Source organism: Anoxybacillus andreesenii (genome assembly GCF_030813005.1).
In the GTDB taxonomy this organism is placed as follows: Bacteria; Bacillota; Bacilli; order Bacillales; family Cytobacillaceae; genus Robertmurraya; species Robertmurraya andreesenii.
The window spans coordinates 1-115,343 of record NZ_JAUSTU010000005.1 but is presented as its reverse complement, the minus strand read 5'-3'; the positions used below and the strand labels follow the sequence as shown (position 1 = coordinate 115,343).

The following is a 115,343-nucleotide window of genomic DNA, read 5'->3' as shown; positions in this document are numbered from 1 at the left end:
CTCAAAACCCTCTAATAACTCAATTTCTGAACCCTTCGTTGCATGCTCCCTAAACTGGGTTTCAATCGTATGATTTTTCCCTTCTGCCTTCGCTTCTAACTCTATTAATTTAGCAAAAATAGTAGAGGAAGAGAAGATAATGATGGTTAGACTTATTAACAATATGAAAATAGTGATGCGTTTTCGTGATAGCATGTAGTCCCCTTCTCTCATATAACAATATCTATCTATTATCATATGACAAATCCTGACAGAAATATAGAGGGTTTTGTCAAATTGTGAAATTAATAATGTATCCTCATAACAGAAGTGGGCTTGCTGGATTGCATCCATATCGCTAAATATAGTATGCTTATGAAGGAAACAAGATAGGGAGGTTATTTAACATGTCAATGGCATATGAAGAATATATGAAGCAAATGGTCAAGCCGATGCGTGAGGAGCTTGTACTGGCAGGATTCAAAGAACTGCTTACACCTGAAGAGGTGGAGAACTTCATGGAGGGAGTGGAAGGAACAACTTTAGTGGTTGTGAATTCTGTTTGCGGCTGTGCTGCAGGCTTGGCTCGTCCAGCTGCTACACAGGCGTTACTAAGGTCAGAAAAGAAACCTGATCATTTAATGACCGTTTTTGCTGGACAGGAGAAGGAAGCAACCGCAAAAATGCGAGAGTATTTCGAGGGATATGAGCCTTCATCACCATCTATGGCTCTTTTAAAAGGGAAAGAGGTTGTTCATTTTATTCCAAGACATGAAATTGAAGGTCAACCATTAGAAGTGATTATGGAGAATTTACAAACGGCATTTGAAAATCATTGCTAAAATATATCCTGCATAAGAATAGTCGGCGGCATACCTTCTCTTCGCTGTTGCTCGAAACCCGTGAGCAAAGGCTCGTTCAGGCATGCCACCGACAATTTGTTAATTATACAAGGAGTATTTTCCACCAAAAGGATGTCAGCTAGACATCTTTTTCTTATGGAATTGACTAAATTAGAGCGATTAGGTGATCGGATGTTTGTCACTACAGCGGGTCGTACGAATGACCTTATGATTGAAAGAGCACAAGAAGTTGCTGAGGATTTAGGAATTGAATATATAACGAGAAATAAACGTTCGATTCTAAGTCTACAGAAAATGCTTCACGATGCTTGTATTGTGGTCGGAAAAGATCGTTTGGAGTTATACCCTTTTGGGGAAGAGGAGCCCTTTTTCTTCCATCCTAATTCTAGCATGTTTAGGATTAAGAGATTGCTAATAGGAGATTCCGATCCCTTTGTAGAGGCTTGTCAGCTTCGAGAGGGAAGTTATTTCTTAGACTGTACACTTGGTCTCGCCTCTGACAGTATTGTTGCAAGCCATATTGTTGGCAAAGAAGGGAGAGTAGTGGGGATTGAAGGTAATCCATACCTCGCATACTTAACAATGGAGGGCCTTAAGTCCTGGAAAACCGATGTTGATGAATTAGCCCTCGCCTTTAACCGCATAGAAATTTTCCAACAGCTTGCAATTGACTATTTGAGAACACTGCCCTCTAAGAGCTTTGATGTGGTCTATTTCGATCCGATGTTTGACGAGCATATAATGGAATCAGATGGGATAAGAGGCCTAAGCAGTATTGCGCTTTACGAAGATGTCTCAGATGAAATGATCGCTGAGTCAAAAAGGGTAGCGCGAGAAAGGGTCGTGTTAAAGGATCATTTTCGCAGCAGGCGCTTTGAAAAGTTTGGATTTCACGTACAAAAAAGAAAATCTGCTAAATTTCATTTCGGGGTGATAGAGATACAGTGAAGTCTTTTTTTCGAAGAATTCACTGTATCTCTTTTTATAAGGCTGTTTCTCCACGTATTTTAGTTCTAGCATATCCCTAATACCAGCCTATTCCGTTTACTAATCTGTAATGGTCAGATAGACAAAATAGGCTAATACTAACCAGCTCATGATAAGATATAACAGATTGCTATCCATGCTCCCACTCCTCTCTACTTATCTCCTAATAAGAAAAATTCTCGCAAAATATGAAACCCATTTCCTTTTTAACCGTACTAGATAGTATAATGATTCTAAGGATAATTTGAGATTCAAAGATAGGATTAATAAATATATATAAACGGGAGAGAGAATCATGCCTAAATGGTTAAGAAAATCATTAGTTGTCATGGTAACCGTCTTAACATTTGGACTTATTACACCATCACAGCTCTATGAACATGTTGATAAACCGCCTAAAGGCAATGCCGTTCAATCGAAAAGCCAAGCAAGTCAGGAAGCTGAGACTCAAATTGAGTATGCTGATGGTTCGAGTACGGAAGAGGATGTTATTGGCAATCTAATGAAGGACGTTGAAAGGCATTCCTATATGAAATTTGGTGAAAGAATTAGACCGGTCATTGAAGATGAATTTAAAGAAATCATTCTTCCAAATATTGAAAAGGCGATAGAAAGAGTTGCTTTTCAACATCAGGGGGATTCATTAAAAAATCTCGTTATCTCCGAAATACCAACCGGGGGAGATTCTGAAAAAATTTTCCACATTGCAAATAAGGAAATGGATCAGGAAATCATAAGATTTCACGTCAGAAAGGATCATCCGCCACAGGCGGGGTATTGGTTTAATTTTCATTATCACACCTATATGGATGAGTTTGAAGAGCATCATGATCTCGGCTCTATCTATTGGGATAAGAATACTCCACCAAAATGGATGAGCTAGGTACTGTAAAAATTGAAATTACATTAATTTTGTGAAAAAATGAAGATGGGTATTGAAACCTTGAAAGAGATTAATCGTAAAGTAAAAAGAAAAATAAATGGAGGTATGGAAAATGGCAATAAGTTTATCAAAAGGACAAAAGGTAGATTTAACAAAAACCAACCCAGGTTTAACAAATGTGGTAGTTGGCTTAGGATGGGATACAAACAAGTATGATGGAGGTCATGATTTCGACCTCGATTCCTCCGTTTTCTTGCTAGGTGAAAATGGAAAGGTTGGTTCCGAAAGTGATTTTATTTTCTACAATAATACAACTGGTGGAAATGGTTCTGTTGTACATACTGGCGATAATCGTACAGGAGAAGGTGAAGGGGACGACGAACAGCTCAAGATTAATCTTGCAGGAGTACCTGCTAATGTTCAGCGTATAACCTTCACAATTACGATTCACGATGCCGAAGCGAGAAGCCAAAATTTCGGTCAGGTTTCTAATGCTTATGTAAGAGTCATGAACGGTGATACAAATGAGGAACTAATTCGATATGATTTAGGTGAGGATTTCTCCATTGAGACTGCCCTAGTTGTCGGTGAGCTATACCGCCATAATGCAGAATGGAAGTTCAGCGCAATTGGCAGTGGCTATCAAGGTGGACTTGCAGCACTTGCAACTGATTTTGGTCTACAGGTTGGTTAATTAAGCTTAATTGGTAATGGGCTCGGTTTCGCCCGAGCCTTCTAAAAATAGATTTCGCATGGAACGTGGGAGGAACTGCATTAATGTCAATCATTCAAGGAATATTAGATACTTATGCTCTATTTTTCGACTGGCAGATGTGGGTAGAGCATGTTTTCACAAATCCCGTTGCTTGGGGATTAATTGGAACCCTCATCATTATGGAAGGTCTATTATCTGCTGACAATGCACTCGTACTAGCAGTAATGGTCAAGCACTTGCCTGACAAGCAACGAAAAAAGGCCCTGTTTTATGGATTATTGGGTGCATATGTTTTCCGCTTTTTGGCAATCGGAGTCGGTGTTTATTTAATTGAATTTTGGTGGATAAAAATTTTAGGTGCCGGCTACTTAGCATGGTTAGCGATTAAATATTTTATTGATAAAAGGAAAGAAAACGAAGAGAGCGATGACGAAGCAGAAGGAATTAATAAAGGCGGTCTGTTAATTCGTTTGTTTGGGACTTTCTGGGGAACTGTCGCTGCTGTTGAGTTAATGGATATTGCGTTCTCTGTTGATAGTGTTCTTGCTGCTTTTGGAATTAGTAATGAGGTATGGGTGCTATTGTTAGGTGGTATGCTAGGGGTCCTTATGATGCGAGGAGTTGCGGGAATATTCCTTAAACTTATTGATCGCGTTCCAGAAATCGAAACAACTGCTTACATCTTGATCCTGATTATTTCTGTGAAGATGCTCTTAGGTGTGGCTCATATTGAGATTGACCATATTTACTTCTTCATTATTTTACTTGTTGCATTTGCAGCGACCTTTATTGTGCACTTTAGAAATAAGAAAAAGGCTTCTCAAATACAAGGTTAATATTTTTATAGGAAAAGAATCGAGGAAAGGGAACAGACGACAGTCCGCTCCCTTTCTTTTTATCATGAAAGGATACGGGGAGAAGTAAGCATGCGATTATTTTCAAATCTTTATGACGATGAAATCAAGAAATATTTTTTTAAGCCACCGTCTCGGTTTAGCAAGCATTCTCCAAGAGAAGTTCTTGCCTATGGCTTGGGTGGAACATTATATATGCCAGCTACAAAGAAGAATATTCATCAAGATATCCTCACGAAGAAGCATGCGGGCTTAACCTCGCTGGTTATTTGTCTAGAGGATGCTATTGGCGATAACGAGGTCGAAAAGGCTGAGAATATGCTAATCAAGGAATTAAGCTCCCTCTATGAAGGACTAGAAAAAGGGTTTATTGACTTGGACGAGCTACCCCTTATCTTTATTAGGATTAGAAGCTTGCAGCAGCTCGTCAGTTTAAGTGAAAGATTGGGCGAACGCTTGTCGATTCTTACAGGAATTGTGATTCCGAAATTTCGAAAGGAAAATGGTGAACCCATTCTAGAGGCAATCGCCAACAAGAAATCCCTAAAAAACCCACTATATGCGCTACCGATCCTTGAATCAAAGGAAATCATCTACCAGGAAACAAGAATTCAGGAGCTTTTCGAAATTAAACAGTTGCTGGATCGCTATCAGGAAATAATCCTAAACGTTCGAATTGGAGCAACGGATTTTTCGGGCCTCTTTGGGATCCGCCGGAGTCCGGATACGACGGTCTATGAGATTGCCGTCATTCGCGATTGTATTGCTGATATTATTAATATGTTCGTTCGTTTAGATAGTCCATATGTTGTTTCTGGCCCTGTCTGGGAGTATTTTTCTTCAGCGGAGAGAGTCTTAAAGCCACAAATTCGACAAACCCCCTTTATTGAAAAATATGGAGAGGAAGGGGTCAAAGTCCGCCAGCAACTAATCGGAAATCATATGGATGGGTTTATTCGAGAAATTTTAATGGATATTGCCAACGGTATCGTCGGAAAAACGATTATTCACCCGACCCATATTCAAGCGGTTCAAGCCCTCAATGCAGTTTCTTATGAGGAATATCACGATGCTTTACATATTATTACAGAAAGCAATGGGGAAATTGGGGTGCTGAAGAGCACGTTTTCCAATAAAATGAATGAACTAAAGCCCCATCTCTATTGGGCGCAGAAAATGATGCTGAAATCAGTAACTTACGGGGTGCTTCGCAATGAATACACATACATCGACCTGCTTAAACAGAATGTTTACGTATAACATTTTGGATGGACTCAAGGTTGAAATTACAATTCAACAAAATCCGTATGAGATTCCATTAGAGGATTTATTTTTGATGGCGGCTAGAGTGAATAAGAAAAGGTCTTTTCTCTTCGTTAGTAAGGTTCTTGGCAAGCATTTGCCAATTAAGCCCATTGTAGGGATGCAAGTCGGTTTTCTTTTAGCAGCCAGATATATGGAAGTGGTCAAAGCTACACCACCTCGAGACTCTGATCGCCTTATATCAAGCTTTAAGAACCATACCAAAGGGTATATGGAGGCTTTTATAGAAGAACAGCATTGTCCAATTGTGATCGGATTCGCTGAAACGGCGACGGCTCTTGGTCATGCTTTCTTTGAGGCCTTTCGAAAGGCTGATTTTTTTCATACAACGAGGGAATGGTTTGAAGGGGTAGAGCCAACCATCACCTTTGAAGAGGAGCATTCCCATGCAACCTCCCACCGTGTCTATGTAGAAAAAGAGCTCTTGGAAAGCAATAGGGAAATAATTTTAGTTGATGATGAGATTACAACGGGGAAGACGGCTCTAAATATTATCCGTGCTCTACATGAGAAATTTCCACGGAAGACTTATACAGTCGTCTCGATCCTCGATTGGCGTTCTCATGAGAATGAGAAGCGTTTTAAGGAGCTTGAACAGGAATTAGGGATAACGATTCATACTGTGAGCTTAGTGAAAGGGACCGCTACTGAGATAGGTGGCATTGATATGGATGAACAGGTTATTCAGGAGTCGATTCCTGAATTCTCCCAGCATGTCTCTTTTCATCGTATTGAAAATCCCGACCTCATCAAGATAGGGAGTAGTGCAAAAGGGGGGTACACCCGTTATACAGGGAGGTTTGGATTAACCTCAAAGGAGAACGAGGAGGCAACCAACTGGATGAAAAAGGTAGGGGAGGATCTTGCAGGTTTGAGGACTGGAAAAAGATCTCTCGTGCTGGGGGCAGGGGAATTTATGTATATCCCAATGAAAGTGTCGTCTTACATGGGGGAAAATGTATTCTATCACTCTACGACAAGAAGTCCGATCTTTCCTACTCAAAGAGAGAAGTATGGGGCAAAAAATCGTTTTTCCTTTTTGAATCCAGAGGATCCGTCTATCCAGCATTACCTTTATAATATCTCCGAAAATCAGTACGATGATATTTTTATTTTTTTTGAAAAAAGAGTTGATAAATCGCAAATACAAGGGATGCTAGAACAGTTAAAAAGAACCTATATTCCAAACATAAGAGTGGTTTACATAGAGTAAAAGGAGGTAGATATGTCATATGAGCACTGACCTTTATACGAAAATAGGTTCCTATTCGGAGGAGGATGTGAAGTTTTTACTCAAGGATTTGAGTCATGTCCAATTAGAAGGTTCGGCGGAATCAAGGGAAAAAAGGATACAATCCGGTGAACATTATAGTGAAAGTCTTCCGATAGAGTACCATCCACCACAGGAGTACATCGAGCTTTTTTATCAAACCCTTCATGATTACAAGAAAACGGTCGCCTATTATGTTGGCGTTGTGGCAGAACAGATTTATCGGAATAAGGGGAAGGAGACGGTTCTTGTATCATTAGCCCGGGCCGGTACCCCGATTGGAATCCTGATTCGCAGATATCTTCACTGGAAATATGGAATATCTCTCCCCCATTATAGTGTTTCAATCATTAGAGGCAGGGGATTGGACTATAATGCGATCAAGTACATCCTAGCTCATCATCCAGAAGGAAAAATTCAATTCATTGATGGGTGGACCGGAAAGGGAGCTATTTCGATCGAGCTTACTAAATCTGTACGGGATATCCAAGAGCAATACGGTGTGGAGTTGGATGATACATTAGCCGTATTGGCTGACCCTGGTCATTGCACAACCCTTTATGGTACCCGCGATGATTTTATCATTCCCAGTGCTTGCCTAAACTCAACTGTATCAGGGCTAGTGAGCAGAACCGTCCTCAACCAGTCTTATATTGGTCCGGATGATTTCCACGGTGCAAAATACTATCGTGAGCTGGAGAGCTCTGATTTATCCAATGAATTCTTGGATATTATTGCTGGTGAGTTTGTTCGAATTGAGGAAGAAGCAATACCTAAAACTGGGGAGGATGCATCTTTTTCTGGACTTGAAACGGTGAAGCGGATGATGGCTGATTTTCAAATAAATGATATCAATCTTGTGAAGCCTGGAGTTGGGGAGACGACGAGGGTCCTTCTTCGACGTGTTCCGTGGAAGGTTCTAATAAAGGATATGGACAGTCCCTATCTTAAGCATATCCTCATGCTTTGTGAGGAGAAAAACATCGAAATTTTAGCGTATCCGGACATGGAATATACTTGCTGTGGATTGATCAAGAATGTTGGTGATGTCTAATGATGTTCGCATCAGACCTTGATCGGACCCTAATCTACTCCAATCGTGCCCTATCTGATTATGGTGTAGAAGAGGATATAGAGCTAGTGACCGTTGAACAAAAGCTGGATCAAAAGGTTTCTTTCATGTCAGCGGGATCATTGGCCTATCTTCAAAGAATTTCTAGCAAACTCTTGTTTGTCCCTGTTACAACAAGATCCTACGAGCAATATCGAAGAGTTCTCCTACCTAATACCTTACAAAAGTATGCAGTTACAAGTAATGGAGCAAATATTTTGTACGAGGGGATGCCGCTCGTAGATTGGAAGAACAAAATATCCAAAGACATAACAAATTCCTCCATGCATTTAGGGGAAATAATCGAACAAATGAAAGATAATTTTTACATTCCCGGTGAGATGAGAACAGTGGAGCAGCTTTTTGTGTATTATTATTTATCTGATCGAATCTCCTCTCAATTGGTGCAAGAGATTGCTTGCTTTCTAGCAGAGAAAGGTTGGAGGGTGTCCTATCAAGGAAATAAGTTCTACCTGATGCCTCTATCCATTTCGAAGGGGGAGGCCGTTCGATTCATTCAAGAGAGGGAGGGAATATCGACTCTGATCGGAGCTGGTGATTCAAGCTTTGATGATGATTTTCTAAGGATTTGCCAGTACCCATTCGTCCTTGGTCATGGAGAGTTGGCTCAAAAACCATTAAAGGAGCATTATCAGGTTATTAAGGAGGAGGGTGTAAAAGGGGGAGAAATGCTTCTAAATTCAATATTGAAGCTAATCGAGAAAATACAATTAGCATCTACTCCTTGAGACACTCTTTCCTCCCCGAGCTTAAACTTTTGAATATACCTGACCACAGGAACCCGAAACCAATAAACATAAGGGTTGCAAAAGCGAAGGAATTGTGTAATGGGTAGAGCATGTATGAAAAAATAAGGGACAAGAAGAAAAGGTCTAAATAGATGAAGACAGGAGAGAACAAAATATCTTCAACTATGGCCATATCCTCCTGCGGAATCCTTGCTGCTTTCATACGATATAGCATCCGCATTGCTTTCACCCTTCCATGAGAAGTATTTCAATTGACTACGATTCAACTGTCCTATAGCATATGCGGCTTCTGGAGAATAGGTGACGTATGGATATTGTCCTTTCAAAAGAAAAGATAATGAAACCTTTTTCACTTTTTCTCGTAAAAGAAATATCGGCATCCTTAGAAAAAGAGATATTCCTATGATATGATGGAAATAGAATTTACTTAAATATATGAAAATGAATAGTTTAGCGTTGAAAAAGGGAAGGGATTTTATGAACCCATCTTATCATTCTTTAATTTCACATATTTTACCATTATCATTAGAGACCTGGTTTCAGATGCTAAACAAACCTACCAAAGAGAGACCTCAATATCAACTTGAAAATGGTACCCTACATATTGGTCAGGTAGTTGCTCGCTTTTTAGGGATTTCAATTGATGAGGATGAATATTATAACCAATTATTTGATTATATACACGGAGAAAATCGTGTATTTACCCTTTTGAGCCAGGATAGCCTTGATAAGAGAATTGAGAACCAGCATTTCCAATCCATTCAAAAGGTGCTGAATATCAATCAAGAACAGAACCTGTCGATTAATCGCTTTGTTGCTTTTTTAGATGGTGAACAGCTCGTTTTGAAATCCTCGATTCCGGCTCTCCACCGTAAGTTAAGGGAAGCTATGATCGATACGATCAAGCTTTTTTCGGAAAAAGAGCCTCAAGGATTAAAAAGCCAGGAGTTGAGACGGGTTCTCGTTGATATTGTAAAATGGTCCTTTAATCATCTCGAGCCAGAGCTCGATTCCCTTGAAATTGAACGCGGCCTCCCAAAGTTTCTGTGGTACGGAAATTTTAAGAAGAGTAATTTTTATTTTATCTATTATCTCTTAAAAATTGGGTGTGATCTCGTTGTATTCAGTCCAAACGGCCAAGATATTCTGTCAGAATACGACCCGGATTGTAATCTCACATTCGTTCATTCTTATCCAGAATTGAAGGAGCCTGAACCGTTTCCTTTAGAGAAGAGAAGCAGAAAGTCTACGGTGGCTTACCGGGCCTCAAGGGAAATTGAAACGATTCTAAATCATGAAGGCTCAGGGCTCTACAAGCCATGGCAGCTGAGGGATTATACCCCAAGTTCCATCACCTTGAAAACAACCTATGACGAGCTCTTTCTTATTGCGAAGGAAATCGCCATGATCCGTCCAGATTTTGAGGTTCAAAATGGAGTTGTCAAGATACCTACGGTTTTTGCGAAGATTCAAGGGGTCAGCCGCAATCGTAAGGAATACTGGGATCGCCTGCATGCCATTTCTGAAAGTGAGGATAGCTTGCTCATTAAGCAATTCCCATTTTCTAGCTCTGTCAATAATGATTTTCGGTTTCATTATCGAGATGCTCTTGGTAGAGATGGATTATTAGTGCCAGAGAAGATGCTTGTAAGCAACTATTGGAGGTATGCCCACCTGCCTACAGGATTGCAAAAAGGGATTGCGGGCGCCATAAGAAATATTTGCGCAAGGCCGGCACTGAAACCAATTTATAATGAATCAGAGGATGAAATCAAAGTATATTTATTTACCCAAGGCATGCAGATTCCTCTAAATATACTGAAGCTTCTGCAGCGCTTTGATTACTCTCAAGCGGTTCCAAAGCTTGTCCTCTATAATAATGAACTTAATGGAACGATGACCCGAACCGATGCAGCACTTCTCTTGCTGCTTAATCAATTTGGGATCGACATTATTATGTATAATCCTCCAGGACATAATGATATTGAAAATTTTGTGGATGAACATCTATATGATATCCATTGGCTTGAGGATGTGGTCTTTGACCTAGAATTCCGTGAGCCATCGATAATGAAGAGAATCCTTCGGCAAGGTTTTTTCAAAAATTTGAGAGGAGATTGATGTGATGAATCAAGTTCAAAATACATCTGTTGATTTATTAACGAAGGTTCCAGAAGATAAGTTATCTGAAACGAAGGTTTCCGAAATTAAGCTTGCCCTCCGCAATGAACCCGAGGTACAGCAGCTTGCTCGTTCCATTGATGAACGAGATCAAATTCAGATCTTGGAATTTGGAAAGGAGCCTGCCGTGCAAATTTCGAGGTTCTCGGACCAAATTTTGAGCAATATGAGAGCAACCAAACTGGAGGACTCCGGAGAACTTTTGAAGCAGCTTGGACGGATCATGGACAAGTTTGACAAAAAGGACTTTGAACAAACCTCTGGTGGGCTTTTTGGAAAGCTGTTTAAACGGGGCGAAAAGGTCATTGAAAAGCTGTTTGGGAAATACCAAACAATGGGTGGAGAAATTGACAAAATTTATGTCGAAATATCGAAATACCAAAATGAAATGGTTGGCTCAACCCAAATGCTCGAGCAGATGTATGAGCAAAACTACCAGTACTATTTAACCTTGGAGAAATATGTGGTTGCTGGTGAGATGAAGGTCGAGGAATTAAAGAATAATCAGCTACCACAGCTCGAAGCACGTGCGGCCTCAGGCGATCAAATGGCCTCCATGCAGCTCGATACATTAAGGAATGCGATTGAGCTACTGGAGCAAAGAGTTTATGACTTAGAAATGGCTAAAATGGTTGCTTTGCAAACAGCTCCCCAAATTAGGTTGCTCCAAAGAGGGAATACGAAGCTGATTGGCAAAATTAATTCCGCTTTTGTGACGACGATTCCGATCTTTAAGAACGGGTTGATTCAGGCTGTTGCTGCAAAAAGACAAAAACTTGTCGCTGACTCGATGAGTGAGCTTGATCGACGAACAAATGAAATGCTCCTCCGTAATGCGCAAAATATTTCTCAGCAAAGTGTGGATATTGCGAGACTCGCAGGTGGTCCAAGCATTAAGATAGAAACGATCGAAGAATCTTGGAACATTATTGTGAAGGGAATGCAAGAGACGAAGTCCATCGAAGAGGAAAACAAGCGCCTAAGAGAAGAAGGTACAAGAAGACTCGAGCAGCTTCAGGACAATTTTAAGCAAATGAAATTGCAAGGATAAGCGATAGCTTTTAAATAGAAGTCAGAGCTTTTAATCCCAATTATTAATTTAAGAGGTGAAAACAATGGCAATTAATTTACAAAAAGGTCAGCGTGTCGATTTAACAAAAGGAAATCCAGGGCTTTCTCGAATCATGGTTGGTCTAGGCTGGGACCCTGTTGAAAATCGTGGGGGAGGCCTTCTAGGCTCATTATTCGGCGGGGGCGGAGGCGCAAACATTGACTGTGACGCTTCTGTCATCATGCTTGGTGAGGGAGACCGATTAAGAAATAACAGTGACGTGATTTACTTTGGCAATTTAAGAAGCAATGATGGCAGTGTCCAGCATACGGGCGATAACCTTACTGGACATGGGGATGGAGATGATGAGCAAATTAATGTGGATTTAAGTCGTATTCCAGCCCATATTCAAAAGCTTGTCTTCGTTGTGAATATTTATGATTGTGTCAAGAGAAGACAGCATTTTGGCATGATTCGCAATGCGTTTATTCGTGTTGTTAACCCAACAAATGGACAAGAGCTCATTCATTACAATTTGACAGATGATTATAGCGGCAAAACAACTCTAATCGTCGGAGAAATATATCGCCATGGAACTGATTGGAAATTTGCGGCTGTAGGAACTGGAACAACCTTTGCCAGCTTAGGTGAGGTTGTCAGAACCTATTCATAATTAAGTGATGAGGCTATTTTCGCAGGTATGCCCTGGGAAACAAGTCTTCTATAAAAATCAAATCTTTTAAGAGGTGAAGAAAATGGGTACGATTAATTTATCTAAGGGTCAGCGTATTGATTTAACGAAAACAAACCCAGGACTAACGAGGGTGATTGTTGGGTTGGGCTGGGATACAAATCGTTATGATGGCGGTCAGGACTTTGATTTAGATGCTTCGGCCTTCTTAACAGATCAAAACGGAAAAGCAACCCAGGATTTGGATTTTGTGTTCTACAATAATCTCGTTCATCCTTCTCAATCAGTCGAACATACAGGGGATAACCGTACAGGGGAAGGAGACGGGGATGACGAGCAAATCAAGATTGATTTTAGCAAGGTCCCTGCTAATATTGAGAAAATCGCCATAACAGTTACGATTCATGATGCTGAGCTAAGGAATCAGAACTTTGGTCAGGTGTCCAATGCTTTTGTACGAGTGGTCAATGAGGATAATAACCAGGAAATTCTCCGATATGATCTTGGAGAGGATTTCTCCGTAGAAACAGCTGTGGTCATTTGCGAGTTATACAAGCATAATGGCGACTGGAAATTCAATGCAGTCGGTAGCGGCTTTTCAGGTGGACTAGCTGCCTTATGCCGCAATTTTGGATTACAGGTTTAAGTTGAAGAATGGAAGGCTGTCCATGTGTCTGCCTTCTTTGAGGTCTATTGAAATTTATGACGAGCTGGCCTGGAAGCTTGATATTAGTCTTCCAGCCGGCTCGTCTTTTGTCGAGAATTACATATTTTTTATGAAAAGTAGATTAAATGCGATGGGCATCTGCAGTCTGAGGAACCAAATCTCTTGACTGGAAGACTGCCTCCAACTTCCTTCCTAATTTTCTCAGCAAGCACACACTCTCCGATTGTTCCTTCATATGTTATAATTCTCGTAATGGTACCATAGGGTCGTAAATAATCGAAATGCCATTTTAATCGCTTATCAACCCGTTTATGTCGGTCGATTCGGGCCAAAATATTCCGTTTTGCACTCCCCACGTAAATATACATACCCTTTTGAAAAAAATAGACTCCTAGTTTCCCAACCTTGACGGTGGCGGCATTTGGGACCTCTAAATAAATGGCATAAAGAGTATGTGAAGGATCGATAACTTCAATCATGTCATACCTCCTATGAATAGAAAGGGAAGAGAAAAATGCGAAAGCTATTCCTTTTTATAATCGTTTGGATATTCTCACTTGCAATTCTTGGACGCTCCTCCGCTTCCTATGATGGGATTCTACTAAAGGATTATCCCCATGCGTCCTTCTTGAGGGAAACTCTTCACCTACAGGATGAGGATCCCGTGAATGAAATCATCATACTGCCTGATGAAGCTTTCGATGAGAAAAAGGCAGCTTCCATGATCACTAATATTCATCAACTACCAAACTCTCTATTAGCTAAAATACAACAAAATGGCATCCATATAAAGCTTTTTAATGGCAAGCTGACCGATAACCCGACAGCCAATCATTTAAAAGGGGTTACCCCAAGAGGCTACAAGAGTCAAAAACAGTGGGATGACGTCCCTGGGATAGGTGGGAGCTCCATGGTTCTGGCGAAAATCGGTTTCAGTGAAAGAGGGATGGGGCATGGTTCGGTGAATTTAGAGCTGCATGAGCTTGCCCATTCGATCGATCAAATTGTGTATAACAATATCAGATTTGATCCCATATTCCTAAAAATTTGGTCAAAGGAAAAAAATGTGCTTTTTCCTGGGCAGACCTATATGCTTTCATTCCCAGAGGAATATTTTGCGGAAAGCTTTGCAATGTACTATATAGATGCTACAAATAAATTGGTCCTAAAGAAGCGAGCACCCAAAACATACGAATATATCAAAAATCTAAAGTGAAATTGCCACATCATGTATGGTAGAATTAGAACCATGTAAAAAGGGAAAAGGTGTGGAAAAATGAAACAATATCTAGATCTTTGTAGACATGTGTTAGAAAATGGCGTAAAAAAACAGGACCGAACTGGTACGGGTACGATTAGTACCTTTGGCTATCAAATGCGCTTTAACTTAGCTGATGGCTTTCCGGTTGTGACGACGAAGAAATTACATTTGAAATCCATTATCCATGAGCTGCTCTGGTTTCTCTCTGGGGATACGAATATTAAGTATCTTCAGGAAAATGGAGTCCGTATTTGGAATGAGTGGGCGGATGAAGAGGGGAATTTAGGCCCAGTCTATGGTCATCAATGGCGTTCCTGGACTTCTGCCGACGGAACAACGGTTGACCAGATTCGACAATTAATCGAACAAATCAAGACGAATCCCGATTCAAGAAGGTTAATTGTCAACGCTTGGAATGTAGGGGATCTTGATAAGATGGCACTGCCACCATGTCATTGTCTCTTCCAATTTCATGTAGCAGATGGAAAGCTATCCTGTCAGCTCTATCAGCGCTCTGCAGATATTTTCCTCGGGGTGCCCTTTAACATCGCTTCTTATGCTTTGTTAACCTTAATGATTGCACAGGTATGTGACTTAGAGCCTGGTGAATTCATACATACATTAGGGGATGCCCATATTTATAATAATCACCTGGAACAGGTTCAGCTACAATTAACAAGAGAACCGTATCCGCTACCAAAAATGAAAATCAATCCTGGAGTAAAAGATATTTTTCAATTTAAGTACGAGGACTTTGAGCTCGTGGATTATGTAGCCCATCCTCATATTAAGGGAGCTGTGAGCGTATGATCTCTTTTATTGTGGCGATGGATGATAACCGGGTCATTGGCAAGGATAACGAGCTTCCGTGGCATTTGCCGGAGGACTTGAAGAACTTCAAACGGGTGACAATGGGACACCCCATTGTCATGGGCAGAAAAACATTTGAATCGATTGGCCGTGCCTTGCCGGGGAGAGAAAATATCATCATTACGAGAAATCCAAGCTTTAGTCGTGATGACTGCACCGTTTTTTATCAAATCGAGGATTTTCTCTCTTATTGCAAACAGAAGCCTGAGGAAGAATTTTTTGTGATCGGCGGTGCAGAAATTTTCAAACAGCTTCTCCGAGAAGTGGGGCGCCTTTACATCACGATCATTCATGAGGATTTTCAAGGGGATACCTTTTTTCCTGAAATCGATATGAACGAGTGGCAGCTAACTTCCACAGAAAAAGGATTAAAGGATGAGAAGAATCCTTATGATTATGAATTCACTGTTTATGAACGAAAACAGCCTTAAGCTAGGCAGCTTTGTTAGCAATTAGGAGGAGAGACATGCTTCGTTTAGTCACATGCTTTTTTTATATGGCGGGTTATTTGATTTACAGTGTCCCGACTTTGAGAAAAATGAGAAAACTGTCATCTGAGATCCCAGTCGAGGAAAGGGATAGAAGGATCCATGACATGCCAAAGAGATGGTCGAGGACGATCATGAAAATAACCGGCTCTAAGATTGAAGTGGTTGGGCAAGAGAAGATTCCTGCTGGCCCCGTTGTTTTTATTAGCAATCATGAGGGAGATTTTGATGTTCCGACCCTCCTCGGTTTCATTGAAAAGCCCTTTGGCTTTATTTCTAAAATTGAAGTAAAAAAGGTTCCGATTATTTCTTCCTGGATGGAAGTCATCAATTGCGTGTTTCTCGATCGTAGTGATCGCCGTCAAGCCATTCGCTCCATCCGAGAAGGAGCAGAAATCCTGCGCCAAGGACATTCTCTTGTAGTCTTTCCAGAGGGGACAAGGAGCAAGGGCGGCGAAATGGGAGAATTTAAGTCGGGAAGCTTTAGGCTTGCAACAGATGCCAAGGTACCCATTATTCCAGTTTGTATAAAAGGGACCTCCGAAGTGTTTGAAAAGAACGGACGTCTTATCAAACCAGCGAAAATTAAAGTGACAATTTGCTCACCCATCGGTCCTAACGTTTATGAAAATATGAATGCAAAGGAACTTGCAGCCCATATTGAAGGAATTATCCGAAAGGAACTAGAGACATTATCCAATGCATCTTAAGGACAAGCCCCCTTGTTTCGACAGGGGGGGCGTATTGTGTTTTGAATTGAAAGAAAACTATAAATTTTATAAAAACACTCTTATAAAAATCGAAAGAACATGCTATAATGATCAAATTAAATTAACGGAGAAATGAGGGAATGATATGGAACAGAAGGTACTAAAACGAAAATGGGTGCAAGTGGAAGATATTATCATTGCATACCAGCAGCTAAAGGATATCGTTGCCCATACGCCGTTACAAAAAAATGAACGTCTTTCTGAAAAGTACTCCTGTAATGTTTACTTAAAACGGGAGGATTTGCAGCATGTTCGTTCTTTTAAGTTAAGGGGTGCCTATTACAAGGTTAAATCCTTAAGTACGGAGCAACTCAAAAATGGGGTTGTTTGTGCGAGTGCTGGTAACCATGCACAGGGAGTGGCTTTTGCTTGTCGCCATTTAGGTGTGCACGGGAAAATTTTTATGCCAACGACGACTCCAAAGCAAAAAATAAAGCAGGTGGAGCTGTTTGGACGTGACAACGTCGAAATTATATTAGTAGGGGATACCTTTGATGCATCCTCCCGAGAGGCTTTCATTTGTGCGGAGAATGAAAATCGTGCTTTTATCCATCCTTTTGATGATGAAATGGTGATTGCCGGGCAAGGGACTGTTGCTGTAGAAATTCTGAATGATTGTGAAGAAAAGATTGATTATGTCTTCGGCAGCATTGGAGGAGGAGGCTTGATGTCTGGCCTAAGCACCTACATTAAGAGCATCTCTCCAACAACCAAATTGGTTGGTGTGGAATCTGTTGGGGCGCCTTCTATGAAGACATCGATTGAGCAAGGAACGGTTACTGCACTTGCAGATATTGACAAATTCATCGACGGTACTGCTGTCATGTGTGTTGGAAGCAAGACCTTTGATATTTGTCAGGACCTTTTAGATGATATTTTGCTTGTATCAGAGGGGAAGGTATGCACCAGTATTTTGGAGCTTTATAATGAGCATGCGATTGTCGCAGAGCCTGCTGGTGCGTTGACGATTGCCGCACTTGATTTATATAAGGAGGAAATTAAAGGGAAGACCGTTGTCTGTGTGATAAGTGGAGGCAACAATGATATCGGAAGGATGCAAGAGATTAAGGAGAGATCCTTGCTCTATGAAGGCCTTTTATATTACTTCATTGTTAATTTTCCGCAGAGAGCCGGTGCATTAAGAGAGTTTTTAGACGAGGTATTGGGTCCTACTGATGATATTACAAGGTTTGAATACACGAAAAAGAACAACAAAGAAAACGGTCCTGCATTAGTAGGGATTGAACTTCAGAAGAGGGAAAACTATAATGATTTAATAAGTAGATTAAATAAGAAGGGTTTTTCCTATACTGAGGTTAATAAAGACAGGGATCTATTTAATTTACTCATTTGAGCCATACTTGAAAATGATGTAAGTCACAAAAAAGAAAATTTCATAAAGAATGTGAAGATCTTATGAACAATCATCGATATCTCCCATAAAGGGCTCGAAAAATACTATAATCATTATGTATTACAAGTTATTAATAAAGGGGTTGTTCTACCATGTTATCAAACATCGGAGTACCTGGATTAATCTTGATTTTAGTTTTAGCTTTAATTATCTTCGGTCCGAAGAAACTTCCAGAGATCGGCAGAGCTTTTGGGCAGACCCTTCGTGAATTTAAGAAATCTACTCGTGAATTAACAAGTGATGTTATGGAAGAGTTCGAAGAAGAAAAGAAAGAAATCAAAGAAATGACAAAAATTACAAAATAAGGTGTGAGATTTTTATCTTACACTTTTTTTCTTCATTGAAATGATTGGAATTCATGCTATACTAATTCCGCAAGCCGTCTTCATAATGGTAGGCTTTGTTAATAAACACTTGTTGATATAGCCTTATACTTGTGCGTGAACGGGTTTTATTCGGTGCGAATATCTTAGTGAACGCACATGTATAAGGCGGTATCTGGCAGAGTCTAATGATAAAATAATTTACGACAATTAGTAGGCAGGAGAACACACAGTATGGAAGATAAAGAACTAAACCTAATTGAGCACTTGGATGAATTAAGAAAAAGATTAATTATATCTGTAGCCGCTTTTCTCGTTTTTTTTGTAGTAGGCTTTATTTATGTGAAGGAAATATATAATTGGTTTGTACGTGATTTAGATGTGAAGCTAGTAGTGCTTGGACCGAGTGATATTGTCTGGATCTATTTTATGATTGCAAGCGTTATTGCGATTGCCGGTACCATTCCAGTCATAGCTACGCAGCTCTGGTTGTTCGTCAAACCTGCATTAAAGCCAATTGAAAAGAAAATTTCTCTTTCCTATATCCCAGCTCTATTTATTTTATTCATCGTAGGGCTATCCTTTGGATATTTTATTATTTTTCCGACCATCATGCAGTTTTTAGTTGATATTAGTGGAGACATGGTTGTAACGAACTTTACCGCGGAAAAATACTTCCGTTTTATCATGCATATGACTCTTCCTTTCGGATTCTTGTTTGAACTACCAGTTGTGGCAATGTTCTTAACATCGCTTGGAATCATTAATCCATATATCCTCCAAAAGATGAGGAAGTATGCATACTTTGTTCTTGTTATCATAGGTGTCGTTATATCACCGCCCGATATTATGTCAGATACGCTCGTTTCGATTCCGTTGCTATTCCTTTATGAAATCAGTATTAATTTATCAAAAATTGTCTATAAGCGAAAACTAAAGAAGGAAAAAGAATGGGCGGAACAATTTGAGGAACAAGCGGAAGAAGATAAAGATGAGGTAGTAGAGTAATTATTAGAACAAACCGGGCTTTTTGCTCGGTTTTTTTATTTGGTTTTTCCTGTTTAAAGAGCTATAATGTTCTTAATAAAGAACAAAAGAATAGGCTCTTTTGAAATGGGGAAAATTAAAGTGGACATGAAATGGAAAAATAGATTGAATGATCGAAATGAGTAAAATATTCATTTTCTTATCTGTATTAAATGTATTCGATGGTTTTGTCACGTTTATAGGTGTCCGTGGTGACATGATTGAAGAATATAATCCTTTTATGGCATATTTAATCGATGTCGCCCCATGGTCTTTCTTAATTGTCAAAGTATTGTTATCGTTATTCCTGCTAATTATTTCTCGAATTCTAATGGAACAGTCCATCTCATTTATTTTAAGATTTCTTGCTTTAATTTCTGTTACATTATATATTACGGTCACAGCAACTCATTTCGTCTGGCTTTATTTTCTGATTTTTTAATCCTGAATCCGCCTTATCGTTTGCTAGCAAATATCATCCGATGTGGAAGGCATATCATTTTCACAAAAATAGCTTTAAATCTGGCTGATTGTACGTGTATAATAGATAATAAGCTACATGACAATTAGGATGTGATGGATTGGGAAAGATTAAGATAGTTACAGACTCAACCGTGGATTTGCGCGATGAGGTTCTGCATAAATATGAAATAGAAGTTGTCCCCTTGTCTATTCATATAGATGGACAAACCTATATAGATCGAGAAGATATTACACCTGAAGAATTTATGGTCAAAATGAAATACGCAGAGGAATTACCTAAGAGTTCTCAGCCACCAACAGGTGTATTCTTAGAGCTTTATGATCGCTTAATAGATGAGGGATATGAAGTGATTTCGATTCATATGACTGGTGGAATGAGCGGTACGGTTCAGTCTGCAGAATCGGCTGCAAGTATGGCGAAGGGAAAGGTGACGGTGATTGATTCCCGCTACATTTCAAGAGCCTTAGCCTTTCAAGTAATCGAGGCTGCAAAAATGGCCCAGGCGGGAAAAACAGTGGAAGAAATTGTGGCTTCTGTAGAGAATATTAGGGAAAATACAAGATTGTTTGTTTATGTGGATACGCTTGAAAATTTAATCAAAGGTGGGCGGATCGGGAAAGGAAAAGCAATGATTGGCTCCATCTTGAATATTAAGCCGATTGCTTCACTTGAAGGCGGAGTTTATTCTCCTGTTGCAAAGGTAAGAAGCCATACACAAGCGGCAAAGTATTTGGCAAAGGAATTTGCGGAGGATGTCAAAGGAAAGACGATTAAGGGTGTTGGGCTTGTGCATGCAGAGGGAGTGGAATTGGCTCACAAAATTAAGCAAGCCATATTTGAGCTCACTGGCTATGAAGTGAAGGATATTGACTATACAACACCAATCGTAAGTACACATACTGGTCCAGGTGCAATTGGATTTATGTATTATGTCGAATAATGAAGACAGCAAAAAAATGGACCTCTAGGTCCATTTTTTTTATTTTAGGAGGATTATTCATCATTCTGTCGAAAAGAAGAGGTAATAGAACATTTGGGATGCAGAATACGAGGTTAAATTATGTTTAAATATTTTCAAAAATTGACCATAAATAGTAAATTGATGATCCTTACATTGTTTATTACTTTTTTAGTTGTCATTATTACAGGGGGCATTTCATTCTTTCTTCAAACGAAAGCGATGAAGGAAAATCTCACAAGTCATGTAGCTGAAATATCAAGCCTATTCAGTTCAACCATCAGCTCCCAGGATTTAGCAGAGATCATTGAATTAAAGGATAAAACGAGTCCGACTTATCAAAAATTAGCATCACACTTGAATCTCATAAATGAAAGTGACACCAAATATTTACATGCTTGCATCGTAGCACCAAAGCTAATCGATAACGAGGTTTTTTTTCTCGTCCCATCTAGCAAGATGACGGAGGAGCCCTTCTCAACAATTGATACGAAGGATGAATTCAAAGAGGCATTGCTAAAATCGGCCTATTATAAGAAGGTTACCCATAGTAAGGTATATCGCGAGCATGGAAGTTATTGGATTGCTGCATTTGCGCCAATAGTCGACCGAAACAATCAAATTTTGGGCGCCGTGGCAATTAGTGGAGATGTCTCCGTAATTGGTTCTTTTTTTGAAGAAATGCTCTATTATTTTTCAGTTATTTTTATTATCATCACTTGTTTAGTGTTCTATCTTTTTAAATGGGGCTTAAGAAAGGTTCTTGCCCCAATGAACGAGATCATGAATGGAATCAATGAAGTAAGCAAGGGGAATTTTCAAGTGAAGCTTCCTGCGAGAGACCAATCTGATCTTGGAAAGTTAACAGAACGTTTTAATCATATGACAGAACAGCTGTCACTTTTATTCGAACGGTTAACTTTAACCTCTAAGCAACTAGGAAAAGAGGGCTATTCATTCCGTCAGGCTTCCGCTTTTGAAGAAGCTATCGGAGAAATGGAGCATATTATTCAACGGACAAAGATCCTCAAGGAATTACAGCGAGCGGAAAAAATGAATGCAATTGGCCAGCTTGCTGCATCGGTTGCCCATGAAATTCGAAATCCGATGACAGTAGTGAAGGGCTTTTTGCAAATCTTCAAATCAAAAAAAGAGCTGTCCTCCGAGGAGCAAATGTTCATCAAGCTGATGATTGATGAAATGAATCGAGCGGAAACCATTATTAATGATTATCTCTCCTTAGCAAAACCTGATATGGAGAGTACTGAAAAAGTAGATGCCGTAGATTTGGCTCATAAGGTCATGGAGCTCATGAATTCCTATGCATTAATGTCCAAGAATATCAATTTAGATATTTTTACGGAGGAAGAGGTTTTTGTTAATGGGAATCGAAGTGAGCTCAAACAAGTGCTCATCAATATATTGAAGAACGGGATCGAAGCCTTGAAGGATGGGGGAACTTTAAGTTTACGAGTATATCGGAATGAATCCTTTGGTATATTTGAAGTGAAGGATAATGGAATCGGCATGACGAGCGAGGAACTAGACCGTTTAGGGACAGCCTTTTATTCCCTCAAGGAAAAAGGGACGGGGATGGGCCTCATGGTTTGCTATCAAATCATTGAGAGAATGAAGGGGAGAATTGATGTCGTCAGTGAAAAAAATGTCGGGACTACGTTTACGATAAGTGTGCCGTTGGATGAAGAAATGAGAGAATCATAGTTTTGAAAGTATCGCTCACAGCTTCGCCATACTTTTTTCTTTCTTCTTTCATAACTGTCTGCTACAATGAACCTTGAATGAATTGGGGATTGCAGGTGAAAACATGAAGTCACGTCGTATTTTGATGGCATTAATGGTCTTGGTTTTGTTATCCGCATGCGGAAACACAGGGATTAAGGATCCTTTAAACTATCACATTAAAGATTTTACATTTACTGATCATGAGGGCAAAAAATTTGGGCTGAAGGACTTAAAAGGAAAGGTCTGGGTGGCCGATTTTATCTTCACAAATTGCACAACCATTTGCTCACCAATGACTTTTAATATGGCAAAGCTGCAAAAGATGGCCAAGGAAGAGGGCATTGAAAATATTGAATTTGTCTCTTTCTCTGTTGATCCTGAAGTGGATACACCAGAAAAATTGAAGGAATACGGAAAGAACTTTGACCTCGATTATAGCAATTATCATTTTTTGACTGGTTATGATCAAGCCTTTATTGAATCCTTCGCCTTAGATAACTTTAAGGCTTTAGTGAAAAAACCGGAAAATGAGGATCAAGTGATCCATCAAGGCTACTTTTATTTGGTCGATCAAAAGGGAACAATTATGAAATATTATAAGGGTTCGCAAGATACTCCTTTTGCCGATATTATTACAGATATGAAGGCGTTACAATAGATCTTAATTTAAGGTCTATTTTTTTTATGCGGTTATAGACTTTGTTATAGCTTCTTTTCCGCCTTATGCGTATGGGCTCACTAAGTTGCTTGTACCAAGCAAAACACGCTCACTCCATACACATAAGGCTGCAATTAATACTGAACTCTGAATAGCTTTGCTTTTCGAGGAAATGAATCCTTGTTATAATGAATAAGGTAAAAAATAATAGCAGACAATAAAAGGATGGTGAAAAGATGAAGAAAATATTCACCTCTTTTTTTCTTTGTTTCTTTCTTTTAGCAGGATGTAGCAATGAGCCATTATTAGATAGGTCTATGGCGGTTAAACAATCAACGGTTGACCTAAAAGAGAATATTACATCTGATTTTATTCCAAGTACCTATACCATTGTTTCAATTGGTGATTCATTAACTCAGGGGGTAGGAGACAGTACAAAAAGAGGTGGCTACCTTCCTTATTTGGAGGAGCGCCTCGAAGAAGAAAAGAGTGTAGAAGACGCTGTTTTTTATAACTTTGGTGTAAGTGGGAATCGTACTTCACAGGTCCTCAATCGGGTAAAGACGCAAGAAGTGAAAGCAGCTCTTAAAAAAGCGGACATCGTCATGATCACGACAGGTGGAAATGATGTCATGAAGGTGGTAAGAGAGAATTTTACAGGACTACAGCTTGAGGATTTCGATAAGGCCTTAATTGGCTATGAAAAAACGCTCTCATCTTTAATTCAATCGATTCAAAAAGAAAAACCGGATGCGACGATCGTATTAATCGGACTCTATAATCCGTTTTATGCTTATTTCAATGAAATGAAAGAATTAGATATGGTTATGAAAAAGTGGAATCAAGTAAGTCAATCCGTATTGCAGAAATATGAAAATACCATATTTGTTGATATTGCTGATGAATTCAGAGAGAATGAAGAAAATCTACTTTACACTGATTATTTTCATCCAAATGATCAAGGGTATCAGTTGATTGCTGAAAAAGCTTTTACAACCCTTCAGGATGAAGCCCTTCATGATCTTGCAGATAAGAAGTTTTTAGCTATGAAAAAGGGGAATGAAGAGGATGAATAAAAAATGGAAGCTTTTGTTTTTTCTCCTTTTAGGAATCAACATCCTCGTGATTTTCCTGATGGTGATTCTAATCAATCTTCCTATTGAGGATGAGGCTGTACCTAAAAGCAATGAAAAAGCAGGTCGAGATGTCCAATTTAAGATCCAAACGAACAAACAGGACTTGAATCAAATTATTAACCATTATATTGAAGAGGAAGGATTTAAAAGTCCAATTGATTATAAAGTTATGCTGCAGGATGAGGTTGAACTTCTTGGAACGATGAAGGTCTTTACCCAAGATATCGAAATGAAGCTCACATTTGAACCAGAGGCGCTGCCAAATGGAGATCTTATTCTTAGGCAAAAATCAATTTCTGTCGGACAACTTCCTCTACCAGTCTCTTTTGTGCTCAAATTTATTAGAGACCAATATGATTTTCCTAAATGGGTCACGATTCAGCCAAATGATGAGCTGATTTATGTTTCCTTACAGGAGATGAAGCTAAAAAGTGATATAAAAGTAAGGGTCAATAAGTTTGATTTGAAAAATGATGATATTCAATTTACATTACTCGTTCCAACTGCTCAACAATAGGATGAACAAAGGGGTGTGGCATTATGGAGAATCAAAGCTATGAGCTCGCTACTTTTGCTGGTGGTTGTTTTTGGTGTATGGTCAAGCCCTTCGATGAACAGCCGGGCATTATCAAGGTGGTGTCTGGCTATACCGGAGGACATAAGGAAAATCCGACCTATGAAGAGGTTTGCAGTGAGACAACGGGACATCTTGAGGCGGTGCAAATTACCTTTGATCCAGCTGTCTTTCCTTATGAAAAGCTGCTCGAGCTTTATTGGCAGCAAATTGATCCAACGGATCCAGGCGGCCAGTTTTATGACCGTGGGGAGTCCTATCAAACAGCGATTTTCTATCATAATGACGAACAAAAGAGACTAGCTGAGGAATCGAAAAACAAACTGCAGGATAGCGGTCGTTTTAACAAACCGATTGCGACCAAAATTCTTCCCGCAAAGCCGTTTTACGAGGCAGAGGAATACCACCAGCATTTTTACAAGAAGAATCCTACCAGGTATCAAGCCTATAGCCATGGTTCTGGACGAGAGGCATTCAAATCAAAGTACTGGGGTGACTGAATTGAATAACAGTGATTATAAAAATCTTAAAGAAAAATTAACTCCTCTTCAATATGAGGTAACACAAAATAATGGCACGGAGCCTCCCTTTCGTAATGAATATTGGAACGAATTCCGCGAGGGGATTTATGTAGATATTATTTCTGGTAAGCCTTTGTTTAGCTCAAAGGATAAATTTGATGCGGGATGTGGATGGCCGAGCTTCACAAAACCGATTGAAGAGGAAGAGATTAAGGAGAAACAGGATTTCAGCCATTTTATGATCCGAACCGAGGTACGCAGTAAAACGGCCGATTCTCATCTTGGTCATGTATTTGATGATGGACCAGGGCCAACTGGTTTACGGTACTGTATCAACTCAGCTGCCATCCGATTTATACCAAAGGAAAAGCTTGAGGAAGAGGGCTACGGAGAGTTTTTGCAGCTATTTAATGATTAGAATTTGAAATATTAGGGATATCTCTACCAAAAGAGGTATCTTTTTTTTATGTATCTTGAATTAGTGCTAAAGGAATATATCCGAACGATATAGTTAAATATAAATTAATAGTTCGTATTTTAATGTTGACCATAAATATTTTGTCTGATATATTATGTAAGGGATTGATAAATACGAAAATTGATGATTCGATGGCGATAGATAGCGAATATGCGGAACAACAGGGGGAATAGTAGATGAAAACAAATTATGACGTGATCGTTGTAGGTGCAGGACCTGCTGGAATTTTTACAAGCTATGAACTAATGCTAAAAATGCCGGAAGCAAAGGTTTTGCTAATTGATAAGGGACATGATATTTATAGGCGAAATTGTCCGATTTTGCAGAAAAAGATAGAAAAATGTCCACCTGCTGCTGGTAGGAAGGAATTTGCTGGCTGTCTCCCTGCCTGTTCGATTACAAATGGCTTTGGTGGAGCTGGGGCTTATTCAGATGGAAAATTCAATATTACGAGTGAATTCGGGGGATGGATGACCGACTATTTGCCAGATTCAAAGGTGGTTGAATTAATCAAATATGTGGATGAAATTAATTTAAAGCATGGGGCAACAAGAAGCATTACTGATCCATTAACACCTGAAGTCAAAGATATTGAAAGAAGGGCCTATGCGGCGGGGCTGAAGCTATTGCGCGCCCAGGTAAGACATTTGGGAACGGAGCAGAATCTGCAAATTTTGATGGATATTTATGAGCATTTGAAAGAGCATATTGACATGGTCTTTAAGACGGAAGTCGAGGACTTGGTTACAGAAAAGCAATCAGGTGGTCATAAGGTTACGGGAATCAAACTAAAATCAGGTGAAACGATCACCGCTGATAAAGTGGTCATCACTCCTGGGCGTGATGGGTCTATATGGCTGTCAAAGCTTCTAAAAGCACGCCGCCTTAAAATGATTAGCAATCAGGTGGATGTAGGGGTCCGGGTTGAGACTTCAAATATCGTTATGGAAGAAATTAATGAACATCTGTACGAGGGGAAATTTACCTTTAACACCTCCGTTGGAACAACCGTCCGTACCTTCTGTAGCAACCCATCCGGTCATGTGGTTGTAGAAAACCATTCGGGAACAATGCTGGCCAATGGACATGCCTATAAGGATCCGAAGCTTGGCAGTCCGAACACGAACTTTGCTTTGCTTGTCTCCCATACGTTCTCAGAGCCATTTGACAAACCAAATGAATATGCCATTGCTATTTCGAAACTGGCTAATGCCTTATCAAACGGTGGCATCATCGTTCAAAAATATGGAGATATTTTAAAAGGGAGAAGATCTACTGAAAAAAGGATTAAAGAAGGCTTCCTTGAGCCAACCCTTAAAGAGGCTGTCCCTGGAGATTTAGGTTTGGTTTTACCGTATAACACGTTAAAGAGCTTGATTGAAATGACTGAGGCATTAAACGTTGTCTCACCTGGTTTAGCGTCTGAGCATACGCTGTTCTATGGTGTCGAAGCAAAATTTTATTCGGCCCGTCCAAAGCTTAATGACCGCTTTGAAACAGAAATTAGCGGCTTGTATGTGGGCGGTGATGGTGCTGGAGTGACAAGAGGACTTGCTCAAGCAAGTGCATGCGGAGTTTGGATTGCGAGAGATATTGTCGAAAAAGCAAAAAGTGGCAATATAAAAGATAAAGCAACTGTTTAAGTGTGAGGTCTGTCTACATGGCAGGCCTTTTTGATTTCTTTTCATTCATCCCATGATCCGTTACAATTTATGTAAGCGTCAATTTTACTTGGAAGGGGAGAAATGTAAAATATGAAGCAATCCTTATGGATAAATGGAAACGAGGTTGAAACGAAGGAATATGCTAGCTTGTTCAGTCCTTACAATCAAGAGCTGATTGCCGAGGTTTCTGTGGCTGCAGAGTCCGATATTGTGCGTGCAATCGATGCAGCCGCTAAGGCAGCAGGTACATTGCGGAACATGCCTGCCTATGAAAGAGCCGATATTCTTGATAGAGTCGTAGAATTGCTCAAAGAACATAAAGACGAATGCGCTCGCATCATTGCCTTGGAAGCGGCAAAACCTCTGAAAGCGGCTAGAGGAGAAGTCGAACGGACCATCATGACCTACAAATTTGCCGCCCAGGAGGCAAGAAGGTTGGTTGGTGAAACAATCCCAATGGATGCTGCTCCAGGTGGAGAGAACCGTGTTGCTTATACAGTCAAAGAGCCCCTAGGTGTTGTGGCAGCCATTACACCCTTTAACTTTCCTATGAATCTAGTTGCACACAAGGTTGGTCCTGCCATTGCAAGTGGAAATACGGTTGTCTTGAAGCCAGCCTCTCAAACCCCATTATCTTCATATAAAATTGCACAATTTTTTCATAAAGCTGGATTACCAAACGGAGCCCTGAATGTCGTCACAGGAAGTGGAAGAGTCATCGGAGATGTCCTGTTAGCAGATGAACGAGTTGAAATGATAACGTTTACAGGAAGCCCTGAAGTGGGCAAATATATTCGCGAGAATGCTGGTTTAAAAAGGGTTACATTAGAATTAGGATCAAATTCAGCTGTTATTGTGGATGAACATTCCAAAATAGAGGAGATCGTCCCAAGAATCGTATCCGGTGCCTTTGTCTTTCAAGGTCAGGTCTGTATTTCTGTCCAGCGTATCTACGTTCATGAGAATTTGTATGACCCATTCGTTGAACAATTCCTTTCAGAAGCAAAGAAGCTTGTGATCGGAAATCCCTTTGATGAAAGCACCGATATTTCTGCCATGATTTCGCCTACAGAGAAGGAAAGAGTATTGGGCTGGATTCGGAGTGCAGAAAGTCAGGGGGCCGAGATTGTATTAGGTGGGAAGGAAGAAAATGGAGCCCTTCAGCCTACTGTTCTACTAAATGTTCCGCCAAATGAGAAGATATCCTGCGAAGAGGCCTTTGCCCCTGTAGTTCATATCAATCGAGTCAGCTCTTTTGAGGAAGCAATTGAGCTTGTCAATGAATCAAAATATGGTCTGCAGGCTGGTGTGTTTACACAGGATGTCCAACGGGCATTCAAGGCGGCAAAGGAATTACATGTCGGTGGAGTGATGATTAACGATATCCCAACCTTCCGGGTCGATCATATGCCGTATGGGGGCGTGAAGCTAAGCGGAATGGGACGGGAAGGAATCAAATATGCTATGGACGAGATGACTGAACTTAAGCTCATTAGTTTTAAACTATCGTAGGGAAAAATGGATTGCTTATCGAAAGGAGTGAAAGAACATGCCAGCAACGACCTCTTTTCTAAAGGGAGAGCAATATATGCTAGAGATATTTTCCGATCCCTTTAACAAGCGAATACGCATTGATGATTTGCGGGGGGATCTTGATAAAGCCATTGAAAAGGCAGAGGAAATAGCGAAGGAGGAAATGGCTGAGAAGCTGATTATTAAGGGGAGAAGGGAGCAGTTTTTACCGCTTATCGAAAAAGGATATCAGTGTGAGGCATTGATTGATCGCTATTTTTTAGGGTCTGACGGTTATTTCTTTTGCAAATATTTCTCAAATGAGCGCAGGAATAGCAATGACATTCTTAAGGAGGATGGAATTGTAAAAAATGTACAGCTGTTGGAGCGGAGCTTTGAAGGGGTCGCTCCTCCAGAGGAGTATAAGTTAACCCTTATCGGTAAAGAGGATGCTAGAAGGCTTGCAGAGCTTTATCAGCAGGTGTTTAAAATTTATCCTACACCATTGCATGAACCTGGCTATATTGAAAAAACGATCGATGAAGGGACCATTTATTATGCCTTCTACTGTGAGGAGAAAATCGTTAGTGCGGCATCCGCTGAGGTCAACAATTTTTACCAAAATGCTGAGCTGACAGATTGCGCTACCTTACCTGAACATCGAAAATACGGATTGATGAAGATTCTACTAGAGAAACTCGAGGAACAGCTAGTCAAGCAAGGCGTCTATTGCTCCTACTCCATAGCGAGAGCCCTCTCCTTTGGCATGAATGCTGCGCTGCATCAGCTTGGATATGCTTATCGTGGAAGGCTAACGAATAACTGCTATATTTTTGATAAGATTGAGGATATGAATGTGTGGGTGAAGGATTTAAGTAAGATGTAGCATAGGATGCCGAATAATTGCCACTTCATGCTGACTTTTCGGCACCGAACATAGATGGCAGGTGATGAGGTGACAGAGGGGATTGCAATTTCAAGTGAAGTGCTAAAAGCGATTTTATCGCGAATTGATGAAGGAATTCATGTCGTCGATACAGATGGAAAAACTATTTTTTATAATGAAGTAGCTGCCAACCATGACGGACTAAAGGTTACTGATGTAATCGGAAAACCACTTCTTTCCGTATTTCCTTCATTGAATGAGAGCACAAGCACCTTGCTTAAGGTTTTGGAAACAAAAAAGGCTATTTACAACCAGGCACAGGCCTATACGAATGTCTACGGGAAGAAGATTGAAACGATGAATACGACGCTGCCGATTTTTGTTAAAGGGGAAATGGTCGGTGCCATGGAAATTGCCAAAGATTATACAAGTATGAAAAGATTATCTGAACAGCTAGTGGATCTACAAAAAAAGCTCCTTGCGAAAAAGAAGGTTCCAAAAAAGCAGAGTGTGGTTACCTATACTTTGGACGATCTTTTAACAGTGAATTCAGAGTTCGCCAAGGTAAAGAAAGAAGCTGAAAAACTAGCAGCCTCCCATTCACCCATTCTGGTGTACGGAGAAAGTGGTACGGGGAAGGAGTTATTTGTGCAGGGGATTCATCATGCCTCTGTACGGGCGGGGTTTCCTTTTATCGCTCAAAATTGTGCGGCCATTCCAGAAACCTTACTTGAAAGCATTCTCTTTGGGACTTCAAAGGGGAGCTATACAGGGGCAGTTGAACGCCCAGGATTGTTTGAACTTGCTGATGGAGGTACACTTTTTCTCGATGAGCTCCACGCGATGCCGATAGACCTTCAGGCAAAGCTCCTTCGTGTTCTTGAGGATGGGATCATTAGAAGGGTTGGCGGTACAAGGGATACGGTTGTAGATGTGAGAGTGGTCGCTGCCATGAATGTCCATCCGAAGCAAGCCCTTGAACAGAAAATGCTTCGTCCTGACTTATTTTATCGCTTAAATGTGCTGATGTTTGAACTTGCTCCATTGAGAAAGAGAACGGAGGATATCCTTTATTTAACAAGGGTTTTTATAGAGAAATTCAATCGGATTCTTAAAAAGCAGATCGAAGGCATAAGTGTGGATGTAGAGCAGATTTTCTTAAGCTACAATTGGCCAGGAAATGTGCGGGAATTAAAGCACACGGTCGAATATATGATGAATATGTGTGAGAGTGAGTTATTAGAAATAGAGCATCTTCCGATTATGCTGAGGGAACAGGTCAGTAAGGAGCAGGTGAAACTTCTTGATTCAGAACATTCGGTCTCTTTTCGTAAGAATGTAGAGAATTTTGAAATGGAATTAATTAAGAAGGCGCTCTCTGAAACGAAAGGGAATATTCAGCAGGCGGCTAAGCGGCTGCATATTCCGAGGCAAACTCTGCAGTACAAAATTCATAAATATCAACTGAACCAACATGCCGAATAATCGGCATGTTTTCTTTTTGAGCAAGGGATTTATATGATAAAACCATTGAAAATAGTGTTTTCTCTCCCCTATTAGCTTTGGCATAATTCTTGCATGATTAATGGCAAATACGAAAATAGGGGGAAGTGAAATGAGACAAAGCTTATATAAGCCAGAACGGCATTGGAAGGATATCGAATTATGGAAGGATGTCACAGAAGAGCAGTGGAATGATTGGCTGTGGCAGCTTACAAATACAATCAGAACCCTTGATGATCTCAAGAAGGTAATCAATCTTACACCAGATGAGGAAGAGGGAGTTCGTATTTCAACGAAAACCATTCCATTAAATATCACTCCATATTATGCATCCCTCATGAATCCAGATGATCCACGTTGTCCGATACGCATGCAATCAGTACCCGTTTCAAAGGAAATCCACAAAACGAAATACGACCTTGAAGACCCACTACATGAGGATGAAGATTCTCCCGTTCCTGGCTTAACGCATCGTTATCCAGATAGGGTACTATTTCTTGTCACAAACCAATGCTCCATGTATTGTCGATATTGCACAAGGAGAAGATTTTCCGGACAAATTGGAATGGGGGTTCCAAAGAAGCAGCTGGATGACGCCATTCAATATATTCGCCAAACACCGGAAGTCAGAGATGTCCTTATCTCAGGTGGGGATGGGCTTTTGATTAATGATACGATCCTCGAGTATATTCTAAAGAATTTGCGTGAGATCGACCATGTGGAAATCATTCGCATAGGTACCCGAGCTCCTGTTGTGTTTCCGCAAAGGATTACGGAGAATTTATGCAATATTCTTAAAAAATATCATCCGATCTGGTTAAATACGCATTTCAATACCTCGATTGAGATTACCGAGGATTCCAAAAGAGCATGCGAAATGCTGGCTAATGCGGGTGTACCTGTAGGAAATCAATCTGTTATTCTTGCAGGAATCAATGACAGCGTGCCAATTATGAAGAAGCTGATGCATGACCTTGTGAAAATCCGCGTCCGTCCATATTATATTTATCAATGTGACCTATCAGAGGGGATCGGACATTTTAGAGCCCCTGTTTCTAAGGGACTGGAAATTATTGAAGGCTTGCGTGGTCATACTTCTGGATATGCTGTACCAACCTTTGTCGTCGATGCCCCAGGTGGAGGAGGGAAAATTGCTCTTCAGCCAAACTATTTGATTTCTCAAAGCGCTGACAAGGTCGTTTTACGAAATTTTGAAGGAGTGATAACGACCTATCCAGAACCAGAATCCTATACCCCAGGCACAGCTGAAGGCTACTTCAAGAAAATCTATCCAGATATGGAGCAGAAGCGTTCCAATATTGGTGTTTCCGCACTTATGAACGATCAACAATTCAATCTAGTTCCAAACGGAATTGAGCGATTGAACCGTCGGGAGCAATACGAGAAAGACCCGACACATGCAACATTGAAAAATAAACGGGGGAAACGCGATGAATTAAAGGAGAAGAAATTTATGGCGCAGCAGGCGAAAATGCAAACAACCACGCCTGAATCAAAGGAGGCCTAACTCTTGCAAAAAGTCTGTGATTGGTGTGAAAGTGATCAGATTTTTAACGACAAACAGTCTGTATATTGGGAACTGCCGGATGGAACAAAGGCGATAGAAATATTAGAGACGCCGGCAATTGTTTGCAAGGACTGTGGGATGATCTATCAAGAAGAGAGCATTATTAGGGTGATTGAGGATCAGCTCTTTCTCATAAATACAAAACAGCTTGATAAAACCATTTCCTATGAAAAGTTAATGGAGCAGCCTCGATTGTTAAAGAGAAATTACTTTGATTTTTCCTCCTAAGTGGCAGAATTTGAAAATGTCACATTTTCTTCACTGATTTTTCACAATTATTATTTTCTTGATCCTTATAATAAGGATTAGGGTAATGATTGAAAAATGGGGGAAGAAAGATGAAACTTGCATTATTAATTATGCTGGCAGCGGCTCTATTTGTTCTATTCGGTTGTGGGTATTATCTAGGTGTAATCAAGGAAAAGTTTGGTAGAAACTGGCTCTATGCTGTACCAATAACCATTGCAATATTAATGTTTAATATCGTCCTCGCTATCTATGAATTGTCCAAGACAGCTAGATGGCAATAAGAAAAGGGAAGAGCGCTTGTCCATTAGTTAGGCAATAGGAAAAGCGTAGTTCGAAAAATCCGATCATTCGATCGGATTTTTCTATGGGTAGACGGGCTTGGTGGAAATCCGATATAGTAAAAGACATATTGAAAGCAAAAGGGGAAATATTGTATGTTGAAATCCTTTTATCATTTTCTTATGAAATACAGGCATCCCAAGCCGAGTAATGCCATTAGTCAATTTGCCAATGATGCCTTCCTTGATCATGGCTTTCCAAAAAACAGTGAGGATTATGACGAGTTAAGTCGTTACTTGGAACTAAATGGACAATATCTTCCAAGCATGACCGTATTTGATGACGCATGGGAAATGTACTTATTACATGAAAAAAGATAGTCCAATAAACGCTCTCAACTGAGGCGTTTTTTATAACGGAAATGTTAGTCGGTTGGGATGCCAGCCGACTTTTATAGATCGACAATCTAAGTAGCTGTTCCCGTTTTTTGCTTCATAAACGATTGGAGCGTACGATTTATCGACTGCTGCATATAATGTAGCAACTTAAACTTGCGACTCATCGCCTGAGGAGCTGGAACAAATGAATGAAAGGAATAGAGCGAAATTTAAAATCGGTGATACAGTCGTGATCACAAAGAGTGGAACAGTAGGAAAAATAACTGATGTCAAATGGTTAGATGGAATGCATGTCTACAGGATAAATGGGAGCGATGGATTGTTTATGGAATTCAGTCTTCAATCCTTAGCTGAATTTGAAGGTAATGTCATGGAGAAGGAGCGAATTGACATTGAATACCGCTATTTTATCGGGGATATTGTTCAAGTAAAGGAATATGGTGCCGACTTATTTAGGGTGGTCGGTTTTAGAACAGAAATATGGAGATATAAGGAAGATGCTTGGGAAGATATCATTTACGAATTATCACGGATCAGTGACGGAGAATGGCTTGAGGCCGGGGAAGAAGAGCTCATGCTAATTGTTGATGCTGAAAGTGCTGATACGTTTATTCAGAAGCTAGGGCTCCTATACTTTGCTAATAAAAAGCAAAGACCACTCGAATTAACTCAGCCTATCACCTCGTTCAGAAAAGCTGAGAAAGAATATTTACACAAGAAGAAGGAATTAAGCCAATTGATCGATGGATTACTTGATATTTATAATGACTATGCCCTATTATTCGATATGTTTCACGATGAAGAATACAAGCAAATCATGAAGGTCATTCTTCGAAAACTCCAATTAATTGTTAATAATAGCCGCCCACTTAACAAGAGCTAGGCGGAACCTAAACAAAGAAGAGCATATAAGCTAATAAGGGTACTCCTAAAATGCACACCCCTTTAAAAAGGATTGACGTTATCTTTTCAAATATAGCTAGAGTAACACTATTTTCCTCATTAACATCCTTCCTAAATGATTCAAAAGCCTTTGAAATGGTTATCATCTAATTATTCCTCCATTCAAAATGAACTTATAAATCATCCTATGCTCGTCCAGTGGATAAATATGCCTAATGATTAGCAAGGAAACAAGAATGAAAAAGGTTTTAGCATCATACATTCTGTACAAAGGGGGCGATGCTGTGAGAGAGATCGATGTATTCATTGATACGGAAGAAATTGCAGATTTTTTCTTCAAGGAGCTAATTCGAAGAGGATACGCACCTACTGATACAGAACTAGAGGAGCTCGCAGACATTACTTTTGAATATTTATTAGCAAAAAGTATTATTGACGAGGAAATGGAGGATATATGAAGGCAATTAATCCTAAGCCTTATGGAAAATGTTCGCCAGAAAAGGTGAACATTTTTTGGTGGAAAGAAACAGTTTTTTGTTTTGACATGAAACTTATCGATATATGAACACGTAATAGAATATAAATCAGCTAATTTGAGAATGAAATAGGGGAGGATTAACGGATGTCTTTTTTTAATAAGATATTTGCGAGTGTTGGTATAGGTGCTGCTAAGGTTGATACAAAGCTGGAAAGAGATACAGTCGCACCCGGAGAAGAGATAAGGGGAGTTGTCGAGATTCAAGGTGGAAACCTTGAACAGCAAATCGATGCAATTTATTTGACTCTTAATACCTCCTATATCGTGGAAAAGGATGACAAAAGGTTTCATCAAACAGGTCAAATTGATCGGTTCCGATTAACTGAGCCATTTACCATTCGACCGAATGAAAGAAAGCAAATTCCAATTTCGTTTCGCTTACCAAGTGATACACCACTCACTATCGGTAGAACGAAGGTTTGGGTTGCTACCGGGTTGGATGTGAAAAATGCTGTGGATCCAACAGATAAGGATTATTTAAGGGTTGTCCCCAATCAATTGATGGAATCCGTCTTTAATGCTGTCAGTGATATGGGATTCAGGCTGAGAGAAGCCGAATGTGAGCAAGCACCTTATCGACTTAGACGCAGATTGCCATTTATCCAGGAGTTTGAGTTTGTCCCTATTTCAGGCGCCTTTCGTGGACGACTTGATGAGCTCGAGCTAGTCTTTTTTCCAAACTCAAGCTCAGACATGGAGATTATGATGCAGGTTGACAGAAGAGCGAGGGGATTAACCGGTCTATTAGCTGAAGCTTTAGAAATGGATGAAACGAATGTACGAGTAACAGTTTCTACAGCTGATATCCCAGCTATGAGACAGAAAATCGAAAATGTCATTAGACAGTTTTCATAATGAATACAGGTAGAAATAATGTGTCCCCCTAAGTTTGGCTAGGGGAACACATTATTTTTATTGCGTGTCTTTTCGTTTTCGGGCTGAATGCTCCTTCGCATGCGCCTCATGTTCCGCAACGATATCCTCTGCAGGAATATGGTTATTCTTCTTCGGTTGATTAATTCGATTGCGATTCTTTTTTCCCATAGCGGCCTCCTATGATTTCTTATGCTGTCTTCTAACCGTCAGCGATGTATGTGGTTCCGTATTGGATCTTGATGACGGATTTGTCTCATTTGCATGCTGGACAGCCTGCCGTAATTTTTTGCTCATTTTTTCCTTCGCCATGAAAATTCTCCTCCTTTATCAGCCCTAAAAATAGCATTTCCCCTTTGAACAAAAAAATCTATACCAATTTCTTTCTACAAACCTTATATAAAAGGGTATAATAAACATGGCTCTTTATTTATCGTAGGAGGAGATACATATGAGTATACATATTGGAGCAAAAGAAAATGAAATCGCTGACACAGTCTTATTACCTGGGGATCCATTGCGTGCCAAATATATTGCAGAGACATTTTTGGAAAATGTGAGTTGCTATAACGAAGTTCGCAATATGTTAGGCTACACAGGTACCTATAAAGGGAAAAGAATTTCAGTTCAAGGGACAGGCATGGGAGTACCATCCATCTCCATTTATATTAATGAGCTTATGCAGAGCTATGGTGTACAGAATCTTATACGGGTTGGAACTTGTGGTGCGATCCAAAAGGATGTAAAAGTAAGAGATGTCATTCTTGCCATGAGCGCATCTACTGATTCTCAAATGAACCGGTTCATCTTTGGGGGAATTGACTATGCCCCGACAGCTGATTTTGAGCTTTTGAGGAAGGCCTATGAAGCTGGGGTAGAAAAGGGTCTGCATTTAAAAGCTGGAAATGTATTTACGGCTGATATGTTTTATAATGATCATGCAGATCATGAAAAATGGGCGCAATACCAAATCCTTGCAATTGAAATGGAAACAGCTGCTCTGTACACACTGGCGGCAAAATATGGACGCAAGGCATTGTCAGTCTTAACTGTAAGTGACCATATTTTAACGGGAGAAGAAACCACTGCAGAGGAAAGACAAACAACATTCAATGAGATGATCGAGGTAGCACTGGAAGCCGTGACGAAATAACTGTTTATTTAGCTTCACTTTTTTAATAAAGTGGAGCTATTTTTGTACCCGAACTAATTTTCAGCTACTAATTTCCCTATCCTTCTGGGCGAAGTTATTGTAGAATAAATAAGTATATTTTATATGAATTTGAAAAAGATTTGGTGGGTAAGAATGAAAAAATTAATGATCATTGGTTGTACATTAGGTATTATTGGATTTTTGAGTGGCTGCAGTCCATTTCATGGCTTTGTGGATAAGATTCCGTTTGTAAACTCAAACGATGAGCATCAAGGAGCACAGAAAACAAAACAAGAAAAGCCTAAAGCAGAGGAAACCCGTCCTACCTTAGATTCTCAATTCTTTAATGATATTAAAGAGGTAGACGGAAAAATGGTGATCCAAAATCCGTTAAACATCCTGGCTTTAGTCAACAAGGAATTCGCATTGCCCTCTGATTATTCACCTGAGGATTTAGTTCGCCCCAATGTTGATTTTTCATTTGGTGACGTTGATATAGAGAAAAGCTATTTGCGTAGAGAAGCTGCCGAGCGCTTAGAATCGATGTTTGAGGAAGCTCAGAATAATGGGGTAGAGCTCTTTGCTGTTTCAGGCTATCGTTCCTATACACGTCAAAAAAATGTTTTTGATGCCAAGTCCAACCAAGTGGGACAGGCCGCCGCTGCAACTGTTGTTGCCATTCCTGGCTATAGTGAACATCAAACAGGCCTTGCGATGGATATTTCTAGCCGCAGTGTTAGACTCGAATTGATCGAATCATTTGGTGAAACGAAGGAAGGGAAATGGCTGGCCAGCAACGCTCATAAATACGGCTTTATTTTAAGATATCCAAAAGGGAAAGAAAGCATTACCGGATATCAATATGAGCCATGGCATTTCCGTTATGTTGGAGTAGATGCGGCAACTACGATTTATAAACAGCAGTTAACGCTTGAGGAATACTTTAAGATCGTCGAAAAAATATAGTGATCATAATTTGTTAATATTTTATTAACAGTCTGTCCGTTTTTCTTTGTTAATTTTTTTATAAAAATGTTATTCTAAATACTAAGGTTCGACCGAAATGAAAGTGGTGAATGGTTTGGAAAACGAAGACGTAAACAAAGAGCAAGGCGAGAACCAATCTGGTTTCATTCAGATGAAAAAGTTCCACTTCGTCATGCTTTTGTTCTTTGTTGTATTTTTATCAGCAGGGATTACCACCTTTGCATTGGCATTTGGTGATGAAAAAGCAGTTCCTGTAATAAAAGAAAGAAAAGAGTTTGAGAAGCTGTATACGGCTTTTGACACGATTAAGGAGAATTATTATAAAGATGTTGATGAAAATAAGCTGGTGAATGGTGCCATCAATGGAATGGTCGAATCGCTGGATGATCCATACTCTGATTATATGAATGAAGATGAGGCGGCAAGCTTCCATCAAAGCATTTCCTCCTCCTTTGAAGGGATAGGTGCTGAAATCCAAGAAAGAGAGGGTTTTATCGTCGTAGTATCACCTCTGAAGGGATCGCCTGCGGAAAAAGCTGGAATCAAGCCAGAGGATAAAATTTTGGCTGTAGACGGTAAGAGCATACAAGGCATGAGCTCAACAGAGGCCGTCATGCTCATTAGAGGGAAAAAGGGAACAAAGGTTGAACTGACGATACAGCGTCCTGGACAAACCGAACCTATAAAAATTACTGTTGTTCGTGACACAATCCCGCTAGAGACAGTGCATGGTGAAATGATTGATGAATCGATTGCGAAGGTGCAAATTACGTCGTTTTCTGAGAATACATCGAAGGAGTTGGTCGATGTATTGAATGATTTACAAAAACAGGGAATGAAGGGCATCGTTCTGGATTTACGTCAGAACCCTGGTGGTCTTTTAGATCAAGCGATTAAAATTTCCAGTCTGTTTGTCCCAGAAGGGAAGGTTCTTTTCAAAATAGAGGACCGTGATGGAAATATTGAGGAAATGAAGTCAAGTAACAAGAACAGCTCAAATATTCCTCTTGTGGTCGTGATTGATAAGGGCAGTGCAAGTGCTTCTGAAATATTCGCTGCGGCTGTTAGTGAATCGGCAGGGGTTCCTTTAGTCGGGGAAAAATCCTTTGGGAAAGGTACGGTACAACGTCCACAGGATTTTGATGACGGCTCTACTTTGAAGTTTACAACGGAGAAATGGCTAACACCGAAGGAAAATTGGATTCATGAGAAAGGAATCAAGCCTGATTACGAGGTGGCCCTACCTGATTATTCAACCTTAACCTTGATTAATCCTGAGGAAGAATTTAAGCTATCAAGTACGTCCGCTCAAATCAAATCAGCGCAAGGTATGTTAAAAGCCTTAGGATATGACCCAGGAAGAGAAGATGGATTCTTTGATGAGAAAACAGAGTCAGCCTTGAAGGCATTCCAAAAAGCGGAGAATTTAGAACCGAATGGGGTTCTGAAGGGTGAGACAACCCTGAAGCTGATGGAAAAACTAAGAGAGCTGATCAACCAAAATGATACTCAAATTCAAAAAGCAGTTGAGCTATTAAAGCAACAACTCAATTCTTAACCCTCCAATGCGGAGGGTTTTTCTGTCTATTTAGGGTACTAGTGATTTCGTTATCGTGGATAACTAGTTTATCGAATATTTTTACTCATGGGCTTAGCCCTTCAAATCATTTGTAACAAGAAGGGAAATCGGCTAAAATGACTCCTTAGAGATAATTTTTGTCTAATGTTAGGGAAAGAGCTGTACTAGAGGTGATGAATTGTTACAGGTTGTAGAGTTAAATGAGCAGCTCAGGGATTATATTTTGAACCTAGAAACTGCAAGTTCGGTTATTTGCAGCAGACTTGAGGAGCGATATCGCCAGGAATTCGAAAAATTTGGCGTGGAAATTTCGATTGAATTTCTAAGAACTCGAAAAGGAAAAATGGCTGAATCGAATCAAATATTCGAGGAACATTATGAGTCCTATATTGAAATTGGAATCGAAGAAGAGCAGGAGTATTTTCCAAATGCCTATATTCCTATTTGGCGATGCAGGAAGGAAATGTTTCAGAATATCGGATACTTAACGAAAAATGACCCAACGACAATTGAAAAAAAAATCAATTGCTTAGTAGAGGAAATGATTCATGATCGAATAGAGGAAACAGATAGAAACCACAAAATAGATGAATGACTCATGGGCTCACAGGGGAAACTCTCCATATATATTTTTTGTCTTGATACTTTTGGAGAAGTGAGGAAATATGAGAATAATTGTTATAGGTCTTATATTCTTTGTTCTCTTTACCGGAAATTCTGCTGTTTTAGGAAAGAAAAATTCTGACTCCTCTACTGAAATAGAGATGATTCCGTGGGAGGAGGTAAATGAACTAATTCCTAAATATACGAAATTCATTGTCCGAGATGTACTGACAGGGAAAGAATTTCGGGTTCAGAGACGGGCGGGCAGCCGACATGCGGATGTACAGCCACTTACAAATAAAGATACAAGAATCATGAAGGAAATCTATCAAGGAAAGTGGAGCTGGAAGAGAAGGGCGATCCTGGTCATCCATGATAAGAAAAAGATTGCTGCATCCATGCACGGAATGCCTCATGGAGCAGGGGCACTTCAAAATAACTTTCCAGGGCATTTCTGCATCCATTTTTATGGAAGTACCACCCATCGGCGGAATTTCATGGATTTATCCCATAAGCTAATGATTCTAAAAGCGGCGGGAAATCTTGAGAGATATCTTCAAAAAGCGACTCCTTATGAACTTGTCAGTGCTTTTGTGGCGGGGATAAAGGAGGACGATGAAAGGATTATTGATTTAACTACTGAGCAGAATCTCGATTGGTCGGAAATATTACCACGGGTAGACAGTGTCGCTATTACAAAGATGCCCATGTTGCCGGAAGAGGATTTGGAGGGCGTCTTAACACTCTCTATTCCAATTGAAATGGACTGGCTCTTGAGAGATCAAGGAAGAAAACGCATCGATGGAGAAATTCATCTTATTCGGCTTTCTCCCTACGGAGGTTGGAAAATTGATGCCCATTCCTTTTTAGAGGTACAAGGTCTTAAAAAATAACGCTTGAGCTACTCAAGAGTTATTTTTCTCGCCAAACTTGATAAATGTCTTTTCATCCTCAATGAGACCACATACCGCACATTGAACACGAGTGCTCGGACCATTATAAGCCATGTGGAAGGGGCTTAACTGTTCATTACTCGTATATTCCTCAATGACATCGCCTGTACTTGGATCCATTTTTACAGCCTGTGCATCCTGCCTGATTATATTAAAACGACTTCGGTTCGTTTTACAATTTGGACAACAATAGGGTGTGCTCACGCTCAGGACTCCTTTCAATGAATATGGCTTCTGTTATTTTTTGCGTTTGACCGATGATTTATGTATTTTTCGCCACAATTTCACAGTTTTCTCACAATCCTAGGCTATAATGATGGTAGCTTTGAGAAAAGAGCCTGATAAAATGGCGTTGGTACAAGGAGTACAAATCAATGAGAAGCTTGACTAAACCAATGGTCCTGTTTATTTTCGTGTTATTTTTGGTTGCCTGTAAAGGAGAGCAATACCCTTCAATCCTTGATCAGGGCGATCTGGCAATAACAGTAAATCTTAAGGATCAGACAATCTCATTTGTAAATATACATAAGGGCGAGAAAATTGAAGAGTGGCAAATGGATAAGCCTTATGTAGGAGGAATGGTCATGCCAGATGGCGACCACCTCCTGTTATATGGAAAACAAGCAGACACCATTGATCTTTTTTCGTTAAGGGAGGGGAAGAAGACCGCTAGCTGGAACACGGGAGCTGGAATCGCAAACGGGAAGGTACTAGAAAATCAAGAAGAGATTGCTTTTGCCGATCAAGCCTTAAATGCCATTCGTTTTTATACGCTGGATGGAAAGGAATTAGCACGGGTGAAGGTTGATGATGGTCCTCTTACCCTCCTTGAGGATAGTAAAGGCAAATTTCTCTACATTATCAGCTACCAATCTAATAGTCTATCGATCGTCGATATTTTTAATAAGAAAAAGGTTGGTGGCTTCTCCATTCATTCTCAGGCAACAGGAGGATTACTGAGGGAGGACAAAGGAGAAATTTGGATTGGCGGCCACGGAGAAGGAACGGAGACTGAAACAGATATTCATGTCTATGATGCAAGTTCTGGCGCTCTCGTAAGAACGATTCCTGCGCCGGTTATGCCGATTAATTTTGCCGAGAAAAATGATTTCATTTACGTCTTAAGCCACGGCTCAAGTACCCTATATAAGCTTGATCACGCTGGAGTCGAATTAGGATCTATCAAAATTGGCGCCAATCCTTTTGATATGAAAATCCTCGGTGAAAATATCCTGGTAGCCGGCTATGATAGCAACGATATTCATCTTATTAAGGCAGAAAACCTACAGAATGTATCGACTATTTCAGTTGGAAAGGGACCGTTTCAGCTGATTTTAAGGGAGAGAGTGAGCAGTGAGTGAAATACGAGTCCTGATTGTAGATGATGAAGAAGACATGCGCAATTTGGTGCAAATGTATTTAGAAAATGCTGGGTTTATTTGTTATCAAGCTTCAAGTGGAAAGGCCGCCTATGAAATATTAAAGGAGAAACAATTGGACCTTATGCTGCTTGATATTATGATGCCGGATGAGGATGGATACGAGGTATGCAAAAACGTCCGTGAGCTCTCAGACTTACCGATTATTTTTCTTTCTGCCAAAGGGGAGGAATGGGATAAGGTGAAGGCCTTTGGACTGGGTGCGGATGATTATATTGTGAAGCCCTTTAGTCCTGGGGAGTTAACAGCAAGAATTCAAGCAGTTATTCGCAGGACCGGAAATGCGTCTTTCTCTGAACATGTCCATCGCGTCGGAAAGATTACCATCGATAGTAAGGCTCGTACGGTGCTGGTGGACGGGGATACGATTTCTCTCACCTTAAAGGAATATGAGATGCTGCTTTTTTTCGTGAAGAATAAGGGGCAATCTCTCAGCAGGGAACAATTGCTAGAACGTATTTGGGGAATGGATTATACCGGTAGCTTGAGAACCGTTGATACACATATCAAAACATTAAGAATGAAATTGGGAACCGGGGACTACATTCAAACGATCTGGGGAATTGGCTATAAGTTTGAGGTGCCAAAGGAATGAATTTGCGCTCTCTTTCACTTTCTACGAAGATTTGGCTGACGATCATAGCATCGATTTTGATTACGGTAATTTTTTCCTATCTGCTTTCAAACCTATTTTATGAAAAACTATACGTCGAGAATTTAGAGAAAACCTTGCTTTCAGAAGGGAAGCTCCTAGCAAATGATTACAAAGGCGGCCCACTGGATGATGAGTTAAGAGAAAGAATAGAATGGTATAATTCCAAGAATGATTTTGAAGTATTTGTTGTCAGCAATCCCAAGGAATTAGCGGCATGTTTTCCGTTTGAAACGAATCATGTGACATTAATTGAGGAAAAAGAACGGGAGCAGCTTTTAGAAGGGAAGACCATCCAAAAGCAAGGCTTTGAAGAAAGATTTAATCGGAAAATATTAGCTGTCATTATCCCACTTCTTGATGACAGTAGGTTAGAAGGAATCATTTATCTCTATGTGCCACTTGCGCGAATTACAGAGCTGACAAAGGATTTCACCTATTTGTGGCTAATTGCCGCAGTTCTTTTTCTTGTCATTTCCTTTTACTTAGGAACTTTATTGGTAAAGAAATTAACGAGGCCACTTCAGCAAATGAAGGCAGCAGCTGACAAGCTTTCAAAAGGGGACTATTCTGTTCGTGTTCTCCAAACTTCTGATGATGAAGTTGGCCAGCTCGCACGCGCATTCAATCATATGTCTTCCTCGATTCAAAAAGAGGATGAGAGGAAAAAGGAGTTTCTCGCCAATGTTTCCCATGAATTAAGGACGCCTCTTAGCTATGTGAATGGGTATACGGAGGCTTTGTTATTGGGAATCGTGAAAAGTGAGGAAGAAAAAGAGAAATACCTTGCCCTCATCCATCGCGAATCAAAAAGAATGGAAAGATTAGTTGGAGACTTATTGGATTTGACAAAGCTTGAAACCGATGAGTTTCAGCTCCTAAAAACACCGCTCCCTCTTGCACAGCTAGTAGAGGAAGCAATCGAAAAGTATAGGCTTCCTTTGAAAGAAAAAAATATCAAACTCTCAACCCATTTAGATCCTGATATCATTATTTTAGGTGACGAAGGAAGAATGGAGCAGGTTATCCAAAATATGATGGATAATGCGATGAAATATACGGAGAAAGGGGAAATCACGCTCCATTTAGAAAAACACGCTGAAGGCTGTATCCTTTCAATTACGGATACTGGTGTGGGCATTCCAGAGAAGGATCTCCAGCATATTAAGGAGAGATTTTATCGTGTGAATAAGGCACGGACAAGGCTTGATGGCGGTACAGGGCTCGGCTTGGCCATTTCCGATAAAATTATTGCACTTCATCAGGGGAAATTAAGAATTTCTAGCCAACTTGGAAAGGGAACAAGAGTAGATATAATTCTGCCTGTTCTGGAATTGGATGAACTGTAAATAGAAAAACATTGAAATTTCACTTATTCTTCACAAATTGATGGTAAAATAATAAAGTTACATAAGGACAAAGGAGAAGAATTGCATGAAAAAGTTTTTATTCATTTTGGTATTTTTACTTGGAGTGGGATTCATGGCAGCATGCTCAGATAAAGATAAAGATAAAGGGGAAGCTGAGCCGCAGTTTATTGATGTGAAGCTGACAGTTCATCCTGAAAAGGGTGAGGCGGGTGAGCCTGTCACGATTGAAGCGAAGGTTACATATGGGGATGAAGAGGTAAAAGATGCAGATGTCCAATTTGAGATTTGGAGGGCTCATGATGAGCATCATGAAAAAGTCAAAATTGAGCATGCTGAAAAGGGCATTTATCGATTAGAAAAAAGCTTTGAGCAAGAGGGAACCTATTATGTCGTCTCCCACGTCACAGCGAAGGAAATGCATAATATGCCGAAAAAGGAATTTGTTATTGGAGAGGCTAGTGAGCCAGAGGATGCTTCCTCATCATCACATATGAATATGGATGAAGAACATGGCGACCATAATGATAATGAGCATTAAGCTGAATAGGGAAGATAAATAAGCAGCTGCTATGAAGCTGCTTATTATTTTTTGGTGAGAACTGGCAACGTTTTCAGAAGACGTCCTCCCTAAAATTTTTCGTTAATGTCAATTTCTGAGAATTGGAGATCGATGTTCTTCTGTAATCTAATTTCAAGGGTACCATCCTGGTAAGTCGCTTTTGTTCCTTTTTTCCTAACAATCGCAGGAAGAGTAATGGTATGCTTATCCTCCCAGTCAGGCATATGCCTGATAATAAGCTGATTTGAGGTATGGGCAATTTTGATATCCTTCAAGCTATCCTTGTCTTTAATGGGGATGATCACAAAGACATCATCATGTGTTTCAAAAACACGGGCATCGATTTCGGGAGGAGATTCCTCGTTTTGCGGAGGGCTGGTTTCCATTATGGGAGGGGTCATTCCAAAATTCATTCCGTTCATTTCAGGCGGGAACATTTTCCCCATCATGTCATATACATATTTCTCTATTTCTTGTGGCTTCATTTTTTGTAGCTTCTTGAACATATCCTGATTAAATGGAGAGAAACCCCATGGGAACATAACGGTCATCCTTTCCAACAGACTCAAGCTGTCAAATGTATCCATATCGATATACTATGCAAAGCAAGAGAAAACGTTAAGTGTTGATTGGTCAATTACATGAAAAAAATCGAAACATTTGCATATAATGGATATTCTTTTTACTATAGATATAAGAAAAAAAGTATTGTGAGGTTATTTATTTTGCGAATAAAAACCGCCTTAATTACTGGAGGAGCGACCGGAATCGGGAAGAGGACTGCGCTTGAGCTTGCAGAGAAGGGACATAACCTAGTTATCAATTACCGTCATAGCGAACAAGAAGCGAGGAACCTAGCCAACCATCTAAGTCACACATACGGAACAAAAAACATCATTGTTCATGGGGATATTGCGAGTCCCAAGGACTGTGAAAAAGTTGTTGATTCCGCATTAGCTTTTGCCTCATCTATAGACATCTTAATTCATAATGCCGGTCCCTATATACATGAACGAAAAAAAATGGTTGACTACAGCTTTGAGGAATGGAACTACATTATCAATGGAAATTTGAATACTGTTTTCTATTTATCCAAGCTACTGATTCCAGGGATGAGAAATCAAGGCTGGGGCCGTATTATCACGATTGGCTTTGATCGTGTGGAATCGAGTCCAGGATGGGTGTATCGTTCTGCCTTTGCTGCCGCCAAAACAGGCTTAGCCTCACTAACGAAGACGATTGCCATCGAGGAGGCAGGCTACGGCATTACGGCGAATATGGTCTGCCCAGGTGATATTGTTGGAGAATGGAAGGAAAAAGCCATTGAGGAAGCTTTGATGGTGGTTGACGAGGATTCACCGGTTGGTAGACCAGGAACAGGGGAAGACATTGCGCGGGTCATTTCCTTTCTCGTGTCAGAACCATCAAGCTTTATTACGGGGAGTATCATCCCTGTTACAGGTGCTAAAGATGTTCTTGGAAAAATATATAAAAATTGAAACCTATAGAGTTGCCCTTGATCATTCATAGTCTCCTTTTTCCTGCATATAGTGTATGGACAAGCATTTCGGAGAGGAGAATGTGAATGGCTTATCAGGGATCAAAGGGCTGGTATGTTCAGAAATTAAGAGAATTAGGGGTTCGTTATCACCCGATTGATCGAAGAAAACTGGAATTATACAAAACCTATGTTCTCAGAAATCTCTATTTGGAGACAATTAAAAAAGTAAAATAATCATGCTGAGCCCTTAAAGTCTTCCTTAGGGGCTTTTCTGTTATAGAAATAGTTTCCTTCATGATTTTGTCAACAAGTTTTTTCGTTTTTATGAACATTTTGTTTTCTTGAATGAAAACGCTATCATTTGTGAGAGAATAGGAATATAAAAAATTTGAAGGGAAGCGGTTGTGATGGATTTTAGTCTAAACAGAATTAACCCAAATCAGACCCAGGTGCTTTTCACGGATGGCCGTTTTGAAACACTCACAAATGAAGAACTTGAGGATCTATTGGCGCAGATGTCGTTAAGCGAGAACTCTGAAACCAACATGGACCTAACAAATTAGAAACCCCATAAAAAATTTATGGGGTTTTCTTGTTAGCTAGAGCTGAAATCGCCCTAGGCTTCTAGCAAATGGCTATTTTCCTGTGTCTCATGTCCATGTCTTAACACATGGAGAGAATAAAGGTCCTTCGGAATCTCAAATAGATGGTATTGATGCTCGCCAGGATTAAGCCGTTCATAAATTTCCGGCCGGGTTTCATTTGCATGAATCACATACGGAAGCTTCTCCGCGGCCTTTAAGGAACGAATGTTTTCCTTGCGAATTCTCATATAGACTGTTTCAATTCCAAGCGAATAAAAGATTTCATCAAAAAAAGCATCCTTTGCCGGTTTATTATAACCTCTGCCATGGTAGGGTTTACCTAGCCATGTACCTAGAAATCCAGCATGGTCCTCAATATCGAATAAATTGATCGTACCGATCGGTGTGCCCCACTCATCAAGGATCGTCCTCGAAATGAGTTCACCACGTTCCTCCGCCTCAATTGTTTGCTTTGTTAAGAACATAAATTCCTCATAGGAATAGGCCTTTTGACGCACAAAAGGGAAGACATCTGGATGCATCATTAGTTCAAATAAAATCTGGCTGTCATGTAGTTCACGTTTCTTGAGCATGTAATTCCCTCCCGATGAGGACAGTCCATTCCCATGCATAAAGAGACTTAGACCCACCCTCGAAATTTTTTGTAATGTTGCTAAAAAATTTCGGGGTGGGAATCGAACCCACTAGAACCAGTTCTATCTACTGGTGGCGCACCATTTGCCTTCCCTATTTCTTTTTATGTTAGGCTTTAATAAGCTTTTTCCTTAATTCTTTTTGTATCATACAGGAAAATTTATAAAAAGAAAATAGGTTTTTTACAAAAAAATTTTGCTAAAATGTGACCTTTTTTTACAAGATTCCTTTTGTTTGTTCCATTAAAATATTCCTGCAAGCTGGAGCACGATGACACTGAATCCTAGAACCCATACATAGACAGCAAAAACTTTCAAACTCCTCCGCTTCAAAAAATTCAACATCCAGACAACAGCGAAATATCCAAATAGAGCGGAAGCAATCGTTCCTACTAAAAGACTCCCAAGGCTTACCGCTTCAATATGGCCGGTAAATAATTCGCCCGTTTGGAGCACGATTCCACCTGCAATGGCAGGAATGGATAGAAGGAAGGAAAAATACGCAGCGGTTTCTCTATCCAGCTTACGAAATAGTCCGGCAGCAATTGTCAGGCCTGAACGTGAGACTGCTGGGAAGATCGCTGCCGCCTGGAAGGAGCCGATAAAAAGCGCATCCCCATAACTAATACTGTCCATCTTTTTTGCACCCTTTTTGACGCCATCGGCAATCCAAAGGATGAAGCCAGTGAATAAAAACTCCCATCCCACCGTTACCCCTGTTTTAGAAATGGATTCAAACAGATCACTTAAGAAAAATCCTACGATCACAGCAGGGATTGTTCCAACGACGAGCAGGAGGGAAAGCTTTCCAAAAGGATTTTTTACGATCTGAATGAGTTCTTCCTTATAAATGACGAGAACCGCCAATAATGTTCCGATGTGAAGCATCGTGTCAAGAAAGAGTCCTGCTTCATCCAGCCCAAATAAATGCCGGCCTAAATAAAGATGCCCAGTGCTTGAAATGGGTAAAAATTCCGTTAGACCTTGAATGATTCCAAGAATGAAAGCTTCGAGTTTTGACATCATAAGTATGATCACCCTTTAGAGATAGTTGTCCTACGTAAACAGCCCTCTATCTAAAATGTATTCAGCTTGTCTAAATCAAGAACACTGGAGGCAAATTTTAAAAAATTGAAACCTTTATGAACTTCATGCGTAAGAATTTATAGAAGGAAAAGTTGAAGGAGGGAATGAAATTGCCAAGTAATGATGAACGTTTATTTGCTGCACTAATCTATGTTATAAGCTTTTTTACTGCCTTTATTGGGCCGTTAGTAATATGGCTAATCAAGAAGGACGAATCACCATATGTGGACTATCATGGGAGAGAGTATTTTAACTTTTTTATCTCTTATACGGTCTACACGATCATCAGTACGATTTTGATGATCGTTCTGATTGGCTTCATAACGATTTGGATCGTGGGGATTCTTTATTTCGTCTTCACCATCATTGCAGCGATCAAAGCTTATGAAGGAACTACCTACAAAATTCCATTTATTTTCCGTCTCATTCGTTAAATTAGACTACCGCACCCTGAAACAATCAGGGTGTTTTTTTATTGCAAAAAAGATTATTTAATACTGAACGATTTTGGGAGTTGGTCGTCTTATAGGTGAATGCAAGCAACGAAGGAGGAATTATAAATGGAAATATTAGAGTCGATTAACTGGGGGATCCTACTGCCTATTCTTGTTATTCAGCTGATTTTGTTGGTGGTAGCAATTATAGATCTAATCAGGATTGAAAAGACAAACGGTCCAAAATGGTTATGGGTATTGTTGATCCTATTCGTAAATATTATTGGTCCTGTGCTTTATTTTGTGATTGGAAGGAGAAACCAATAATGTCTGTCATCCAGGTAAAAGATTTGAAAAAAAGCTTTCAAAGCGTAGAAATTATCAAAGGGATCAATTTTACGCTACAAGAGGGAAGATGTATTGCTTTGCTTGGCCCAAATGGCGCTGGGAAAACAACTACCTTGAGAATGCTTTCAGGGTTGATGAAGCCAAGCTCTGGGTCTGTCAACTTTTCAGGGTTGGAAAAAGAAACGGATATTCGCCAATTTATCGGCTATTTACCACAGCATCCTATTTTTTATGAGTGGATGACCGGTAGAGAGTTTCTTGAATATGTGGGGAAGCTTGCCGGAATGTCAAAGGCAGATGTGAAGAAGCGTACGGATGAATTGCTAGAGCTGGTCGGAATTGCTGATGCGAAGAATAGAAGGATTGGAAAATATTCAGGTGGAATGAAGCAAAGGCTCGGTATTGCCCAAGCGATCATTCATCGCCCCAAGCTTGTCATGCTTGATGAACCAGTATCTGCTCTTGATCCAATCGGGCGCAGAGAGGTGCTGGAATTATTAGAGAAACTAAAAGAGGAAACAACGGTTTTGTTCTCAACCCATATCTTGAATGATGCGGAGGAGGTATGCGACGACATTCTCTTCCTTCATAAGGGGAAGCTAGTGGAATCTGGGACGATGGAGGAGCTAAGAGAAAAATACCAGCAAGCAAAAATTGACCTAGTCTTTCGTGATGATATGGAGGGGATCCTGAAAAGCTTTTCTGAGAAAGGATTGCTTCAGTCCTATTTGATCGAAGGTGGCAAAGCCAGTGTGATGGTGGAAAATATTGAAGAAGCAAGACGAGCGATTGTAGAGGAGGTCATGAAGGAAAACCTGCCATTAGTCAAATTTGAGATTAACAGAACGAGTTTGGAAGATGTATTTATGAAGGTGGTGCAATCATGAGACAATGGTTTATTTTGTTCAACAAGGAAATGCTCGAGATGGCGCGAAACTTTAAGTGGGTTTGGGTTCCGATTGCCTTTATCCTGATAGGGGTGATGGATCCAATCACCACCTATTATATGCCGCAAATCCTAGATTCAGTTGGAGGGCTGCCAGAAGGAACGGTGATCGAAATGCCTACACCTCCAGCGCCAGATATCCTGATGATGTCGATCGGCCAATATAACATGTTTGGAGTCTTAATTATTGTTTTGATTACGATGGGGCTTATTGCTGGAGAGCGCAAAAGCGGAGTAGCAGGAATCATTCTCGTCAAACCGGTTTCATTTAGCTCTTATATTACGGCGAAATGGGCTGGAGGGCTTCTGCTCGTTTGGGTTTCCTATTTTGCGGGGTTACTTGCATCGTGGTACTATGTAGGAATTCTATTTAAGTGGATCCCTTTTGGGGACTTCATTCAGGCATTTTTCACTTATGGAATCTGGCTTTCCTTTGTCTTAACAGTTACGATCTTTTTTAATGCATTCTTTCGATCTCCAGGTGTTGTCGGCTTTGCTTCGATCGCAACGGTCATCGTTTTATCGCTTGTTAGCGGTTCTCTTTCCCATCTGCTTGAATGGAGTCCCGCACAAATAGCAGGATATACAGGGGAATTTCTATCCACTCACTCCTTCCCCGAAGCGATGCTGCCAACAACTCTACTAGCGGCAGGGGGAATCGTACTTCTATTAATTGGCGCCATTTTAGTTTTTCGCAAGAAAGAATTGGCAGCCTAACATGACAGAAATTGATATTCACTTAAGTTACGAGAAATCGCCCTACATGGAGCGGTTTCTTTTTTAAATCTAGAATGAAAGGAGAAGAAAAGAATATAAATAAAGTATACATCCTTATTCCGGGAGAGGGGTTTTTCGATTGTGGCTATGGGTATGGTTTGTCATTTTGCCATTTTTGATTCTAGCTATTTTGGAGGAAATGATAGAATTCTTTGTTCAACGCTATATGCTGGGGCCCGCGGAATGGGAGGGTAAATTGAAAGATATATTCGCGAGAAGCTACAGCGGGTTGAAAAAGAAACTGAGATTAAAACAATCTGAATAATCCATAGTTATCAGACAAGGAGAGTCCTTATGAATATCCAACAATACTATCGTCTAGCAGCTAACACCTCATTGAATGGTAGTCTTGCTGCGCTCATTCCAGTAGTGGTCCTCATCATATCTAATTTCTTCCTATTTCCTAAAAAAGAATGGGTTTTACTTTCTGTTCCATTTCTTTTCTATAGCTTTCTGTCCTATCAGGTCTATCTTATCAATCAAGAGCGTTTTAGCCGCTCAAAAGTGAACTCAGGGGAAAAACAAGTTGTTCATCCTTTAGAGGAAAGTCAGCTTCTCCTTACTTTTCTGCCAGCTCCCTCCCTAAGGCTGCTTTTCTTTTGTTCAAATGGACAGGCCTGTGGAGAAATAAAGGATTCATATTTTACAAAGCTTCGTTGGTTGTTGCCTTACTTTTTGGATAAAATGCTTCCGGCCGAGTATAGACTTGTGGATGGGGGGCAGTATTTGCTTGCAACGATAAGGTGGAGAAAACATAGAGCTATAGTGAAGGATGAACATGGCCAAGGGATGATGACAATCATGGCAAAGGATAATCGACGATTTCATGTAATAACAGAGAATAGTTCCCACTCTATCCATGTCAAAACAGAAACCCTTCATACTGATATTCAATTCCTTGATGAGAATCAACATGTATTAGCACGGGTAAGAAAGGGCTGGATGCCGTTAGAATGGGGACGAAGCTTTGTAGATGCGAACACGCCCATTTTTTCATTGGATGAGAATCTAGCAAGGGAAGAAAGACTTGCCATTGTTGCGATCCTCGCAAAATTCTATCGGTACTACAATCACTAATGCGCCCTTGTACGAAGCAATTGATTGGCTTCCTCCTACAACAAGTAGTAGAATGATCGAAGAGTGATCAAATAAAGGGGTTTCATTCGTGAAAAAAATTGGATTAGCTATTGGAATCATCGTTATTTTTCTATTTATTTTGGATCAGACAATTTTTAAGGATAAAGGACCTAATCATGTATCGAAGCAAAGTAGCACCTATCCAAAGGTGGAAGATCAGGCTTCTGTGCCAATCGGTCTTGATGAAGATGAAAAGGCGCCATCTTTTACAATCCAGACAATAGATGGAAAAGAGGTTTCACTTGAGCAATTTCGAGGAAAGAAAATTCTCTTGAATTTCTGGGCAACCTGGTGTCCACCTTGTAAAAAGGAAATGCCGGAAATGCAGAAGTTTTATGAGGAGTATGAGTCTAAGGATTATCTAGTCCTCGCAGTCAATGTGACGGTAGCGGAAAAAACCTCAAAGGCGGTCTCGAGCTTTGTAGATGACTATGGTTTAACCTTCCCAGTCCTCATGGATGAAAAAGGAGAGGTGGCCCATCAGTTCGAAATACTTTCTTATCCAACCTCTTACTTTATTGATTCAGATGGGATTATTAGAAAAAAAATCGTCGGTGGATTAAGCAAGGAAATGTTGTATAGAGAGATGAGCTTACTACCATAAAGGTAACGGAGAGAGAGGCCGTTACCTTTTTTATTTATCTCGACTCAAGATTGGATGTTTCTACACCCTGCTCCAGCGCTTGTCGGGATAGTCTTTCCAGGATTCTTCTCTTGCAAGAGGTAAACCGCATAATTGCTTTACGTTATGGCTTAGAAAAAGTTTCATATACAAGGTAGCCTAAAAAATATTTATTGTTTACAATCTTCGACAACAATATTCCTCATAATCAGTTAAAATAGGCATATTACCTACTAGAAATAGAAATGGAGGGATATGACATGGAGGTATTTGTTGCGAAGCAGCCTATTCTTAATAGCAAAGAAGAGGTAGTTGCTTATGAGCTTCTATATCGAAGCAGTCATGAAAATTCCTTTCCAAATATTGATGGAGATCAAGCAACGGCGGACGTCATTATTAATAGCTATTTAAATATTGGAATCGAAGAGCTTTCAAAGGGAAAGCCTTGCTTTATTAATTTCACCGAAAAACTTCTCCAAATGAAGCTCCCCACATATTTTGGGCCAAGGGAGATTGTTGTTGAAATTTTAGAATCGGTCCAGCCATCTGAGGAAATCATCGAAATTTGTAAAGAACTGAAGCAGCTCGGGTATCAAATCGCCTTAGATGACTGTGTGGTGAATGTTGAGGATGAAGGGGCAAATACACTATTTCAAATAGCTGATTATGTGAAGGTGGATTTTTTATCAACGGATAGGAATGCTAGAAAAAGGATCGAATCTCTGGCGAAAGACTTAAACATTAAAATGATAGCCGAAAAAATAGAAACGCTCGAAGTATATGAGGAAGCGATTGAAAATGGCTACGAATTTTTTCAGGGCTATCTTTTTGCAAGACCTACGATTGTTTCTAGCTTTGATATTCCATCCTTTTTCTTTTTTGATTTTTCATCCATTGAGGATTTGTCCTTAAATGAGGCGACCCTTGATCTCGTTACCGAGCTGATTGAGAAGGATCCTTCTCTCTCGTATAAGCTTCTAAAGCTAGTGAATACACCATTCAATCGTTCGAAACTAAAAATATACTCTGTTAAGCAGGGTGTGATGCTGCTCGGTTTAATCGAAATTAAGAAATGGCTCCATGTTTTGTCGGTTCGTGAACAGATAGGGGGGGATTTAATTCATACAAAGGATGCCATCAAGCTTTCCCTGACAAGGGCGAAAATGTGTGAATCGATTGATAAGCTCAGAAGAAATTGCCCGACGACCTCTGCTTATTTTACCTTAGGGATGTTTTCGATGGTTGATAGAATTGTTGGGGTTTCAATGGAAGAAATTATTTGTGATTTGCCTCTACTGGATGATCTCACTGACGCACTAACTGGAAATCAAAATCACTACAAAGATGTTCTTGATTTAGTGACGGCTGTAGAAGAGGCCGAGTGGGGAATCATTACCGAAAAATGTCGTGATCTGGATATTGACGAAAAGGACCTTTTTAGAATATATGCGGAGTCTCTCAATTGGTCCAATGAAATCATTCAGCCAGAACAGCAGGATTTAATTTAACCTGATTAAATGAGGGAAAATATTGAATGACTCCTTTTTTTGTGGCAATCTAGAGACATTAAATGACTTCTTAGTGGGGGTTCGTAGATTGAAGATTGAAGTGATCAAATGCCATGGTTCCGGAAATGATTTTTTATTAATAGATGAATGGAATAATGACTATTCCTTTTCAGAAGTAGAAAGAAGCCATTTAGCGAAGGCATTATGCAGCCGGGATACAGACCTTGGAGCCGATGGGATTCTTTATGTTATGAAAAGTGAGCACGCTGATGGACGCATGCGTGTCTTCAATTCTGATGGTTCTGAGGCCTCGATGTGCGGCAACGGATTACGTTGTGTCGCCCGTTATATTTGTGAATATACTCAACAGGATTCTGCCCTGATTGAGACAATGAAGGCAGACCTTATGGTGCAACGGGAAAAGGATATCTATCCTGAAATTCCGACCTATTTGGTGGAAATTTCGCCGGTATCCTTCAAAGCTCAGGACCTGCCGTTAAATATCGATCAGGAATCGTTACTAAATGAAAAATTACCGACTTTGACGGAGGAAGTATCCTTTACCGCAGTGGCAGTACCAAATCCCCATTTGATTGCTGTTGTCAATCAACAACAATTAAGTTCCGAATTACAAAGGGAGCTTAGTGAGTATGTAAATGGACCGAATGAGCTGTTTCCCGATGGTGTGAATGTAAGCTTTGTGAAACCCTTAAAGAAGGGTGAAATCTTTGTAAGAACCTTTGAGAGAGGTGTGGGCTTTACCAATGCATGCGGGACAGCGATGTCGGCATCCACCCTCGTTAGCTGTCTTCAAGAACTGAATGAATTTGAAAAGCCTGTTGAGGTTTATAATAATGGTGGTAAGGTTAGATGTGTAGCGCACAGGAAAGGGGAAACCTATCAGATTGATTTGATCGGAAATGCATCCTATGTGTATCGAACAACCGTTGAGATCGATTTACGAGTACCTAATGAATTTAAGCTCACACCAAAAGTGGAATATGTCGAAGAGATCGAGCGATATGCAAAGCTGCAAGAGCAAGTGAAGGAATACCTAGAAAGGGTATAAATATAGGGATAAAGGGCAGGAAAGGCATGTCACTCAAGTTTTTTTAAGAAACTCGAGGACAGCATCAAATTCCTGCTCTTTTTTCGCTTGAAAATAGGTCCGAAAGGGGTCGCCCTTTGTTCTAATTCTCTTGATGATCATCGGGAGCTGAAAGTCCTCGATCCTCAAATTTTCATTCACTTCTTCCCAATAAAGTGGGCAAGCGACGGTTGCCTTCGGATTCCCTCTTGTTGAATAAGGAGCGATAATCGTTTTCCCTTCGGCATGCTGTAGATAATCAACATAAAGGCGATTTTCGCGCTTTTTCTTTATTCTCTCAATGGTAAAAAAGTCTGGCTCCTTGGCAACGAGATAATCGGCAATGAAAGAAGTGAAAAGTCTTGTATCGTCATAGGTATAGCGGTCTTCCGGCAATGGAATGTATATTTGTAGGCCCTTATTGCCTGATGTTTTAACAAAGCTTATCAGCTGCAAATGGTCAAGAACTTCTTTGATTAGAAGAGCAGCCTTAATAGCCAATTGAAAATGTTCCTTTGAGGGTGGATCTAAATCAAAAACAATTTCACTTGGTCCCTTGCTAAATATTGTTTGAAAGGGAATATGATATTCAAAGGAAATTTGATTCCCCAGCCAAAGTAATGTTTTTAGATTGTTGCAAACGATGTAGTTAATGCCGTCTTCCATTTTTGTTGCAACGAAATCAGGTGCATAATCCGGACAGTTTTTCTGGTAAAAGGCCTCGCCAAAAATGCCATGGGGGTAGCGAATCACCGTTAGTAATCGGTTTTCAAGAAAGGGGAGGAGATACGGTGATATTTCTCGTAAATAATGGAGAAAATCTATCTTTTGAATGTGAGGTTTTTCCCATAATGGCTTATCCGGATGAGTGATTTCTATCTCACTTGGCAGATTTTTACTCCGTTGGATAAATTTTTCATATGTGCAATCAAGTGGCGACAGATCAAAGCGGAAGTGATCAAAATGGGGCTCTCGCATTTGTTCGTCGACTATCTCCAAATATTTAAGGCCAACGCATATGGCTGGATGAACATAAATAAATTGGGAATCTTCCCTTGATTTGTTTTCCTTTATCGTTTGAAAGAGTGCTTGTTTTTCTTCAGGTTGAATCCCAAAGAGAAATTGTCCAATGGGAATTACTTTGTCACCATCAAATACGCCCACATAGAAATATCCATTCGATTTTTCATAGGCGGTGACAAAGCAAGAAACAAATTTCCAGTTCTTAAATTTAAGCCAAGACGTTGTACGTATCCCTTCTTCCCACTGGCTGTGAACCCGCTTTGCAACGATTCCTTCCCCATCAAAGAGAGTGACATTCTCCCAGGTCTGTTTGAAGTTGTCCGAGGAGGGAATAAATTGCAGAAGCTTCTCGCTCTTCTCATTAGGATTTTTTGGAAGCCCGGTTTTATCAAAAAAATCCTCTAATAGCTCCTTTCTTTCGATATAGGTTTGATCTCCAATCTCCTTGCCTCCTAATTGCAAGACATCAAAAATTAATAACTGACATGGGGCTTGTTTGGCACGTTCAGCGATTTTGGCCGTTGACCGCATTCTTCCTCTAATTTGAATGGCTGTGAAGCTTGCTTTGAAAGGATTCTCCAACGAGACGAGTTCACCATCAAAATGGAGAGGGAAATAAGGCTCAAACACGTTCTTATACTGGAAGAGAAATGTTTCAATTTCGGGAAAGGCTTCAAGCAAGGATTTTTCATTTCTACTGATGAGTTGAATCCCTTTCTCATTCCAAATGAGCATGGCTCGGAAGCCATCATATTTTACTTCATATCTCCAATCGTCTCCTTCAGGAACCTCAAACGTAAGGGTCGGCAGCATTGGTTTCAACGAATATCACCCCTGAAATTATTGCTAATAGTATTCCATCCATTTCCTATATTAATCGGTCGAACTACACACAAACTAATCTTAAAAGTGAGGGAGAACTCTTTATGCATACGATTTGGAAGGGTAGTATCAGCTTTGGTCTTGTCAATATTCCCATTAAGCTTCATTCTGCGACCGAGGATAAGGATATTAAGCTACGGAGCTTACACAAGGAATGCCATTCACCGATTAAATATGAAAAGGTCTGTCCCGTTTGTGAAGTGGAAATCAAGAATGAAGATATTGTCAGGGCCTATGAATACGCAAAAGGAAAATTTGTTGTTCTAGAAGATGAGGATTTAGAAAGCTTGAAAAAGAAAAATGAAGATAAGGCAGTAGAAATTATCGATTTTGTCAAAATGCAGGAAATTGATCCTATCTATTACGACCGCAGCTATTATATGTCTCCAGGAGAAGGTGGGGCAAAGGCATACTCACTTTTAAGAAAAGCGTTACAGGAGTCTGAGAAGGTTGGGTTAGCGAAAATTATCATCCGTTCAAAGGAACAGCTCGCAGTCATTCGCGTGTATGAAAATACCCTTGTGATGGAAACGATTCACTATCCTGATGAAGTGCGTGCCTCTGGGGACGTCCCCAATGTACCGATGGAGGAAAAGGTTACGAAGAAGGAATTGGATACAGCAATCCTCTTAATTGACCAGCTAACGACCGAGTTTGAGGCAGAAAAATATACAGATGATTATCGAAATGCATTGCTCGATTTAATTGAATCCAAGCGGACAGGAAAAGAGGTCGTCACTCCAACGGAAAAAGAGAAGAAGTCCAATGTCACGGACCTTATGGCCGCACTTCAAGCATCAATAGATCGGACAAAGCCAGTAAAGCCAGCTGCCAAAAAACGAACGACGAAGGCAAAAACTAAGAAAGAAGCATAAAGGTGAGAATCATTTGGTATAGTCTGATGTACTATACCAAATTTTTTATGATAAACTATGGAAAAAAGGGAAGGAAGGGAAGAGGTTGAAAATACTTGTTGTTGGCGCTGGGGCAGTTGGAGGATATTTTGGCGGACGATTACTGGAAAAAGGTGAGGACATTACTTTCCTAGTAAGAGAAAATCGAAAAAAGCAAATTGAAGAACACGGACTGATTATAGAAAGCGTTCATGGTGGAATGAAATTTGCTCCTAAATTAGTCACTAGGCTCGAGAATGAGGAGAAATACGATGTCATTCTATTGTCCACAAAGGCTTACCATCTTGAAGCTGCAATAGAGGATATTAGACCATTTGTTTCCGAAGAAACGATGATCCTGCCTTTATTGAATGGAATCTCCCATCTCGATTTATTGATTAGCGAATTTGGGGACCATCATATACTCGGTGGGCTTTGTTTCATCGAAACAACCTTAGCGGAACATGGGAAAATTGTTCAAACAAGCCCAATACATAATTTGGTGTTTGGGGAAAGAAGCGGGTTGGAAACAGAGCGAATCATGCGGCTGAAAGAATCATTCTCTAATACAAAGGCAAGCTTTATTTACAGTGAGAACATTCTTGCTGAAATGTGGAATAAATATATGTTCATTGCCGTTCTGTCTGGAGTCACAACCTTGATGAGAGCCCCAATTGGCCCCATTCGAGAGGTGGAGGGAGCATACCGAGTAGTGGAGAAAGTACTACTAGAGGTTTTTACGGTAATGGAGAAAATGGGTGCACCTGTTGGAACAGAATTGATTGATGAGCAGATGAGTAAGATAAAAGATATGAAGTATGAAATGAAGTCGTCCATGCAGCGTGATATGGAGAAGGGCTTGCCAACTGAAGCAGATCATTTTTTCAAATATTTGCTAGAAAATGCGGAGACTCATCAGTTAAGCACGCCTTACTTAGAGCTCATTCATGCCAATATTAAGGTCTATGAAAGGCAGCTCTTAAGCCAGCAGCAAAGAAATAGGAAACAAGGGTGTTGACATGTTGAATCAAAGAATATTACCTGCGTCAGGTAGCATGAAGGAGTTTGAACTGTTTCTAAAGAGTCCATTTGAATACGGAGTATTTCTAGAAATGCATATTGCTCAATTGAAGAATATTAGTCAAATGGCTAAGGCACATAATAAAAAAATGATCTATCATATAGATATGATTCATGGGATCAAAAACGATGATTTTGCGACTGAGTATATTTGTCAGGAATATAAGCCTTATGGAATTATTTCGACCAAATCCAACGTGATTCTTAAGGCGAAACAAAAAAAAGTAATTGCGGTTCAAAGGGTTTTTATGTTGGATTCTCATGCCCTAGAAAAGAGCTACAGACTGATAGAAAAAACACAACCTGATTATATCGAGGTTTTGCCAGGGGCGATGCCATGGATGATAAAGGAAGTGAAGGAAAGACTTAACACACCTATTCTAGCAGGTGGGCTGATAAGAACGAGGCAGGACGTTGAGAATGCGCTCAAAGCAGGAGCAACGGCCATTACAACCTCAAAGACTGAGCTTTGGGAGGACGAGAAGAACTAAAAAAAAGTTGTTGACAACGTTTACATACGAATATATACTAGCACTAAGTTAATAATAAGTGATATGAATTGGGAGAATCACACGGATTAAACATTAAGAGTTGATCTGTTGTATTCTCCCTTTTTTTATCGATTTTTTTAACAATCATAGAAGAGGAGAGAAAAGCTATGACACCATTTATGGGAGAATTGATTGGCACAATGATTTTGATTGTTTTTGGGGCTGGGATTGGAGCAGGAAATTCCTTAAAAGGCTCTTATTCAAATAATTCTGGGTGGATTGTGGTCACCATCGCATGGGGCCTAGCGGTTACGATGGGAGTTTTTGCCGTTGGCTCTATTAGTGGAGCTCATTTGAATCCCGCTGTCACTATTGCTTTAGCAATTGATGGAAGCTTTCCTTGGGTAGATGTACCAGGTTATATTTTCGCACAAATGATCGGTGCCATTCTTGGAGCAACTATCGTATTTCTTCATTATTTACCCCATTGGAAAGGTACAAAGGACCCAGGAACGAAGTTGGGAGTGTTTGCAACTGGTCCAGCAATTCCACATACTTTTTCAAATCTATTGAGTGAAATGATTGGTACTTTTATTCTAGTACTTGGACTATTATTTATTGGAGCGAACAAATTTACCGAAGGGTTAAATCCGATTGCAGTGGGACTATTGATCGTAGCCATCGGGATGTCACTTGGTGGTACAACAGGTTATGCGATTAACCCAGCCCGTGACTTAGGCCCAAGAATTGCGCATTTTATTTTGCCTATTCCAGGTAAAGGAAGCTCTAACTGGGGCTATGCTTGGATTCCGGTTGTAGGACCAATCTTAGGAGGAGCTTTGGGAGCGGTAATATATAAAGCACTATTTGTTGGAAGTCTTACTAGTTCATTCTGGATTGTAGTGGCTGTGTCATTAGTATTTCTTTTAGCTGCTTTTGCTATGAGTAAGAAGCAAGCTTATTAAAAGATAAATGATATGATAAGTAATAAAAAATAAAGAGGAGGATTCATCATGGAAAAATATATTTTATCTTTAGATCAAGGCACAACTAGTTCAAGAGCGATTCTTTTTAACCAAAAAGGGGAAATTGTGCACATTGCTCAAAAGGAGTTCACACAGTACTTTCCTAAGCCAGGCTGGGTTGAGCATAATGCCAATGAAATTTGGGGATCTATTTTATCCGTGATTGCAAGCGTTTTATCGGAATCAAATGTTAAACCTGAGCAAATTGCTGGAATCGGGATTACAAATCAGCGTGAAACGGCAGTTGTTTGGGATAAAGAGACGGAAAAACCAATCTATAATGCTATCGTTTGGCAGTCTAGACAAACAAGTGATATTTGTGAAGAGCTAAAAGAAAAAGGCTATAACGATCTTTTCCGTGAGAAAACAGGTCTCCTTATTGATGCGTATTTCTCAGGTACGAAGGTAAAATGGATTCTTGATCATGTGGAAGGTGCAAGGGAAAAGGCTGAACAAGGCAAGCTCCTTTTTGGAACAATTGATACTTGGTTAATTTGGAAATTATCAGGTGGCAAAGCCCATGTAACGGATTATTCCAATGCGTCACGTACGCTTATGTATAATATTCATGAATTAAAATGGGATCAAGAGCTTCTTGATATTTTAACAGTGCCTGCTTCGATGCTTCCAGAAGTACGCCCATCCTCTGAAGTGTATGCAAAAACGATTCCACATCACTTCTTTGGTCAAGAAATTCCGATTGCAGGAGCAGCTGGCGACCAGCAAGCAGCGCTATTTGGTCAGGCCTGCTTCCAAGAAGGAATGGCTAAGAATACGTATGGAACTGGCTGCTTTATGCTGATGAATACAGGGGAGAAAGCAGTTAAATCTGAAAATGGCCTTCTTACGACAATTGCATGGGGACTAGATGGCAAAGTGGAATATGCCCTTGAAGGAAGTATTTTTGTGGCAGGCTCAGCTATACAATGGCTCCGTGATGGCTTAAGAATGTTCAAGGATGCGAAGGAAAGTGAAGCATACGCCACAAGGGTAGATTCTACAGAAGGAGTGTATGTAGTACCTGCATTTGTAGGACTTGGTACTCCTTACTGGGATAGTGATGTACGCGGTTCAGTGTTTGGATTAACAAGAGGTACCACAAAGGAGCATTTCATCCGTGCTACATTAGAATCCCTTGCCTATCAAACAAAAGATGTTCTTTCTGCGATGGAGGCAGATTCAGGTATCCAGCTTAAAACACTACGTGTAGATGGAGGAGCAGTTAAGAATAACTTCCTCATGGGCTTCCAGGGAGATATCTTAAATGTTCCAGTTGAAAGACCACAAGTCAGTGAAACAACAGCTTTAGGCGCCGCTTATTTAGCAGGATTAGCAGTCGGCTATTGGGAAAGTGAAGAAGAGATTGCGAAGCAGTGGGCAATTGATAAGACGTTTACGCCTCAAATGGATGATAAATCCCGCGAGGAATTATATGATGGCTGGAAAAAAGCTGTAAAGGCTACGATGGCTTTTAAGTAAACTTTAAAAAAAGGATTTTAGTTGAGTGAAAAAGTTTGCATCTACCTTAATTTATGTTAAAATAACCTTAAGTTAATAAGTAGGTAGGAGATATGAGAATAACCACAAAACATCGTCGTCCTTGATGATGCTTTTTGTGGTTATTTTTTTTTCTTTTGACAAAAACTATATCTATATTGCAAAAGGAGAAAACACATATGAATTTTACAAATAAAAATAGAGAGAAAATGATCGAACAGTTAAAGTCAGAGGAATTTGATGTCCTTGTTATTGGTGGGGGAATTACGGGAGCAGGTATTGCTTTGGATGCTACCACCCGCGGGATGAAAATCGGGCTTGTCGAAATGCAGGATTTTGCAGCAGGAACGTCTAGCCGTTCTACAAAGCTTGTACATGGTGGGCTTCGCTACCTCAAACAATTTGAAGTAAAGATCGTTGCTGAAACGGGAAGAGAAAGGGCGATTGTCTACGAAAATGGACCACATGTAACAACCCCTGAATGGATGCTCCTTCCCTTTCATAAGGGTGGCAGTTTTGGAAAATTTACGACCTCGATTGGATTAAGTGTATATGACACGTTGGCCGGCGTTAAGAGAAATGAAAGAAGAACGATGCTTTCACCTGAAGAAACATTAAAGAGAGAGCCGCTTGTTAAGAAGGAAAACCTAAAGGGTGGCGGTGTATATGTTGAATACCGTACAGATGATGCTCGTCTCACGATTGAGGTGATGAAAGCAGCCGTAGAAAAGGGTGCCGTTGCTCTCAATTATTCGAAGGTCGATGAATTAATTTATGACAATGGTAAAATTGTAGGGGTTCAAGTAGTTGACCAATTGACTGGAGAAAGATACGAAGTACGTGCCAAAAAGATTGTCAATGCCACTGGTCCTTGGGTTGATCGGATTCGGGAAAAGGATCATTCAAAATCAGGTAAAGTATTAAGGCTAACGAAAGGCGTCCATGTGGTCATCGATCAATCGAGATTCCCATTAAGGCAGGCTGTATATTTCGACACGCCAGACGGCCGCATGGTCTTCGCTATTCCGAGAGAGGGAAAAGCGTATGTGGGAACGACAGACACATTTTTTGATGAGGATGCAGCCACTCCGAAAATGGGCTCAGCTGATCGAGATTACCTTATTAAAGCAATCAATTACATGTTCCCAGATATGAACATAACAAAGGATGATATTGAATCCAGTTGGGCAGGGGTACGTCCATTAATTTGGGAAGAAGGAAAGGACCCATCAGAAATATCCCGTAAGGATGAAATTTGGGAATCCCAATCAGGCTTGATCACCATTGCTGGTGGTAAATTAACCGGCTATCGGAAAATGGCCGAAACCATTACAGATTTACTTGCGAAAAAATTGAAGGCAGAATACAACTTAAATCTCAAGGATTGTCAAACAAGACATCTGCCAATTTCTGGTGGAGATGTCGGTGGTGCTGAAAAATTTGACCAGTTCGTTAATGACCAAACAAAAGCTGGTCAAGGCAAAGGGCTAACAAAAGAGGAAGCAGCTCAACTGGCTTTAAGATACGGATCAAATGTTCAACATGTATTTGATATCGCAGAAAAAGGTGCAGAGACTGCTAAGGAATATCAATTACCGATTACCCTTTATGCGAAGCTTCAATATGCATTAGAGCATGAAATGGTAGCTACCCCGATCGATTTCTTAAATCGACGTACAGGAGCGATTCTATTCGATATTTCTGCGGTGAAGACGCATAAGGAACAAGTCATAAAGTATATGAGTGATTATTTTTCTTGGAGTAACGAAACAAAAGACCAGTATACACAGGAGCTTGAAGCAGCCATTCTAGATGCAACAATTCCTTTTGACGAACAAAACTAGTTTTTATTGAAAGTAAGGTATCGGTCTTTCATGAGACCAGAATACCTTACTTTTTTCAAAAGTAAATTGACAAATATCTAGGGTGTGTTATAATAATATTTTGGTTCATTTGAAGTTATTTTTTGGTGATGAATAAGTTAATGATCATTTTATTTGTTTTAAAGAAGTACAAATCCTCCATATCTCCTTCTTTTCTACACTTCCGATCTATTTTTCCAAAAAACCTTTTTACGTAAATCCTAATTCTAAGTGGCGCGGTCTAGGAACCGTATTGATGAAAGAGAGGTAGGGCTTTCATTGTGTTAGGTCGATAGCAAGAAAATCTTTGATTTCAAATGTATCTTCAGGAGACAACAGCTAAATTTGTTGTCTTCTTTTATTTGGGAAAAGCTACAAATATGGCATTTAATATATGTTTTAAAAGCGAACATTCTATCGCAATTTCTTTGAATTATATGTGTTTTTTGCTATAATATTAATGAAATTCCAAAAAAATCGTAGTGACTGACGACAAAGGTGGAAAGAACCACAAGGGAGCTGCGTCTATGTATAGCCGGTCGTCTGGGCAAATTAAAAAGAGAACCATTCAGGAGGGAAATGCATGGGCAAAACGCAGATTTTAGATGGTAATGTCGTTTCGGAAGCTGTGAAGGAGGAATTAAAGCCAAGAATCGAAGCTCTTAAGGAAAAGGGAACCGTACCTTGCTTGGCAACGATCCTAGTTGGAGAAGATCCATCCTCCGCTACATATGTAAAAATGAAAGGGAATGCGTGCGAGCGTCTAGGAATCCAATCAAAGAGAATTCATCTTGCAGAAGACACCACAACGGAACAGCTGCTGAAGGTTATCGAAGAGCTAAATAAGGACACCGCTGTTCACGGGATTCTACTCCAGCATCCTGTACCGAAGCAAATTGATGAGAGAAAAGCATTTGAAGCAATTGCAATTGAGAAGGATGTTGACGGGGTGACAAGCTGGGGTTACGGGCAAACCGCATTAGGCTTTGGAATTTACCCTTCATGTACGCCAGCTGCCATTATGCAAATCATGAACTTCTATGGGATCCAAGCAGAAGGAAAGCATGCCGTTGTCATTGGAAGAAGCCCGATATTAGGGAAACCTGTTTCAGCCCTTTTATTAAATGCCAATGCGACCGTCACAACCTGTCATTCTTATACAAAAAACCTTCCGGAAATCGTTGCCCAGGCTGATATTCTTGTTGCTGCAGTCGGAAAACCTGAGTTTATTAAAGGAGAATGGTTGAAAGAGGGGGCGGTTGTCCTTGATGCTGGCTACAATCCTGGGAATATTGGGGATGTCGAGTATGAATCTTGCTTCAAAAAGGCTTCTGCCATCACACCTGTACCTGGCGGAGTTGGACCTGTGACCATTTCTATGCTGTTAAAGCATACGGTTGATGCAGCTGAAAGAGGATAATCCTGTTTTTTTCTACAAAAAATTTAAAAAATAATGATTGAAAAAAATAATTTAAGGCAAACTATAAATGTGATACATTGGGTATCATTAAACGCTTTTGAAATTCTAGGAGGATTATGAATGGCAACTGGTAAAGTAAAATGGTTCAACGCAGAAAAAGGTTTTGGTTTTATCGAGGTTGAAGGCGGAGATGATGTATTTGTTCATTACTCGGCCATCGGAGGCGAAGGGTTCAAGACCCTAGAAGAAGGTCAAGAGGTTACTTTCGATATTGAAGAAGGTCAACGCGGGCCGCAGGCTGTTAATGTCACAAAGTCATAACAGTATAATATGATGGAGTCCCCAAAATTAGAGGGACTCCTTTTATATGAGCAAAAATAATGAAGTGATCTCCTCTTATTCCTCTATATGTTCTTTACAGTAGTTCTCGATCAGCTGAACTTCATCATCTTCTAGCTCGAAATCAAGAACCTTTTCTGTTTTATTCTCCATAATGTGGTAGTGAGAAATATGAGGTCCGCTTTCATCCACAGCGAACAAAACTCTTATTTTAAGCCCATTTTCTGAAAAAAGCTCATCCTCCTCAGGAACCTCAATTTGTAGGAAAAACTCATACCGGCTTCCAGATAATATGCCAAATGGATCCTCTATTTTTTCAACAGAATGATTGATAATTTCCATATTGTCCATCCTTTCATTCAATAGAACTTCTCCTATTTTAACCTACATGCTTCTAAAATAATAGCTTGTAGGCTTCAAATCCGAAGTATAGACCAAATCCTATTAATGACAAAGATGATATGAGGGTGATGACAGTCAGAAACTTTGTTGTCAATAATCTTCTCGCTCCACTTGCAACAAATGCCATTGTGAAATCCCAAAGGACAAGCCCGACAATAATGGCGCTGCTGTATACAAATAGCTGCTCTGAATCATAGAGCGAAGCTGTCTTAGCTAGGACAGAGCCGTATATTCCTAACCAAAAGAGGATGGTCAATGGATTTGAGATAGACATCAGAAATCCTGTTAGAAAGGATTTGGATAATGACTCTCTCTCCCTTAAATTGGAAAGCTGGAATTTTCCTAAGCCTTGTAGGCTTTCTATCCCAGTGTAAATTAAAACAAAAAAGCCGAATAACCACAAAAAGGCCTTAATAATTGGAATTTCAATAAACTGCGCAAACCCCAAGAACACAGCAAGCATGTAAATAATATCCGCTGAAACAGAGCCGAGTCCCAATATCCAGGCGTTTAGAAATCCGTGTTTGATCCCCCGATCCATCTGTGCTGCATTTACTGGACCGATTGGAGCAGCAAGCGATAATCCTAAAAAAATATAGCTAAAATAAATCCCCATAGAATACCTCCTGAAATAGTGGTAAGGAGTATGACACTTGTACACATTCTATTCAGGAGATTTTGCTTGTACGACAAGAATTCTAATGAAGCTAGCTATTCTTTTGTCTTTCTTATGAGGGGAGATGCAGACTTAGCTATACATTTTGAAAAAATTATGTTATTCTTATATTAGGTATTGCATAATGAAAGAAATTCACTTATTATAAAAAGTTATCCTTTTTTACTTTTTATAGTTTGTGACTTTTTTTATTATGTCAGGTGCTGGAAGATAATGAATATATAACTATTGGGAGTGAGAGGGAATGGGTTTTGGTAGGAGGAATCAAGAGGAAGTAGTTACGGAGGAGACAAAGATTTGGGTTTGTAAAGCAGATAATTGCAACTGTTGGATTCGTGACAACTTTAAGAGCAGTCCCAACCCAACATGCCCTATTTGCCATGGCGAGATGGAAGAAACTACGCGAGTGCTTGAGGTAATTAATAATCCAAGTAATCATTTTTAATATCTTTCTTCTTAACACTATTTGAATGAATAGTGTTTTTTTTTTGAACAAAACCGTTTATTTCTTAATGTTCTCAGATAAGGCATCCTCTATTTATGGTAAATAAAATCAGAAGTGGAGGTACATAAAATGTTTGTTTTTTTATCAATCTATACGAGAGAGAAGGATAATCTCTCACTAATGCTCTTGATTGTGAAAAGGAACAATAAAAAGCAGGGGGAATAGATAAATGAAAAAAAGATTATTTCTAACTGCGTTATCAGCGACATTGTCACTAGGGTTCTTAGGAGCATGTGGAACAGGGAATAATAATCTGAACGATGATGACGGGGTGAACTTTCGACCTGTGCGATATGATCGTCCAGATAATAACGATCTGTTAGATAATAACCGCGGTAACTTTAACGACGGCGTTAATCCGGTCCGATATGATCGAGACAATGACAGGGGCCTATTTAACAATAGAAATAACCGCAACAATAATGACCTCTTCGACGATGATTTTAACACGGATATCATTGATAACAATCGTGGAGCGAATGGCATTGCCCCAGGGACAAATGGTCGTGATGGGACGATGAGAAACGGAACAGGCGGTCAGCGATAAAGGACGAAAAGGCAGGGAGCAAACATCATTGCTCCCTCTTTTAATGAGAATTCCGATTCTTTTTTATTGTAAAACATTTATAACAGTACTATAATTCAAAATATAGCCAATAATATTATCATAATCGTCTTTGTATTTCTTGAATGTTTTCTAAAATTCACATTTCATTCAAATAAATGTTACATTTTTGTGAATGAAATATAGATCGTTAAAAAACTAGGGAGGAGAAAAGCTTGATTCGAACAACAATTGCAGGCATTGGTGGATTTGTTCTTATCTTTATTGAATCGTATATTGTTATGCTCTTGAAGGGATACAGTACAATTGATTTTGGCGGGATGGCCCCTTTTATTAGTGTGTGGGCAATGAATTTCTTCTTCTTATTCTCTATTTTTACGCATATTAAAGAGTGGCATAATAATAGAGAAGTGACCCAAGAAAAATCATCAATATAAATATTACTACATGTTGAAAACACCGAATTTTTTATTTGGTGTTTTTTTATTTTTTAGCGGTCAATAAGCATTTCCTAGTGCTCGGACTAATACTATAAATAGGGGGAGAATTCCACTAATAAGAGGGGGGAAGAGATGAATGAGAGCAGCTCAAATTATTGAACAAAGAAAACCTTTAAAGATTGGAAATGTTCCAGATCCAACTCCAGGTCCACATGATGTGATTGTTAAGGTTGAAGCGAGTGGCATTTGTAGAAGTGATTGGCATGCATGGATGGGAGACTGGGAATGGCTGGGATTAAGTCCTGTATTGCCTATTATTCCTGGGCATGAAATGGGTGGGGTCGTAGAAGCTGTAGGTGCAGAGGTGAAGAATTTCCGTCCAGGTGATCGGGTAACAACGCCGTTCCATGAAGGCTGTTCCCATTGTTCAAATTGTCAGAGCGGGCATTCCAATCGCTGTGATAATCTGCAAATCTATGGCTTTGCTTATGACGGAGCCTATGCTGAATATGTAAAAATTCCTAACGGTGATTTCAATCTTGTCAAACTTCCTGACGAAGTAGATTTCGTAACTGCTGCAGCGATTGGATGTCGGTATATGACCGGTTATCATGGTGTGGTCCGAGCCAATTTGCAGCCCGGCGATTGGCTCGTTGTCCATGGAACAGGGGGAGTTGGCCTGTCATCAATACAGGTCGGCAATGCAGTTGGAGCTCAAGTAATTGCAGTTGATGTGGATGATGCTAAGCTTGAAATGGCGCGAAAAGAAGGAGCTGTTGCGACGATTAATGCTCGTAACGAAAACGTCGTTGAGGCGGTCAAGCAGATTACAAAGGGTGGAGCCCATGCATCAATTGAGGCACTTGGAATTCAAGAAACAATTTTAAACTCAGTTCTTTCCTTACGTAAAGGTGGACGTCATGTCCAGATCGGTTTAACAACCCATAATGAGGCAGGGATCGTCGGTCTTCCGATTGATGCAGTAACGGCCCAGGAGTTAGAAATTGTAGGGAGCCTTGGCAACCCAAGAACAGAATACGATGGCCTTTTAGCATTAATCGCTCAAGGGAAACTTAACCCAAGATCCCTTGTATCGAAAGAGGTTTCATTGGATGATGTCAATGATGTATTAAATGACATGACTAATTTTAGAACATATGGATTTAATGTCATCACAAAATTCAAATAAGCTTTTGCTATTTTTCCTTTCAGGAAAATGAAAAGAGAAAGAGATGTGTCCCTCTTTCTCTTTTCGTGTTTATACGAAGATGAAGTAGGCTAGGAATAACAGGCAAAGGATGTACATAATTGGATGGATCTCTTTATGACGCTTCTGAGCGACTAATGCCAGCGGATAAAGAATAAAGCCAAGGGCGATTCCGGTTGCTACGCTTGCCGTAAGTGGCATCATGATGATCGTAACAAAGGATGGAACAACTACCTCCAAGCGTGTCCAATTAATTTTCCCCATTTCCATCGCCATCAAAGCACCAACGATAATGATGGCTGGGGCCGTCACTTCCGGAATAATCACGGAAAGTATCGGGGAGAAAAAGAGCGAAAGGGCAAAACAAATGGATATCACAATAGACGTGAAGCCCGTTCGACCACCAACAGCAACTCCTGCACTTGACTCAACCATAGAAGCAGTAGTGGAAGTTCCTAATACAGCTCCAACTACACCTGACGTAGAGTCAGCTAATAATGCCCGACCAGCGTTTGGAATTTGATTATTTTTCAATAGTCCTGCTTGACTTGCAACGGCAATAAGTGCTCCAGCAGTGTCAAAAAATGCCACAAATAGAAAAATAAAAATGACTGCCAATACATTGGGGGAGAAGATTTCATCAAGATGTGAGAAAACTACTCCAAATGTCGGCTCAAGGCTAGGAATTGTTCCAACGACAGCGTTTGGGATATCAATTAGACCGAAGATCATGCCAATGATTGTTGTAATGACCATTCCGATAAAAATACCTGCATGAACCCCCATTGTCATCAGAATAAAAGATAGAACAAATCCTAACACGGCGAGACCTGTTAAAGGGGAGGTCAAGTCTCCGATCCCAACAGCGGTGTCAGGATTGGAAACGATAATTCCAGCATTTTTCAAGCCGATAAAGGCAACGAAAAATCCAATACCTGCTGCGATTGCATGCTTAAGATCCTCAGGGATGACATTAATAATTTTCTCACGAATTTTCATAAGACTGAGAATCACGAAAATAATGCTAGCTATAAAGACACCAGTTAAGGCTACCTGCCACTGGATTCCCATACCCATACATACGGAAAAGGTGAAAAAGGAATTTAACCCCATGCTTGGTGCAATCCCAACTGGATAATTGGCTAAGAGGCCAATCAATAATGATCCAACTATAGCGGAAAGAGCGGTAGCGGTAAAGACGGCTCCCTTATCCATTCCTGATTGACTGAGAATCATTGGATTTACCACTAAAATATAGGCCATAGAAAGAAACGTAGTGAGTCCTGCTAATGTTTCTTTTTTGTATGAAGTATTTCTTTCTTTAAACTGAAAAAATTTCTCCATGCGTAAATTCCTCCTGTTAATATAATGTCCTGAAACGAAAAAAAACTTTGACTAAACGTCAAAGTCTACAGAAGGAATAGGAAAGCATCGCATTTTCTAAACCTCGTAGACAAGCTATTTAAGGTAGCTGGTAGAGACGTTCAAGCCATATTCTTGAACTTATACAAGGATATTATATGAATATATTATTTAAAATCGTAACAAGTTCAATAAAAGACGTCAATACGATCAGAAATAGTCAGTAGATTTAGTTTTTTTCTATAGAATGAAAAACTGCCAATTTTTCACAAGCCCAATCAAAGGCTTGTCTTGTTGCATAAAATGCGTTGAAAAGACAAGGAGGGCTGTAAATGGAAAAGGGCAGGCTCGTATCCATTTTTGTAACAACTTTGTTTGTTATTTTCATATCCATCTTTTCTGTTTCATTCTTACAATCCAAACAAATCGAAACAGAGCCGAATAAGGTGTCTGCTAGTGAGAACGGGAATGAAAAAAGTGACGTAAGCGGAAAAAATGGAGATAGTGCTGTTACAAACAACGTGCAAAATAATATCAATGGAGACAATACAGATGTCAAAAATTCGATAAACAACAATGTAAAGAACGGCGACAACAGTAATGTCGATAATCATATTAACAATAACATTGAAGTGAATGTAGATGTAAATGTGTCGAACCAAATCGACAATAATATTGAGGGAAAAGAATCAAGCGGTAGTAAGGATAAGCCAAAAGAGGATTCAAAAAATAACACAGATGGTAAGAATGAAGACTCCTTAAACGATGATGAAGTCGTTTGGGGAGTTGACTCTGCTAGCCTTACAACTTCGGAAATGATTTCCTGTGTAAGAGAAAACTTTGGGACTCCAAAGGTGTGGGGAAGATATCTTGGGGACAAGGAAGGTGTTTCAGTAGGACTGACAAAGGATGAGGTTAATCTACTCCACTCGAACGAGATTAAAATTCTCGTCATTTGGAACCATTTTACAGATGCAACAGGGTATGAAAACGGAAAGAAAGAGGCTCAGGAGGCAATTAAGAAAGCAAAAGAGTTAGGAATTCCTGAAGGAGTGTCTATTTTTGCCGACATTGAGCCAAGCTATCCAGTAGATTCCGAGTTTATTAGGGGCTGGTCCGAGACGATGGCCACTTCAAGCTATGAGTCAGGGCTATACGGGGTCTTTGATGCAAAGCGAAATCTATATAAAGCCTTTGAGGAAGCAGCTGCAAAAGATAAGAATATTCTCGAAAACACTTATATTTGGACTGCGGCACCAAATGTTGGAATCACTTCAGAAGCCAATGCACCACAATATCAGCCGGAAGCACCAAAGAATTCCCTCGTGACTGGCTGGCAATATGGAATTGATGCGAAAGCATGTAACATCGATACAAATCTATTCAAAGGAAAAATAATGGATGTTTTATGGTAGGCAGGTGGATGGAAATCCATCTTTTTTGTTTCTTAATTATTAGGATAGAAACCATTCAATAATAAGAAAATACAGATAGGACATCATCGATAACTAGAGGGAGATTTGGATGAATGAAAGCATTTATTCTGTCTATTTGGAATTGGCTTGATCCCTTTTATTATTCCTGTTCACGCCTTACTTATGTTACATCATCAGGTGATAACATTTTCCGAATTCGACTCACCAAATATAAAGGGAGAGCAATCACTCTTTCGGATGGAACAATGATACAAAAGAATGATACTTTAGTTAAGATTCATCTTCATAATGTACGCTTGTTAATGGAGCTGATGAATATCGAGAGTGAGCTTAGGAAGGCAAAAATGATCTATCGACATGTTCAAAACTCCCTGCCAGGTGTGGAACATTTCATTCAGGAGCATTTTTCTGCCTCGAATGTCAAAGGAATTGTTGGAATTACTTCACTGAATAAAGGCTGCGAGCGTCTCGGGTTTGAAATTGTGGATATTCTCAATCCCTTTTATCGATGGTTCAAAATTTTTGCTTTTCTACCGATCGGGGTCCTTTCCCATAGAGGAGCTAATATCTTAAGAATCGTAAAGGTAACAAGGCCGACTTATTTATTTATGTCGAAAAGTAAGCTCATTCAGATGTATAGAGGAACTAGACAAAATAATAGGTACCATGACGGTGTGTAGAACCAGTTTTCTACTGCCAAGGCTATTACATAATAAATCCTTCTTGGCTAATAATAAATTGGACCTGACGTTTGGAGGGATTTAGTAATGGAGATACCTGCACGGGCAGCGGATTTTGGGGGAACAAAGGACAAAGAGAATAAGGATAAATTATCTTGGTGGCAGCTGTCTCTAATTGGGGTTGGCTGTATTATTGGGACAGGCTATTTTCTTGGTTCTGGCCTAGGGATAAAGATGACAGGCCCTTCCATCCTAATCTCGTTTCTTCTTGCATGGCTTGGGACGTATATCGTTTCAGATGCCTTGATGAAAATGGCTGAAAGAGACCCGCAGCAGGGAGCTTTCCGGTCCTATGCAAAGAAAGCATATGGGGACTGGGCAGGCTTTAGCAGTGGCTGGGTATACTGGTTTTCTGAAATGTTAATCACAGGAAGTCAGTTAACAGCTTTGTCGATCCTCTCAAGGTTTTGGTTTCCCGATGTTCCGTTATGGATATTTGCAGTGGGCTATGCGATTCTTGGAGTCATTGTTGTTATTATTGGAACAAAAGGCTTTGAACGTGCCCAAAATATATTTGCCGTCATTAAGATAGCGGCTATTTTGATGTTTATTATTTTGGCTGTAGCTGTTCTCTTTGGATTATTTGGAGGAAGCAGCAAGGATTTCACCATTCCGAATACAATGGATAAGTTCTTCCCAAAAGGAATGATGGGCTTATGGTCTTCACTTATATATGGTTTCTATGCATTCGGTGGGATTGAAATCATGGGGATCATGGCACCTCGTTTAAGAAATAGAGAAGATACGCAAAAATCAGGGGCCATCATGCTGATGATGTTGGTTATCGTTTATCTTATTTCCTTAACCTTTGCTACTGGATTGGTTTCAGTCGATCAATTTAGTTCGGATGAAAGCCCTTTTAAGAGTGCTCTCGAACGTTATAAAATTGGGTTTTTTCCGCATGTTTTTAATGGAGGCATTATTATCGCAGGTTTCTCCACCATGACTGCATCATTGTTTGCTGTGACGAGCATGCTTGTCACATTATCCAAGGATGGAGATGCACCGAGGTTTTTTTCGCGACAAGGGAAATGGAAAGTACCTCCCTTTGCATTGGGACTAACGATTTGTGGGCTTGTTACTTCCATTATCCTATCATTTGCCATGCCAGACAGTGTGTATGAGTATATCACGACTGCTGCAGGATTAATGCTTTTATATAACTGGCTCTTTATCCTTATCTCTTTTCCGAGACTTATAGAAGCAACTGGATTTGATCATGTAAAACGATTTACTGGGATGGCGTTGATTTTGGTTGCTATAAGCGGGACATTGACCCATGGATCAAGTAGACCGGGTTTTTTTATCAGTATTTTATTTGTAGTCCTTGTCCTTGTTGTCCTTTTCTTCATGCATCTTAAGAAGAAAAGAAAACATAAAAATGAGAGCACTAATTAGTCAAAACGATAGGAGTGAAAGTTATGACCGTTTTCGTTTATCAAACCTTTGAGGTAAAACAGGAGAAGTTCAAGGAAGCGATTGAGAATGCGAAGAAAATTAAGATATACCGGAATGACCATTATCCCCACCAAGTGGAGCTTTTAAATCCGATCTCTGGACAGGACTATACATATGCCCTATTGGCAACCTATGAAGGTCTTGCTGAAATGGAGCTGCAAAACAAGAAAATGTTTGAAGATGAGGAATATCTAAAATTAATCGGGGAGTTCTTTTTAGAAAATGTTGTTCAAGGCAGCATGCATACCCAGATCTTCCGTGCGATGGACGATTTAATCGCTGACAAGGAAAAGGAGGATGACAAAGAGAAGTAGCACTGTTTTGATTGACAGATAAGAATATTTACCATATTCTAAAAATAGCAGCAAAAATGACTGAATAATAAAGTGAGTGGTTGACCTATGGCTTTAATGAGAAAGCATCGTAGTATATGTTTAGCTCAGTGGCGATTTGATACGAGGGCTATACTACCGAAATCAAAAAATTGATTTCAGTAGTATAGCCCTCTTTTTTATTCTCACTTTACTATATTAAAGGATTACAAGGGAAGCAGGTGGACAGATGGTTGAGTTAACAGGAAATACCTTAACGTTAGAAGAGATGAGGGAGATTTTATTTTCAAGAAAAAAAGTTTCCGTCTCAGAGGAGAGCTGGAAGAGAGTTGAGGAGAGTCGCAAGGCCGTCGAACAAATTGTTCAAGAAAACCAAATCGTATATGGGATTACGACTGGATTTGGTAAATTCAGTGATGTATTAATCGACCCAGAAAATGTGGAGGAGCTGCAGCTTAATTTAATCCATTCCCATGCATGTGGGGTTGGGGAGCCCTTTCCAGAATTGGTGTCAAGAGCGATGCTTGTTTTACGAGCGAATGCTTTATTAAAGGGCTTTTCCGGGGTTAGAAGAATTGTAATTGAGAGATTGCTAGAGTTTGTAAATAAGGGCATTCATCCAGTTGTCCCTAGTCAAGGCTCACTTGGAGCGAGTGGGGACTTAGCCCCTTTATCCCATTTGGTGCTTCCGCTTCTCGGGGAAGGCGAGGTTTTTTACGAGGGTCATAGAGTAAACGCCTTGGAAGCGATGACGAAGGAAGGAATTTTTCCGATTACGTTAACCGCGAAAGAGGGTCTCGCTTTAATCAATGGAACGCAAGCAATGACAGCGATGGGAGTCCTTGGGCTGATTGAAGCGGAAAACCTTGCATATCAATCAGAAGCCATTGCAGCTATGACGATAGAGGGGCTGAATGGAATCATCGACGCATTTGACGAAGATGTCCATATCGTCCGTGGCTACCCTGAACAGATTGCGGTTGCAAAGAGAATTCGCGAACTTTTAAAAGGAAGCAAGCTTACCACAAGACAAGGTGAAGTAAGGGTACAGGACGCTTATTCCTTAAGGTGCATCCCGCAGGTCCACGGAGCTACATGGCAAGTCTTAAATTATGTAAAAGAAAAGCTTGAAATTGAAATGAATGCTGCAACAGATAATCCACTTATTTTTGATGGTGGAAAAAAGATCATTTCAGGCGGAAACTTCCACGGGCAACCGATCGCACTAGCAATGGATTTTCTCGGTATTGCCATAGCCGAGCTGGCGAATATTTCTGAAAGAAGAATTGAGCGTCTTGTTAATCCACAGCTGAATGACCTGCCACCATTCTTAAGCGCGGAGCCAGGCCTTCAATCAGGGGCCATGATTATGCAATATTGCGCTGCCTCGCTTGTTTCAGAAAACAAAACATTGGCTCATCCAGCAAGCGTGGACTCCATACCGTCCTCTGCCAATCAGGAGGATCATGTCAGTATGGGAACGATTGGTTCAAGACATGCCTATCAAATCATTACAAATACAAGACGTGTCTTGGCAATTGAGCTGATTTGTGCGATGCAGGCAGCGGATATTCGTGGAAAGGGAAAAATGGCACCAATCACGAAGGGAATTCTTGAGGAAGCAAGAAAACAAATTCCTTTTATTGAAAAAGACCGGGTCTTTGCAAAGGATATGGCTGTTGCGGAAAAATGGCTAAAGGATGAATTCTCCCTAGACATGAAAAAAAAGTGAGTTTTGAGGTCGAATGCTGACGGAATCACGATTATTTTGGAAATAGGAGGAAAAAGAGATGAATCAGATCAAGAATAGAGTTGTCCGATATCGTGGAACAGAGCTAAACACAAAGGGGTGGCAGCAGGAAGCCGTCCTTAGAATGCTAATGAATAATTTGGATCCAGATGTTGCTGAGAGGCCCGAGGATTTAGTCGTCTATGGAGGAATCGGAAAAGCTGCACGAAATTGGGAATCCTTTGATAAAATAGTGGACTCATTGAAAAAGCTTGAAAATGATGAAACACTCCTGATCCAATCGGGAAAACCAGTAGCGATCTTTAGGACACATACAAATGCACCAAGAGTACTGATTGCTAATTCCAATATTGTCCCAGCCTATGCTAACTGGGAAACCTTCCATGAACTAGACAAAAAAGGCTTGATGATGTACGGGCAAATGACAGCGGGCAGCTGGATCTACATCGGTTCACAGGGAATTGTTCAGGGTACCTATGAAACCTTTGCGGAGCTTGCAAAACAGCATTTTAATGGGACTTTAAAGCATACGATTACCGTTACCGCCGGACTTGGTGGGATGGGCGGTGCTCAACCTCTAGCTGTTACGATGAATGGTGGCGTCTGCATCGCCATCGAAGTAGATGAAACAAGAATCGATCGGCGAATTGAAACAAGATATACAGATGTGAAGGCAAAATCACTGGATGAAGCATTACACATTGCAAAGGACGCAAAAATGGAAGGCAGAGCCTTGTCGATTGGGTTATTAGGAAATGCCGCTGAAATTTTACCAGAAATGCTTAAAAGAGGCTTCATTCCTGATGTGCTAACAGACCAAACCTCAGCCCATGACCCGTTAAATGGCTATATCCCTTTACAGATGACACTTACGGAGGCTGCTCATTTAAGAGAAAAGAATCCTGAAGAATATGTCAAACGGTCGAAAGCATCAATGGCGACCCATGTATCGGCGATGCTTGAAATGATGGAAAAAGGGGCCATTACCTTTGACTATGGGAACAATATCCGTCAAGTAGCAAAGGATGAAGGTGTCGAAAATGCCTTTAGTTTTCCTGGATTTGTCCCAGCCTATATTCGTCCACAATTTTGTGAGGGAAAAGGCCCGTTTCGCTGGGCAGCACTTTCTGGGGATCCAGAGGATATCTATAAAACAGATGAGGCCATTTTACGTGAGTTTGCCGATAATGAGCATCTATGTAACTGGATTCGGATGGCACAGCAGAAAATCCAATTCCAAGGCCTTCCATCCCGTATTTGCTGGCTAGGCTACGGAGAGCGTGCTCGCTTTGGTAAGATTCTCAATGACATGGTCGCTAGTGGGGAGCTAAAGGCACCAATCGTGATCGGTCGCGATCATCTCGATTCCGGCTCTGTTGCTTCGCCAAACCGGGAAACAGAAGCGATGCTCGATGGCTCTGATGTCGTGTCAGATTGGCCGATTCTCAATGCAATGCTGAACGCCGTTGGTGGCGCAACCTGGGTATCTGTGCATCATGGTGGTGGTGTTGGCATGGGTTATTCTCAGCATGCAGGTGTAGTGATTGTTGCCGATGGCACAAAGGAAGCTGCGGAAAGAATCGAACGAGTATTAACGACTGATCCTGGAATGGGAGTTGTGAGACATGCCGATGCTGGCTATGAATTAGCGAAGAAAACAGCAAGAGAAAAAGGCATCAAAATGCCGATGCTTGACAAGGAGAGTGCTGAAGAATGACAAGGCCTCTTTGGATCAAACACGCATCCCAGCTCGCAACCCTTTTATCAACGCAAAAGGGACCACGCACGAAGGAAGCGATGTCAGAGCTGGGTATAATTGAAGATGGAAGCCTGTGGATCGAGGATGGGATTGTGAAGGCTGTTGGAACGACGGAGGAGCTTGAAAAGCAATTTTCTGGGCGAATTCCCGAAGCTGAAATCTATGATGCATCGGGCTATCTAGTGACACCCGGATTAGTTGATCCCCATACCCATGTCGTTTATGGAGGGAGCAGAGAGCGGGAATTTGAAATGCGCCTGGAAGGTGCTACCTATATGGAGATCATGAATGCTGGCGGTGGGATTCATGCGACGGCTCAGATGACCCGTGAAGCAACGGAGGAAGAGCTCATTCGTCAAACAACGAAACGGCTGGATTCCTTTTTAGAGCATGGAGTGACAACAGTAGAAGGAAAAAGCGGCTATGGGATGGATCTGGAGACGGAAATAAAGCAACTGAGAGTGATGAAAAAGCTACGGGAGCAGCATCCGATTGACCTTGTTCCGACCTTTATGGGTGCCCATGCTGTCCCTTCTGAATACAAGGGTCGCGAGGACGAGTTTGTTGAATATATAATTGATGAGATGTTACCTATTGTTGCAAGGGAAAAGCTAGCAGAATTTAATGATGTTTTTTGTGAAAAAGGGGTCTATACCCCTGAACAATCAGAGAGAATTCTTGAAGCAGGGAAGAGATATGGCCTAACCCCAAAGATCCATGCAGATGAAATCGAGCCTTATGGTGGAGCGGAACTAGCAGCAAAGGTTGGTGCAATTTCTGCGGAGCATTTGTTAAAGGCTTCTGATGAAGGGGTGAAAATGATGGCGGAGGCGGGTGTCATTGCGTGCCTGCTGCCAGCAACGGCCCTTTACTTACGAGAGGAAGCAGCTAAAGGCAGAAAAATGATTGATGCCGGCGTTCCAGTCGCCATTTCTACGGATTGCAATCCTGGTTCCTCTCCAACCACCTCGATGCCATTAGTGATGAATTTGGCCTGCATTTCGATGAGGCTCACTCCTGCAGAAGCCTTAACGGCTGCAACCTATAATGCAGCCTGTGCGATTCAGCGTGTAGACAAGGTAGGGTCTCTGGAGGTTGGAAAACAAGCGGATATCGTTCTATGGGATGTGAAGGATTATCGGGAGCTTCAATATTTATTTGGTGTTAATCATGTGAAAGCCGTCTGGAAAAAAGGTGTTCAGGTGGTGAATAAGGGTGACTGAAAGCTGGTTAAGGACTCCCGAATGGTCGTGGAACCGGATGTCAAGTGGCTGTGAATTTGTCCATCAGTGGGTAAAGCCCCTCAAGGAAGGTGTCAGCCATCCAGATGTGATTATCTATGGAGCGCCTATTTCCCGTTCATCCATAAGTGTTTCAGGTGCGTCCCTTTATCCAGATGAGTTCAGGAAAATGTGGAAGAAATTTGCTACCTATAATTTAGAAGAAGATGTGGATTTATCAACTCTCAAGGTAATTGATGCTGGTGACGTAGTGATGCATACGACAGACATTCTTCTATCCCATCAGCATATAGAAGAAGCAACCTCCTTTCTTGTGGGGGAATACCCAGGATCCACTACATGCATGATCGGGGGAGATCATTCGGTGACAGCATGTGCGGTGAGGGGGATTAAGAAGGAATTCCCAAATGAAAGGATTGGCATTCTTCAGCTTGACACCCATCTTGATGTAAGGGATCCGAAGGAATTGGGACCTGCCAATGGGACACCCATCCGTCAGCTCATTGATGGAGATGTCGTGCAAGGGAAGCACGTCGTGAATATTGGCCTGCATGGTTATTATAATGGGAAGTCGCTCATTGATTATGCCAAGGAAAAAGAGATTCAAATGGTGCCTTTGAAAAAAGCCAGAAAGCAAGGAATCATTGAGACGGCTCAGTCTTCCTTGCAATACTTAGCAGAGAATGTAGATCGAATCTATGTAACGGTGGATATGGATGTGTTGGATATTTCCGCTGCACCTGGAGTTCCAGCTTCCACGACAGGGGGATTGATGCCAAACGAGCTATTTGAAGTATTACTCGAGATTGGGAAGCATCCTCTAGTAAAACATATTGATTTTGTCTGTTTGGACCCGAGTAGGGACTCCTTGGTGGAAGAAACGGTCAAGATTGGGGTTCATGCATGGCTGCAATTTATGACTGGACGTACGTTCAGAGGCTGATATTGATTTCAAACTTTGTTGCTATTTTGGATATAATAAAAAAGGCTTGGGATTCCCCAAGCCTTTCGTCATTCATTATTTTCCAATAAACATTTGTGTCCAGTAATTTCCATTCGCCACATATCCAACGCCAATATGTGTGTAAGAGCTGTTAAGAATATTTGCACGGTGTCCTTCACTGTTCATCCAAGCGTTCACAACCTCTTCAGGTGTTTTTTGTCCCTTGGCAATGTTTTCACCAGCAGAGCGATAAGTGATGCCAAATTGCTTCATCATATCGAAAGGTGAGCCGTAGGTTGGACTTGTATGGCTGAAGTAGCCTTTATTCAGCATATCTTGGGATTTTGTTCTGGCAACCTTACTTAGCTCAGTATCTAATTTGAGAGCTGGCAGACCTTGTTTTGCGCGCTCTTGATTGGTTAAATCGACTACTTTTTGTTCGTATGCACTAACCGCAGATGTGGTCGTTGTTTGCTTAGGTTGTGTGCTTGTTGTTGGCTTCTGCTCGGGTTGAACTGGAGCAGGCTTAGTTGCTGGTTTATGAACAGTATTATTTTGAGTTGTTCCAGTTGTCTTTTGTGGTACAGTTGTTTGGTTAGTTGTGTTCCAATTGATTTGGAAGTCCTTCATATATTTTTGTAGCAAACTATTAATTTGATCTGCATTACTACATTGATAGACATTAACTTGTTTTTCGACCTTCGGATTTAATGTAGCTGCATCTGCATTTAGTGAACCAGCAGATGTAAACAGTAGTGCTGCAGTTGCTGCAACAGGAAAGATTAATTTCTTTTTCATTGGTTGTTCCTCCTCAGAAAAGTCTTTGTTTTTTCTTGCCTCCCAAATAGTAACATGGCTTTTTTGTAATATTTTTGGAAGACCCTTCCATCAGGATTGCAAAAAATTTCGTAGAGGATTCTATTGCGGATTTGCGAATCAAGTTAACCCTATTAAATAATAGGTTTGTACAAAATCTGTTCTGTATTTTATCCGAAAGAATAAAATGGTTAATATTTGCATTAACGCCTAAAATTACAATGAATAATGGGTTGACAAGAACATGAACACTCTACTTTTTTTACGAACATAACGAACATATAACTAGTTTTTCGAAAAATGTCATGGTATATGAGTTTTTGCAATTTCTTCGTATTATTTGGCGAGTAAACTATTTTTACCACCTATATTCCTTTAGAAAAAATAAATAATAAGAAAGTAAAAATTCTTTTAGGAGGAATGTGGTGTGTCTCAAAAAATCGCGAAAGTCGTGTTCATTTCAGCTTTTTTGATGGGAGTTACTGCTTGTGGTGTAGCGAATGACAATAAAAATGTTGCGTTTGATCGAACAAACGATACAAACCAGACGTTAGATGACAATCGGGGGACAGTTGGTCAAAATCGTACGACAGATGTAAATATGCGTAGGGTAACTAATAAAACAGGAATGGACATAAAACGACGAGCTCGGCAGGTGGATCCAAACATTTCTGCTGACTTTACATCCATGTCCAGTGAGAATTATCCACACACAAAAGCTGTTCTTGTTCGAGATGCCCAATATGCATATACAAAAATCGGTCCGAACGAAATCAATGATTTTCAAGATCAATTTGGACAGCAATTTGGTGAACTAACACCGCAGCTTGGTGAGCAGGCACTGCCACCGACAGCACAGCAACCGCAAGGACAAATGCCATATCAGGGACAAAATAATCGTCTCCAGCTGCCACAGGCTCAGCCACAGACACCAGTACCAAATAATAATCAAAAGCCAGTACAGCAGCAGCCTAAGCAACCAGCTAATAAACAGGGAACCACCAATAGTGGCGCAAATATAAGTCGATTCGCTCAGCAGGTCATTACGTTGACAAATCAGGAGAGAGCCAAACAAGGACTACCAGCATTAACCGCAGACGCTAAGCTTAGCTCGGTAGCGCAAAAGAAAGCTGAAGATATGCAGGCAAAACACTATTTTTCCCATACTAGCCCAACCTATGGTTCTCCATTCGACATGATGAGAGATTTCGGCGTAACTTATAAATCAGCAGGAGAAAATATCGCTCAAGGACAAAGAACTCCTCAAGAAGTTGTCCAAGCTTGGATGAATAGTGAAGGTCATAGGAAAAATATCATGAGCAGGGATTTTACACATATTGGTGTGGGATTCGAGCAAGCTGGAAATCACTGGTCGCAAATGTTTATTGGAAAATAGCTTAACAGGGAGTGCGCTCCCTGTTATTTTTCGTACGGTTTGAATATTGCCGATATGATCATGTTCCAGATAGTCAAAACTAAAAAAGCCGTTCCACTTGGAACGGAGAAAAAGAGACGGTACTTTAGTAGGAAACCAATCCATATATAGTGAAAACGATGTTGTTCACATCAATATGTTGATTCAAATTTTACCATATTAGCAATATTAAATCAAATCCGGTACATTTGACTTATTTTTCGTCGAGTTCAGAGATGTCAACAACTGTTCTTTCCTCTAACGGTCCTCTTAAGTGGACAGTGGCTGTTCGGCCATCTTCATTCAATTTATCAATCCAAACGGAGGCACCGTTATATTGAACTTCAATATCTGCTGAAGAAGATAGTATTTGTTTTAAACGTTTTTGATCCACCAATTTCACCCCAATTATTTAGTCGTATTATTTTGTGATGTTAGGTGAATTTTATGCAAGGTTAATTGGAGGAGATAGTGCATGCTGTTCATCATTTTCCACGAAAAATAAAAAGGAGTATACTATAAGAATACTGTGCATCTGAGGTAAGTTAATTTCGGATGATGATTTTTATAAGAAACGAGGAATACCATGATTGTTAAGACAGAAGAGGAACTTCAAGCTTTAATGGAAATCGGGAAAATATGCGGAACCATCCGTGATGAGTTGGTGAAGATGACAAAACCAGGGATCACTACGAAAGAACTTGATGATTTTGCTGGAAAGCTTTTTGAAAAATATGGTGCCATTTCCGGACCAAAAGGAGAATACGATTTCCCAGGATACACCTGTATTAGTGTGAACGAGGAGGTGGCCCATGGGATTCCTGGTAGTCGTGTCATTCAGGAGGGGGACCTTGTAAATATTGATGTATCTGGCTCGAAGAATGGAGTCTTTGCGGATACCGGCTTGTCATTTGTCGTCGGGAATGGAGATCCTAAGTTATTTCAAATATGCGAGGTTGCGAAAAAGGCTTTTGATGCAGGATTAACAAAAATCAAGCCAGGTACCCGGATTAATGCCATCGGAAAAGTGGTCTATCAAACTGCACGGGCCAATGGATTAACAGTGATCAAAAACCTAACTGGACACGGAATCGGGCATTCTCTGCATGAAGCACCAGAATATGTTTATAATTATTATGAAAGCTCTGATAGGAGTCAATTAAAGGAAGGAATGGTTATTGCTTTTGAGCCATTTATTTCAACAGGCGCTGAAGAAATTATTGAAGCCGGTGATGGCTGGACGTTTACGACTGAAGAGAAAAGCTATGTTGCCCAAATAGAGCATACACTTGTCGTGACAAAAGATGGACCGATCATCATTACAAATTTGTAAAGCAGCGATTTGACCGATGATATATGCAATAAAAAAATTAGTGGAGAAAATAGTTCGTTTTTCTCCACTATTTTTTTTTATCCACCTATCTATACCAATTCCGATTAAAGTCCAGTTCCAGTACTTGTCCAAATTTATTGGCAAAGTCGATAAAATAGGCGCCCTTTGCCGTTAATATGCCGTTGTCGAACACAAGTGGGGCATCAACATAGTCTTTTTCATTAAAGAAGCCCAAGAATTCGCGAGCCTGCTTCGAAATGCCGGTTGTATAAAAACGATCCTTTAAAATCCCCGCTTTTGCAAGCATAAACGGTGCGCTTGAAATCGCACCAATGACCGCGTCTTGCTCATGAATTTTTCTAATAAAACGAAATAATGGCTCCTGGTCAATGAGGTGTTGAAAGTCGTCCACGCCAGGAAGGATGAGGCTTTGGAGCATTTCGATATTCACCTGATCTATCGTTGTCTCTGGTATGCATGTTAGCCCAGCTTCACCTTTGACCGTATTTTCATTTAGTCCAATGAAAATTTTCGGATGGTTTGCCTGAGTTAAGACGGATATAATAACGGACAACTCATATTCACTAAATCTTGGATATAGTAGGATTCCTGTTGTCAAGGGCCACACCTCCATTTTGATAGCTTTTTCTAAACATAGTTCTACATTTTTTTATTAAACCCTCTTATTTTCATACATAACTAGGGCATAAATTTCATAGGTAGTTGATATATTTTATGAGTATCGTTTGAAAGGAGAGGGAAGTTTGGCAACCTATGAGGAAACAGCTAGGTTTGAACACAGTTTTTGGCTTCAAATACTTGGGGATCATGCTCGATTTATCCATGATTCGTTAAGCCCTTCAGAGCAGCAGGCCATCCAAGAGGCCCAACAGTTTATCACCGTCTTTGAACAATTATTAAGTCAAGTAGGAATTGCGGAACCCATTGCATTAAGCAAGCAGGCGGTAGAAGAGGTAGGACGGTTAAGAGAATATAAGCTGAGGATAATTGAACAACAGCTTGCTGGAAAGATCACGCTCCATCTTACTCCTTCTTTCATCAACCATATGGTAAATGAGCTAGAGGAATATCAACTATTACTGGGATTCTTGACAAGAGGGGAAGTACCACCTGTCTATCATGAACTCCATCATCATTTAATTTGGCTTTTAGACGGGGCAGGGCATGCCGGAGCGATTTCTGATAATATGGACCGTGTGGAAAAGGAAATAAGAAGGAAAAGCAATGAATTCATGAAGGATTTTGAAGACTTTTACTTAAAAGCAGTAGAAATGACTGGATTCCTTCGTACGAACCTTTCGACATTTCCAGCGCTTAAGAAATTCAAAGATGATGTTCAGTTAACGATGAAGCTATTTATGGGCTTTCTCTCAGAAATTGAAGGGCTGAGTCTTAGTAAGGAAGCATTGGGTTCTTTTGCACCGTTAATGGCCGACCACATGATGCGGGAGGAACGCTATTATTTAATCAAACTATCCCAATCAGCTGAATTTCTCGAATAAAAAGTGGAAATAAAAATGCGGTCTGATGGATATGGACCGCATTCTCGTGTTTATCCTAATTGCTTAATAAATTCTCTCATGAATCCAGCTAAATCAGGCCATGCATGTCCTGAAACTAAGTTCCCTTCTACATGTAGATGTTCTTCAATATATGTAGCCCCTGTTGCTTCAACATCTGGCTTGCATGCGATATATGCGGTCAATTCTCTGCCCTTTAAATACTGGCTGACCGTAGTCAAAATGAGGCTCGCATGACAAATGGCAGCAACCGGTTTATTTGTCTCAAAGAAGTGAGCAACAATCTTTGGAACATGCTCGTTTAGGCGAATATATTCTGGTGCTCTTCCCCCAGGGATAATCAAACCATCATACTCTTCAGGATTCACTTCTTCAAATGCAAGGTTGGATTCAATCAAGTAACCCTTACTTTCCGTATACGTGTCCCAGCCAATAAAATCGTGAACAACCGTTTGCAGCTGCTTCTTTGATGGAGCAGCAATCTGAACATCGTATCCTTCCTCGAGGCAGCGGAAATACGGATAATAAATTTCCAATGCTTCAACCGCATCGCCAGCTAAAATGAGTACTTTTTTTGACATACTATCTCCTCCTCCTGCGAACTTTGAGACTCCAAGCCTCCTCTTTATATATTCGCAACAGGGTGGGTGAATTCCTACCTTGTTCACAAAAAGTTCTTTCTTTAGCTGGCTTTTTTATCCGGTTTAATAGCAATTAACGTGAGCAAAACCGAAAATACTCCAACCGCGCTTAAAATGTAAAAAAGACTTCCCGCCATGTATTTTAATAATACTGCGATAGCTGGAGGCCCAGCAGCGACCCCAATAAATCTCATCGAGTGATAGATCGAAGTAATCGTTCCCCGCTGGTCTTTGTTAATCCCGTCGGTAATGAGCGTATCGAGACAAGGAAGGCTGGCTCCAATTCCAATGCCAGCTAGCAGAAACATGGATAGCATAAACCATAGACCTTTTGAAAAGCTTAAGGAAGCGATTGAAAGAGCCATGATTAAAAGACCGGTGAACGTAATCCACTTCATAAGGATCTTATTTTCTTTAATGACCTTCCCTGTGATAAGCGAGGTCAGGCATAGAGCACCTAAAGGAATGGCCAGATACAACCCTTTTTTGATATTGAAAATATCATAATTTCTTTCAAGAATTTCTGATAAATAAAAAAGAACCCCAAATAAGACAAACATCAAAATAATCCCAATAGCAAAGATGGCCGACAACCATCTTCCATTGTTTTTGAAGCTCTTTTTGACTTGTTGAATAAATTGTTTAAAGGGCATTGGTTCGTACTCTGTATTTGGCCTTCTAACTAAGAAAGCCATGAGCAGAACCGATACAAAGCAAAAAATCGGAAAGGCCAGGAACGGGACATACCAGATAAATGATGCTAGAAATGCCCCTAGAATGGGACTAATTACTTTTCCCAACGTATTTGATGTTTCGATAATACCAAGAGAGGTACTAACCTCTTCTTCGCTCTTAAACATGTCGCCAACGAGCGGCATCACGATTGGTGCAGCACCGGCTGCTCCAATTCCTTGCAGGGCGCGCCCAGCAAGAATGATGAGGTAAGGATCGCTTATTTTCCAGGCTGCCCACCCAGACAAAAGACCCCCTAGCCCAGCTATGATAAGACTAGGGATAATGACTTTTTTTCGCCCGATATGGTCGGACAGAAAGCCGGCAATCGGGATAAGAATGATCGCCACGATCGAGTAAACGGTGATGATCATGCTCGATTGAAAGGAGGAGATCCCTAATTTTTTCTCCATGACAGGAAGAACAGGGATCAGCATCGAATTCCCTAATGTCATGACGAGAGGGATGGACGATATCGCAAGAAGTGCCCATTTGTTCAGATGCTTTTTATTCGATTGGTTCTTACTCTTGCTTATTTCCCTATTGCTAGTAAAAGAATTCTCGATAAAATCCATCAAAGCCCCGCCTTTTGATATAATGGTTCATACAACATTAATATTTGCTGAAAACCTGAAATCTAATTGAAAAAAGGTTAACTATTTATGGAATTGAATCGACCGATTAAAAGGCGAAATCTAGGAAAACATATATTTAACTAATTTTTTAAAAATTTCTGTTGACTTTATTGAAATTTCTGTATATGATAATTGACAATATATGCTAGGTGTTGAAGAAGAGGAGTAACTTAGGACAGAAACTGTAGAGAGCTGATGGTTGGTGCAAATCAGTGTGGAGTCTTAAGTGAATGGGCTTCTGAGCCCCAAACCGAACGGAGCTTTATCTTAGTAGGCTTTGGCGAATGCGTCTCATCGTTACAAGAGACAGGTATTCATGCTTTGGATACTGTAAAGTGAGCTAGAATTAGCTAATAAAGGTGGCACCACGGGTTTCTCGTCCTTTTTCTTGGATGAGAAGCCCTTTTTGTGTTTGTGTAGAGTGATTTTGCCTTATACGTGTACGTGAACGGGTTTTATTCGGAACTCAACACAAAATATTACAGAGTCTAAAAATAAATAATGTAAATCGTCGAATAAGAAGAGTACATGGAAACGTGTTCGTTAAAGAGAGCCGGGGTAGGTGAGAGCCGGTACGAATACTTCCATCGAATGGCCTTATGAGAGACAGTCTGAAATGAAAGTAGGACCGTACGGAATTCCACCGTTAAAAGGATAGGGTTTACAATTAGGTGTGAATCCGAAAAGCGGGAGCACTTTGCTCCAATCGAGGTGGCACCACGGTATGAAATATCGTCCTCTATAAGCACAGTCATGTGTTTATAGGGGATTTTTTATTTTCAAGGAATAGGGAGATACAGCAAAGTTCAAAAAGAAAGGAGTCTTTTTATATGACGAATGTGCTGGCAGGAAGCATTTTAATCGAGACGCTTCAGGGTGATACGATAACTCCAATTTCCATCTACCAAAGGCTCTCCGGTCGAAAGAAATTTCTTCTAGAAAGTTCGCTCAAGCATGAGGATTCAGGAAGGTATTCGTTTATTGGAGCAAATCCAGCAATAGAACTGAAGGGAAATAAGGATCAAACGATTGTCTCTAGAAACGGAGAGGAGGAATTTATCCAAGAGAGGCCACTTGAGGTGTTGAAAAGGCTCATGCCAAGAATAAAAGAAAATGTGGCCAACTCTATTCCCTTTATAGGAGGTGCCGTCGGTTTTGTTGGCTATGATGTGATTCGTCATTATGAAGAAGTTGGTCATACCCCTTTCGACGAGTTTGAGTTGCCCGATGTCCATTTTATGCTGTTTGAAGAGCTAGTTGTGTTTGACCATTTGGAGCAGAAGGTTTATCTCGTGGGAGTGCCGCTTCAAGAAAGCACAAGTGAGACAGAGCTTGCGGGGCGTCTGCAGCAGAGAAAGGAAGAAATTTTGAATGGAGCGGATCAAGAGCAATCTCCTGTAAAGCTCTCGTCTTTTGAAGCTTCGATGACAAAGGAACAGTTTATCGAAAAAGTGAGAAAGGCGAAGGCCTATATCATGGAGGGAGAAATTTTTCAGGTTGTGTTATCCCAGAGGATGAAGGCGCAAATGGAGGGTGCCCCCTTTTCCTTTTATCGAAAGCTACGCATTCAGAACCCTTCCCCATATATGTATTACCTTGATTTTGAGGATTATCTTGTCGCAGGGGCATCTCCTGAAAGCCTGATTAAGGTTTCCAATGGCAAGGTGGTGACCAATCCAATCGCAGGTACGAGACCTCGAGGGAAGACATTGGAGGAGGATGTGGAGCTTGCTGAGGAACTGATTGAGGATGAAAAGGAACTGGCAGAGCATCGTATGCTCGTCGATCTTGGGAGAAATGATATTGGTCGTGTTTGTAAATATGGTTCTGTCCAGATTGAAAAAAATATGGCCATTGAAAAATACAAGCATGTTATGCATCTAGTATCTGAGGTGAGCGGGACACTGGCAGCCTCATACAGCTCACTTGATGCGTTAATCGCCTGTCTGCCAGCTGGAACAGTGTCAGGTGCACCGAAAATAAGAGCGATGGAAATCATCAATGAGCTAGAAGAGGTGAAAAGAGGTGTCTATTCCGGTGCGGTTGGGTACTTATCGGTGAATGGCGATATGGACTTTGCCTTAGCGATTCGCACGATGATCAAAAAAGGGCAAGAGGTCTACATTCAAGCAGGGGCAGGAATCGTCTACGATTCGGTACCCGAACTGGAGTACGAAGAAACGATTCACAAGCTGAGAGCTTTTTTGGAGGAGAAAAAATGATTTTACTCATCGATAATTATGATTCCTTTACGTTCAATCTGTATCAGTATTTTGGCGAGCTCGGTGAAGAGGTCATTGTAAAACGAAATGACCAGATTTCCATCGAGAAAATTGAGAGCTTGAATCCGGAAGTCATCTGTTTATCTCCTGGTCCAGGAAGGCCTGAGAAGGCAGGACTTTGCATTGACATCATTCAATCCTTTTACAAAAAATATCCGATTCTTGGCATCTGCTTAGGGCATCAAGCAATTGGCTATGCCTTTGGGGCGCAGATTGTGAAGGCAGATATGATCATGCATGGAAAAGTATCGCAAATGCTCCATCGTGGCACCGATTGCTTTCACGATTTACCCAATCCATTAGACGTGATGCGATATCATTCACTCATCATTAAAAAGGATACACTTTCAGATGATTTCATCATCCTTGGGGAGTCAAGCGATGATCAGGCGATCATGGCGATGAGGCATAAGAAGTTTCCGCTCTTTGGGCTCCAATTTCACCCTGAGTCGATCGGAACAAAGCATGGAAAGGACATTCTAAAAAAATTCCTAGAGGAGATTAGAAAGGAGAAGGAAAATGAGAGCTTATCTACAACGCCTATCTGAACGGGAGTCATTATCCCAAAGGGAAATGAAAGAGGTAATGGAACAGATTTTGACAGACGAAATTACAGATAGCGAAATTGCCGCTTTTATGGTGGGGTTGAAGACGAAGGGAGAAACCGTCGAGGAAATCGTCGGAATTGTCGAGGCGCTGCGGGAAAAAGCAATGCCCTTTGAAACGATCCTACCCAATGTCATCGATAATTGCGGGACAGGTGGTGACGGCTCCAAAAGCTTTAACATTAGCACAACCTCAGCCTTTGTCATGGCAGGTGTAGGGATCCCGGTTGCCAAGCACGGAAACCGCAGTATCACAAGTAAAACGGGAAGTGCTGATGTATTGGAATATTTGGGAATTAACTGGGATCTCAAACCGGAAGAATCGATGGAGTTACTTGAAAGTATCGGAATTACATTTTTATTTGCTCCATATGTTCATCCGAAAATCAAACGGATTATGAAGGTAAGAAGAGATCTTCGAATTCCAACTGTCTTTAATTTGATTGGACCGTTAACAAATCCCGTAAAGCTTGATTCTCAGCTGCTCGGAATATACAGAAGGGACTTAATCGAAATGTTTGCAGAGGTCTTGAAAATTTTAGGTAGGCAAAAAGCAGTCGTATTAAATGGAGCAGGCTTTATGGATGAGGCGTCCCTAGCGGGTGAAAATCATTTAGCGGTCCTTGAGAACGGTGTGATTTATAAGCATATCCTCGATCCGGAAGAACTGGGCTTTCCGATCTATGAAAATGATGCGATCCGGGGTGGAAATGCAAAAGAGAACGCAGAAATTCTTCTGCATGTGTTGAAAGGAAAAAAGGGGGCTTACCGTGACACGGTGCTTTTAAATGCAGGGATTGGAATATTTGCCAATGATGCCGCAGCCTCTATAGATGAAGGGGTCAAAAAGGCGAGGGAGAGTATCGATTCAGGTGCAGCACTTCAGAAGCTGGAGCAGCTAGTAGAAAAAAGTCAAAGCTTCAAAGCGGAGGTGATTTAAGTGGAGACAATTTTAGACCGAATCCTCGAGGCAAAAAGAAAGGAAGTGTTGATGTTAAATGAGAAGTCGTATCCTCCATTGAGTACGACGCTTAAGCACAGGTCCTTTTTAGCCCAGCTAGAGAAGGCAACTGAAATGTCGATCATCGCGGAGTTCAAAAGAGCTTCCCCTTCGAAAGGAAATTTGAATCTAGATGCCAATCCTAGGATTCAAGCAAAAACCTATATGGAGGCTGGCGCAGATGCTGTTTCCGTACTGACTGACCAAGCTTTTTTTAAAGGGTCACTAGGGGATTTGGAAGCGGTCCGCTTGGCTATTGATAAGCCAGTACTGTGCAAGGATTTCATCATTGATCCGATTCAGATTGATGTAGCCAAGGGAGCTGGTGCGGATATCATTCTTTTAATTGCCGCGGCATTAGCTGATGATAAGCTTTATGAACTGTATGAATATGCGCAAGAAAACGGGTTAGAGGTACTGATGGAGGTTCATGACGAGAGGGAAGCAGAACGAGTCCTCAAAACGGATAATCGACTCATTGGGATCAATAACCGCAACCTCAAAACCTTTGAGGTAGATCTAGCGGTGACAGAAAGTGTTGCTCCGATGATCAAAAGAGAAGGTAGATTCCTAATTAGTGAGAGCGGGATTAAGACGATAGAGGATGTGGAACGGGTTCAAAGGGCAGGAGCAAATGGCATTTTAGTTGGTGAGACCTTCATGACACACAGTCATCCAGCACAAGTGATCAAGGCGATGAAGCTTCCGTTAAAAACAGAGGTGGCAAAGAAATGAAGGTGAAAATTTGCGGGATTACAGATGTGGAAACCGCTTTAGCGGCTGCTGAGTATGGTGCTGATGCTATTGGGTTTGTCTTTGCTGAAAGCAAAAGAAAAATCTCAATCGATCAAGCAAAAGAGATAATTCAACAGCTGCCAGAGACCATTTTAAAGGTAGGCGTTTTTGTAAACGAAAAAAAAGAGATCATTCATGAAACGGTAGAAAAAGCAGGTTTAACAGCTGTACAGCTACATGGCGATGAGTCACCGGAATTTTGTAATGGTTTCCCAGTCCCTGTTATTAAGGCATTGAGCATTGCGATTGCTACCGATCTCAACCAAATCCATGACTATCCATGTGATTTTCTCCTCCTTGATAGTCCAAGAGGAACCTATTATGGAGGAAACGGTGAAACCTTTGATTGGGGAATATTGAGGGACTTTGACTTCGGAAGCAAGCAGATTATTCTTGCTGGTGGTCTTCATTCCGGGAATGTAGTGGCAGCAATTGGAGAGGTAAGACCCGCAATGGTGGATGTAAGCAGTGGAGTGGAGACAAATGGAAAAAAGGACATCAAAAAAATCCAAGAATTTATCGATAGAGCGAAGAACGGGGTGGAAGTAAGATGAGCATATATTGTTTACCGAATGAAAAAGGCCACTTTGGCCAATACGGGGGAAGATTTATCCCCGAAACACTTATGGAAGCGGTCAAGGAGCTGGAGGCCGCTTATCAAGAAGCCGTACAAGATGAAGGCTTTCACTTGGAGCTAAGCTCCCTGTTAAAGGATTATGTTGGTCGAGAAACACCGCTTTACTTTGCAGAAAATCTGACGAAATCTGCTGGCGGTGCAAGGATTTATTTAAAGCGAGAGGATTTGAATCATACAGGAGCTCATAAAATCAATAACACCATCGGGCAGGCCCTTCTTGCTGTGCGGATGGGAAAGAAAAAGATTGTTGCTGAAACCGGAGCCGGTCAGCACGGTGTAGCAACAGCTACCGTATGCGCCCTCTTAAATCTGGAGTGCATCATCTTTATGGGGAAGGAGGATATTAAGCGGCAGGAGCTCAATGTTTTCCGAATGGAATTATTAGGGGCTAAGGTTGTGCCGGTTACCTCCGGTAGTCGAACCCTCAAAGATGCTTGTAATGAAGCGCTCAGGTACTGGGTTTCCCATGTGAATGATACCCATTATATATTAGGCTCGGTCATGGGACCCCATCCTTTTCCAATGATCGTCCGTGATTTTCAGAGTGTCATTGGTAAGGAAACAAAACAGCAATATTTTGAAAAGGAAGGGTGCCTCCCTGATGCTTTAGTGGCTTGTATCGGTGGTGGCAGCAATTCCATGGGAATGTTCTATCCATTTATTGAGCATCAAGAGGTCAAGATGTTTGGAGTGGAGGCCGCTGGACTTGGTCTAGACACAGATAAACATGCTGCATCATTAACGAAAGGGAAACCAGGGGTATTACATGGAGCACTTATGTACCTTCTTCAGGACGATGCAGGACAAATTCAAGAGGCGCATTCCATTTCTGCAGGGCTAGATTATCCCGGAGTAGGACCTGAGCATAGTTATTTAAAGGACATCGGACGTGTCCAATATGAATCGATTACAGACGATGAAGCATTAGAAGCACTACAGCTTCTATGCAGGCTTGAAGGCATCATTCCTGCCTTAGAAAGTTCTCATGCGGTGGCCTTTGCGATAAAGCTTGCTAGGACGATGGGGGAGGAACAAGGGATCGTTGTCTGCCTATCAGGTCGCGGTGATAAGGATGTTCAAGCGGTGAAGGCAAGACTAGGGAGGGAACTTTAATGAACCGATTGGAAAAAGCGTTTAAGCGTACAATGGATAGAAATGAAAAGGCTTTTGTCCCTTATATTATGGCTGGGGATGGCGGACTAAATCAATTGAAAGAGCAAATCATTTTTCTAGAAGCCTGTGGTGCAACAGCGATTGAGATTGGGATTCCTTTTTCCGACCCTGTGGCAGATGGACCGACGATTCAAGCCGCTGGATTAAGGGCATTAGCCGAAGGGACGACGCTTCGAAGCGTACTATCCACGATTCAGGAATTACGGCCAATCGTGTCTCTTCCTTTAATCATCATGACGTATATGAATCCGATTTATGCTTTTGGAATTCCTGCTTTTGTTCAGGCTGCAGGTCGGGCAGGAGTGGACGGTCTGATTATTCCGGACCTGCCTATCGAGGAGGAGGAAATCATTATCCCTTATTTAGATGTAGAAGAAGTGGAGCTCATTCGTTTGGTCACCTTAACGAGCTCGAGAGAACGAATGAAGGAGATTGCGCAAAGAGGTCGGGGCTTTTTATATGCGGTTACTGTTACGGGTACAACAGGAATAAGAGCAGAGTTTCATGAACAAGTAGGAGAGTACTTGAAAACCCTTCATCATTTGAGTCCCATTCCTGTGCTTGCAGGCTTTGGAATCTCAAGTCCAGAGCAGGTAAAGGAAATGGGTCAGTATTGTGATGGGGTGGTTGTGGGTAGTAAAATAATCGAGCTGTTTCGCGAGAATAAGAGGGATGAAATAGAAAAGCTAATCAAGGCTGCAAAGATCATTAGCATATAATTTGTGCAAAACAGATGGAATCCATCTGTTTTTTTGTGTAAGACACTCCAGTTCATTCTACCAGTAAAGTAAACTATACCAAATAAGTTATTAATGTAATATCCTTTTGAAGTATAAAAGAAATTTAAGAACTAGTCGGTGAAAATCGGCTAGTTCTTTTTTTTGGCATGGAAATTGCATATAAGTAAGTTAATTAATCGTGAAATGGAGGATCATTAATGTCTTATGAAAACGTTTTAGTTTATAAAGATGGAGGAATTGGGGTTATCAAATTTAATAGACCCGATGTGAGAAATGCTCTTGATAAGCAAACCCTCCTTGAAATTGAGCAAATTCTGGGCGAATGGGAAGAACATGAAGGAATAAAAGCCATCGTTTTTATCGGTGAGGGGGGTAAATCCTTTGCAGCAGGTGCAGATATTAATCAATTAAAAGTAAGAAACGCAAAGGATGCACTTAATCCTGGTCTATCAGGCTTATGCCAAAAGATTGAGAACTGCAGTAAGGTTACAATCGCAGCCATTAATGGGTACGCACTGGGTGGAGGTTGTGAGTTAGCTCTTTCCTGCGATATTCGCATTGCATCCGAACAAGCAAAAATAGGATTACCAGAACTAAATCTGTCTATTATTCCAGGTGGTGGGGGAACTCAGCGTCTTGCGAGAATAGTTGGAAAAGGTAGAGCACTGGATATGATTTTGACAGGGGAAATTGTTTCAGCCCAAAAGGCAGAACAAATAGGTCTTGTTTCTATTGTCGTTCCAAAGGAGGATTTATGGAAAACAGTTTTAGACTATGTGAATCAGATTCTAAAAAAAGGACCATTAGCTATTAAACTAGCAAAAATGGTTGTGAATCAAGGCTTTGACTCAGATATGAAAACGGCTTTGCTACTCGAGAAATTTGCCCAGTCTATTCTGTTTGGTACTGAAGATAAACAAGAGGGAATAGAAGCTTTTTTGGAAAAAAGAGAGCCCATCTTTAAAGGAATGTAGTAATCCTCCCTGTAAGAAAAATAAACAGGAACGTTCAATTTATAAACAGGTAAAAATAGGAATTTATTAAATACTTACGTTTATTGCAGATATGCTAACCAAAAGAAAATGGCACACTTTCTGCAAACTAGATAAATATAGAAATATAAGAAAATAAAAAAAGATATTTTTTCTAAACGAGAGGAGAATTTTTTCATGGATTTTAATCTGACGAATGAACAATCAGAGCTACAAAAATGGGCAAGGAGCTTCGCAAAAGAAAAATTTTCAGAAAAAGCTTATACATGGGTAAGAAATCAAGAGGTTCCCTGGGAGAATGCAAAAATTCTTGCAGAGCATGGGCTTATGGGAATGACTTTGTCCGAGGAAGATGGCGGCCAGGGTATGTCTTTAATGGATGCGATTATCGTGATGGAAGAAGTAGCAAAGGTTTGTCCAAGTACAGCTGACATGCTTCAGGTGGGTAATTTCGGGGCAATTAGACAATTAGCGGCTTTCGGAAGTAGAGAATTAAAAGATCGTATCATGCCATCTATACTTTCTGGTGAAAAATTAATTTCTGTGGCCATGTCCGAGCCAAACGCCGGTTCAGCGGTAACGGACTTAAATACAAAAGCCCGTATTGAAGGAGATAAAGTCATTATAAATGGTTCAAAGGTTTTTAATACACATGGACCGCATAATTCCTACTATGTTGTATGGGTGAGATTTGGAGACAGTGTTAAGACATCAGGCTCTATTTTAGTAGAAAGAGATGCCCCAGGATTTACAGTAGGAAAAACAGAGACCCATATGTCAGGTGAGGAGCACTGCGCCTTATATTTCGAGGATTGTGAAGTACCACTTGGAAATATTCTTGTTCCAGAAGATGGTTTTAGAAAAATGTTTACGATGTTTAATATTGAGCGTATGGGTAATACCTCTCGATCATTGGCGCTAGCTCAAGCTGCCTTTGATTTAGCAGTTGAACATGCGAAGGAACGACAACAGTTTGGAAGACCTCTAGCAGAATTCCAGGGAATCCAATGGAAGCTAGCAGAAATGAAAATGAAACTGGATGCAGGAAGATTACTTCTTTATCGGGCAGCTACAAACGCAGATAAAGGTGCTCCTAACCCAACAGAGGCATCTATTGCAAAAGCGTACATCAATACGACAGCTTTTGAAGTTGCCCATGAAGCCGTTCAAATCTTTGGTGGATATGGATATTCAACTGACTACCCATTAGAGTATATTTTCAGAAGAGTAAGGGGATGGATGATTGCTGGTGGAACACCAGAAATGCTAAAAAATAAAATAGCTGAAGATGTATTAGGCATGAAATTTAGTCAGAGAAAGAAATAAACAGGAGGGGAATGATTTGCGTGAGAGTAAAATAGCAGTTGAAAAAAATGACTCAAAAAAAGTCGAACCTGGTACATTTTTAATGGAATACGAAGGGGCTAAGATACTTGGTTCACTAGGTCTTCCAATTGCAAAATCAGCCTTGGCGACAACAAAAGATGAAGCGGTAAAAAAGGCTGAGGAAATCGGATATCCTCTTGTGCTAAAAGGCATGTCGAGAGATATCATTCACAAAACAGAAGCTGGCATTGTTAAATTAAATATAAGGAATGAAAAGGAATTATTGGAGAAATTTGAAGAAATCATAGCAAATGCTTCCAGTTATAAGCGTGATGCTGTCATGGCAGGAGTTCTCATTCAAGAAATGGCTCCAAAAGGGATTGAGTTGATATTCGGAATTAAGAAAGATCCGACTTTTGGTCATCAGCTTGTTATTGGATATGGAGGAACACTTGTTGAAATCATGAAGGATTTCTCGATGAGAATGATGCCCGTAAGCCTAAATGATATTGAGGAAATGATAAAAGAATTAAAGGCATTCCCAATTCTCGAAGGATATCGAGGACAAAGTGGGATCAATAAATCAATGCTTTATTCTATCTGTCTCTCCCTTAATGATTTAGTTGAAGCAAGGCCAGAAATTGAAGAATTAGATCTAAATCCAGTGATTTTTGCCAATAACGAAGCCATTATTTGTGATGTGAGAATTTCAATTGGGGAACATCTTGGTGTTGAAAGCTCACCAAGAGATTTATCCAATTTAAAATATATGATTAATCCCCAGTCCATTGCCGTTGTTGGGGCATCAACAAACGAAAAGAAAAATGGTGGAAGACTGTTTCGTTATATTGTAGAGAATGGTTATAATGGGAAACTTTATCCAATAAATCCTGGTGCAGACAATATAAAAGGCTTTAAAGCCTATCCGAGCTTAACTGAAGTTCCAGAAGAGGTTGAATTAGCTTGTATTATTGTCGGTGCAAATCATGTACCGAAGGTGATGGAAGAATGTGTTCAAAAAGGAGTAAAGGCCGCCATTATTTATTCCTCCGGATTTAGTGAAATTGGCGAAGAGGGAAGGAAATTACAAAATCAAATTATAGAAATAGCGAAAAGAGGAAATATCCGCGTTCTCGGTCCAAATTCAATTGGAATAGCGAGCCCAGGTAAGAATATCTATACCGCGTTTGGTGCTGCGTTAGAATCAAAGGTTAAAGTCCCAGGGAATATTGGTTTTATTTCACAAAGTGGCGCAATGGGAAGTGCTTTATTAAGTAGAGCATGGGATCAAGGAGCAGGATTTAGCAGATGGGTGAGCGTTGCAAATGAAGCTGATCTATCTACTTCTGATTTTATTGAACTCTTAGCCACTGATGAGGAGACAAAGGTTATCTCCATTTTTATGGAAGGAATTAAGGATGTTCGCTCCTTTCAAAAAGCTGCTAAGAAGGCAATTGAAAATCAAAAGCCGTTGCTAGTTTTTAAAACAGGTAGATCCAGTATTGGTCAAAAAGCAGTACAATCCCATACAGGCTCTATTGCAGGCGATGACGCAGTATATTCTGTTGCCCTTAAGAAATACGGCGCCCTAAGAATTGAACAGCTCGATGAAATGATCGATGTTTCAAGAGCCTTTAATGTTCAAAAACTACCGAATGGAAGAAGAATAGGAGTTTTAACGGCATCTGGTGGAGCATGTAGTGTTATTGCAGATCTTTGTTCTGAAAAAGGATTAGAGGTCCCGGAATTAACGGAGGCTTCTGACAAAATTCAAGAGTATATTCCTCCTTTTGGCTCTGCAGTTAATCCGATTGATGTGACAGCTGAGGTCATCGCTAAGCCCGAAATGTTCAAAAAAGTATTAGAGATTCTTGTACAGGATCAAAACTTAGATGGCATCATTGTAATGCTGACAACAAATGCGGATCCAGGTGCTGTGGTTATTGCACAAGCGATAGTAGATGTATTCCGCCAACATGATAAGCCGATTGTAGTAGGTCGACTCGGAGCTGATTCTATTGCTCCACAGGCCATGGCGCTATATCAGAAGGAGAATTTTCCTGTCTACTCATCACCAGAAAGAGTTGTTAGTGTTATGAATTATCTCGTAAAGTACAGTGAATTGCTAAAAAAACAACAATAGTTCTTTTATTGGAATGGGGAAGTGAAAATGAAGAGAATTGCAGTAATTGGTGGAGGAATTATGGGTAGAGGAATTGCTTATTCAGCTGCAGTCGCAGGCTTCAAAGTTCATCTTCAAGATCTTTTTCCTGAAGCCATTGATATAGCAAAATCATCTATTCAGAAGGAAATGAAAAAATCTGCTGATAGAGGTTTCTTAAATCCTGGGGAAGATGAGGCAAGCTTTAATCGAATCACATTTACTACTAGCTTAGAGGAAGCTGCGGCTGAGACTGATCTCGTAATAGAGGCCGTTCTGGAAAAAATGGAAATAAAAGTTGATGTCTTTCAAAAGTTGGATAAAATCTGTCCTTACCATACCGTATTAGCAACAAATACCTCTACAATGAGTCCGACTGAAATCGGGGCACAGACAGGTCGTCCAGAAAAATGTATTGCGATGCATTTCTTTAATCCTGTTCACAAGATGAAGTTAGTGGAAATTGTAAGAGGTCTAGATACTTCAGATGAAACATATGCCATTGCTAAACGAGCGGCTGAGAAAATGAAGAAAGAAGTTGTTGAAGTCAATGAATTTCCGGGATTTGTAACAAGTAGAATGAATTGTTTAATTGGAAATGAGGCCATGAATATGTTAATGGAGGGTGTCGCTTCAGCTGAAGATATCGATAAGGCGATGAAGCTAGGATTAAATCATCCGATGGGGCCACTCGAATTAGCCGATTTGGTAGGACTCGATACACGTTTACGGAATATGGAATATCTTTATGAAACATTAGGAGAGAAATATCGTCCCTGTCCGTTATTAATTAAATATGTGAAGGCAGGTAGACTAGGCAGAAAATCAGGTGCAGGTTTCTATAAATACGATACAAACTAGGAGTGATCTTGGTGGAGAGTGCAGTTATTGTTGATGCTGTCCGAACAGGGATTGGAAAACTTGGTGGCAGTTTAAAAAATATAGAAGTAGATCATTTAGCTTCAAAAGTCATCGACGAGATTATTGTGCGGACAGGGATTGAAAAGAGTATTGTTGACGAAGTTATTTTAGGGCAAGGAAAACAAAGTACAGATACTCCCAATTTAGCAAGATTAGCACTTCTTAGAGCAAATCTGCCTGTTGAAGTGCCAGCATATACGATTCATCGACAATGTGGTTCTGGATTGCAAGCGATTAATAATGCTGTACAACAAATCCAATGTGGACTATCGGATGTGGTGATTGCTGGAGGAGCAGAAAGTATGAGCACAGCTCCGTACTATTTACGTCATGCAAGATTTGGTTATGGAGCGGGAAATGGAGAAATATTGGATCCGAATACAGAGAGCCAACCGCGGTCACAGCCAATTGAGCAGTATGGCTCATTTACGATGGGGATGACAGCAGAAAACTTAGCTGAAAAATACCATATTTCTCGTGAAGAACAAGATGAATTTGCATTAAGAAGTCAGACATTAGCATTTCAAGCGATAGAAAGCGGCAGATTTAATGATGAGATTGTTGCTTATGAAGTGCGCAATCGAAAAGAGACGTTTCTTTTTGATACAGATGAACATCCTAGAAAAACAACATTAGAAAAGCTTTCGACTCTTAAGCCAGTTTTTAAGAAGAATGGAACGGTTACTGCGGGAAATAGTAGTGGTCGAAATGATGGGGCTTCAGCAGTATTATTAACCTCAGAAGAAGCTGCAAAGAAATATGATTTAAAACCGAAAGCTAAGGTGATTGCCCAAGCAGCAGCAGGAGTCTCTCCGGAAATCATGGGCATTGGGCCTGTTCCAGCCACAAGAAAAGCATTGCAGATGGCTGGTCTTACATTAGACGATATCGGGCTTATTGAATTAAATGAAGCTTTCTCTGCTCAATCGTTAGCTGTATTGAAGGAATGGAATACAGACATAGACAAAATCAATGTGAACGGTGGAGCGATTGCCTTAGGACACCCAATCGGGGCATCTGGTGCGATTCTTTTGACAAAGCTGCTTCATGAGATGGAGCGACGTGGTGAAAAATATGGTTTAGTGACCTTATGTATTGCCGGTGGACTAGGGATAGCAACTATTGTTGAAAACTTACAAGTTTAATAGGGCGGTGTGAAGAATGAATATTTTTGTGGTAATGAAGCGCACTTTTGATACGGAAGAAAAAATAGATATAAGGAATGGACAAATTATTGATGATGCCGTTGAGCATATCATTAATCCCTATGATGAATATGCAATTGAAGAAGCTCTTCAGCTACGTGATGAACACGGAGGAGAGGTTATAGTCGTTACTATTGGAGAAGAAGAGGCTGAAAAAGAGCTACGCACTGCTCTTGCTATGGGTGTAGATAAAGCTGTTCTTATTGATAGTGAGGATATTGAGGACGGTGATCAGTTTACCACAGCAACGATCTTAGCTGCCTATTTAAAAGATAAGGGGGCTGACATTATTTTAGCAGGAAATGTTGCTGTTGATGGTGGAACTGGACAGGTTGGCCCACGACTTGCTGAAGAGCTTGGAATTTCAGCTGTAACAACTATCACAAAACTTATCGTTGATGGTGATAAAGCAACGGTCGAAAGGGATGTAGAGGGAGATGTTGAAATTGTAGAGGTATCCCTACCATTATTAGTTACTTGTCAACAAGGATTAAATGAGCCTCGTTATCCTTCATTGCCAGGAATTATGAAAGCAAAGAAGAAGCCCCTTGAAAAATTAGATCTTGATGATCTAGATGTAGACGAAAATGGCATTGAAGGAAAAACGAATAAGGTTGAAATCTTTTTACCACCAGTCAAGAAATCTGGAAAGGTTTTAGAAGGGGAAATGGGAGAACAAGTTCAAGAATTGATTTCTTTACTCAAAACAGAAGCAAAAGTCATTTAGATAGGAGGCTATGAGTTTGACGAAAAAAGTAATCGTTTTAGGTGAAATACGACAAGGTGAATTAAGGAATGTTTCCTTTGAAGCCATTGCGGCAGCAAAGAAAATGGCTGATGGTGGAGAAGTAGTTGGTTTGCTATTAGGCGATAACGTTACGAACTTCGCTAATGAGATGATTTGCTATGGTGCTGACCGAGCGGTAACAGTAGAACACCCGAATTTGCAAGCCTATACTCCTGATGCTTATTCCCAGGCAGTGATTCGAGTAATAGAAATAGAGAAGCCTGAAGGTCTAATTTTCGGACATACTGCGCTAGGGAAGGATTTATCACCCCGAATTGCTGCAAAGGTAAAGTCTGGACTTATTTCAGATGCTGTAGATTTAGAGAATAATAGTGGAGAGATTATTTTTACCAGACCTATTTATGCGGGAAAGGCATTTGAAAAAAGAACGATTCGAGGAGGTCTAATATTTGCTACTATTCGCCCCAATAATATAGCTCCTTTGGATAAAAAAGAATCACGGACAGGTGAAATTACGTCGATTGATGTTGATATTAAAGATTTACGCACAGTCATTAAAGAAGTCGTTCGTAAAACAACAGGTGGAATTGATTTGTCGGAAGCGAAAATTATTGTTTCAGGTGGCCGTGGAGTGAAAAGTAAAGAAGGTTTTGAGTTATTAGAGGAATTGGCCAATTTACTTGGTGGCGCTGTTGGGGCATCCCGAGGTGCATGTGATGCGGAGTATTGTGATTATTCTTTACAAATCGGTCAAACAGGAAAAGTTGTTACTCCTGACTTATACATAGCATGTGGCATATCAGGTGCAATTCAACATATCGCTGGTATGTCCAACTCAAAAGTCATTGTAGCCATCAATAAGGACCCAGAAGCCAACATTTTCAGTATTGCTGACTATGGAATTGTAGGCGACTTATTTGAGGTAGTTCCTCTTTTAATAGAAGAATTTAAGAGTGTAGCAGTTAGCTAAACGAATAAAAATGAATCCCTTTATTTTTGAATAAAGGGATTCGCCATATTTAGACGATCTTAAAGGGGTATGACAATGAATCTATTACAAGTAATGAACATGATTCTATTCCTATTAGTCACAGGTTATGCCATTTACTTATTTGCAACACTTGTAAAAACTAGGATTGAGTATATAAAGCTTGGAAAAAAGGCTGAATTTAATAAGACAGTTCGAGAACGATTCGATGCACTAATGGTTAATGTGTTTGGCCAAAAAAAACTCTTAAAGGATAAAAAAAGTGGTATCATTCATGTGATGTTTTTCTATGGATTTCTGCTTGTCCAATTTGGAGCCATTGATCTTATATGGAAAGGGCTTGCAATTGGTTCCCATCTTCCACTTGGTTTCGTTTACCCAAATTTCACATTTTTTCAAGAAATTATTATTCTTATGATACTTATTGCGGTAGTGTGGGGATTTTATCGCCGCTATATAGAGAAATTAGTTCGTTTAAAGAGAGGGTTTTTAGCAGGTCTTGTCTATCTCTTCATTGGTGGGCTCATGGTTTCAACATTATTGGCAAATGGCATGGGAATTATTTGGCAGGGCACCGAACCAACATGGGCTGAACCAGTAGCATCAGGGATTTCTATCGTCTTTGGCTGGTTACCGGCATCGGTGGCAGGCAGCTTGTTTTTTCTATTTTGGTGGGCGCATTTGTTGTTCCTCCTTGCATTTCTTATTTATATTCCACAAGGAAAGCATGCTCATTTAATTGCAGGAGTAGTCAATATTTATCTTGGACGTACCCACAAGATTGGACAGTTATCTACGATTGATTTTGAGGATGAATCACAAGAATCATTTGGTGTTGGAAAAATTGAGGACTTTAACCAAAAACAACTGGTAGATCTTTATGCGTGTGTGGAATGTGGGAGATGTACCAATATGTGTCCAGCTACTGGTACAGGGAAGATGTTGTCACCGAAAGATTTAATTCTAAAATTGCGCGATCACTTAACAGAAAAAGGAGCTGTTATAACCTCACGGCAACCATGGATGCCTGCATTTGCTTTTAATAGCACAAAAGGAAATCAACTGGCTATGCAAGGGTTAGGACAAAAAGAGGCAGCGGCAGCGATTAACTATGATGTTGGTCTAATCGGTGATGTCATTACAGAAGAAGAAATTTGGGCATGTACGACCTGTCGTAATTGCGAGGACCAATGCCCTGTCATGAATGAGCATGTTGACAAAATTATTGATCTTCGGCGCTATCTTGTTTTAACAGAAGGAAAAATGAATGGAGATGCCCAACGAGCGATCACAAATATCGAACGTCAAGGAAACCCATGGGGACTTAGTCGCAAAGAGCGCGAAAATTGGCGAGATGGACGCGATGATATTCATGTATCAACTGTAAAGGAAATGGAAAAGACTGGGCAAGAATTTGAGTACCTTTTCTTTGTAGGATCCATGGGCTCCTATGATAGCCGCAGTCAAAAAATTGCTCAATCCTTTGCGAAAGTCTTGAATTTGGCTGGGGTAACATTTGCGATCCTTGGCAACAAGGAGAAAAACTCAGGTGATACTCCTCGGCGAATTGGAAATGAGTTTCTATTTCAAGAGTTAGTAAACTCAAATATTGAAACCTTTAAAAAGCATGACATCAAGAAAATTGTCACGATTGACCCACATGCCTATAATACATTAAAAAATGAATATCCAGAATTTGGTCTGGATGCTGAAGTTTATCATCATACAGAAGTGTTAGCAAAATTGATAAGAGAAGGAAAAATCACTCCTACTAATGAAATAAATGAAATCATCACCTTTCATGATTCCTGCTATCTAGGGCGATACAACGAAATATATGACGCTCCTCGCGAAGTGTTAAAATCAATCCCTGGTGTCAATCTTGTTGAACCAAAGCGAAAAAGGGAAACAGGAATGTGCTGTGGCGCAGGGGGAGGACTTATGTGGATGGAAGAGGATACTGGAACACGCATTAATATTGCAAGAACCGAGCAGCTTCTAGAAAGTAGCCCTTCCATCATTAGTAGTGGCTGCCCATATTGTTTAACCATGCTCAGTGATGGGACAAAAGCTAAAGAAGTAGACGAATCAGTAAGCACTTTGGATATCGTGGAGATTTTGGAGAGAGCTATAATCCAATCATAGATCACTATTTGATCATAACTAATAGAGCTTTCTAAAATAAGTATTTTCAACAAGAGGTTGGTAAATGAGCATTTACCACCTTTTCTTTTTTGAGATAATATATGTTATAGTGGTAATATTATAAAAATTTGAAATGATATATATTTTATAGTAATATAGGAGAATTTTCCTAAAGTCTTAGGAGGTTGAAATTCGAGTGAAGCAAAATATGATTATGACTTCAGGCTATCCTGAAATGACTAAAAAAATTCAAAAAGTGGCTAATGAGCTTGGATTTCAGGTTACGGTTGTCGAAGGAATTTTAAAGGAAGCAGCATACGAAGTGAAAAATCTAGTTGAAAAAGGGAATTATGAAGTTGTGATTAGTAGAGCGGGAACCGCTCAAGCAATTAGAGAATTAATCGATTTACCTGTAGTTAATAGTGATTCTACTCATTTTGATTTGGTCCAAGCGTTTATCAGAGCAAAGAAAATAAGTAATAAAATATGCTTTATTACTTATCCAGAGGATGGATTTCTATTTGACTTTGATGAAGTATTCGAAACGATTGGATTTGAAGTGCAAATTTTACCATATAAAACACAGGATGAACTGGTTGCTCAAATTGAAAACGCAAAAATGCTAGGGATGGAAGTAGTGGTTGGCGGTGGCATAAGAGCTGCAGAAATTGTTAAGGCATATGGGATGAAGAGTATGTACATCACCATTAGTGAGCGAGCAATAAAACGAGTTTTAATCCTAGCAAGTAAAGTGGCGGAGGATCGAATCAAAATAAAAGAAAAAGCGGAAAAATTAAATTCGGTTATCCATACATCCGAGGAAGGAATTTTACTCCTTAATCAAGATGGGCAGATCGAGACAATTAACCCGGCAGCAGAGAGAATTTTTGGAGAGATAGTGGAGAGCATCTCTCAGAAGGGGCTCAAGGAAAATTTGAGTACAAAGCTTCTTAATCTATTAAAAAAGGAAGACTTATACACAGGTGGTAGTGGTAGTTTTACTTTCCAAGAGCTAATTGTTACTTATGAACCAGTAATAGTAGAGAAGGAAAGAGTCGGTACAGTTATTACATGTCGAGAGTTTAGTAAAATACAAAAACTTGAGAATAAGATCCGTCGTGAATTACATGCGAAAGGTCTGTTAGCACGATATAAATTTGATGATATCATCCATACAAGTGAAAAAATGAAGAATATTATTCAAGTAGCTGAAGAGTATTCGGGAACAGATTCAACCGTACTTATCATTGGAGAAAGCGGAACAGGGAAGGAATTAATTGCTCAGGGAATTCATAATGCAAGTAAGAGAAAGGCTGGACCATTTGTTGCGGTAAATTGTGCAGCTTTACCAGAGGCATTAATAGAGAGTGAATTATTTGGATATGCCGAAGGTGCATTTACAGGTGCAAACAAAGGTGGGCGGCAAGGATATTTTGAATTAGCACATGAAGGTACAATATTCCTTGATGAAATTGGTGAAATACCTACACATATTCAAACACGCCTACTCCGAGTGCTTCAGGAAAAAGAAGTAATGAGGGTTGGAGGAGACAGGGTGACCCCCGTAAATATTCGAATCATTGCTGCGACGAATCAGAAGCTCTGGGAATTAGTAAAAGAGGGGAAATTCCGATCCGACTTATACTTTCGTCTAAGTGTCCTTCATTTAAGAGTACCACCTTTGAGAAAGAGGAAGGAAGACATCCCTATACTTGTTGATCACTTATTACAGCAGATCAATTCTAAAAAATCATTCTCTATATTCTCTAAAGAGCTTCAAAATTTCTTTTTATCTTATGGTTGGCCAGGAAATATTCGGCAATTGGAAAACTTAGTAGAAAGATTACATTTGAGGGTTAAAAATGAAAAAGATGAAAAAGAATTTATAAAGGAATGTTTAAATGAGACAGAAGAAAATGTTGAGCTACTAAATGAAGACAATTCTATAAAGCTTTCATATGGAACGATGGAGGAAATAGAGAAACAGGTGATAGAGCATATGCTTGAGAGGCATGAGAATAATAGAACCTTGGTTGCAGAAATGCTAGGCATAAGTAGAACAACTCTTTGGAAAAAGTTAAATAGCTAATGTTTAAAAAATTGACAATAATATTTTGATTGATTAATTTTTGAACACTGAATTAAGGAAGGTGTAGGTTCGTTTTTAGGTAGAAAAAAGTTTTAAACTATGATCTAAATCAAACTTCTTTTAAAGTTCCTATTTTCTCGAAATTAAATAATAAATAGGTGTAACAGAAAAACAAAAATTAGAAGTTACGGCAAATGTTCTCGTAAGTTGGCATGATTTTTGCATAAATAAAAATATATAATTCTGAATTTTTGTGGTTATGGGAAATTTCTGTATTACGAGAAGAACTATTAAATAATGGCTGACAACATGAAACTAGGGGGGTAAATGGAATTTATCAAAATAATAAGAACCGACAGGTGAGAATTTGATAATTTAATAGATTTATAGAGTTTCAAATGAAAATATCAAATGGGAGATGTGCAATATGCCAAAAGCATTAGAGGGAGTACGAGTACTTGGGGCAACAAGAATGCTAGCTGGTCCATATGTAGAAATGCTTCTAGCAGATATGGGAGCAGAGGTCTTACATATTGAACTACCTGGACAAGGTGATGATTCGAGGTATTTTGCTCCGCTAATTAATGGTGAAGGCTCTTGTTTTATTGCATCGAATAGGAATAAAAAGAGCATTACCTTAGATCTGCGAACTGAAGAAGGTCAAGAGATCTTTCGTGAATTAGCCCAAAATTCAGATATTGTAGTAGAAAATAACCGTCCCGGAACGATGGACAAATGGAATATTGGCTATGAAAGTTTAAAAGAAATCAATCCAGGTATTATTATGACTTCGGTTTCAGGATTTGGTCAAACAGGCCCCTATCGGAATAGAGCTGGTTTAGATATAATCGCTCAAGCAATGGGTGGTTTAATGTTTATGACAGGTCAGGAAGATGGCCCCCCAACTCGAGTTGGAAATGCAATGGGTGATTTCTTAGTAGGATTATATGCTGTTTATGGAACGTTAACAGCTTTATATTATCGCGAAAAGACTGGGCAGGGACAACATGTCGATGCCGCTCTCCTAGATAGTGTAATTGCGGTTCTCGAAAATGTGATTCCAAATTATGTAGCGTTAGGGAAAGTGACATCAAGAATAGGAAGCCGTATCCCAGGCATTGCTCCATACAATATTTATAAGGCCAAGGATGGATATGTTGTCATTGGAGTATCATCAAATACGTTGTGGGAGCGGTTTACTAATGTGATAGGAAGAACCGAGCTACAAGAGGACCCACGATTTGCGACTCCATCTTTAAGGGTGAAAAATGTAGAAGAGCTTGATGTAATTACTCAAAATTGGGTTAGCCAAAAGACAGTGGAAGAAACAGTTTCAATTCTAAATGAAGCTGGAGTCATCTGTGGACCAGTATATTCTGTTGATCAAATGATTCAAGATCCGCATGTAATAGCAAGGGAAATGGCCGCCGATTTAGAACATCCAATTGCTGGAAAGTTAAAGGTATCCGGGGTTACTCCTAAATTATCGTTAACACCAGGAATTATTGAGACAGCTCCACCGACTCTGGGACAGCATAATGAAGAAGTTTATAAAGGATTATTGGGCATTTCTGAAGATAGATTGAAAACGCTTACTGAAAGAGGGGTAATTTAATGAGATTTGAATTTACAGAAGAACAATTGATGATGCAACAAATGGTTCGGAATTTTGCGGAAGAAGTTGTAAAACCACGTGCTTCCGATATTGATGTTACCGATGAGTTTCCTATGGATATTTTTAAGCAAGCAGGAAAATTAGGACTTCTCGCTATTAATTTTCCTGAGCGATATGGTGGAAGTGGAGCAGATACAACTTCGGCTGTTTTGGCAAGTATTGAAATTGCAAAGGCATCAGCGGCTGTGGCTAATATTTGTTCCTCGATCCGTCACCATTTGTTCTGTTTGTACCATTATGGAACAGAGGAACAGAAGGAGAAGTATATGCCAGCCATGGCAAAAGGAGAACTGATTGGGTCCTTTTCGCTATCAGAACCTGGTTCAGGTTCTGATGCTTCTAGTATTAAGACTTCAGCAAAAATAGATGGAGATGAATATGTCATCAATGGAAATAAAATATGGATCACAATGGGGAATGTTGCTGATTTTTCAATCGTTTTTGCTGTAACAGATCCAACTAAAAGATCGAAGGGAATTACAGCATTTATTGTGGATAAAGACACTCCTGGTTTTAGTGTTGGAAAAAGAGAACAAAAACTAGGACAAAAAGGAAATCCCGTATGTGAATTGATTTTTGAAAATGTTCGTATTCCAAAAAGCAATATGCTAGGGAAAGAAGGCGAAGGAATTAAAATTGCCCTACACTCACTGGATAGCGGGAGAATCGAAGTAGCTGCACTAGCTGTCGGACTAATGCAAGCAGCTCTTGAAGACAGTGTAAATTATGCGGAGAAGAGAACTCAATTTGGTCAGAAGATAAGTAATTTCCAGCTTATACAAGCAATGATATCTGAAATGGCGACGGATTTGGATGCAGCAAGCCTTCTTACATATCGTGCTGCATACTTAAAGGATAGAGGCGGAAAGTTTACAAAAGAAGCATCGATGGCCAAGTGGTTTGCCACTGAAGCAGTAATGAAACATACAACAAATGCTATCCAAATCCACGGCGGTTATGGTTATTGTAAGGACTACAATGTTGAGCGTTATTTCCGAGATGCAAAATTAACGCAAATATTCGAAGGCACTAATCAAATTCAACAAATTGTTATTGCACGGGAGGTGTTAAAACAGTGGTCGAAATGAAATTATCAGGACGAGTAGCATTGGTAACAGGAGCTGGCAAAAATATAGGAAAAGCAGTTGCTTGGAGACTTGCAAGAGAAGGAGCAAAATTAGTTATTGCAGATGTGAATATGAAGGATGCAGAGGATGTTGCAAGGGGAATTAGAGAAGCTGGGTTAGAAGCAATTCCTCAATATGTTAATGTGGCACTAAAAGAAGAAGTAGAAGAAATGGTGAATAAGAGTATTGAAGCTTTTGGAAAGATAGATATTCTGGTTAATGTGGCTGGAATTCTTGGACCATCTGCTCCTTTTAGAGAAATTACAGAAGAAGATTGGGATAGAGTTGTAGATATTAATTTGAAAGGAACCTTCCTATGCTGTCAATCCGTGATAGATGGAATGATTAGTAATGGATTCGGAAGAATTGTAAATATTTCTTCGGTTTCAGCCAAAGAGGGCAATCCTTTGCTAGCACCTTACGTTTCTTCAAAAGCTGGCGTCATTGCCTTAACAAAATCACTGGGAAAGGAAATTGCAAAAACTGGTGTAACCGTAAACTGTATCACACCAACTATGATTGAAGGAGAAATGGTTAATAACATGACTGAAGAGTATTTTAAATCTCTACTTGCAAAAATACCAATGGGGCGCATAGGAAAACCAGAAGAGGTTGCAGGATTGGTCAATTATTTAGTTTCTGAGGAAGCTGCATTTACAACAGGTCAGTGTTATGACCTAAGTGGTGGTCGATCAGTTTACTAAAAGACTTTAGTGACTTATATTTAAATACTTCAAGGAGTGGTAGATATATGAAAGCAGTAGTAAAGACACGACCAGAACCAGGCTTTGTTGAGGTAATGGATGTTCCTATTCCACAAATTAAGCCAGATGAAGTCCTGGTTAAAATACATGCATCAGGTGTTTGTGGTACAGATATTTTATTAGCAGATTGGCGATACACAGGAAGAAGACCTGTTAACCCCCCTATCATTCTTGGACATGAAGGTTCTGGTGAAATTGTAGAAGTAGGAGCAAATGTCAAACACCTCAAAGTTGGAGATCGTGTAGGTATGGAGGCTCTGATTGGATGTGGACATTGTCACTTTTGTAAAAAAGGATATATGAATCTTTGTCCCAATTGGAATCATCTAGGGATTGACTTTGATGGTACATTTGCTGAATATATTGCATTTCCTGCTGTAGGAATTCATGTGTTGCCAAATAGTATTACTTACGATGAAGCAGCGTTTTTAGAGCCTATTTCAATAGTGGCGCATGCACTAGAAAATAATCCTATAACAGTAGGAGATACAGTTGCCATTGTTGGCCCTGGTCCATTAGGATTATTTTCCATCCAGGCTGCAAGAGCTGCAGGTGCAGCAAGAATAATTGTTGTGGGTACATCATCTGATCAAAAGCGCCTCGAAATTGCTAAAGAACTAGGAGCCGATTATTGTTTAAGCAACGGAGATACAGATGCCTTCCAAACAGTTAAAGAATTGACCAACGGGATCGGGGCGGATGTAATATTAGAGGCAGGTGGAACAGGTCGATCCATCGAACAGGCGATTGCGATGGCAAGTGGATTAGGACAGGTGTTTCTAATGGGATTTGGAACAGAGTCTACTATTAATCCGCTTACTCAAATTGTCCGCCAAGATTTAACTGTAAAAGGTGTTGTTGGGAGTCGTCCAATACATTATGAAACAGTTAATAGGTGGCTAGAGAATAAGACCATCCGTTTAGATCATATGGTTACTCATACCTTTGGCTTTGATGAGGCCCACAAAGCCTTCGAACTATTGAAATGCAAGGAAGCGGGAAAGGTTCTTTTCAAGACAGATCTTTAAGAAGTTAAATAATAACATAAGTTGATAGGATTAATTAACCTATCAACTTTCTAGTCTCATATTTTGTGTTATCTCATTAGTATTTTTAAAAATATATAACCCGAAAATATCCATTAAATATTCTTTATGAAACGAAAAAAGCATTTAAGGTTGGGAGTGTAAGCAATGCTACCGGGAACTGTCCTAAATCTATCACGTAAAAAATTGTATTATGATCAAGGTTACTGGACTAGTGATACAGTTTTCGACTACTTTCAAAGAACTGTAGATAAGCATTCCAATCGTATTGCTGTAGTAGATAATAATGATAAATTTTCTTATAAGGAATTATACGAACAAGTAATAAAAGCATCATTCATTCTAAAAAAGTTAAAGGTAAGTAGTGGAGATTTTGTTTCGGTTCAGCTGCCAAATTGGGCTGAAAATATCATTTTATATTTAGCGTGCGCAAGAATAGGTGCAATATATAACCCCATTCCTATATCGGCTAGAGATGAAGATGTAAAATACATCTTAAATCTATGCGAATCAAAGCTGTTTGTAGTTCCTGAGCTGTTTCGGAATTTTAATTATGTTGAAATGGTACATAGGATAAAGCATGAAGTTAATGTGAAACAATTTCTTATTGTTGATAAAGATAGACACAAGAAAAACAATAATTATAATCATTCATTTGCATTGTTTCATATCCTAATTGAATCCAATATCTTCGATGAAAACGTTACGCTTGAACATATAAGTGCTGATAGTCCTCTTATAGTACTTTTTACATCGGGCACAGAGTCGAAACCAAAAGGGGTCATTCATTCACATAATACCGTACTGTTTGGGGAGCGATCTATGTGTCAAGTTCTATCTATTTCACAAAAGGATGCTGTATTTCTTCCATCCCCAATGTCTCATGCTTCTGGTTTCCTGCATGGAGTTAATATGCCACTGTTGGTAGGAGCGAAGATTGTCTTAATGGATCAATTTAATTCTAGCAAGGCGTTAAAACTACTTTCATCAGAAAAATGCACTTTTTCTATTGGGGCTACTCCTTTTCTTTATGATTTATTGAACGAGTTTCCCCTAGGTGACCCAAAGAATAATCTAATCCATCTCCGATTTTTTATATGTGGGGGAGCACCTATTCCTAGGCATCTTGTTAATCAAGCACACCAATTTGGATTTAAGGTTTTAGCAAGCTATGGATCTACCGAAAGCCCACCCCATACAATTAGTAGATTACAGGACAACTTGGAAATACTTGCTTCAACGGATGGTAAGCCACTACCTGGTATTGAAGTTAAAATCGTTGATGAGGATCGTAAAACGCTTCCAATTGGAGCCATTGGAGAAGAATCTTCAAGAGGGCCAAACGTCTTTCTAGGTTATTTTAAGCAACTTGAATGGACAAAAAAATATTTAGATGAAGAAGGCTGGTATTATAGTGGAGATTTATGCCAACTAAAACCCAACAACTATTTACAGGTTGTAGGTCGTAGAAAAGACATTATCATTAGGGGGGGCCAAAATATAAGCCCTTCAGAAATAGAGGGAATATTACATAAACACCCAAAAGTATATAATATATCAATTGCTCCTATACCAGATCCACGATTGGGAGAGAAATGCTGTGCATTTGTTGTTCCTAGAAAGGGTCAAGACTTTTCGTTCGATGAAATGATCCACTATTTAAACAGAGAAGGCATTGCAAAATATAAATATCCTGAGAAACTAATTCTGTTAGATAGCTTGCCCACAACTTCCTCTGGAAAGGTGCAAAAATTCAAGTTGCGTGAAATGCTCCAAGAACTTGAAGAGATAAAAAATGAACAAACAAACTAGCTTAGGTTCAAATTTTGAACGTACATATTTCTATGATCAGGGATTAGCAGGAATTTACCAAGTATTTATATAGTTTAAAGCATTTTTTGTACAGTTGGCATATTTCTTGCAAAGTATATCAATGATAAAAACCTTGAAACTATGAAAATAGAGTTCAAAAGTCCTGCGGTAATATGTCAAGCCCAAAAATCTAAGGAATTGGAAATTTTAAACCCACCAGCATCTAAAAAAGGCAATACTAAAGAAACCCAG

The 115,343-nt window shown here is 40.1% G+C and carries 120 protein-coding genes, 2 riboswitches and 2 other annotated features (1 of these 124 running past the window's edge); of the genes, 103 read left to right on the top strand and 17 right to left on the bottom strand.

Annotated elements, in window-relative coordinates:
• Positions 1-195, bottom strand: the 5' portion of a protein-coding gene (locus J2S07_RS07015; RefSeq protein WP_307149702.1) for a polysaccharide deacetylase family protein. Its footprint begins 642 nt before the window's first position; the window shows 195 of its 837 coding nt (coding positions 1-195); the start codon lies at positions 193-195; the stop codon falls past the left edge of the window.
• A 191-nt stretch (positions 196-386) separates the two neighbouring features.
• Between J2S07_RS07015 and J2S07_RS07010 the strand changes: the two genes are divergently transcribed.
• From J2S07_RS07010 to J2S07_RS06950, 13 genes are all read left to right on the top strand, one after another.
• Positions 387-821, top strand: coding sequence for a BrxA/BrxB family bacilliredoxin (locus tag J2S07_RS07010; RefSeq protein WP_307149701.1), 435 nt, complete (start codon positions 387-389; stop codon positions 819-821).
• Positions 822-1,013: 192 nt separating this feature from the next.
• Positions 1,014-1,790, top strand: coding sequence for a class I SAM-dependent methyltransferase (locus tag J2S07_RS07005; protein WP_307149822.1), 777 nt, complete (start codon positions 1,014-1,016; stop codon positions 1,788-1,790).
• Positions 1,791-2,124: 334 nt separating this feature from the next.
• A complete protein-coding gene (locus J2S07_RS07000; RefSeq protein ID WP_307149700.1) occupies positions 2,125-2,712 on the top strand; it encodes a YpjP family protein in 588 nt (195 codons plus the stop codon).
• A 112-nt stretch (positions 2,713-2,824) separates the two neighbouring features.
• Positions 2,825-3,406: a TerD family protein gene (locus J2S07_RS06995; RefSeq protein WP_307149699.1), complete on the top strand. Its 582-nt coding sequence runs from the start codon at positions 2,825-2,827 to the stop codon at positions 3,404-3,406.
• Positions 3,407-3,489: 83 nt separating this feature from the next.
• Positions 3,490-4,263: a MeeY/MeeF family manganese export membrane protein gene (locus tag J2S07_RS06990; protein WP_307149698.1), complete on the top strand. Its 774-nt coding sequence runs from the start codon at positions 3,490-3,492 to the stop codon at positions 4,261-4,263.
• A 90-nt stretch (positions 4,264-4,353) separates the two neighbouring features.
• Positions 4,354-5,541 (top strand): HpcH/HpaI aldolase/citrate lyase family protein, encoded by a 1,188-nt coding sequence (locus J2S07_RS06985; RefSeq protein WP_307149697.1) that lies wholly within the window; start codon positions 4,354-4,356, stop codon positions 5,539-5,541.
• Positions 5,495-6,817, top strand: a complete 1,323-nt coding sequence (locus J2S07_RS06980; protein WP_307149696.1) for a phosphoribosyltransferase family protein — start codon at positions 5,495-5,497, stop codon at positions 6,815-6,817. The genes J2S07_RS06985 and J2S07_RS06980 overlap by 47 nt, the downstream gene beginning before the upstream one ends.
• Positions 6,818-6,836: 19 nt before the next feature.
• A complete protein-coding gene (locus tag J2S07_RS06975) occupies positions 6,837-7,928 on the top strand; it encodes a cysteine protease StiP family protein (protein ID WP_307149695.1) in 1,092 nt (363 codons plus the stop codon).
• Complete coding sequence (locus tag J2S07_RS06970) at positions 7,928-8,734, top strand: HAD family hydrolase (RefSeq protein WP_307149694.1); 807 nt, start codon at positions 7,928-7,930, stop codon at positions 8,732-8,734. The genes J2S07_RS06975 and J2S07_RS06970 overlap by 1 nt, the downstream gene beginning before the upstream one ends.
• A 498-nt stretch (positions 8,735-9,232) precedes the next feature.
• Positions 9,233-10,876 carry a YceG family protein gene (locus J2S07_RS06965; RefSeq protein ID WP_307149693.1) on the top strand — a complete coding sequence of 548 codons (1,644 nt, stop codon included), beginning with the start codon at positions 9,233-9,235 and terminating at the stop codon, positions 10,874-10,876.
• 4 nt (positions 10,877-10,880) lie between these two features.
• Complete coding sequence (locus J2S07_RS06960) at positions 10,881-11,987, top strand: toxic anion resistance protein (protein WP_307149692.1); 1,107 nt, start codon at positions 10,881-10,883, stop codon at positions 11,985-11,987.
• A 64-nt stretch (positions 11,988-12,051) separates the two neighbouring features.
• Positions 12,052-12,660 carry a TerD family protein gene (locus tag J2S07_RS06955; protein ID WP_307149691.1) on the top strand — a complete coding sequence of 203 codons (609 nt, stop codon included), beginning with the start codon at positions 12,052-12,054 and terminating at the stop codon, positions 12,658-12,660.
• A gap of 82 nt (positions 12,661-12,742) precedes the next feature.
• Complete coding sequence (locus J2S07_RS06950; protein ID WP_307149690.1) at positions 12,743-13,324, top strand: TerD family protein; 582 nt, start codon at positions 12,743-12,745, stop codon at positions 13,322-13,324.
• Positions 13,325-13,452: 128 nt separating this feature from the next.
• Here J2S07_RS06950 and J2S07_RS06945 read toward each other — a convergent pair whose 3' ends face one another.
• Positions 13,453-13,824 carry a GIY-YIG nuclease family protein gene (locus J2S07_RS06945; RefSeq protein ID WP_307149689.1) on the bottom strand — a complete coding sequence of 124 codons (372 nt, stop codon included), beginning with the start codon at positions 13,822-13,824 and terminating at the stop codon, positions 13,453-13,455.
• 35 nt (positions 13,825-13,859) lie between these two features.
• On the opposite strand from J2S07_RS06945, the gene J2S07_RS06940 reads away from it, so the two are divergent.
• The 26 genes from J2S07_RS06940 (at position 13,860) to J2S07_RS06815 (ending at position 36,424) form a co-directional block, all read left to right on the top strand.
• Positions 13,860-14,561, top strand: a complete 702-nt coding sequence (locus tag J2S07_RS06940) for an anthrax toxin lethal factor-related metalloendopeptidase (RefSeq protein ID WP_307149688.1) — start codon at positions 13,860-13,862, stop codon at positions 14,559-14,561.
• A gap of 60 nt (positions 14,562-14,621) precedes the next feature.
• Positions 14,622-15,416, top strand: a complete 795-nt coding sequence (locus J2S07_RS06935; protein WP_307149687.1) for a thymidylate synthase — start codon at positions 14,622-14,624, stop codon at positions 15,414-15,416.
• The gene (locus J2S07_RS06930) at positions 15,413-15,907 is read left to right on the top strand and encodes a dihydrofolate reductase (RefSeq protein WP_307149686.1); all 495 of its coding nucleotides are present in this window, start codon (positions 15,413-15,415) and stop codon (positions 15,905-15,907) included. The genes J2S07_RS06935 and J2S07_RS06930 overlap by 4 nt, the downstream gene beginning before the upstream one ends.
• A 35-nt stretch (positions 15,908-15,942) precedes the next feature.
• A complete protein-coding gene (locus J2S07_RS06925) occupies positions 15,943-16,674 on the top strand; it encodes a lysophospholipid acyltransferase family protein (RefSeq protein WP_307149685.1) in 732 nt (243 codons plus the stop codon).
• Positions 16,675-16,819: 145 nt separating this feature from the next.
• Entirely contained in the window at positions 16,820-18,088 is a 1,269-nt protein-coding gene (gene ilvA, locus J2S07_RS06920) for a threonine ammonia-lyase IlvA (RefSeq protein ID WP_307149684.1), read from the top strand.
• A gap of 152 nt (positions 18,089-18,240) precedes the next feature.
• Positions 18,241-18,453: a twin-arginine translocase TatA/TatE family subunit gene (locus J2S07_RS06915; protein ID WP_307149683.1), complete on the top strand. Its 213-nt coding sequence runs from the start codon at positions 18,241-18,243 to the stop codon at positions 18,451-18,453.
• 252 nt (positions 18,454-18,705) lie between these two features.
• Positions 18,706-19,479, top strand: coding sequence for a twin-arginine translocase subunit TatC (tatC, locus tag J2S07_RS06910; RefSeq protein WP_307149682.1), 774 nt, complete (start codon positions 18,706-18,708; stop codon positions 19,477-19,479).
• 157 nt (positions 19,480-19,636) lie between these two features.
• A complete protein-coding gene (locus tag J2S07_RS06905; RefSeq protein WP_307149681.1) occupies positions 19,637-19,939 on the top strand; it encodes a DUF5658 family protein in 303 nt (100 codons plus the stop codon).
• A gap of 139 nt (positions 19,940-20,078) precedes the next feature.
• Entirely contained in the window at positions 20,079-20,921 is an 843-nt protein-coding gene (gene fakB / locus J2S07_RS06900; protein WP_307149680.1) for a fatty acid kinase binding subunit FakB, read from the top strand.
• Positions 20,922-21,041: 120 nt separating this feature from the next.
• Positions 21,042-22,661 (top strand): ATP-binding protein, encoded by a 1,620-nt coding sequence (locus J2S07_RS06895; protein ID WP_307149679.1) that lies wholly within the window; start codon positions 21,042-21,044, stop codon positions 22,659-22,661.
• A 103-nt stretch (positions 22,662-22,764) separates the two neighbouring features.
• Positions 22,765-23,340 (top strand): SCO family protein, encoded by a 576-nt coding sequence (locus J2S07_RS06890; RefSeq protein WP_307149678.1) that lies wholly within the window; start codon positions 22,765-22,767, stop codon positions 23,338-23,340.
• Between the two features lie 236 nt (positions 23,341-23,576).
• Entirely contained in the window at positions 23,577-24,416 is an 840-nt protein-coding gene (locus tag J2S07_RS06885; RefSeq protein WP_307149677.1) for an SGNH/GDSL hydrolase family protein, read from the top strand.
• A complete protein-coding gene (locus tag J2S07_RS06880) occupies positions 24,409-24,993 on the top strand; it encodes a YpmS family protein (RefSeq protein WP_307149676.1) in 585 nt (194 codons plus the stop codon). The genes J2S07_RS06885 and J2S07_RS06880 overlap by 8 nt, the downstream gene beginning before the upstream one ends.
• Before the next feature lie 23 nt (positions 24,994-25,016).
• On the top strand, positions 25,017-25,550 hold the full coding sequence (gene msrA / locus J2S07_RS06875) for a peptide-methionine (S)-S-oxide reductase MsrA (protein WP_307149675.1): 534 nt from the start codon (positions 25,017-25,019) through the stop codon (positions 25,548-25,550).
• Position 25,551: 1 nt separating this feature from the next.
• The gene (gene msrB / locus J2S07_RS06870; protein WP_307149674.1) at positions 25,552-25,989 is read left to right on the top strand and encodes a peptide-methionine (R)-S-oxide reductase MsrB; all 438 of its coding nucleotides are present in this window, start codon (positions 25,552-25,554) and stop codon (positions 25,987-25,989) included.
• 236 nt (positions 25,990-26,225) lie between these two features.
• Complete coding sequence (locus J2S07_RS06865; protein ID WP_307149673.1) at positions 26,226-27,692, top strand: NAD(P)/FAD-dependent oxidoreductase; 1,467 nt, start codon at positions 26,226-26,228, stop codon at positions 27,690-27,692.
• A gap of 111 nt (positions 27,693-27,803) precedes the next feature.
• Complete coding sequence (locus J2S07_RS06860) at positions 27,804-29,225, top strand: aldehyde dehydrogenase family protein (protein WP_307149672.1); 1,422 nt, start codon at positions 27,804-27,806, stop codon at positions 29,223-29,225.
• Between the two features lie 37 nt (positions 29,226-29,262).
• The gene (gene ablB / locus J2S07_RS06855) at positions 29,263-30,111 is read left to right on the top strand and encodes a putative beta-lysine N-acetyltransferase (protein WP_307149671.1); all 849 of its coding nucleotides are present in this window, start codon (positions 29,263-29,265) and stop codon (positions 30,109-30,111) included.
• Positions 30,112-30,180: 69 nt separating this feature from the next.
• A complete protein-coding gene (locus J2S07_RS06850) occupies positions 30,181-31,596 on the top strand; it encodes a sigma-54 interaction domain-containing protein (protein WP_307149670.1) in 1,416 nt (471 codons plus the stop codon).
• Positions 31,597-31,726: 130 nt separating this feature from the next.
• Positions 31,727-33,142, top strand: a complete 1,416-nt coding sequence (kamA, locus tag J2S07_RS06845) for a lysine 2,3-aminomutase (RefSeq protein ID WP_307149669.1) — start codon at positions 31,727-31,729, stop codon at positions 33,140-33,142.
• A 3-nt stretch (positions 33,143-33,145) separates the two neighbouring features.
• Positions 33,146-33,430: a YokU family protein gene (locus J2S07_RS06840; RefSeq protein ID WP_307149668.1), complete on the top strand. Its 285-nt coding sequence runs from the start codon at positions 33,146-33,148 to the stop codon at positions 33,428-33,430.
• A gap of 110 nt (positions 33,431-33,540) precedes the next feature.
• On the top strand, positions 33,541-33,732 hold the full coding sequence (locus J2S07_RS06835; protein WP_307149667.1) for a hypothetical protein: 192 nt from the start codon (positions 33,541-33,543) through the stop codon (positions 33,730-33,732).
• Positions 33,733-33,888: 156 nt separating this feature from the next.
• Positions 33,889-34,110 (top strand): YozE family protein, encoded by a 222-nt coding sequence (locus J2S07_RS06830; RefSeq protein ID WP_307149821.1) that lies wholly within the window; start codon positions 33,889-33,891, stop codon positions 34,108-34,110.
• Positions 34,111-34,312: 202 nt separating this feature from the next.
• Positions 34,313-35,011 carry a germination protein YodN gene (gene yodN, locus J2S07_RS06825; protein ID WP_307149666.1) on the top strand — a complete coding sequence of 233 codons (699 nt, stop codon included), beginning with the start codon at positions 34,313-34,315 and terminating at the stop codon, positions 35,009-35,011.
• Positions 35,012-35,315: 304 nt separating this feature from the next.
• Positions 35,316-35,489, top strand: a complete 174-nt coding sequence (locus J2S07_RS06820; protein WP_307149665.1) for a YozD family protein — start codon at positions 35,316-35,318, stop codon at positions 35,487-35,489.
• 164 nt (positions 35,490-35,653) lie between these two features.
• Positions 35,654-36,424 carry a sporulation protein gene (locus J2S07_RS06815; protein WP_307149664.1) on the top strand — a complete coding sequence of 257 codons (771 nt, stop codon included), beginning with the start codon at positions 35,654-35,656 and terminating at the stop codon, positions 36,422-36,424.
• A gap of 57 nt (positions 36,425-36,481) precedes the next feature.
• Here the strand turns inward: J2S07_RS06815 and yoyE are convergent, their stop codons facing one another.
• Together yoyE and J2S07_RS06805 are read right to left on the bottom strand one after the other, a co-directional pair.
• Positions 36,482-36,613: a protein YoyE gene (yoyE, locus tag J2S07_RS06810; RefSeq protein ID WP_307149663.1), complete on the bottom strand. Its 132-nt coding sequence runs from the start codon at positions 36,611-36,613 to the stop codon at positions 36,482-36,484.
• A gap of 9 nt (positions 36,614-36,622) precedes the next feature.
• Positions 36,623-36,754 carry a hypothetical protein gene (locus tag J2S07_RS06805; protein WP_307149662.1) on the bottom strand — a complete coding sequence of 44 codons (132 nt, stop codon included), beginning with the start codon at positions 36,752-36,754 and terminating at the stop codon, positions 36,623-36,625.
• A gap of 139 nt (positions 36,755-36,893) precedes the next feature.
• Here J2S07_RS06805 and deoD point away from each other — a divergent pair, with 139 nt between their 5' ends.
• The 5 genes from deoD to J2S07_RS06780 all read left to right on the top strand — a co-directional run bounded on the left by deoD (position 36,894) and on the right by J2S07_RS06780 (position 41,657).
• A complete protein-coding gene (gene deoD / locus J2S07_RS06800) occupies positions 36,894-37,595 on the top strand; it encodes a purine-nucleoside phosphorylase (RefSeq protein ID WP_307149661.1) in 702 nt (233 codons plus the stop codon).
• A gap of 153 nt (positions 37,596-37,748) precedes the next feature.
• Entirely contained in the window at positions 37,749-38,561 is an 813-nt protein-coding gene (locus J2S07_RS06795) for a M15 family metallopeptidase (protein ID WP_307149660.1), read from the top strand.
• Between the two features lie 97 nt (positions 38,562-38,658).
• Complete coding sequence (locus J2S07_RS06790; RefSeq protein WP_307149659.1) at positions 38,659-40,140, top strand: lmo1851 family serine protease; 1,482 nt, start codon at positions 38,659-38,661, stop codon at positions 40,138-40,140.
• Between the two features lie 199 nt (positions 40,141-40,339).
• Entirely contained in the window at positions 40,340-40,756 is a 417-nt protein-coding gene (locus J2S07_RS06785; RefSeq protein ID WP_307149658.1) for a hypothetical protein, read from the top strand.
• A gap of 70 nt (positions 40,757-40,826) precedes the next feature.
• The gene (locus tag J2S07_RS06780; protein WP_307149657.1) at positions 40,827-41,657 is read left to right on the top strand and encodes a hypothetical protein; all 831 of its coding nucleotides are present in this window, start codon (positions 40,827-40,829) and stop codon (positions 41,655-41,657) included.
• 12 nt (positions 41,658-41,669) lie between these two features.
• Here J2S07_RS06780 and J2S07_RS06775 read toward each other — a convergent pair whose 3' ends face one another.
• Positions 41,670-41,921 carry a DNA alkylation repair protein gene (locus J2S07_RS06775; protein WP_307149656.1) on the bottom strand — a complete coding sequence of 84 codons (252 nt, stop codon included), beginning with the start codon at positions 41,919-41,921 and terminating at the stop codon, positions 41,670-41,672.
• 170 nt (positions 41,922-42,091) lie between these two features.
• Here J2S07_RS06775 and J2S07_RS06770 point away from each other — a divergent pair, with 170 nt between their 5' ends.
• From J2S07_RS06770 to J2S07_RS06755, 4 genes are all read left to right on the top strand, one after another.
• Positions 42,092-43,078 carry a YncE family protein gene (locus J2S07_RS06770; protein WP_307149655.1) on the top strand — a complete coding sequence of 329 codons (987 nt, stop codon included), beginning with the start codon at positions 42,092-42,094 and terminating at the stop codon, positions 43,076-43,078.
• Entirely contained in the window at positions 43,071-43,751 is a 681-nt protein-coding gene (locus J2S07_RS06765) for a response regulator transcription factor (RefSeq protein ID WP_307149654.1), read from the top strand. Before J2S07_RS06770 ends, J2S07_RS06765 begins: the two co-directional genes overlap by 8 nt.
• Positions 43,748-45,157: a sensor histidine kinase gene (locus J2S07_RS06760; RefSeq protein ID WP_307149653.1), complete on the top strand. Its 1,410-nt coding sequence runs from the start codon at positions 43,748-43,750 to the stop codon at positions 45,155-45,157. Before J2S07_RS06765 ends, J2S07_RS06760 begins: the two co-directional genes overlap by 4 nt.
• A gap of 85 nt (positions 45,158-45,242) precedes the next feature.
• Positions 45,243-45,716, top strand: a complete 474-nt coding sequence (locus tag J2S07_RS06755; protein ID WP_307149652.1) for a FixH family protein — start codon at positions 45,243-45,245, stop codon at positions 45,714-45,716.
• A gap of 89 nt (positions 45,717-45,805) precedes the next feature.
• On the opposite strand, the gene J2S07_RS06750 is transcribed toward J2S07_RS06755, so the two are convergent.
• Positions 45,806-46,279: an Hsp20/alpha crystallin family protein gene (locus J2S07_RS06750; protein WP_307149651.1), complete on the bottom strand. Its 474-nt coding sequence runs from the start codon at positions 46,277-46,279 to the stop codon at positions 45,806-45,808.
• A 183-nt stretch (positions 46,280-46,462) separates the two neighbouring features.
• On the opposite strand from J2S07_RS06750, the gene J2S07_RS06745 reads away from it, so the two are divergent.
• From J2S07_RS06745 to J2S07_RS06735, 3 genes are all read left to right on the top strand, one after another.
• On the top strand, positions 46,463-47,236 hold the full coding sequence (locus J2S07_RS06745) for an SDR family oxidoreductase (RefSeq protein WP_307149650.1): 774 nt from the start codon (positions 46,463-46,465) through the stop codon (positions 47,234-47,236).
• 86 nt (positions 47,237-47,322) lie between these two features.
• Complete coding sequence (locus tag J2S07_RS06740) at positions 47,323-47,472, top strand: YflJ family protein (protein WP_307149649.1); 150 nt, start codon at positions 47,323-47,325, stop codon at positions 47,470-47,472.
• Positions 47,473-47,645: 173 nt separating this feature from the next.
• Positions 47,646-47,801, top strand: coding sequence for a hypothetical protein (locus tag J2S07_RS06735; RefSeq protein ID WP_307149648.1), 156 nt, complete (start codon positions 47,646-47,648; stop codon positions 47,799-47,801).
• Positions 47,802-47,854: 53 nt separating this feature from the next.
• Here J2S07_RS06735 and J2S07_RS06730 read toward each other — a convergent pair whose 3' ends face one another.
• Positions 47,855-48,415, bottom strand: coding sequence for a GNAT family N-acetyltransferase (locus tag J2S07_RS06730; RefSeq protein WP_307149647.1), 561 nt, complete (start codon positions 48,413-48,415; stop codon positions 47,855-47,857).
• Between the two features lie 303 nt (positions 48,416-48,718).
• Positions 48,719-49,498 (bottom strand): undecaprenyl-diphosphate phosphatase, encoded by a 780-nt coding sequence (locus J2S07_RS06725; RefSeq protein WP_307149820.1) that lies wholly within the window; start codon positions 49,496-49,498, stop codon positions 48,719-48,721.
• Positions 49,499-49,665: 167 nt separating this feature from the next.
• On the opposite strand from J2S07_RS06725, the gene J2S07_RS06720 reads away from it, so the two are divergent.
• From J2S07_RS06720 to dapF, 8 genes are all read left to right on the top strand, one after another.
• Positions 49,666-49,995 (top strand): DUF4870 domain-containing protein, encoded by a 330-nt coding sequence (locus J2S07_RS06720; protein WP_307149646.1) that lies wholly within the window; start codon positions 49,666-49,668, stop codon positions 49,993-49,995.
• 126 nt (positions 49,996-50,121) lie between these two features.
• A complete protein-coding gene (locus J2S07_RS06715) occupies positions 50,122-50,322 on the top strand; it encodes a PLD nuclease N-terminal domain-containing protein (protein WP_307149645.1) in 201 nt (66 codons plus the stop codon).
• Positions 50,322-51,230, top strand: coding sequence for an ABC transporter ATP-binding protein (locus J2S07_RS06710; RefSeq protein WP_307149644.1), 909 nt, complete (start codon positions 50,322-50,324; stop codon positions 51,228-51,230). The genes J2S07_RS06715 and J2S07_RS06710 overlap by 1 nt, the downstream gene beginning before the upstream one ends.
• Positions 51,227-52,006, top strand: coding sequence for an ABC transporter permease (locus J2S07_RS06705; protein WP_307149643.1), 780 nt, complete (start codon positions 51,227-51,229; stop codon positions 52,004-52,006). Before J2S07_RS06710 ends, J2S07_RS06705 begins: the two co-directional genes overlap by 4 nt.
• Before the next feature lie 354 nt (positions 52,007-52,360).
• Positions 52,361-53,143: a hypothetical protein gene (locus J2S07_RS06700; protein WP_307149642.1), complete on the top strand. Its 783-nt coding sequence runs from the start codon at positions 52,361-52,363 to the stop codon at positions 53,141-53,143.
• 88 nt (positions 53,144-53,231) lie between these two features.
• Positions 53,232-53,807: a TlpA disulfide reductase family protein gene (locus tag J2S07_RS06695; protein ID WP_307149641.1), complete on the top strand. Its 576-nt coding sequence runs from the start codon at positions 53,232-53,234 to the stop codon at positions 53,805-53,807.
• Between the two features lie 278 nt (positions 53,808-54,085).
• Complete coding sequence (locus J2S07_RS06690) at positions 54,086-55,333, top strand: EAL and HDOD domain-containing protein (RefSeq protein WP_307149640.1); 1,248 nt, start codon at positions 54,086-54,088, stop codon at positions 55,331-55,333.
• Between the two features lie 88 nt (positions 55,334-55,421).
• Entirely contained in the window at positions 55,422-56,402 is a 981-nt protein-coding gene (gene dapF / locus J2S07_RS06685) for a diaminopimelate epimerase (RefSeq protein ID WP_307149819.1), read from the top strand.
• Positions 56,403-56,435: 33 nt separating this feature from the next.
• Here dapF and J2S07_RS06680 read toward each other — a convergent pair whose 3' ends face one another.
• Positions 56,436-58,265 (bottom strand): DNA ligase D, encoded by a 1,830-nt coding sequence (locus J2S07_RS06680; RefSeq protein ID WP_307149639.1) that lies wholly within the window; start codon positions 58,263-58,265, stop codon positions 56,436-56,438.
• Between the two features lie 104 nt (positions 58,266-58,369).
• On the opposite strand from J2S07_RS06680, the gene ku reads away from it, so the two are divergent.
• From ku to J2S07_RS06640, 8 genes are all read left to right on the top strand, one after another.
• Positions 58,370-59,200 carry a non-homologous end joining protein Ku gene (gene ku / locus J2S07_RS06675; RefSeq protein WP_307149638.1) on the top strand — a complete coding sequence of 277 codons (831 nt, stop codon included), beginning with the start codon at positions 58,370-58,372 and terminating at the stop codon, positions 59,198-59,200.
• An 85-nt stretch (positions 59,201-59,285) separates the two neighbouring features.
• On the top strand, positions 59,286-60,236 hold the full coding sequence (locus J2S07_RS06670) for a ketopantoate reductase family protein (RefSeq protein WP_307149637.1): 951 nt from the start codon (positions 59,286-59,288) through the stop codon (positions 60,234-60,236).
• Between the two features lie 4 nt (positions 60,237-60,240).
• Positions 60,241-60,789, top strand: a complete 549-nt coding sequence (locus J2S07_RS06665; protein WP_307149636.1) for a glycerol-3-phosphate responsive antiterminator — start codon at positions 60,241-60,243, stop codon at positions 60,787-60,789.
• 167 nt (positions 60,790-60,956) lie between these two features.
• The gene (locus J2S07_RS06660; RefSeq protein ID WP_307149635.1) at positions 60,957-61,754 is read left to right on the top strand and encodes an MIP/aquaporin family protein; all 798 of its coding nucleotides are present in this window, start codon (positions 60,957-60,959) and stop codon (positions 61,752-61,754) included.
• Between the two features lie 48 nt (positions 61,755-61,802).
• Positions 61,803-63,293: a glycerol kinase GlpK gene (gene glpK, locus J2S07_RS06655; RefSeq protein WP_307149634.1), complete on the top strand. Its 1,491-nt coding sequence runs from the start codon at positions 61,803-61,805 to the stop codon at positions 63,291-63,293.
• A 197-nt stretch (positions 63,294-63,490) separates the two neighbouring features.
• The gene (locus J2S07_RS06650; RefSeq protein ID WP_307149633.1) at positions 63,491-65,155 is read left to right on the top strand and encodes a glycerol-3-phosphate dehydrogenase/oxidase; all 1,665 of its coding nucleotides are present in this window, start codon (positions 63,491-63,493) and stop codon (positions 65,153-65,155) included.
• Between the two features lie 490 nt (positions 65,156-65,645).
• Positions 65,646-65,729, top strand: a riboswitch (ZMP/ZTP riboswitch).
• 27 nt (positions 65,730-65,756) lie between these two features.
• Positions 65,757-66,593, top strand: coding sequence for a bifunctional 5,10-methylenetetrahydrofolate dehydrogenase/5,10-methenyltetrahydrofolate cyclohydrolase (locus J2S07_RS06645; protein ID WP_307149632.1), 837 nt, complete (start codon positions 65,757-65,759; stop codon positions 66,591-66,593).
• A gap of 120 nt (positions 66,594-66,713) precedes the next feature.
• Positions 66,714-66,914, top strand: a complete 201-nt coding sequence (locus J2S07_RS06640) for a cold-shock protein (RefSeq protein WP_307149631.1) — start codon at positions 66,714-66,716, stop codon at positions 66,912-66,914.
• A 75-nt stretch (positions 66,915-66,989) separates the two neighbouring features.
• On the opposite strand, the gene J2S07_RS06635 is transcribed toward J2S07_RS06640, so the two are convergent.
• Complete coding sequence (locus J2S07_RS06635; protein ID WP_307149630.1) at positions 66,990-67,295, bottom strand: DUF6509 family protein; 306 nt, start codon at positions 67,293-67,295, stop codon at positions 66,990-66,992.
• 31 nt (positions 67,296-67,326) lie between these two features.
• Positions 67,327-67,950 carry a LysE family transporter gene (locus J2S07_RS06630; protein ID WP_307149629.1) on the bottom strand — a complete coding sequence of 208 codons (624 nt, stop codon included), beginning with the start codon at positions 67,948-67,950 and terminating at the stop codon, positions 67,327-67,329.
• Between the two features lie 304 nt (positions 67,951-68,254).
• On the opposite strand from J2S07_RS06630, the gene J2S07_RS06625 reads away from it, so the two are divergent.
• The 4 genes from J2S07_RS06625 (at position 68,255) to J2S07_RS06610 (ending at position 70,709) form a co-directional block, all read left to right on the top strand.
• The gene (locus J2S07_RS06625; RefSeq protein WP_307149628.1) at positions 68,255-68,455 is read left to right on the top strand and encodes a cold-shock protein; all 201 of its coding nucleotides are present in this window, start codon (positions 68,255-68,257) and stop codon (positions 68,453-68,455) included.
• Between the two features lie 229 nt (positions 68,456-68,684).
• Positions 68,685-69,062 (top strand): hypothetical protein, encoded by a 378-nt coding sequence (locus J2S07_RS06620; RefSeq protein WP_307149627.1) that lies wholly within the window; start codon positions 68,685-68,687, stop codon positions 69,060-69,062.
• Between the two features lie 233 nt (positions 69,063-69,295).
• Positions 69,296-69,517 carry a hypothetical protein gene (locus tag J2S07_RS06615; protein WP_307149626.1) on the top strand — a complete coding sequence of 74 codons (222 nt, stop codon included), beginning with the start codon at positions 69,296-69,298 and terminating at the stop codon, positions 69,515-69,517.
• A gap of 139 nt (positions 69,518-69,656) precedes the next feature.
• Entirely contained in the window at positions 69,657-70,709 is a 1,053-nt protein-coding gene (locus J2S07_RS06610) for a zinc-dependent alcohol dehydrogenase family protein (protein WP_307149625.1), read from the top strand.
• A 69-nt stretch (positions 70,710-70,778) separates the two neighbouring features.
• Here J2S07_RS06610 and J2S07_RS06605 read toward each other — a convergent pair whose 3' ends face one another.
• A complete protein-coding gene (locus J2S07_RS06605; protein ID WP_307149624.1) occupies positions 70,779-72,071 on the bottom strand; it encodes an NCS2 family permease in 1,293 nt (430 codons plus the stop codon).
• A gap of 86 nt (positions 72,072-72,157) precedes the next feature.
• Positions 72,158-72,258, bottom strand: a riboswitch (purine riboswitch).
• A 163-nt stretch (positions 72,259-72,421) separates the two neighbouring features.
• On the opposite strand from J2S07_RS06605, the gene J2S07_RS06600 reads away from it, so the two are divergent.
• The 8 genes from J2S07_RS06600 (at position 72,422) to J2S07_RS06565 (ending at position 81,748) form a co-directional block, all read left to right on the top strand.
• Positions 72,422-73,504, top strand: coding sequence for a glycoside hydrolase domain-containing protein (locus J2S07_RS06600; protein WP_307149623.1), 1,083 nt, complete (start codon positions 72,422-72,424; stop codon positions 73,502-73,504).
• Positions 73,505-73,617: 113 nt separating this feature from the next.
• Positions 73,618-74,205, top strand: a complete 588-nt coding sequence (locus J2S07_RS06595) for a YkoP family protein (RefSeq protein ID WP_307149622.1) — start codon at positions 73,618-73,620, stop codon at positions 74,203-74,205.
• 87 nt (positions 74,206-74,292) lie between these two features.
• Positions 74,293-75,663 (top strand): amino acid permease, encoded by a 1,371-nt coding sequence (locus J2S07_RS06590; RefSeq protein ID WP_307149621.1) that lies wholly within the window; start codon positions 74,293-74,295, stop codon positions 75,661-75,663.
• A 23-nt stretch (positions 75,664-75,686) separates the two neighbouring features.
• On the top strand, positions 75,687-76,037 hold the full coding sequence (locus J2S07_RS06585; protein ID WP_307149620.1) for a hypothetical protein: 351 nt from the start codon (positions 75,687-75,689) through the stop codon (positions 76,035-76,037).
• A 247-nt stretch (positions 76,038-76,284) separates the two neighbouring features.
• A complete protein-coding gene (hutH, locus tag J2S07_RS06580) occupies positions 76,285-77,787 on the top strand; it encodes a histidine ammonia-lyase (protein WP_307149619.1) in 1,503 nt (500 codons plus the stop codon).
• Between the two features lie 58 nt (positions 77,788-77,845).
• A complete protein-coding gene (gene hutU, locus J2S07_RS06575; protein WP_307149618.1) occupies positions 77,846-79,522 on the top strand; it encodes a urocanate hydratase in 1,677 nt (558 codons plus the stop codon).
• A complete protein-coding gene (gene hutI, locus J2S07_RS06570) occupies positions 79,519-80,787 on the top strand; it encodes an imidazolonepropionase (RefSeq protein WP_307149617.1) in 1,269 nt (422 codons plus the stop codon). Before hutU ends, hutI begins: the two co-directional genes overlap by 4 nt.
• On the top strand, positions 80,780-81,748 hold the full coding sequence (locus J2S07_RS06565) for an agmatinase family protein (RefSeq protein WP_307149616.1): 969 nt from the start codon (positions 80,780-80,782) through the stop codon (positions 81,746-81,748). The genes hutI and J2S07_RS06565 overlap by 8 nt, the downstream gene beginning before the upstream one ends.
• A gap of 75 nt (positions 81,749-81,823) precedes the next feature.
• Here J2S07_RS06565 and J2S07_RS06560 read toward each other — a convergent pair whose 3' ends face one another.
• Positions 81,824-82,546 carry a CAP domain-containing protein gene (locus tag J2S07_RS06560; RefSeq protein ID WP_307149615.1) on the bottom strand — a complete coding sequence of 241 codons (723 nt, stop codon included), beginning with the start codon at positions 82,544-82,546 and terminating at the stop codon, positions 81,824-81,826.
• Between the two features lie 445 nt (positions 82,547-82,991).
• Between J2S07_RS06560 and J2S07_RS06555 the strand changes: the two genes are divergently transcribed.
• Entirely contained in the window at positions 82,992-83,960 is a 969-nt protein-coding gene (locus J2S07_RS06555; protein WP_307149614.1) for a CAP domain-containing protein, read from the top strand.
• Between the two features lie 232 nt (positions 83,961-84,192).
• Here J2S07_RS06555 and J2S07_RS06550 read toward each other — a convergent pair whose 3' ends face one another.
• Positions 84,193-84,372: an H-type small acid-soluble spore protein gene (locus tag J2S07_RS06550; protein ID WP_307149613.1), complete on the bottom strand. Its 180-nt coding sequence runs from the start codon at positions 84,370-84,372 to the stop codon at positions 84,193-84,195.
• Between the two features lie 192 nt (positions 84,373-84,564).
• Here J2S07_RS06550 and map point away from each other — a divergent pair, with 192 nt between their 5' ends.
• The gene (gene map / locus J2S07_RS06545; protein WP_307149612.1) at positions 84,565-85,311 is read left to right on the top strand and encodes a type I methionyl aminopeptidase; all 747 of its coding nucleotides are present in this window, start codon (positions 84,565-84,567) and stop codon (positions 85,309-85,311) included.
• 85 nt (positions 85,312-85,396) lie between these two features.
• Here map and J2S07_RS06540 read toward each other — a convergent pair whose 3' ends face one another.
• The gene (locus tag J2S07_RS06540; RefSeq protein WP_307149818.1) at positions 85,397-85,939 is read right to left on the bottom strand and encodes a DJ-1/PfpI family protein; all 543 of its coding nucleotides are present in this window, start codon (positions 85,937-85,939) and stop codon (positions 85,397-85,399) included.
• Between the two features lie 136 nt (positions 85,940-86,075).
• Between J2S07_RS06540 and J2S07_RS06535 the strand changes: the two genes are divergently transcribed.
• Complete coding sequence (locus J2S07_RS06535) at positions 86,076-86,834, top strand: DUF2935 domain-containing protein (protein WP_307149611.1); 759 nt, start codon at positions 86,076-86,078, stop codon at positions 86,832-86,834.
• 50 nt (positions 86,835-86,884) lie between these two features.
• Here the strand turns inward: J2S07_RS06535 and J2S07_RS06530 are convergent, their stop codons facing one another.
• Both J2S07_RS06530 and bcbE read right to left on the bottom strand, forming a co-directional pair.
• On the bottom strand, positions 86,885-87,433 hold the full coding sequence (locus J2S07_RS06530) for a DJ-1/PfpI family protein (RefSeq protein ID WP_307149610.1): 549 nt from the start codon (positions 87,431-87,433) through the stop codon (positions 86,885-86,887).
• 101 nt (positions 87,434-87,534) lie between these two features.
• Entirely contained in the window at positions 87,535-88,800 is a 1,266-nt protein-coding gene (gene bcbE, locus J2S07_RS06525) for a bacillibactin exporter BcbE (protein ID WP_307149609.1), read from the bottom strand.
• A gap of 203 nt (positions 88,801-89,003) precedes the next feature.
• Positions 89,004-89,247: a binding site (T-box leader), on the top strand.
• A 115-nt stretch (positions 89,248-89,362) separates the two neighbouring features.
• Positions 89,363-89,603: a binding site (T-box leader), on the top strand.
• An 87-nt stretch (positions 89,604-89,690) separates the two neighbouring features.
• On the opposite strand from bcbE, the gene trpE reads away from it, so the two are divergent.
• The 21 genes from trpE (at position 89,691) to J2S07_RS06420 (ending at position 115,091) form a co-directional block, all read left to right on the top strand.
• On the top strand, positions 89,691-91,082 hold the full coding sequence (gene trpE / locus J2S07_RS06520) for an anthranilate synthase component I (RefSeq protein WP_307149608.1): 1,392 nt from the start codon (positions 89,691-89,693) through the stop codon (positions 91,080-91,082).
• A complete protein-coding gene (locus J2S07_RS06515; RefSeq protein WP_307149607.1) occupies positions 91,079-91,690 on the top strand; it encodes an anthranilate synthase component II in 612 nt (203 codons plus the stop codon). Before trpE ends, J2S07_RS06515 begins: the two co-directional genes overlap by 4 nt.
• Entirely contained in the window at positions 91,662-92,687 is a 1,026-nt protein-coding gene (trpD, locus tag J2S07_RS06510) for an anthranilate phosphoribosyltransferase (RefSeq protein WP_307149606.1), read from the top strand. Before J2S07_RS06515 ends, trpD begins: the two co-directional genes overlap by 29 nt.
• Entirely contained in the window at positions 92,688-93,482 is a 795-nt protein-coding gene (gene trpC / locus J2S07_RS06505) for an indole-3-glycerol phosphate synthase TrpC (RefSeq protein ID WP_307149605.1), read from the top strand.
• Positions 93,479-94,096, top strand: a complete 618-nt coding sequence (locus tag J2S07_RS06500) for a phosphoribosylanthranilate isomerase (protein WP_307149604.1) — start codon at positions 93,479-93,481, stop codon at positions 94,094-94,096. Before trpC ends, J2S07_RS06500 begins: the two co-directional genes overlap by 4 nt.
• The gene (gene trpB / locus J2S07_RS06495) at positions 94,093-95,292 is read left to right on the top strand and encodes a tryptophan synthase subunit beta (RefSeq protein ID WP_307149603.1); all 1,200 of its coding nucleotides are present in this window, start codon (positions 94,093-94,095) and stop codon (positions 95,290-95,292) included. The genes J2S07_RS06500 and trpB overlap by 4 nt, the downstream gene beginning before the upstream one ends.
• Positions 95,292-96,071 (top strand): tryptophan synthase subunit alpha, encoded by a 780-nt coding sequence (gene trpA, locus J2S07_RS06490; RefSeq protein ID WP_307149602.1) that lies wholly within the window; start codon positions 95,292-95,294, stop codon positions 96,069-96,071. The genes trpB and trpA overlap by 1 nt, the downstream gene beginning before the upstream one ends.
• A 218-nt stretch (positions 96,072-96,289) precedes the next feature.
• Positions 96,290-97,066: an enoyl-CoA hydratase/isomerase family protein gene (locus tag J2S07_RS06485; protein WP_307149601.1), complete on the top strand. Its 777-nt coding sequence runs from the start codon at positions 96,290-96,292 to the stop codon at positions 97,064-97,066.
• 195 nt (positions 97,067-97,261) lie between these two features.
• Positions 97,262-98,410: an acyl-CoA dehydrogenase family protein gene (locus tag J2S07_RS06480; protein ID WP_307149600.1), complete on the top strand. Its 1,149-nt coding sequence runs from the start codon at positions 97,262-97,264 to the stop codon at positions 98,408-98,410.
• A gap of 16 nt (positions 98,411-98,426) precedes the next feature.
• Complete coding sequence (locus J2S07_RS06475) at positions 98,427-100,553, top strand: acetate--CoA ligase family protein (protein ID WP_307149599.1); 2,127 nt, start codon at positions 98,427-98,429, stop codon at positions 100,551-100,553.
• Between the two features lie 27 nt (positions 100,554-100,580).
• Positions 100,581-101,432 carry a 3-hydroxyacyl-CoA dehydrogenase NAD-binding domain-containing protein gene (locus J2S07_RS06470; protein WP_307149598.1) on the top strand — a complete coding sequence of 284 codons (852 nt, stop codon included), beginning with the start codon at positions 100,581-100,583 and terminating at the stop codon, positions 101,430-101,432.
• Between the two features lie 11 nt (positions 101,433-101,443).
• The gene (locus J2S07_RS06465; protein ID WP_307149597.1) at positions 101,444-102,637 is read left to right on the top strand and encodes a thiolase family protein; all 1,194 of its coding nucleotides are present in this window, start codon (positions 101,444-101,446) and stop codon (positions 102,635-102,637) included.
• A gap of 16 nt (positions 102,638-102,653) precedes the next feature.
• Positions 102,654-103,424 carry an electron transfer flavoprotein subunit beta/FixA family protein gene (locus tag J2S07_RS06460; protein WP_307149596.1) on the top strand — a complete coding sequence of 257 codons (771 nt, stop codon included), beginning with the start codon at positions 102,654-102,656 and terminating at the stop codon, positions 103,422-103,424.
• A 16-nt stretch (positions 103,425-103,440) separates the two neighbouring features.
• On the top strand, positions 103,441-104,415 hold the full coding sequence (locus tag J2S07_RS06455; protein ID WP_307149595.1) for an electron transfer flavoprotein subunit alpha/FixB family protein: 975 nt from the start codon (positions 103,441-103,443) through the stop codon (positions 104,413-104,415).
• A gap of 75 nt (positions 104,416-104,490) precedes the next feature.
• The gene (locus tag J2S07_RS06450) at positions 104,491-106,578 is read left to right on the top strand and encodes a (Fe-S)-binding protein (RefSeq protein WP_307149594.1); all 2,088 of its coding nucleotides are present in this window, start codon (positions 104,491-104,493) and stop codon (positions 106,576-106,578) included.
• A 196-nt stretch (positions 106,579-106,774) separates the two neighbouring features.
• Complete coding sequence (locus J2S07_RS06445; protein ID WP_307149593.1) at positions 106,775-108,667, top strand: sigma 54-interacting transcriptional regulator; 1,893 nt, start codon at positions 106,775-106,777, stop codon at positions 108,665-108,667.
• Between the two features lie 427 nt (positions 108,668-109,094).
• Positions 109,095-110,282 carry a CaiB/BaiF CoA transferase family protein gene (locus J2S07_RS06440; RefSeq protein ID WP_307149592.1) on the top strand — a complete coding sequence of 396 codons (1,188 nt, stop codon included), beginning with the start codon at positions 109,095-109,097 and terminating at the stop codon, positions 110,280-110,282.
• Entirely contained in the window at positions 110,282-111,430 is a 1,149-nt protein-coding gene (locus tag J2S07_RS06435) for an acyl-CoA dehydrogenase family protein (protein ID WP_307149591.1), read from the top strand. The genes J2S07_RS06440 and J2S07_RS06435 overlap by 1 nt, the downstream gene beginning before the upstream one ends.
• Entirely contained in the window at positions 111,427-112,173 is a 747-nt protein-coding gene (locus J2S07_RS06430; RefSeq protein WP_307149817.1) for an SDR family oxidoreductase, read from the top strand. Before J2S07_RS06435 ends, J2S07_RS06430 begins: the two co-directional genes overlap by 4 nt.
• A gap of 47 nt (positions 112,174-112,220) precedes the next feature.
• Entirely contained in the window at positions 112,221-113,261 is a 1,041-nt protein-coding gene (locus J2S07_RS06425) for a zinc-dependent alcohol dehydrogenase (protein WP_307149590.1), read from the top strand.
• Positions 113,262-113,426: 165 nt separating this feature from the next.
• On the top strand, positions 113,427-115,091 hold the full coding sequence (locus J2S07_RS06420; RefSeq protein ID WP_307149589.1) for an AMP-binding protein: 1,665 nt from the start codon (positions 113,427-113,429) through the stop codon (positions 115,089-115,091).
• Positions 115,092-115,343 lie beyond the last annotated feature (252 nt).

Coding starts and splice junctions, on each gene's coding strand:
- J2S07_RS07010 (WP_307149701.1), top strand. CDS start 387: ATGTCAATGGCATATGAAGAATATATGAAGCAAATGGTCAAGCCGATG.
- J2S07_RS07005 (WP_307149822.1), top strand. CDS start 1,014: ATGTTTGTCACTACAGCGGGTCGTACGAATGACCTTATGATTGAAAGA.
- J2S07_RS07000 (WP_307149700.1), top strand. CDS start 2,125: ATGCCTAAATGGTTAAGAAAATCATTAGTTGTCATGGTAACCGTCTTA.
- J2S07_RS06995 (WP_307149699.1), top strand. CDS start 2,825: ATGGCAATAAGTTTATCAAAAGGACAAAAGGTAGATTTAACAAAAACC.
- J2S07_RS06990 (WP_307149698.1), top strand. CDS start 3,490: ATGTCAATCATTCAAGGAATATTAGATACTTATGCTCTATTTTTCGAC.
- J2S07_RS06985 (WP_307149697.1), top strand. CDS start 4,354: ATGCGATTATTTTCAAATCTTTATGACGATGAAATCAAGAAATATTTT.
- J2S07_RS06980 (WP_307149696.1), top strand. CDS start 5,495: ATGAATACACATACATCGACCTGCTTAAACAGAATGTTTACGTATAAC.
- J2S07_RS06975 (WP_307149695.1), top strand. CDS start 6,837: ATGAGCACTGACCTTTATACGAAAATAGGTTCCTATTCGGAGGAGGAT.
- J2S07_RS06970 (WP_307149694.1), top strand. CDS start 7,928: ATGATGTTCGCATCAGACCTTGATCGGACCCTAATCTACTCCAATCGT.
- J2S07_RS06965 (WP_307149693.1), top strand. CDS start 9,233: ATGAACCCATCTTATCATTCTTTAATTTCACATATTTTACCATTATCA.
- J2S07_RS06960 (WP_307149692.1), top strand. CDS start 10,881: ATGAATCAAGTTCAAAATACATCTGTTGATTTATTAACGAAGGTTCCA.
- J2S07_RS06955 (WP_307149691.1), top strand. CDS start 12,052: ATGGCAATTAATTTACAAAAAGGTCAGCGTGTCGATTTAACAAAAGGA.
- J2S07_RS06950 (WP_307149690.1), top strand. CDS start 12,743: ATGGGTACGATTAATTTATCTAAGGGTCAGCGTATTGATTTAACGAAA.
- J2S07_RS06945 (WP_307149689.1), bottom strand. CDS start 13,824: ATGATTGAAGTTATCGATCCTTCACATACTCTTTATGCCATTTATTTA.
- J2S07_RS06940 (WP_307149688.1), top strand. CDS start 13,860: ATGCGAAAGCTATTCCTTTTTATAATCGTTTGGATATTCTCACTTGCA.
- J2S07_RS06935 (WP_307149687.1), top strand. CDS start 14,622: ATGAAACAATATCTAGATCTTTGTAGACATGTGTTAGAAAATGGCGTA.
- J2S07_RS06930 (WP_307149686.1), top strand. CDS start 15,413: ATGATCTCTTTTATTGTGGCGATGGATGATAACCGGGTCATTGGCAAG.
- J2S07_RS06925 (WP_307149685.1), top strand. CDS start 15,943: ATGCTTCGTTTAGTCACATGCTTTTTTTATATGGCGGGTTATTTGATT.
- ilvA (WP_307149684.1), top strand. CDS start 16,820: ATGGAACAGAAGGTACTAAAACGAAAATGGGTGCAAGTGGAAGATATT.
- J2S07_RS06915 (WP_307149683.1), top strand. CDS start 18,241: ATGTTATCAAACATCGGAGTACCTGGATTAATCTTGATTTTAGTTTTA.
- tatC (WP_307149682.1), top strand. CDS start 18,706: ATGGAAGATAAAGAACTAAACCTAATTGAGCACTTGGATGAATTAAGA.
- J2S07_RS06905 (WP_307149681.1), top strand. CDS start 19,637: ATGAGTAAAATATTCATTTTCTTATCTGTATTAAATGTATTCGATGGT.
- J2S07_RS06895 (WP_307149679.1), top strand. CDS start 21,042: ATGTTTAAATATTTTCAAAAATTGACCATAAATAGTAAATTGATGATC.
- J2S07_RS06890 (WP_307149678.1), top strand. CDS start 22,765: ATGAAGTCACGTCGTATTTTGATGGCATTAATGGTCTTGGTTTTGTTA.
- J2S07_RS06885 (WP_307149677.1), top strand. CDS start 23,577: ATGAAGAAAATATTCACCTCTTTTTTTCTTTGTTTCTTTCTTTTAGCA.
- J2S07_RS06880 (WP_307149676.1), top strand. CDS start 24,409: ATGAATAAAAAATGGAAGCTTTTGTTTTTTCTCCTTTTAGGAATCAAC.
- msrA (WP_307149675.1), top strand. CDS start 25,017: ATGGAGAATCAAAGCTATGAGCTCGCTACTTTTGCTGGTGGTTGTTTT.
- J2S07_RS06865 (WP_307149673.1), top strand. CDS start 26,226: ATGAAAACAAATTATGACGTGATCGTTGTAGGTGCAGGACCTGCTGGA.
- J2S07_RS06860 (WP_307149672.1), top strand. CDS start 27,804: ATGAAGCAATCCTTATGGATAAATGGAAACGAGGTTGAAACGAAGGAA.
- ablB (WP_307149671.1), top strand. CDS start 29,263: ATGCCAGCAACGACCTCTTTTCTAAAGGGAGAGCAATATATGCTAGAG.
- kamA (WP_307149669.1), top strand. CDS start 31,727: ATGAGACAAAGCTTATATAAGCCAGAACGGCATTGGAAGGATATCGAA.
- J2S07_RS06835 (WP_307149667.1), top strand. CDS start 33,541: ATGAAACTTGCATTATTAATTATGCTGGCAGCGGCTCTATTTGTTCTA.
- yodN (WP_307149666.1), top strand. CDS start 34,313: ATGAATGAAAGGAATAGAGCGAAATTTAAAATCGGTGATACAGTCGTG.
- J2S07_RS06815 (WP_307149664.1), top strand. CDS start 35,654: ATGTCTTTTTTTAATAAGATATTTGCGAGTGTTGGTATAGGTGCTGCT.
- yoyE (WP_307149663.1), bottom strand. CDS start 36,613: ATGGGAAAAAAGAATCGCAATCGAATTAATCAACCGAAGAAGAATAAC.
- J2S07_RS06805 (WP_307149662.1), bottom strand. CDS start 36,754: ATGGCGAAGGAAAAAATGAGCAAAAAATTACGGCAGGCTGTCCAGCAT.
- deoD (WP_307149661.1), top strand. CDS start 36,894: ATGAGTATACATATTGGAGCAAAAGAAAATGAAATCGCTGACACAGTC.
- J2S07_RS06795 (WP_307149660.1), top strand. CDS start 37,749: ATGAAAAAATTAATGATCATTGGTTGTACATTAGGTATTATTGGATTT.
- J2S07_RS06790 (WP_307149659.1), top strand. CDS start 38,659: ATGAAAGTGGTGAATGGTTTGGAAAACGAAGACGTAAACAAAGAGCAA.
- J2S07_RS06780 (WP_307149657.1), top strand. CDS start 40,827: ATGAGAATAATTGTTATAGGTCTTATATTCTTTGTTCTCTTTACCGGA.
- J2S07_RS06770 (WP_307149655.1), top strand. CDS start 42,092: ATGAGAAGCTTGACTAAACCAATGGTCCTGTTTATTTTCGTGTTATTT.
- J2S07_RS06760 (WP_307149653.1), top strand. CDS start 43,748: ATGAATTTGCGCTCTCTTTCACTTTCTACGAAGATTTGGCTGACGATC.
- J2S07_RS06755 (WP_307149652.1), top strand. CDS start 45,243: ATGAAAAAGTTTTTATTCATTTTGGTATTTTTACTTGGAGTGGGATTC.
- J2S07_RS06750 (WP_307149651.1), bottom strand. CDS start 46,279: ATGTTCCCATGGGGTTTCTCTCCATTTAATCAGGATATGTTCAAGAAG.
- J2S07_RS06740 (WP_307149649.1), top strand. CDS start 47,323: ATGGCTTATCAGGGATCAAAGGGCTGGTATGTTCAGAAATTAAGAGAA.
- J2S07_RS06735 (WP_307149648.1), top strand. CDS start 47,646: ATGGATTTTAGTCTAAACAGAATTAACCCAAATCAGACCCAGGTGCTT.
- J2S07_RS06730 (WP_307149647.1), bottom strand. CDS start 48,415: ATGCTCAAGAAACGTGAACTACATGACAGCCAGATTTTATTTGAACTA.
- J2S07_RS06725 (WP_307149820.1), bottom strand. CDS start 49,498: ATGTCAAAACTCGAAGCTTTCATTCTTGGAATCATTCAAGGTCTAACG.
- J2S07_RS06720 (WP_307149646.1), top strand. CDS start 49,666: ATGAAATTGCCAAGTAATGATGAACGTTTATTTGCTGCACTAATCTAT.
- J2S07_RS06715 (WP_307149645.1), top strand. CDS start 50,122: ATGGAAATATTAGAGTCGATTAACTGGGGGATCCTACTGCCTATTCTT.
- J2S07_RS06710 (WP_307149644.1), top strand. CDS start 50,322: ATGTCTGTCATCCAGGTAAAAGATTTGAAAAAAAGCTTTCAAAGCGTA.
- J2S07_RS06705 (WP_307149643.1), top strand. CDS start 51,227: ATGAGACAATGGTTTATTTTGTTCAACAAGGAAATGCTCGAGATGGCG.
- J2S07_RS06700 (WP_307149642.1), top strand. CDS start 52,361: ATGAATATCCAACAATACTATCGTCTAGCAGCTAACACCTCATTGAAT.
- J2S07_RS06690 (WP_307149640.1), top strand. CDS start 54,086: ATGGAGGTATTTGTTGCGAAGCAGCCTATTCTTAATAGCAAAGAAGAG.
- ku (WP_307149638.1), top strand. CDS start 58,370: ATGCATACGATTTGGAAGGGTAGTATCAGCTTTGGTCTTGTCAATATT.
- J2S07_RS06660 (WP_307149635.1), top strand. CDS start 60,957: ATGACACCATTTATGGGAGAATTGATTGGCACAATGATTTTGATTGTT.
- glpK (WP_307149634.1), top strand. CDS start 61,803: ATGGAAAAATATATTTTATCTTTAGATCAAGGCACAACTAGTTCAAGA.
- J2S07_RS06650 (WP_307149633.1), top strand. CDS start 63,491: ATGAATTTTACAAATAAAAATAGAGAGAAAATGATCGAACAGTTAAAG.
- J2S07_RS06645 (WP_307149632.1), top strand. CDS start 65,757: ATGGGCAAAACGCAGATTTTAGATGGTAATGTCGTTTCGGAAGCTGTG.
- J2S07_RS06640 (WP_307149631.1), top strand. CDS start 66,714: ATGGCAACTGGTAAAGTAAAATGGTTCAACGCAGAAAAAGGTTTTGGT.
- J2S07_RS06630 (WP_307149629.1), bottom strand. CDS start 67,950: ATGGGGATTTATTTTAGCTATATTTTTTTAGGATTATCGCTTGCTGCT.
- J2S07_RS06625 (WP_307149628.1), top strand. CDS start 68,255: ATGGGTTTTGGTAGGAGGAATCAAGAGGAAGTAGTTACGGAGGAGACA.
- J2S07_RS06620 (WP_307149627.1), top strand. CDS start 68,685: ATGAAAAAAAGATTATTTCTAACTGCGTTATCAGCGACATTGTCACTA.
- J2S07_RS06610 (WP_307149625.1), top strand. CDS start 69,657: ATGAGAGCAGCTCAAATTATTGAACAAAGAAAACCTTTAAAGATTGGA.
- J2S07_RS06605 (WP_307149624.1), bottom strand. CDS start 72,071: ATGGAGAAATTTTTTCAGTTTAAAGAAAGAAATACTTCATACAAAAAA.
- J2S07_RS06600 (WP_307149623.1), top strand. CDS start 72,422: ATGGAAAAGGGCAGGCTCGTATCCATTTTTGTAACAACTTTGTTTGTT.
- J2S07_RS06595 (WP_307149622.1), top strand. CDS start 73,618: ATGAAAGCATTTATTCTGTCTATTTGGAATTGGCTTGATCCCTTTTAT.
- J2S07_RS06590 (WP_307149621.1), top strand. CDS start 74,293: ATGGAGATACCTGCACGGGCAGCGGATTTTGGGGGAACAAAGGACAAA.
- J2S07_RS06585 (WP_307149620.1), top strand. CDS start 75,687: ATGACCGTTTTCGTTTATCAAACCTTTGAGGTAAAACAGGAGAAGTTC.
- hutH (WP_307149619.1), top strand. CDS start 76,285: ATGGTTGAGTTAACAGGAAATACCTTAACGTTAGAAGAGATGAGGGAG.
- hutU (WP_307149618.1), top strand. CDS start 77,846: ATGAATCAGATCAAGAATAGAGTTGTCCGATATCGTGGAACAGAGCTA.
- hutI (WP_307149617.1), top strand. CDS start 79,519: ATGACAAGGCCTCTTTGGATCAAACACGCATCCCAGCTCGCAACCCTT.
- J2S07_RS06560 (WP_307149615.1), bottom strand. CDS start 82,546: ATGAAAAAGAAATTAATCTTTCCTGTTGCAGCAACTGCAGCACTACTG.
- map (WP_307149612.1), top strand. CDS start 84,565: ATGATTGTTAAGACAGAAGAGGAACTTCAAGCTTTAATGGAAATCGGG.
- J2S07_RS06530 (WP_307149610.1), bottom strand. CDS start 87,433: ATGTCAAAAAAAGTACTCATTTTAGCTGGCGATGCGGTTGAAGCATTG.
- bcbE (WP_307149609.1), bottom strand. CDS start 88,800: ATGGATTTTATCGAGAATTCTTTTACTAGCAATAGGGAAATAAGCAAG.
- trpE (WP_307149608.1), top strand. CDS start 89,691: ATGACGAATGTGCTGGCAGGAAGCATTTTAATCGAGACGCTTCAGGGT.
- J2S07_RS06515 (WP_307149607.1), top strand. CDS start 91,079: ATGATTTTACTCATCGATAATTATGATTCCTTTACGTTCAATCTGTAT.
- trpD (WP_307149606.1), top strand. CDS start 91,662: ATGAGAGCTTATCTACAACGCCTATCTGAACGGGAGTCATTATCCCAA.
- J2S07_RS06500 (WP_307149604.1), top strand. CDS start 93,479: ATGAAGGTGAAAATTTGCGGGATTACAGATGTGGAAACCGCTTTAGCG.
- trpB (WP_307149603.1), top strand. CDS start 94,093: ATGAGCATATATTGTTTACCGAATGAAAAAGGCCACTTTGGCCAATAC.
- trpA (WP_307149602.1), top strand. CDS start 95,292: ATGAACCGATTGGAAAAAGCGTTTAAGCGTACAATGGATAGAAATGAA.
- J2S07_RS06485 (WP_307149601.1), top strand. CDS start 96,290: ATGTCTTATGAAAACGTTTTAGTTTATAAAGATGGAGGAATTGGGGTT.
- J2S07_RS06480 (WP_307149600.1), top strand. CDS start 97,262: ATGGATTTTAATCTGACGAATGAACAATCAGAGCTACAAAAATGGGCA.
- J2S07_RS06470 (WP_307149598.1), top strand. CDS start 100,581: ATGAAGAGAATTGCAGTAATTGGTGGAGGAATTATGGGTAGAGGAATT.
- J2S07_RS06460 (WP_307149596.1), top strand. CDS start 102,654: ATGAATATTTTTGTGGTAATGAAGCGCACTTTTGATACGGAAGAAAAA.
- J2S07_RS06450 (WP_307149594.1), top strand. CDS start 104,491: ATGAATCTATTACAAGTAATGAACATGATTCTATTCCTATTAGTCACA.
- J2S07_RS06440 (WP_307149592.1), top strand. CDS start 109,095: ATGCCAAAAGCATTAGAGGGAGTACGAGTACTTGGGGCAACAAGAATG.
- J2S07_RS06435 (WP_307149591.1), top strand. CDS start 110,282: ATGAGATTTGAATTTACAGAAGAACAATTGATGATGCAACAAATGGTT.
- J2S07_RS06430 (WP_307149817.1), top strand. CDS start 111,427: ATGAAATTATCAGGACGAGTAGCATTGGTAACAGGAGCTGGCAAAAAT.
- J2S07_RS06425 (WP_307149590.1), top strand. CDS start 112,221: ATGAAAGCAGTAGTAAAGACACGACCAGAACCAGGCTTTGTTGAGGTA.
- J2S07_RS06420 (WP_307149589.1), top strand. CDS start 113,427: ATGCTACCGGGAACTGTCCTAAATCTATCACGTAAAAAATTGTATTAT.